This window comes from Mycolicibacterium agri, from assembly GCF_002553505.1.
GTDB classification, from domain to species: domain Bacteria; phylum Actinomycetota; class Actinomycetes; order Mycobacteriales; family Mycobacteriaceae; genus Mycobacterium; species Mycobacterium agri.
Map to the genome: position 1 here is coordinate 1 of NZ_PDCP01000010.1, position 115,343 is coordinate 115,343.

101 protein-coding genes, 3 pseudogenes and 2 riboswitches (1 of these 106 running past the window's edge) are annotated in these 115,343 nt (G+C 65.9%); of the genes and pseudogenes, 52 read left to right on the forward strand and 52 right to left on the reverse strand.

The features are described from left to right. The coding region (locus CQY20_RS07315; RefSeq protein ID WP_109789712.1) for an IS30 family transposase at window positions 1-255 on the forward strand (255 nt) is incomplete at its 5' end. Window positions 256-312: 57 nt separating this feature from the next. On the opposite strand, the gene CQY20_RS07320 is transcribed toward CQY20_RS07315, so the two are convergent. The 3 genes from CQY20_RS07320 to CQY20_RS07330 are packed head-to-tail and all read right to left on the reverse strand — an operon-like array spanning window position 313 to window position 4,126. Further along, on the reverse strand, window positions 313-2,241 hold the full coding sequence (locus CQY20_RS07320; RefSeq protein WP_443093923.1) for a zinc ribbon domain-containing protein: 1,929 nt from the start codon (window positions 2,239-2,241) through the stop codon (window positions 313-315). After that, the gene (locus CQY20_RS07325) at window positions 2,238-3,842 is read right to left on the reverse strand and encodes a S53 family peptidase (protein ID WP_371871018.1); all 1,605 of its coding nucleotides are present in this window, start codon (window positions 3,840-3,842) and stop codon (window positions 2,238-2,240) included. Before CQY20_RS07325 ends, CQY20_RS07320 begins: the two co-directional genes overlap by 4 nt. A gap of 8 nt (window positions 3,843-3,850) precedes the next feature. Then, window positions 3,851-4,126: a hypothetical protein gene (locus CQY20_RS07330; protein ID WP_097939422.1), complete on the reverse strand. Its 276-nt coding sequence runs from the start codon at window positions 4,124-4,126 to the stop codon at window positions 3,851-3,853. A 241-nt stretch (window positions 4,127-4,367) separates the two neighbouring features. Between CQY20_RS07330 and CQY20_RS07335 the strand changes: the two genes are divergently transcribed. Then, the gene (locus CQY20_RS07335; protein WP_371871017.1) at window positions 4,368-5,051 is read left to right on the forward strand and encodes a DnaE2-dependent mutagenesis accessory factor ImuA'; all 684 of its coding nucleotides are present in this window, start codon (window positions 4,368-4,370) and stop codon (window positions 5,049-5,051) included. After that, on the forward strand, window positions 5,048-6,667 hold the full coding sequence (locus tag CQY20_RS07340) for a DNA polymerase Y family protein (protein ID WP_097939423.1): 1,620 nt from the start codon (window positions 5,048-5,050) through the stop codon (window positions 6,665-6,667). The genes CQY20_RS07335 and CQY20_RS07340 overlap by 4 nt, the downstream gene beginning before the upstream one ends. Here CQY20_RS07340 and CQY20_RS07345 read toward each other — a convergent pair whose 3' ends face one another. The 3 genes from CQY20_RS07345 to CQY20_RS07355 all read right to left on the reverse strand — a co-directional run bounded on the left by CQY20_RS07345 (window position 6,668) and on the right by CQY20_RS07355 (window position 11,343). Further along, window positions 6,668-8,077: a DUF1214 domain-containing protein gene (locus CQY20_RS07345; protein WP_097939424.1), complete on the reverse strand. Its 1,410-nt coding sequence runs from the start codon at window positions 8,075-8,077 to the stop codon at window positions 6,668-6,670. A 199-nt stretch (window positions 8,078-8,276) separates the two neighbouring features. Then, window positions 8,277-9,314 (reverse strand): nucleoside hydrolase, encoded by a 1,038-nt coding sequence (locus CQY20_RS07350; RefSeq protein ID WP_163700805.1) that lies wholly within the window; start codon window positions 9,312-9,314, stop codon window positions 8,277-8,279. A gap of 19 nt (window positions 9,315-9,333) precedes the next feature. Then, complete coding sequence (locus CQY20_RS07355) at window positions 9,334-11,343, reverse strand: SDR family oxidoreductase (protein WP_097939512.1); 2,010 nt, start codon at window positions 11,341-11,343, stop codon at window positions 9,334-9,336. 133 nt (window positions 11,344-11,476) lie between these two features. On the opposite strand from CQY20_RS07355, the gene CQY20_RS07360 reads away from it, so the two are divergent. The 3 genes from CQY20_RS07360 to CQY20_RS07370 all read left to right on the forward strand — a co-directional run bounded on the left by CQY20_RS07360 (window position 11,477) and on the right by CQY20_RS07370 (window position 14,225). Beyond that, window positions 11,477-12,346 carry a MaoC/PaaZ C-terminal domain-containing protein gene (locus CQY20_RS07360; protein ID WP_097939426.1) on the forward strand — a complete coding sequence of 290 codons (870 nt, stop codon included), beginning with the start codon at window positions 11,477-11,479 and terminating at the stop codon, window positions 12,344-12,346. 29 nt (window positions 12,347-12,375) lie between these two features. Next, complete coding sequence (locus CQY20_RS07365) at window positions 12,376-13,257, forward strand: universal stress protein (protein WP_097939513.1); 882 nt, start codon at window positions 12,376-12,378, stop codon at window positions 13,255-13,257. Window positions 13,258-13,334: 77 nt separating this feature from the next. Continuing rightward, window positions 13,335-14,225, forward strand: a complete 891-nt coding sequence (locus CQY20_RS07370) for a universal stress protein (protein ID WP_097939427.1) — start codon at window positions 13,335-13,337, stop codon at window positions 14,223-14,225. Between the two features lie 6 nt (window positions 14,226-14,231). Here CQY20_RS07370 and CQY20_RS07375 read toward each other — a convergent pair whose 3' ends face one another. Then, a complete protein-coding gene (locus CQY20_RS07375; protein WP_097939428.1) occupies window positions 14,232-15,164 on the reverse strand; it encodes a hypothetical protein in 933 nt (310 codons plus the stop codon). Window positions 15,165-15,310: 146 nt separating this feature from the next. Here CQY20_RS07375 and CQY20_RS07380 point away from each other — a divergent pair, with 146 nt between their 5' ends. Further along, window positions 15,311-18,604: an error-prone DNA polymerase gene (locus CQY20_RS07380; RefSeq protein ID WP_097939429.1), complete on the forward strand. Its 3,294-nt coding sequence runs from the start codon at window positions 15,311-15,313 to the stop codon at window positions 18,602-18,604. Between the two features lie 310 nt (window positions 18,605-18,914). Here CQY20_RS07380 and CQY20_RS07385 read toward each other — a convergent pair whose 3' ends face one another. Then, window positions 18,915-19,334, reverse strand: a complete 420-nt coding sequence (locus CQY20_RS07385) for a TIGR03667 family PPOX class F420-dependent oxidoreductase (RefSeq protein ID WP_097939430.1) — start codon at window positions 19,332-19,334, stop codon at window positions 18,915-18,917. Between the two features lie 23 nt (window positions 19,335-19,357). Here CQY20_RS07385 and CQY20_RS07390 point away from each other — a divergent pair, with 23 nt between their 5' ends. Next, window positions 19,358-19,999: a nitroreductase family protein gene (locus tag CQY20_RS07390; protein ID WP_097939431.1), complete on the forward strand. Its 642-nt coding sequence runs from the start codon at window positions 19,358-19,360 to the stop codon at window positions 19,997-19,999. Here CQY20_RS07390 and CQY20_RS07395 read toward each other — a convergent pair whose 3' ends face one another. Together CQY20_RS07395 and CQY20_RS07400 are read right to left on the reverse strand one after the other, a co-directional pair. Beyond that, window positions 20,000-20,464 carry a tRNA (cytidine(34)-2'-O)-methyltransferase gene (locus tag CQY20_RS07395; protein ID WP_097939432.1) on the reverse strand — a complete coding sequence of 155 codons (465 nt, stop codon included), beginning with the start codon at window positions 20,462-20,464 and terminating at the stop codon, window positions 20,000-20,002. A gap of 11 nt (window positions 20,465-20,475) precedes the next feature. Beyond that, on the reverse strand, window positions 20,476-20,661 hold the full coding sequence (locus CQY20_RS07400) for a hypothetical protein (RefSeq protein ID WP_097939433.1): 186 nt from the start codon (window positions 20,659-20,661) through the stop codon (window positions 20,476-20,478). A 283-nt stretch (window positions 20,662-20,944) separates the two neighbouring features. Here CQY20_RS07400 and CQY20_RS07405 point away from each other — a divergent pair, with 283 nt between their 5' ends. From CQY20_RS07405 to CQY20_RS07425, 5 genes are read left to right on the forward strand one after another with little or no spacing between them, the layout of a single operon-like run. Beyond that, window positions 20,945-23,839, forward strand: a complete 2,895-nt coding sequence (locus CQY20_RS07405; RefSeq protein ID WP_097939434.1) for a HAMP domain-containing sensor histidine kinase — start codon at window positions 20,945-20,947, stop codon at window positions 23,837-23,839. Next, window positions 23,836-24,252 carry a roadblock/LC7 domain-containing protein gene (locus tag CQY20_RS07410; protein ID WP_097939435.1) on the forward strand — a complete coding sequence of 139 codons (417 nt, stop codon included), beginning with the start codon at window positions 23,836-23,838 and terminating at the stop codon, window positions 24,250-24,252. Before CQY20_RS07405 ends, CQY20_RS07410 begins: the two co-directional genes overlap by 4 nt. A 7-nt stretch (window positions 24,253-24,259) precedes the next feature. Then, a complete protein-coding gene (locus tag CQY20_RS07415) occupies window positions 24,260-24,631 on the forward strand; it encodes a DUF742 domain-containing protein (protein WP_097939436.1) in 372 nt (123 codons plus the stop codon). Continuing rightward, complete coding sequence (locus tag CQY20_RS07420; protein WP_371871016.1) at window positions 24,612-25,211, forward strand: GTP-binding protein; 600 nt, start codon at window positions 24,612-24,614, stop codon at window positions 25,209-25,211. The genes CQY20_RS07415 and CQY20_RS07420 overlap by 20 nt, the downstream gene beginning before the upstream one ends. A gap of 3 nt (window positions 25,212-25,214) precedes the next feature. Then, a complete protein-coding gene (locus CQY20_RS07425) occupies window positions 25,215-25,778 on the forward strand; it encodes a pentapeptide repeat-containing protein (RefSeq protein WP_097939437.1) in 564 nt (187 codons plus the stop codon). A 71-nt stretch (window positions 25,779-25,849) separates the two neighbouring features. Here CQY20_RS07425 and CQY20_RS34155 read toward each other — a convergent pair whose 3' ends face one another. Further along, window positions 25,850-26,080 (reverse strand): DUF732 domain-containing protein, encoded by a 231-nt coding sequence (locus tag CQY20_RS34155; protein ID WP_174814676.1) that lies wholly within the window; start codon window positions 26,078-26,080, stop codon window positions 25,850-25,852. A gap of 151 nt (window positions 26,081-26,231) precedes the next feature. On the opposite strand from CQY20_RS34155, the gene CQY20_RS07430 reads away from it, so the two are divergent. The 5 genes from CQY20_RS07430 (at window position 26,232) to CQY20_RS07450 (ending at window position 33,168) form a co-directional block, all read left to right on the forward strand. Then, window positions 26,232-27,287 (forward strand): tyrosine-type recombinase/integrase, encoded by a 1,056-nt coding sequence (locus CQY20_RS07430; RefSeq protein WP_234816139.1) that lies wholly within the window; start codon window positions 26,232-26,234, stop codon window positions 27,285-27,287. Window positions 27,288-27,321: 34 nt separating this feature from the next. Next, window positions 27,322-29,979, forward strand: coding sequence for a tyrosine-type recombinase/integrase (locus tag CQY20_RS07435; RefSeq protein ID WP_234816140.1), 2,658 nt, complete (start codon window positions 27,322-27,324; stop codon window positions 29,977-29,979). After that, complete coding sequence (locus CQY20_RS07440; protein WP_097939439.1) at window positions 29,976-30,545, forward strand: hypothetical protein; 570 nt, start codon at window positions 29,976-29,978, stop codon at window positions 30,543-30,545. Before CQY20_RS07435 ends, CQY20_RS07440 begins: the two co-directional genes overlap by 4 nt. Before the next feature lie 239 nt (window positions 30,546-30,784). Further along, window positions 30,785-31,180, forward strand: coding sequence for a transcriptional regulator (locus CQY20_RS07445; RefSeq protein ID WP_097939516.1), 396 nt, complete (start codon window positions 30,785-30,787; stop codon window positions 31,178-31,180). 617 nt (window positions 31,181-31,797) lie between these two features. Next, window positions 31,798-33,168 (forward strand): sensor histidine kinase, encoded by a 1,371-nt coding sequence (locus CQY20_RS07450; protein ID WP_097939518.1) that lies wholly within the window; start codon window positions 31,798-31,800, stop codon window positions 33,166-33,168. Here CQY20_RS07450 and CQY20_RS07455 read toward each other — a convergent pair. After that, complete coding sequence (locus CQY20_RS07455) at window positions 33,129-33,818, reverse strand: response regulator transcription factor (RefSeq protein ID WP_097939517.1); 690 nt, start codon at window positions 33,816-33,818, stop codon at window positions 33,129-33,131. The two genes, CQY20_RS07450 and CQY20_RS07455, sit on opposite strands and share 40 nt — an antisense overlap. Before the next feature lie 537 nt (window positions 33,819-34,355). Here CQY20_RS07455 and CQY20_RS07460 point away from each other — a divergent pair. From CQY20_RS07460 to CQY20_RS07470, 3 genes are all read left to right on the forward strand, one after another. Then, complete coding sequence (locus CQY20_RS07460) at window positions 34,356-35,000, forward strand: porin MspA (RefSeq protein WP_097939440.1); 645 nt, start codon at window positions 34,356-34,358, stop codon at window positions 34,998-35,000. 503 nt (window positions 35,001-35,503) lie between these two features. Continuing rightward, window positions 35,504-35,902, forward strand: coding sequence for a hypothetical protein (locus tag CQY20_RS07465; RefSeq protein WP_097939441.1), 399 nt, complete (start codon window positions 35,504-35,506; stop codon window positions 35,900-35,902). A gap of 98 nt (window positions 35,903-36,000) precedes the next feature. Beyond that, entirely contained in the window at window positions 36,001-37,257 is a 1,257-nt protein-coding gene (locus tag CQY20_RS07470; RefSeq protein ID WP_097939442.1) for a COG4705 family protein, read from the forward strand. A gap of 260 nt (window positions 37,258-37,517) precedes the next feature. On the opposite strand, the gene CQY20_RS07475 is transcribed toward CQY20_RS07470, so the two are convergent. Then, on the reverse strand, window positions 37,518-38,294 hold the full coding sequence (locus CQY20_RS07475; RefSeq protein ID WP_097939443.1) for an ABC transporter permease: 777 nt from the start codon (window positions 38,292-38,294) through the stop codon (window positions 37,518-37,520). A 274-nt stretch (window positions 38,295-38,568) separates the two neighbouring features. On the opposite strand from CQY20_RS07475, the gene CQY20_RS07480 reads away from it, so the two are divergent. From CQY20_RS07480 to CQY20_RS07500, 6 genes are all read left to right on the forward strand, one after another. Then, window positions 38,569-39,978: an alpha/beta hydrolase gene (locus CQY20_RS07480; protein ID WP_234816141.1), complete on the forward strand. Its 1,410-nt coding sequence runs from the start codon at window positions 38,569-38,571 to the stop codon at window positions 39,976-39,978. 305 nt (window positions 39,979-40,283) lie between these two features. Then, window positions 40,284-40,424: a hypothetical protein gene (locus tag CQY20_RS34765; protein WP_163700802.1), complete on the forward strand. Its 141-nt coding sequence runs from the start codon at window positions 40,284-40,286 to the stop codon at window positions 40,422-40,424. A gap of 125 nt (window positions 40,425-40,549) precedes the next feature. Beyond that, on the forward strand, window positions 40,550-41,287 hold the full coding sequence (locus CQY20_RS07485) for a polysaccharide deacetylase family protein (RefSeq protein ID WP_097939444.1): 738 nt from the start codon (window positions 40,550-40,552) through the stop codon (window positions 41,285-41,287). Window positions 41,288-41,496: 209 nt separating this feature from the next. Further along, window positions 41,497-42,174 (forward strand): response regulator transcription factor, encoded by a 678-nt coding sequence (locus CQY20_RS07490; protein ID WP_097939520.1) that lies wholly within the window; start codon window positions 41,497-41,499, stop codon window positions 42,172-42,174. Continuing rightward, window positions 42,167-43,504 carry a sensor histidine kinase gene (locus CQY20_RS07495; protein WP_234816142.1) on the forward strand — a complete coding sequence of 446 codons (1,338 nt, stop codon included), beginning with the start codon at window positions 42,167-42,169 and terminating at the stop codon, window positions 43,502-43,504. The genes CQY20_RS07490 and CQY20_RS07495 overlap by 8 nt, the downstream gene beginning before the upstream one ends. Before the next feature lie 39 nt (window positions 43,505-43,543). Beyond that, window positions 43,544-44,917 (forward strand): hypothetical protein, encoded by a 1,374-nt coding sequence (locus tag CQY20_RS07500; RefSeq protein WP_234816143.1) that lies wholly within the window; start codon window positions 43,544-43,546, stop codon window positions 44,915-44,917. A 4-nt stretch (window positions 44,918-44,921) separates the two neighbouring features. On the opposite strand, the gene CQY20_RS07505 is transcribed toward CQY20_RS07500, so the two are convergent. The 5 genes from CQY20_RS07505 to CQY20_RS07525 all read right to left on the reverse strand — a co-directional run bounded on the left by CQY20_RS07505 (window position 44,922) and on the right by CQY20_RS07525 (window position 49,581). Next, window positions 44,922-47,096, reverse strand: coding sequence for an ABC transporter permease (locus tag CQY20_RS07505; protein ID WP_133119037.1), 2,175 nt, complete (start codon window positions 47,094-47,096; stop codon window positions 44,922-44,924). 176 nt (window positions 47,097-47,272) lie between these two features. After that, window positions 47,273-47,590 carry a hypothetical protein gene (locus CQY20_RS07510; RefSeq protein ID WP_097939446.1) on the reverse strand — a complete coding sequence of 106 codons (318 nt, stop codon included), beginning with the start codon at window positions 47,588-47,590 and terminating at the stop codon, window positions 47,273-47,275. After that, window positions 47,587-48,267, reverse strand: a complete 681-nt coding sequence (locus CQY20_RS07515) for an ABC transporter ATP-binding protein (RefSeq protein WP_097939447.1) — start codon at window positions 48,265-48,267, stop codon at window positions 47,587-47,589. Before CQY20_RS07515 ends, CQY20_RS07510 begins: the two co-directional genes overlap by 4 nt. Continuing rightward, window positions 48,257-48,946, reverse strand: coding sequence for an ABC transporter ATP-binding protein (locus tag CQY20_RS07520; protein ID WP_234816144.1), 690 nt, complete (start codon window positions 48,944-48,946; stop codon window positions 48,257-48,259). Before CQY20_RS07520 ends, CQY20_RS07515 begins: the two co-directional genes overlap by 11 nt. Then, a complete protein-coding gene (locus CQY20_RS07525) occupies window positions 48,943-49,581 on the reverse strand; it encodes a hypothetical protein (RefSeq protein ID WP_133119038.1) in 639 nt (212 codons plus the stop codon). Before CQY20_RS07525 ends, CQY20_RS07520 begins: the two co-directional genes overlap by 4 nt. Before the next feature lie 281 nt (window positions 49,582-49,862). On the opposite strand from CQY20_RS07525, the gene CQY20_RS07530 reads away from it, so the two are divergent. Continuing rightward, a complete protein-coding gene (locus tag CQY20_RS07530; protein WP_097939449.1) occupies window positions 49,863-50,195 on the forward strand; it encodes a PepSY domain-containing protein in 333 nt (110 codons plus the stop codon). 1,328 nt (window positions 50,196-51,523) lie between these two features. Here CQY20_RS07530 and CQY20_RS07540 read toward each other — a convergent pair. The 6 genes from CQY20_RS07540 to CQY20_RS07570 all read right to left on the reverse strand — a co-directional run bounded on the left by CQY20_RS07540 (window position 51,524) and on the right by CQY20_RS07570 (window position 58,447). Further along, the gene (locus tag CQY20_RS07540; RefSeq protein WP_097939450.1) at window positions 51,524-54,184 is read right to left on the reverse strand and encodes an FtsX-like permease family protein; all 2,661 of its coding nucleotides are present in this window, start codon (window positions 54,182-54,184) and stop codon (window positions 51,524-51,526) included. Beyond that, window positions 54,181-54,912: an ABC transporter ATP-binding protein gene (locus tag CQY20_RS07545; protein ID WP_097939451.1), complete on the reverse strand. Its 732-nt coding sequence runs from the start codon at window positions 54,910-54,912 to the stop codon at window positions 54,181-54,183. The genes CQY20_RS07540 and CQY20_RS07545 overlap by 4 nt, the downstream gene beginning before the upstream one ends. Beyond that, a complete protein-coding gene (locus tag CQY20_RS07550; protein ID WP_097939452.1) occupies window positions 54,909-55,583 on the reverse strand; it encodes an ABC transporter ATP-binding protein in 675 nt (224 codons plus the stop codon). The genes CQY20_RS07545 and CQY20_RS07550 overlap by 4 nt, the downstream gene beginning before the upstream one ends. Beyond that, the gene (locus CQY20_RS07555; protein WP_097939453.1) at window positions 55,574-56,185 is read right to left on the reverse strand and encodes a hypothetical protein; all 612 of its coding nucleotides are present in this window, start codon (window positions 56,183-56,185) and stop codon (window positions 55,574-55,576) included. The genes CQY20_RS07550 and CQY20_RS07555 overlap by 10 nt, the downstream gene beginning before the upstream one ends. Continuing rightward, the gene (locus CQY20_RS07560) at window positions 56,182-57,123 is read right to left on the reverse strand and encodes a phosphatase PAP2 family protein (protein ID WP_097939454.1); all 942 of its coding nucleotides are present in this window, start codon (window positions 57,121-57,123) and stop codon (window positions 56,182-56,184) included. Before CQY20_RS07560 ends, CQY20_RS07555 begins: the two co-directional genes overlap by 4 nt. Before the next feature lie 676 nt (window positions 57,124-57,799). Beyond that, complete coding sequence (locus CQY20_RS07570; protein ID WP_097939456.1) at window positions 57,800-58,447, reverse strand: hypothetical protein; 648 nt, start codon at window positions 58,445-58,447, stop codon at window positions 57,800-57,802. Between CQY20_RS07570 and CQY20_RS34450 the strand changes: the two genes are divergently transcribed. Next, on the forward strand, window positions 58,437-58,667 hold the full coding sequence (locus CQY20_RS34450; RefSeq protein WP_133119039.1) for a hypothetical protein: 231 nt from the start codon (window positions 58,437-58,439) through the stop codon (window positions 58,665-58,667). The two genes, CQY20_RS07570 and CQY20_RS34450, sit on opposite strands and share 11 nt — an antisense overlap. A gap of 252 nt (window positions 58,668-58,919) precedes the next feature. Here the strand turns inward: CQY20_RS34450 and CQY20_RS07575 are convergent. The 4 genes and pseudogenes from CQY20_RS07575 to CQY20_RS07590 all read right to left on the reverse strand — a co-directional run. Then, window positions 58,920-59,870, reverse strand: a pseudogene (locus tag CQY20_RS07575) (undecaprenyl-diphosphate phosphatase); the annotation flags it as partial. A gap of 821 nt (window positions 59,871-60,691) precedes the next feature. Beyond that, window positions 60,692-60,907 carry a hypothetical protein gene (locus CQY20_RS07580; RefSeq protein ID WP_133119040.1) on the reverse strand — a complete coding sequence of 72 codons (216 nt, stop codon included), beginning with the start codon at window positions 60,905-60,907 and terminating at the stop codon, window positions 60,692-60,694. 158 nt (window positions 60,908-61,065) lie between these two features. Beyond that, window positions 61,066-63,693 carry an FHA domain-containing protein gene (locus CQY20_RS07585; RefSeq protein WP_097939459.1) on the reverse strand — a complete coding sequence of 876 codons (2,628 nt, stop codon included), beginning with the start codon at window positions 63,691-63,693 and terminating at the stop codon, window positions 61,066-61,068. Between the two features lie 58 nt (window positions 63,694-63,751). Then, window positions 63,752-64,981, reverse strand: coding sequence for an NADH:flavin oxidoreductase (locus tag CQY20_RS07590; protein ID WP_097939460.1), 1,230 nt, complete (start codon window positions 64,979-64,981; stop codon window positions 63,752-63,754). 26 nt (window positions 64,982-65,007) lie between these two features. Between CQY20_RS07590 and CQY20_RS07595 the strand changes: the two genes are divergently transcribed. The 4 genes from CQY20_RS07595 to CQY20_RS07610 all read left to right on the forward strand — a co-directional run bounded on the left by CQY20_RS07595 (window position 65,008) and on the right by CQY20_RS07610 (window position 68,421). Further along, the gene (locus CQY20_RS07595; protein ID WP_207767252.1) at window positions 65,008-65,859 is read left to right on the forward strand and encodes a bifunctional methylenetetrahydrofolate dehydrogenase/methenyltetrahydrofolate cyclohydrolase; all 852 of its coding nucleotides are present in this window, start codon (window positions 65,008-65,010) and stop codon (window positions 65,857-65,859) included. Continuing rightward, window positions 65,856-66,149, forward strand: a complete 294-nt coding sequence (locus CQY20_RS07600; RefSeq protein WP_097939461.1) for a DUF3017 domain-containing protein — start codon at window positions 65,856-65,858, stop codon at window positions 66,147-66,149. The genes CQY20_RS07595 and CQY20_RS07600 overlap by 4 nt, the downstream gene beginning before the upstream one ends. A 146-nt stretch (window positions 66,150-66,295) precedes the next feature. Further along, window positions 66,296-66,916 (forward strand): acyl-CoA-like ligand-binding transcription factor, encoded by a 621-nt coding sequence (locus CQY20_RS07605; protein ID WP_097939462.1) that lies wholly within the window; start codon window positions 66,296-66,298, stop codon window positions 66,914-66,916. Further along, window positions 66,916-68,421, forward strand: coding sequence for an FAD-dependent monooxygenase (locus CQY20_RS07610; protein ID WP_097939463.1), 1,506 nt, complete (start codon window positions 66,916-66,918; stop codon window positions 68,419-68,421). Before CQY20_RS07605 ends, CQY20_RS07610 begins: the two co-directional genes overlap by 1 nt. Before the next feature lie 124 nt (window positions 68,422-68,545). On the opposite strand, the gene CQY20_RS07615 is transcribed toward CQY20_RS07610, so the two are convergent. Genes CQY20_RS07615 through CQY20_RS07625 form a run of 3 tightly spaced genes read right to left on the reverse strand, consistent with a single transcriptional unit; the run spans window position 68,546 to window position 71,777 of the window. Beyond that, on the reverse strand, window positions 68,546-69,289 hold the full coding sequence (locus CQY20_RS07615) for a class I SAM-dependent methyltransferase (RefSeq protein WP_097939464.1): 744 nt from the start codon (window positions 69,287-69,289) through the stop codon (window positions 68,546-68,548). Then, on the reverse strand, window positions 69,286-70,407 hold the full coding sequence (gene metX / locus CQY20_RS07620; RefSeq protein ID WP_097939465.1) for a homoserine O-acetyltransferase MetX: 1,122 nt from the start codon (window positions 70,405-70,407) through the stop codon (window positions 69,286-69,288). The genes CQY20_RS07615 and metX overlap by 4 nt, the downstream gene beginning before the upstream one ends. Window positions 70,408-70,430: 23 nt before the next feature. Beyond that, on the reverse strand, window positions 70,431-71,777 hold the full coding sequence (locus tag CQY20_RS07625; protein WP_097939466.1) for a bifunctional o-acetylhomoserine/o-acetylserine sulfhydrylase: 1,347 nt from the start codon (window positions 71,775-71,777) through the stop codon (window positions 70,431-70,433). A gap of 44 nt (window positions 71,778-71,821) precedes the next feature. Continuing rightward, a riboswitch (SAM riboswitch) is annotated at window positions 71,822-71,941 on the reverse strand. 181 nt (window positions 71,942-72,122) lie between these two features. On the opposite strand from CQY20_RS07625, the gene CQY20_RS07630 reads away from it, so the two are divergent. Together CQY20_RS07630 and CQY20_RS07635 are read left to right on the forward strand one after the other, a co-directional pair. Beyond that, window positions 72,123-74,357 carry an NADP-dependent isocitrate dehydrogenase gene (locus CQY20_RS07630; protein WP_097939467.1) on the forward strand — a complete coding sequence of 745 codons (2,235 nt, stop codon included), beginning with the start codon at window positions 72,123-72,125 and terminating at the stop codon, window positions 74,355-74,357. A 22-nt stretch (window positions 74,358-74,379) separates the two neighbouring features. Continuing rightward, window positions 74,380-75,597 (forward strand): NADP-dependent isocitrate dehydrogenase, encoded by a 1,218-nt coding sequence (locus CQY20_RS07635; protein ID WP_097939468.1) that lies wholly within the window; start codon window positions 74,380-74,382, stop codon window positions 75,595-75,597. An 11-nt stretch (window positions 75,598-75,608) separates the two neighbouring features. Here the strand turns inward: CQY20_RS07635 and CQY20_RS07640 are convergent, their stop codons facing one another. After that, window positions 75,609-76,436 carry an epoxide hydrolase EphH gene (locus tag CQY20_RS07640; RefSeq protein WP_097939469.1) on the reverse strand — a complete coding sequence of 276 codons (828 nt, stop codon included), beginning with the start codon at window positions 76,434-76,436 and terminating at the stop codon, window positions 75,609-75,611. Between the two features lie 91 nt (window positions 76,437-76,527). Between CQY20_RS07640 and CQY20_RS07645 the strand changes: the two genes are divergently transcribed. Genes CQY20_RS07645 through yhjD form a run of 3 tightly spaced genes read left to right on the forward strand, consistent with a single transcriptional unit; the run spans window position 76,528 to window position 79,449 of the window. Further along, on the forward strand, window positions 76,528-77,343 hold the full coding sequence (locus tag CQY20_RS07645) for an exodeoxyribonuclease III (protein WP_097939470.1): 816 nt from the start codon (window positions 76,528-76,530) through the stop codon (window positions 77,341-77,343). Window positions 77,344-77,369: 26 nt separating this feature from the next. Continuing rightward, on the forward strand, window positions 77,370-78,386 hold the full coding sequence (gene trpS, locus CQY20_RS07650) for a tryptophan--tRNA ligase (protein ID WP_097939471.1): 1,017 nt from the start codon (window positions 77,370-77,372) through the stop codon (window positions 78,384-78,386). 37 nt (window positions 78,387-78,423) lie between these two features. Beyond that, window positions 78,424-79,449: an inner membrane protein YhjD gene (gene yhjD, locus CQY20_RS07655; RefSeq protein ID WP_097939472.1), complete on the forward strand. Its 1,026-nt coding sequence runs from the start codon at window positions 78,424-78,426 to the stop codon at window positions 79,447-79,449. Here the strand turns inward: yhjD and CQY20_RS07660 are convergent. Next, a complete protein-coding gene (locus tag CQY20_RS07660) occupies window positions 79,443-79,760 on the reverse strand; it encodes a DMT family transporter (protein ID WP_097939473.1) in 318 nt (105 codons plus the stop codon). The genes yhjD and CQY20_RS07660 overlap by 7 nt on opposite strands. Before the next feature lie 15 nt (window positions 79,761-79,775). Beyond that, a riboswitch (guanidine-III (ykkC-III) riboswitch) is annotated at window positions 79,776-79,839 on the reverse strand. Between the two features lie 57 nt (window positions 79,840-79,896). Next, window positions 79,897-80,598 (reverse strand): helix-turn-helix transcriptional regulator, encoded by a 702-nt coding sequence (locus CQY20_RS07665; protein ID WP_097939474.1) that lies wholly within the window; start codon window positions 80,596-80,598, stop codon window positions 79,897-79,899. Window positions 80,599-80,687: 89 nt separating this feature from the next. Here CQY20_RS07665 and CQY20_RS07670 point away from each other — a divergent pair, with 89 nt between their 5' ends. Continuing rightward, complete coding sequence (locus CQY20_RS07670; RefSeq protein WP_097939475.1) at window positions 80,688-81,107, forward strand: hypothetical protein; 420 nt, start codon at window positions 80,688-80,690, stop codon at window positions 81,105-81,107. Here the strand turns inward: CQY20_RS07670 and CQY20_RS07675 are convergent. From CQY20_RS07675 to CQY20_RS07690, 4 genes are all read right to left on the reverse strand, one after another. Continuing rightward, complete coding sequence (locus CQY20_RS07675; RefSeq protein ID WP_097939476.1) at window positions 81,104-82,318, reverse strand: D-alanyl-D-alanine carboxypeptidase family protein; 1,215 nt, start codon at window positions 82,316-82,318, stop codon at window positions 81,104-81,106. The genes CQY20_RS07670 and CQY20_RS07675 overlap by 4 nt on opposite strands. A 218-nt stretch (window positions 82,319-82,536) precedes the next feature. Next, window positions 82,537-83,541 carry an SMP-30/gluconolactonase/LRE family protein gene (locus tag CQY20_RS07680; protein ID WP_097939477.1) on the reverse strand — a complete coding sequence of 335 codons (1,005 nt, stop codon included), beginning with the start codon at window positions 83,539-83,541 and terminating at the stop codon, window positions 82,537-82,539. Between the two features lies 1 nt (window position 83,542). Continuing rightward, window positions 83,543-84,928: an aspartate aminotransferase family protein gene (locus tag CQY20_RS07685; protein WP_097939478.1), complete on the reverse strand. Its 1,386-nt coding sequence runs from the start codon at window positions 84,926-84,928 to the stop codon at window positions 83,543-83,545. Continuing rightward, window positions 84,925-85,440 (reverse strand): Lrp/AsnC family transcriptional regulator, encoded by a 516-nt coding sequence (locus tag CQY20_RS07690; RefSeq protein ID WP_097939479.1) that lies wholly within the window; start codon window positions 85,438-85,440, stop codon window positions 84,925-84,927. Before CQY20_RS07690 ends, CQY20_RS07685 begins: the two co-directional genes overlap by 4 nt. Window positions 85,441-85,562: 122 nt before the next feature. Here CQY20_RS07690 and CQY20_RS07695 point away from each other — a divergent pair, with 122 nt between their 5' ends. The 7 genes and pseudogenes from CQY20_RS07695 (at window position 85,563) to CQY20_RS07725 (ending at window position 93,542) form a co-directional block, all read left to right on the forward strand. After that, window positions 85,563-87,056 carry a gamma-aminobutyraldehyde dehydrogenase gene (locus CQY20_RS07695; RefSeq protein ID WP_097939480.1) on the forward strand — a complete coding sequence of 498 codons (1,494 nt, stop codon included), beginning with the start codon at window positions 85,563-85,565 and terminating at the stop codon, window positions 87,054-87,056. A gap of 157 nt (window positions 87,057-87,213) precedes the next feature. Then, a pseudogene (locus tag CQY20_RS07700) lies at window positions 87,214-88,519 on the forward strand (amino acid permease); the annotation flags it as partial. 121 nt (window positions 88,520-88,640) lie between these two features. Further along, the gene (locus CQY20_RS07705; RefSeq protein WP_097939482.1) at window positions 88,641-89,318 is read left to right on the forward strand and encodes a TetR/AcrR family transcriptional regulator; all 678 of its coding nucleotides are present in this window, start codon (window positions 88,641-88,643) and stop codon (window positions 89,316-89,318) included. 99 nt (window positions 89,319-89,417) lie between these two features. Further along, complete coding sequence (locus CQY20_RS07710; protein ID WP_097939483.1) at window positions 89,418-90,269, forward strand: ABC transporter substrate-binding protein; 852 nt, start codon at window positions 89,418-89,420, stop codon at window positions 90,267-90,269. 18 nt (window positions 90,270-90,287) lie between these two features. Continuing rightward, a complete protein-coding gene (locus CQY20_RS07715; protein ID WP_097939484.1) occupies window positions 90,288-91,073 on the forward strand; it encodes an amino acid ABC transporter permease in 786 nt (261 codons plus the stop codon). A gap of 29 nt (window positions 91,074-91,102) precedes the next feature. Next, window positions 91,103-91,882, forward strand: coding sequence for an amino acid ABC transporter ATP-binding protein (locus CQY20_RS07720; RefSeq protein WP_097939485.1), 780 nt, complete (start codon window positions 91,103-91,105; stop codon window positions 91,880-91,882). A 67-nt stretch (window positions 91,883-91,949) separates the two neighbouring features. Beyond that, a complete protein-coding gene (locus CQY20_RS07725; protein WP_234816146.1) occupies window positions 91,950-93,542 on the forward strand; it encodes a gamma-glutamyltransferase family protein in 1,593 nt (530 codons plus the stop codon). Window positions 93,543-93,553: 11 nt separating this feature from the next. On the opposite strand, the gene CQY20_RS07730 is transcribed toward CQY20_RS07725, so the two are convergent. From CQY20_RS07730 to CQY20_RS07775, 10 genes are all read right to left on the reverse strand, one after another. Continuing rightward, window positions 93,554-94,573, reverse strand: a complete 1,020-nt coding sequence (locus CQY20_RS07730; protein ID WP_097939487.1) for a branched-chain amino acid ABC transporter permease — start codon at window positions 94,571-94,573, stop codon at window positions 93,554-93,556. Beyond that, window positions 94,570-95,457: a branched-chain amino acid ABC transporter permease gene (locus tag CQY20_RS07735; RefSeq protein WP_163700795.1), complete on the reverse strand. Its 888-nt coding sequence runs from the start codon at window positions 95,455-95,457 to the stop codon at window positions 94,570-94,572. The genes CQY20_RS07730 and CQY20_RS07735 overlap by 4 nt, the downstream gene beginning before the upstream one ends. Further along, on the reverse strand, window positions 95,454-96,179 hold the full coding sequence (locus CQY20_RS07740; protein WP_097939489.1) for an ABC transporter ATP-binding protein: 726 nt from the start codon (window positions 96,177-96,179) through the stop codon (window positions 95,454-95,456). Before CQY20_RS07740 ends, CQY20_RS07735 begins: the two co-directional genes overlap by 4 nt. Beyond that, window positions 96,172-96,960, reverse strand: coding sequence for an ABC transporter ATP-binding protein (locus CQY20_RS07745; protein ID WP_163700792.1), 789 nt, complete (start codon window positions 96,958-96,960; stop codon window positions 96,172-96,174). Before CQY20_RS07745 ends, CQY20_RS07740 begins: the two co-directional genes overlap by 8 nt. Window positions 96,961-96,964: 4 nt before the next feature. Then, complete coding sequence (locus CQY20_RS07750; RefSeq protein ID WP_097939491.1) at window positions 96,965-98,290, reverse strand: ABC transporter substrate-binding protein; 1,326 nt, start codon at window positions 98,288-98,290, stop codon at window positions 96,965-96,967. A 96-nt stretch (window positions 98,291-98,386) separates the two neighbouring features. After that, window positions 98,387-100,135 carry an ABC transporter substrate-binding protein gene (locus tag CQY20_RS07755; protein WP_097939492.1) on the reverse strand — a complete coding sequence of 583 codons (1,749 nt, stop codon included), beginning with the start codon at window positions 100,133-100,135 and terminating at the stop codon, window positions 98,387-98,389. Between the two features lie 51 nt (window positions 100,136-100,186). Next, window positions 100,187-101,308 (reverse strand): C45 family autoproteolytic acyltransferase/hydrolase, encoded by a 1,122-nt coding sequence (locus tag CQY20_RS07760; RefSeq protein ID WP_097939493.1) that lies wholly within the window; start codon window positions 101,306-101,308, stop codon window positions 100,187-100,189. Then, window positions 101,305-102,021, reverse strand: a complete 717-nt coding sequence (locus tag CQY20_RS07765) for an SDR family NAD(P)-dependent oxidoreductase (protein ID WP_097939494.1) — start codon at window positions 102,019-102,021, stop codon at window positions 101,305-101,307. The genes CQY20_RS07760 and CQY20_RS07765 overlap by 4 nt, the downstream gene beginning before the upstream one ends. Then, window positions 102,021-102,797 (reverse strand): SDR family NAD(P)-dependent oxidoreductase, encoded by a 777-nt coding sequence (locus CQY20_RS07770; RefSeq protein WP_097939495.1) that lies wholly within the window; start codon window positions 102,795-102,797, stop codon window positions 102,021-102,023. The genes CQY20_RS07765 and CQY20_RS07770 overlap by 1 nt, the downstream gene beginning before the upstream one ends. Then, entirely contained in the window at window positions 102,794-103,591 is a 798-nt protein-coding gene (locus CQY20_RS07775; protein ID WP_097939496.1) for a polysaccharide deacetylase family protein, read from the reverse strand. The genes CQY20_RS07770 and CQY20_RS07775 overlap by 4 nt, the downstream gene beginning before the upstream one ends. A gap of 167 nt (window positions 103,592-103,758) precedes the next feature. Here CQY20_RS07775 and CQY20_RS07780 point away from each other — a divergent pair, with 167 nt between their 5' ends. Both CQY20_RS07780 and CQY20_RS07785 read left to right on the forward strand, forming a co-directional pair. Continuing rightward, window positions 103,759-105,792: a hydantoinase/oxoprolinase family protein gene (locus tag CQY20_RS07780; RefSeq protein ID WP_133119041.1), complete on the forward strand. Its 2,034-nt coding sequence runs from the start codon at window positions 103,759-103,761 to the stop codon at window positions 105,790-105,792. Then, window positions 105,789-107,423: a hydantoinase B/oxoprolinase family protein gene (locus tag CQY20_RS07785; protein WP_097939498.1), complete on the forward strand. Its 1,635-nt coding sequence runs from the start codon at window positions 105,789-105,791 to the stop codon at window positions 107,421-107,423. Before CQY20_RS07780 ends, CQY20_RS07785 begins: the two co-directional genes overlap by 4 nt. 12 nt (window positions 107,424-107,435) lie before the next feature. Here CQY20_RS07785 and CQY20_RS07790 read toward each other — a convergent pair whose 3' ends face one another. Beyond that, a complete protein-coding gene (locus CQY20_RS07790; RefSeq protein ID WP_097939499.1) occupies window positions 107,436-108,944 on the reverse strand; it encodes an APC family permease in 1,509 nt (502 codons plus the stop codon). Between the two features lie 110 nt (window positions 108,945-109,054). On the opposite strand from CQY20_RS07790, the gene CQY20_RS07795 reads away from it, so the two are divergent. Next, a complete protein-coding gene (locus CQY20_RS07795) occupies window positions 109,055-109,969 on the forward strand; it encodes a sigma-70 family RNA polymerase sigma factor (protein ID WP_097939500.1) in 915 nt (304 codons plus the stop codon). On the opposite strand, the gene CQY20_RS07800 is transcribed toward CQY20_RS07795, so the two are convergent. Beyond that, window positions 109,932-110,420 carry a MarR family winged helix-turn-helix transcriptional regulator gene (locus tag CQY20_RS07800; protein ID WP_163700789.1) on the reverse strand — a complete coding sequence of 163 codons (489 nt, stop codon included), beginning with the start codon at window positions 110,418-110,420 and terminating at the stop codon, window positions 109,932-109,934. The two genes, CQY20_RS07795 and CQY20_RS07800, sit on opposite strands and share 38 nt — an antisense overlap. 183 nt (window positions 110,421-110,603) lie before the next feature. Here CQY20_RS07800 and CQY20_RS07805 point away from each other — a divergent pair, with 183 nt between their 5' ends. From CQY20_RS07805 to CQY20_RS07815, 3 genes are read left to right on the forward strand one after another with little or no spacing between them, the layout of a single operon-like run. Next, window positions 110,604-111,098, forward strand: coding sequence for an MmpS family transport accessory protein (locus tag CQY20_RS07805; protein ID WP_097939501.1), 495 nt, complete (start codon window positions 110,604-110,606; stop codon window positions 111,096-111,098). After that, window positions 111,095-113,908, forward strand: a complete 2,814-nt coding sequence (locus CQY20_RS07810) for an MMPL/RND family transporter (protein WP_174814675.1) — start codon at window positions 111,095-111,097, stop codon at window positions 113,906-113,908. The genes CQY20_RS07805 and CQY20_RS07810 overlap by 4 nt, the downstream gene beginning before the upstream one ends. A 1-nt stretch (window position 113,909) precedes the next feature. Then, window positions 113,910-114,437 (forward strand): hypothetical protein, encoded by a 528-nt coding sequence (locus tag CQY20_RS07815; protein WP_234816147.1) that lies wholly within the window; start codon window positions 113,910-113,912, stop codon window positions 114,435-114,437. On the opposite strand, the pseudogene CQY20_RS07820 reads toward CQY20_RS07815, so the two are convergent. Together CQY20_RS07820 and CQY20_RS34455 are read right to left on the reverse strand one after the other, a co-directional pair. Continuing rightward, window positions 114,394-115,047, reverse strand: a pseudogene (locus CQY20_RS07820) (carboxymuconolactone decarboxylase family protein); the annotation flags it as partial. The gene CQY20_RS07815 and the pseudogene CQY20_RS07820 sit on opposite strands and share 44 nt — an antisense overlap. A 110-nt stretch (window positions 115,048-115,157) precedes the next feature. After that, window positions 115,158-115,343: the 3' portion of a hypothetical protein gene (locus tag CQY20_RS34455; RefSeq protein WP_133119042.1), read on the reverse strand. Its footprint extends 243 nt past the window's final position; 186 of the gene's 429 nt are visible here — the last part of the coding sequence; its start codon lies off the right edge, out of view; its stop codon occupies window positions 115,158-115,160.

Here is a 115,343-nt window from a genome sequence, read left to right on the forward strand (position 1 = left end):
GAGCTCGATATCTACTTCTGCGATCCGCACTCGCCATGGCAACGCGGCAGTAACGAGAACACCAACGGGCTGCTGCGCCAATACTTTGCTAAAGGCACCGACCTATCAGTGTTCCCGGCCGACTACCTCGACTACGTTGCCGCCCAACTCAACACCCGACCCCGCAAAACCCTCGGCTGGAAGAAACCCGCTGAAGTCCTCGACGAGCTACTCTCAAACCCGCCAAAACCACCCGCTGTTGCATCCACTGCCTGAAATCGCCTGGGGTTTTGCGGGCACTAGTGTCTGCTCGCGGGTGGTACGGAACGAAGGTTAGCGCGGTGGGTCGCCGCGCCAGCTGAAGCTGTTGACGTACTTGCCCATGTCGAGGGCCAGTTGCAGGTTGGCGCCTGACGGCTTGCCGAGCCCGAAGTCCGGGCCGAACTGCCGGAACGGGCCGACGGCGGCGGCGATGAGCGCCAGGTCGTTCTTCACCGCCACCAGCACCATCACCCGCATTCGCATGTAGTTGCTGTTGGCGCCCTGCGGCCAGCAGTCGGCGACCAAGCCGTATCCGGGCATGTACCCAACCATCGCGTTGGGGATCTCATAGGCGGTCTTGGTGTCCGGGAAGGTTTCTGTGACAAGGCTTTTGGCGATCTCCTCCGGCGACCGCCCGTTGGCGGGGCGGCTCATCAACTGCATCGTGCCGCCGTCGCCGCCGAGGAAGTCGGCGCGCACCCCGGTGGGGCTCGTCGTGATCTTGTAGGCCGAACCCTCGGCGGGATACGACACGGAGAAGGAGCCGTCGGGCGCGGTGAAGCGGGGATTGACAGCAACGGGCTCGCCCGTCGGTGGATGCCCGCAGTCCGGCGGGCACACGTAGCGTGCCGGGGGCTTGTGGATGTACACGGACAACGCCACCAGGGCGACCGCCACCACGACTATGCCGGCGCCCCAGGTACGCAGCAGCCGTGCCAGCGAGGTCCGCCGAACAGGTTGCGCGTCATAGGTTCCGGGGGTCGTCGAATATCCGGGGTGTGTCTCGTCGGTGGTCGGCTCGCCGGGTGTGCGTGCCGCCGGCCGGGCTTCACGCCGCTGCCGCCGTGACGACCGCGACGCGGCCCTGGTGGCCACACCGCACGCGGGACAGAACGCCATGTCGGGGACCACGTGATTGCAGTGCGTGCACAGCAGTGGCTCTTCGGATTGGATTTCGTCGTGCTCCTCATGCAGCAGCGCCAGATGCAGGCCGAGCCGTAGCAACAGCAGGGCCACCATCGCAACCGTGAGATGAATGATGAGTTGCAGCCACTGCGGAATATGGGTCACGTCGATGATTCCGAGGAGGGCGTAGACGCCGACGACGGCCGCGGCGAAGCCCGCCAGCGCGGCCCGCACGTACCCGGGATGCTGGTGTGCTTTGCTCGGCGGACGGGTGAACCACAGCGCCGCGCCGATGAGCCCGCCGACCGCAGCCGCCGTCAGCGGCACCGCTATCCCGCGGATGCCTGCCTCGACGATGAGGGAAGGCACCGGGCGGCTGCGGGCGATCATGCCCGTCGCGAACTGCGGAGCCAGCCGCGTGATGGTGGCGGCGGCTGTGAACGTCAACGCGCCGAGCGCCCCGATCGTGAACCCGTCCAACGATTCTCGCGTCGTCGACGGTGAGGTGAAGCGCACCACTATCGCCGGCAGCAGCATGATGAGCATGCCTGCCACCGGGACACCCAATCCCTCGCGCAGGATGCGGCCTGCCGCGATCCCGGTGCCGAGCGGCACACCGTAGGAGCGTGCCACCATCGCGCCGGTCAACAACACGAACGTCACACCGAGTGCGATGCCCAAGCCGCCGGTGAAAAGCAGTGTGCGTGCTGGTAGGTCGCGTTGCGCGTCGGTTTCACGCATGTACAGCAGGAACAACAGCGGCAGACCCAACGCGGACACCGTGATCAACGCCGCAGGCATACGCAGCGTTGCAAAAATCGCCAACGCGAGCAGGACCAGAATCAGCACCACCCGAAACGATGTGCGGGACCGGTGCGGCAGATGCGGGAACAGCGAGCTGGCCAGCGCAGGCACCAATAGGTGCTCGTTGGGTGCGGCACCGTATGCGCGCAACCGCAACCAGGACGGCCCGTTGCCGCGGCGTTCGGTCAGGAAGTCACCGCACAGCCCACAGAATTCGCCTGCGGGAACGTCGGTTTGGCAGACTCGGCACTCCATCGTGGTGGGGATGCCCTGGTCGGCTCCGGTCGTCACGTGGTCACCTTCTGCAGCACCAGAATATTCTGGACGAGGTTGTCGACGTCAGGGGTTCCCAAACCGGTCACCAGGTCGTAGCCGGGCGCGGCGTCAGCGACCGCGTTTCCGCCGAGGGTCACATCGCGAAAGCCCGGCAGCCGCGACCCTTCGGCGACCTTGTACAGCAGCGGATTCAGATCCCCCAGCGGCCGTCCGCCGTTGGCGATCAGGTACTGGTTCATCACCGCCGCCAGCCCCGCCCACAGCGGCGCCGACTGCGACGTTCCGCCGCCCACCAATTGCTTGCCGTTGAAGACGATCCTGATCCCGGTGAACTGGTCGGCGACCGCGGCCACGTCCGGGGTGAGCCTGCGGTCCTGGTTCTGATCCGGCATCACCGAGCGCTGCCAGTCCGGGCGATCGAACAGGTTCGACACCCCGCCACCGCTGCCCAGCGACAGCGGCACGTCGAACCAGGCCTGCTCGGACTGCCACACGCCTCGGGCGTCGGTCGACAATGTGGTGCCGCCGACGTCGGTGATCTCCGGCAGCGAGGCCACGGAGTCCAGCCCGATGTCGGCGTCACTCGGCGGAGACGACCAGTCGTCACCGCCCTTGCATTCCAGGCCGGCGAGATCCCCGCTGGCGTTGAAAGCCGTTGTGCCGTTGGCGTGCGCGGCCGCGATCGCGGACCGCACGGGTGCCAGATCCGCAGCGGTGATCAGCTTGTCGCAGCCCCAACCGATCGAGAAACTCCACACCGCACCGGGGAACTGCTGATCCGCCGACTCCAGCATCTGCGCGATCTTCTCGTAGGCGCCGTCACCTTCCACTGTGGGGCGGGCGTTGATGACGACTTTGCGGGCGTCGGGCGCGACGGCATGGGCCACCTCGAGGTCCATCGTCGTCTCGCCGCGGGGCGCCGACGGCTGTCCGCCGATCAACGTCGGCGTGAACTTGGGCAGCTGGAACGCGGTCGCGAAGGCGTCGAGGTCGGCCTGGTCGTAGCCGTCGAACGCGAAGATGACGATGGTTTGGCCTTTCCCGGTAAACCCCTGCGCCGCAAGGTTACTGACGTTATAGGTGTTCAACAGCGCGCTGGGTTGCAAGCCCTGGTCGGGCACATCTAGGGGCAGCATCCACGTCTTGGACATGTGATGGGGTGTGTAACTGAGGATTCGGCCTAGCTCGAGCACCTCGTCGCGGAGTTCCTCAGGCACCCGCGGCTGCTGCGGGGAGGCGTAGAACAACTGACCGCGCTGGCCGCGATAGTCGTGCACCTCGACATCGAATGCGGAGCCCACCTTTTCGGCTTCGCCTTCGAGGACGGCCCAGTTGTCTCCTGGCCGCCATCGCACTGACAGGCCTCGGCCGCGGGCCCACCCTAGCAACCGGTCCGGTGGCGACGTGTCGCGCAGCGCGACGGTCAGCTGGGTGTCATCGCGACGTGACGGGCCGAGATCCGTTGAGGCGCGCAGCAATAACGCGAACGGTCCGCCGATGAACGTCGGCTTGTCGACCGGCGCGATCCGCAGATCCGAGGCAAGGACCAGCAGCACCCCCGCTGCCGCAATCAACGCCAGCAGTCGGTGCCCGGTCCAGGTTCGCCAACCGGGCACCGCGGTGGCTAGTTGTCGCCGGGCTCAGCCGTCGGAGCCGGCGGAGCCTTGACGTCCGGCGAGAACGGGTTCGGCCCGCCGGGATCGATGCGAGGCGCCTTCTCGGTCGGCTCGGCCGGCGGTGGCGTCGTCGTGGTCGTCGTGGTGGTCGTGGTGGTCGTCGTCGTCGTGGTCTCGGGAGCTTCTTCCTCTTCCCGGGCACAGGCGGAAAGCCCGACGATGGCGATGAGGGCCGCGGCTCCGGCGATGGCCGGGATTCGTCGAGCCGAACGACGTGTCGTCATGTTGTTCCTATCTTCCCCCGACGGGCAATGAACCGCGAGCATGCGGCTCGTCCATTGAAACCTTATCCGAAATGCGAAGACCGCCCCAGCGAATAAGCGACGGGCGAACAGGTCAGGGTTCGCGCAGGGGGTTCGCTCCAGCGCTGCCGACGCTTGACGGTGTCGGTGGGCGGGTGTTTACTCGTCGTATCGAACAAAGTTTCGAATGAACGATGATTCGGGTGAGGTAGAAGGTGCTGTTGTGACGACTGCGATGAGCCTGGACGGGCGTCGGCATAACCGCGCTGAACAGGTAGAACACCTGCGCCGCAAGATGGCGGCCATATCGGGCAAGGTCGGGCCCGGTCGCCGGGGCGACTTGCCGCCCACCGAGGTCCTGCCCGAGTCGGAGAGTTTGCTGCCGCCGTCGAAATTCCTGCCGACCGGGTTGCCGCGCGGGACGGTGGCTGTGCTGTCGGGGGCCAGGTCACTGCCCTTGAGCATGGTGGCCGCGGTGACGGCGGAGGGCGGGCATGCCGCCATTGTCGGCCAGCCCGACGTCGGCCTGCTTGCCGCCGCAGAGATGGGCGCCGACCTGAGCCGGCTGGCTGTCATACCGGAACCGGGGGCCGATCCCGTCGAGGTGGCCGCCGTACTGATGGACGGCATGGACCTGGTGGTGCTCGGCCTTGGCGGGCGGACGGTGCCCGCGACCCGCGCCAGGGCGGTGGTGGCCCGCGCCCGCCAGAAGGGCTGCACGCTGCTGGTCACTGGTGGCGACTGGCAGGGCGCATCGGCTCGGCTGGAGGCCAGGGTCAGCGGCTACGAGGTGACGGGCGGAAGCGGGGGCAGGCCCATTTCGGGGTGTGGCCGGATCAGCCGGGTTCGGCTGGCCACGCGGGCTAGGGGGCGAACCTTTGGATCGGTGCATGCGGTAGGCGAATGAGCGCGTCGGATTCTGATGCCGCAAACCGCTCATCGCGGGTGCTGGCCATCTGGTGCATGGACTGGCCCGCGGTAGCCGCAGCGGCCGCAGCCGATCTGGCCCCGACGGCTCCGGTGGCCGTCACGCTGGCCAACCGGGTCATCGCGTGTTCGGCGTCCGCGCGCGCAGCCGGGGTGCGGCGAGGGCTGCGGCGCCGCGAGGCTCAGGCCAGGTGCCCGCAGCTGCACGTCGTCACGGCCGATCCCGCGCGCGATGCCCGGCACTTCGAAAATGTGACGGCCGCCGTCGACGATCTGGTGCCGCGCGCCGAGGTGTTGCGGCCCGGCTTGCTGGTGTTGCCGGTCCGCGGCGCCGCCCGCTACTTCGGGTCCGAGCAGGCCGCCGCCGAGCGGCTGGTCGACGCCGTGGCGGCGGCAGGAGCCGAATGTCAGGTGGGCATCGCCGATCAGCTGGCCACGGCGGTGTTCGCGGCGCGAGCGGGGCGGATCATCGAACCCGGCAAGGATGCGGTGTTCTTGTCCGCGCTGTCCATCCGGCAGCTGGCCACCGAACCCAGCCTGGCCGCTCCCGGCCGTGAAGACTTGGCTGATTTGTTGTGGCGCATGGGAATCCGCAATATCGGGCAATTCGCAGCCCTGTCCCGCACCGATGTGGCCTCCCGGTTCGGAGCCGACGCGGTCGCAGCGCATCGCTTTGCCCGCGCGGAGCCGAGCCGTGGACCCTCAGGCCGGGAACCGCCGCCGGAGCTGGACGCGGCGATGGACTGCGACCCGCCGATCGACCGGGTGGACGCCGCGGCATTCGCAGGCCGCTCACTGGCCAGTGAACTGCATCGCAGTCTGGAGGCGTCGGGGGTGGGCTGCACTCGGCTGGCCATCCACGCGGTCACCGCGAATGGTGAAGAGCTGAGCCGGGTTTGGCGGTGCGCCGAGCCGCTGACCGAGGACGCCACCGCCGACCGGGTGCGCTGGCAGCTGGACGGCTGGCTGAATCGCCGCAATCCGAACGACCGGCCGACCGCGCCGATCACCGTTCTGCGCCTGCATCCGGTGGAAGTGGTGTCGGCCGAGGCGTTGCAACTGCCGCTCTGGGGCGGCATCGGAGAGGAGGACCGGCTGCGTGCCCGTCGCGCGCTGGTACGGGTGCAGGGCCTGCTCGGGCCGGAGGCCGTCCGGGTGCCGGTGCTCAGCGGTGGGCGCGGGCCTGCCGAACGCATCACGTTGACCCCGTTGGGGGATGAACCGGTGCCGCAGGCCGACCCGAAGCAGCCGTGGCCGGGGCAACTGCCCGAGCCGTCGCCGACCGTGCTGTGCGACGATCCGGTCGAAGTGCTTGACGCCGAAGGCAATCCGGTGCGGGTGACCAGTCGGGGACTGTTCTCCGCCGAACCGGCTCGGCTGGTCGCGCCGGGGCGTACCGGCACGTTGTCGTGGTGGACGGGGCCGTGGCCGGTCGACGAGCGGTGGTGGGATCCTGCCCGTAAGGCCGGGCGCACCGCGCGGGCGCAGGTGCTTCTCGATGTCGATGAGCGGGGCCGGCGCGACGGCGGCGCGGGGCAGGCGCTGCTGCTGTGTTACCGCCAGCGGCGGTGGTATCTGGAGGGCATTTACGAGTAGTCAGTCGGCATCGGCGGCATGCGCGTCGATTCTTTCGATCTCGGGCAGTTTCCAGGTCTTGTCGAAGAGCGCCTGTTCCGGGCCGAAGAATCGGAAGATCACTTCAAAAGAGGTGCACGCCTTGGTCGGAATCCAATTCGATTCTGCGCCGGCCGGAGCCACCGGGCCGAAACAGATGTCGACCGAGCCGTTCGGGTTGGTTGCAAGGCCAGGTGTCGTCGACGACCGGCTTGCCCACGGTGTCTCGCGGATCAGCGCGTGCGTCTCGCCGTCGTAGGCGGTGGCCGACCAGTACTGCCTGACCGGAACGGATGCGGGTACCCGCAGACGATATGTGCTGCCCCCGTCGAGCCTGTTGCCCTTGCCGTCCTTGAGTGTCATCAAGTAGAACTGCCCTGAGCCGAACTTCTTAGGGCTGAAGAACACCATCGAAAAGGCGACCGCCCGGTCATCGACCGGATAGCCGTCCGGGTCGGCGAAATCGGTCGCCAAGCCCTTGAGCACGTCGGGAGAGGCCGGCACATGCCAATGCCCGCCGACGAAATAGGGCGGCGGAAAGTACGACGTCTCAAGGCGATTGCTCAGCCAGGCGCGCACCTCGTGGGCAGCCAGCGTGAGGATCCGGCGGGTCTTGTCGGTCGTGACGAACGGCCTGCCCTTTTCGATGCCAATGGTTTTCAGCCGGTCGATCATCGCCTTGTCGCGCGCCAGCCATGGCTCGGTCTGCACGATCTTGTTCAGTGGGTCGAAAAACCGGGCGTCATACGGGATCGTCGCATCGAAGAGAATGTCCTTCGCGTCGATGAACACCGTTTCCGGTGGCCGGTCCGCAGTCGAAAGCGGGTAAACCCGAACGCGTTTGCCGTATGCGACGGCATCGGCGATGTCGTCCGCGGTGGCGTTTCGGTAGTTCGAGCGCAGCACGGCAAAGGACTGATAGGTCGACAACGGCAACGGGATGTAGCCGGCGGGGACGGCGTCGGTGTGGTCGGGCGGCAGGATCACGTACCTGCCGCCGGCTCCATTGTCGACGCCGGCCACCCCGACGTCAGCGATCGCCGTCTGCCAGCAGTCGTCGACCGACCCGACGATGGCGCCGGTGTCGGCAGGCGGAATCTCCAGCACCACCGGACCGACATCGGCGGTGTCGAAGAACGGCATGAAGTAGATCGTGTCGGGGTTCGGCGTCAGCGTCTGGTTCTTCCAGGTGGCCGGTTGTGACCAGAAGACCACCTGGTTGGGCGCCCCACCCAGCTTGACCATCTGGCGCCGCATCAACTCGAAGTTGACCGCGGGCATACCCCAGATCACCGCCTCGATGGCGCGGCGGTGCAGCGCCCGATCAGCGATTTCGGCCGGATCGGACGGCGGACCCGCTGACGGGCCAGGTCGTTGCCACAGCGTGCGCATGGCGCGTCTCCCACCATCACATCCCGTATCGCGATGCGACCATTCAACCGCCTACGCCCGGCATTGACCCGCGAAACGGCATACCAGCAGGCCGCTTCTCGCATTTCCGCTGCGTAGATGCCGTTTCGCGCACGAAGCGCGGACGAATGCGGACGAAGCGCGCACGAAGCGCGTCACGCCTGCGCGTCATGCCTGCGCGTCATGCCAGCGTGCGCGCGAAACCGCCCACACGTTCGATGAACCGGTCGAAGAAGGCCTCCGGATCGACGTCTATGCCGATGAGTGCGTTGGGTTCTCGTCCCCAACGCCCCGGCCAGTCGGCGATCGTCATGCCGCGGGTCAGCGTGCCGGTCAATTCGACGTCGACGGTCGCCGGCCTGGTCGCGACGATGCCCGGGTCGAGGGCCACAGCGGCGGCCAGGGGATCGTGCAGGTGTGCGAGATAGCCCTCGTTCTGGTCGAAATGGAATTCGAAGTAGAACCGCATGGCGTCTTCGAGAACCCGGATCAACGGGTTGGTCGCGCTCGATCTGGTGCCGCGCTCGTCGCGTTCGCTCATTGGCAGCGTCGGCGAGTCTGCTTCCGCGGCAAGGCGTCCCAGCAGCGCGGGGGTCATCGCGATGTGCTCGGTCAGGTTGAGGCCCAGCACGATCGGCAGGTACCGCGGCCGGTCGGAACCCCACGCCGCGGGCCATGAGCTGAAGACCTCCTGGGCGGCCTCGGGGTCAACGCTGATGTTCCATTCGGCGACGGGCGTGGTGTTGCCGCGGTACTCGAAGGCGCCGCCCATGATCACCAGCCGCCGCATCAGCGTTGGCAGCGCCGGTTCCTCGCGCATGGCCAGCGCCAGGTTCGTCAACGGGCCCGTGGCCACCGCGATCAGCTCGCCGGGATGCGCGTGTGCCGCTTTGATCCAGGCCTGCGCTGCGTCGTAGGGGGTCAGCTCGCGGTTGGTGCGCGGTAACGTGGCATAGCCCAGACCCTGCGGCCCATGGGTGTCCTCGGCGGTGCGCAGCGGTGAGCTGACCGGCTGCTCGGCACCCTTCGACACCGGCACCTCCTCGATGCGGCACAGCTCGAGCAGGCCGAGGTTGTTCTGGCAAACCTGTTGCACGGGAACATTTCCCGCGGTGCTGGCGATCCCCACCAACTCGAGGTCCGGGCTGCCGAACAGGTACACCAACGCCATCGCGTCGTCCACACCCGTATCGACGTCGACGAACACCGGCTGCGGCACGGAGATAACCATACTGGGGCTACCAGTGCACCCCCGGGACCAACCGCACCGCGCGCTTGACCGGCCGGGGCATTCGCACCCGCGGCACCGTCCGAGCCGGGCGTCGGGGTCGCCGTGACGGCGGACGTGAAGGCGGCTCCGACTCGACGCCTCTGGCCGCCGGCGAGTCGGGATAGCCCAGGTAGAACTGGTGCAAAACCCGCCGCGAGAGCTTCGGCGTGAAGTAGTGGCCGGCGTCGGCCAGCGTGCCCAGCGGGGTGTCGATCCGCACCGGCTTCTCGATCAGGCCGCGCACCACCATCGCCGCGGCGTGCTCGGCGCTGATCGCGGGCACCGGGTTGAGCCGCCGCGACGGCACGATCATCGGCGTGCGCACCAGCGGCATGTGGATGGTCGTGAACGTGATGTGGTCGGAAAGCGTCTCGGACGCCACCACGTCGGCGAACGCGTCCAGCGCCGCCTTCGACGGCAGATATGAGCTGTACTTCGGATTGCGCGCCTGCACTCCGGCGCTCGACACGTTGACGACGTGCCCGAACCGCCGTTCGCGCCAATGCGGCAGCAACGCCAGCACCATCCGCACAGCGCCGAAGTAGTTGACCGCCATCACCCGTTCGTAGTCGTGCAGCCGATCGGTCGACGCGGTCACCGAGCGGCGGATCGAGCGTCCGGCGTTGTTGACGAGATAGTCGACGTGGTCGAACCGGCCGAGAATGTCCTTGACGGTGTGTTCGACCGAGGTGCTGTCGGTGACATCGCACGCGAACGCGTAGGCCCGACCACCGGCGGCGCGGATCTCGGCCACCAACTCGTCGAGCGCTTCGCCGTTGCGCGCCAACGCAAATACCGTCGCGCCGCGTTCGGCCACCGCGATCGCCGAGGCGCGGCCGATCCCGCTCGACGCTCCGGTGATGATCACGTGCTTGCCCACCAGCGGCCCGGCGGGGTCGTCGCGGCGGGCGCGATCGGGGTCGAGATGTTCTGCCCAATACCGCCACAGCTTGGGCGCGTACGACGCAAACTCCGGTACGTCAATCCCGGCGCCGCGCAGGGCTTCGCGGGTGTTGTCGGCGGTGAATGTCGGCATCAAATCGACGACGTCGAGGATCTCGGCCGGGATGCCCAACTGCGTCACCGCCATGTTGCGCAAGACCCTCGCTCGCCCGGTCACCCGGAGAAACGGTGTGGCGGTGCCGCGCGGCAGCGAGCCGCGTAGCGGTGGCAGGCCCGCCGCTTTCGCGATCCCCCGGTAGATGCCGCGCAGCCCGATGTTCTCGGGTGCGGTGAGGTGGAAGGTCTGTCCGTCGCGGCCGTCGGCGTGCATCAACTCGGTCAGCGCGTCGACGACGTAGTCGACCGGAACGATGTTGGTGCGGCCGGTGTCGGGCAGCAGCACCGGCGTAAATCGTGGCAGCACAGCAAGTTTGGCCAGGATGCCGAAGAAGTAGTACGGGCCGTCGACCTTGTCCATCTCGCCGGTGCGCGAATCGCCGACCACCACGGCAGGACGGTAGACCCGGTAGCGCAGACCGGGCTCGGAGCGCACCAGCAGCTCGGCCTCGAACTTGGTCTGGTGATAGGGCGACGGCAAGTCCTGCCCGACGTCGAAGTCGTCTTCGGTGTACTCGCCGCGATAGGTGCCCGCGACCGCGATCGACGACACATGGTGCAGCGTCGCGTCGAGCCGGCGCGCCAGCGCGATCACTGCCCGCGTGCCCTCCACGTTGGCGGCCCGCTGCAGGCGCTCGGCGGCGGTGATGTCGTAGATCGCCGCGCAGTGCACCACATGCCCGACGGGTCTCAACTCCGCGATCGCCGCGTCGGGAAGGCCGAGGTTGTCGGCGGTGAGATCGCCGACGAGGGCTTTAACGCGATCACCCCAGTCGTGGTCGTCTGCCAGGCGCTCGAATCTACTCAGCGACGCGCGGCGCACCAGCACCCACACCTCGGCGTCGGGGGATCGTGCCACGAGTTGGGAGACCACTCGGCGACCAATAAACCCGGTACCGCCGGTAACGACATAGTGCATGCGGTCATGTTCGTCCGTGACCCGACCCACGTCAACGGGGTGTGACGTGATCGGTCGGCCGAGATCGAGATGTGGTCCTCAATCGCGCAGACGCTGCGACCGATATCGTCCGAGCAGACCGAAGGGAGTGCCAATGCCGATCGACCCGAATGCGATAGGCGCGAAAACCGATCCGTACATCTACGAGTGGACCGACCGAGACACGCTGCTCTACGCGCTGGGCGTCGGTGCGGGCACCGAGGATCTCGCCTTCACCACCGAGAACAGCCACGGCATTGCGCAACAGGTGCTTCCCACTTTCGCCGTCATCGCGTGCACGGGCTTCGCCGCCGCGGGCAAGATCGGCACCTTCAACTTCGCGATGCTGCTGCACGGCTCGCAGCAGATCCGGCTGTTCGAACCGCTGCCTCCTGCGGGCAAGCTCAGCGTGGTCGGTGAGGTCGCCGACATTCAGGACAAGGGTGAGGGCAAGAACGCCGTCGTCATGCTCAAGGCGACCGGCACGAATCCCGACACCGGCGCGGTGGTCGCCGAAACGATGGCCACGGCGGTGATTCGCGGTGAAGGCGGCTTCGGCGGCCAGCCCGGCCAGCGTCCCCCGGCACCCGAGATTCCCGACCGCGAGCCCGACGCGCGCATCGCGTTACCCACTCGCGAGGACCAGGCGTTGATCTACCGGCTGTCGGGTGATCGCAACCCGCTGCACAGCGATCCGTGGTTCGCAAAGGAGATGGCCGGTTTCCCGAAACCGATCCTGCACGGACTGTGCACCTACGGGGTGGCCGGGCGCGCGCTGGTCAAAGAACTCGGCGGCGGTGACGCGACGAAGGTGACCGCGATCGGCGCGCGCTTCACTTCGCCGGTGTTCCCGGGCGAGACGCTGACCACCTCGATCTGGCGCACCGAACCGGGCCGCGGCGTCTACCGGACCGAGGCGTCCAACCCGGACGGATCGAACGCGCGGCTGGTACTTGACGACGGGGTCGTCGAATACGCCGACTGAGCCGCCCGCGGTAGTAGAGGATGTCCACCATGAGGCTGGTCGTCGGTTACCTGGCCACCCCCGGTGGCGCAGACGCGGTGGCTCTCGGGGTTCGGCTGGCCCGGACCCTGGGCGCCGAGTTGGATCTTTGTATGGTCCTGCCGCCCGACCGCGCCGTGCCGGCACGGTTGACGGTCGGCGACTACGAGGACCTGCTGGCACAGCAGGCCAAGCAGTGGCTGAGCGAGGCGTCGGTGCCCGACGACATCGTCTCGACCAGCCACGTCACCTTCTGTGAGTCGTTCTCCGAGGGGCTGATCCAAGAGGTCGCGCGCCTGGAGGCCGACGGCATCGTCGTCGGCGGCTCCGGTGGCGGGTTGGCGGCATCGTTCACGCTCGGGTCGGTGGTCAACGAGCTGCTGCACTCATCGCCGGTGCCCGTTACAGTGGCGCCGCGCGGCAGCCGTCACTCCGACGTCGAGCGGATCCGCGAAGTGACGTGTGCGATCGGCGAGCGGGCAGGGGCGGATCTGTTGCTGCGCACCGCGGTACGGTTCAGCAAAGCGGCGGGCACGCCGTTGCGGCTGGTGTCGCTGGTGGCGCTCGACCCGGTCTTCGGGCAGCTCCGCGGCGACGCCGAGGCCGTCCGGCAACGCGCCCTCGATCATGCGCAGCGCACCCTCGAAGCCGCGAAAGCCGAGCTGCCCGAGAAGATTCCGGTCACCTCGACCGTCGTCGAAGGAAACTCGGTCGAAGATGCGGTCGCCAAGCTCGATTGGCGCGACGGCGATCTCATCATGGTGGGCTCCAGCCGGCTCAGCGCGCCGAGGCGGCTGTTCCTCGGTTCCACCGCCGCGAAGATGCTGCGGGTGCTCGACGTGCCGATGATGGTCGTGCCGCGCGACCAACTCGACGTGACCCAATTGACGTGAGCCGGAGGCGTCTGGTCCACCCGAACAGGTGACCAAAGGCCTCAGCCGGGCGGCTCCGTCGGTCATATGTTGGTGTTATGTCTGAGTCAGTAGTTCATCGGGGCATTCTGGTCGGGGTCGACGGCTCTGCCGCCTCACAGGCCGCCATCAAGTGGGCGACCCACACTGCGGCCTTGCACAACCAGCCACTGACGTTGGTGCACGTCGTTGTTCCCATCGTTCCGGCCGCCGGGTCAATGGAATTCGCCGCGGCCGGCGACTTCTTCAGGTGGCAGCAAGACGAAGCCGTGCGCGTGCTCGACGAGGCCCGCGGCATCGTCGCAGAAGCCTCCTCCGAGGCGGGCCCTCCGATGGTGCACAGCTCGGTGGTGCACGGCGGAGCCGTCGCCTCGCTGGTGGACCTGTCGAAGGACGCCGATCTGATCGTCGTCGGCTCACGGGGTCTGGGAGCCTTCAGCCGGCTGCTGATGGGCTCGGTCAGCACCGGTCTTGTGCATCATGCGCATTGCGCGGTCGCGGTCATCCACGACGATGCGTCCGAGGTCGCGCCGGATGCGCCTGTCCTCGTTGGCATCGACGGCTCACCGGTGTCGCTGTCGGCCACCGAGATCGCGTTCGACGAGGCGTCGCGTCGCGGCGTCGACCTGGTCGCCCTGCATGCCTGGCGCGACATCACGAGCATGTACGAGTTGCCCGGCCTGGACATCGAGCGGCTGGAAGAGGAAGCCCATCGCGCGCTTGCCGAATCCCTCGCCGGTTTCAAGGAGCGCTATCCCGACGTCAAAGTGCACCGTCTCGTCGTCAGCGACGCGCCGGCTCGACAGCTCATCGAGAATGCGAAGGACGCGCAGTTGGTCGTCGTCGGCAGCCATGGCCGGGGCGGGTTCGCCGGTATGCTGCTCGGCTCGGTCAGCACCGCGGTCGTGCACGCGGTCAAGACGCCGACGATCGTGGCGCGACCCCGCTAGCGGACGTCAGGCGCCCAGGGAGTTGCCGATGCCGGGCGGGCGGTCGCCCTCGATGCCCGACAGCCCTTTCTCCGGATCGTGCAGGAGCCCGAGTGGGTCGAGGAAGTTCCACGCGGTGCTGAAGGCGCCCTCTTTGAGCTTTCTTGCCGGATCCTCCTGATTGGTCAGGTCGGCGACGATGTCGTAGCCGTAGTACAGGAATGAGCCCGGCGGCGTCGTCTTGATCAGTTCGTTGACGATGATCTGCCGTGCGTCCAGGTCGCCTCCGAGGGCATCGCCCAGCTTGGGAACGATCTTGCTGATCGGAACGATCGCGTTGACCCAGGGCACCATCTGCGTGCCCCGATAGGCCTGCTCGACGCCTTCGCGGACGAAGGGCTTCAGGTCCTTCGGCGCAGCGTCGGAAAGCTGATCCCTGATCTGCACCACCGGGGTGGGTATGCCGACGGGCTCATGATCGGTGGCCCCGAAGGGGTTGGGAAGACCGGTGTTCGGCTCGGCCTGCACGACAACGTCGTTGTCGTTGTTCGTCGTGGCGGCGGTCGGCGCGGCGGATTCGCGTGGTTGGAACAGGCGCTTGAGCCGCTCGACCTGCTGGGCCTCGAACTCCTGGGGCGTCAGCTTGGGCTTGCGGACGGTGATCTGGGTGGCCGAGACGTTGGCGTCGTTTGACTTGGCTGTTTGCTTGTCGGTCGACGAATTCCGGTGCGACGAAGCGGCTTTGGTTACCTGATCGGCGGCGTGGCCGAGGTGGCGGGTCAGCTTCTCCAGCGGCTTCGGCCGGTCGGTTTTGGTCTCGTGCTTGGCGGGTTCGGACTTGACGCCGTCCTCGGTGGTGTCGGCGCTGGCCGTTGCCGCACCCGCGACCGCAATGGCCGCTCCGACGCCCGCGGCGACTGCGGCGCCCCCGAGATAGCCGATGTACTTCGTTGACGCCATTGCATTCCTTTCCGGGCCTGCCGGGCTGCTCCGGGGTGATCTCGGTTGATCTTGGCCAAAGGCATCGTAGAGGCAGGGGGCACGGTTGGCAGCGGGGATACTCGTCCAGCTGTTCGACTCGAACAACTGTTCGATAGACTGTCGCCATGGGCTGGCACACCGGGCCGCCGAGCTGGACAGAGATGGAGCGGGTGCTCCACGGTAAGCCGCGCCGCGCGGGCTGGCCCATCGACGAGCAGATCGGCGATGGCGGCGACAGTCCGGCCTGGTCCCGCAAGCGGGGGAGCTACCAGCCGCTGGATGTGCAGCGGCCTGCGTCGTTGGTGCCGTATGCCGAGTTGCACGCGCACTCGGCGTACAGCTTTCTCGACGGAGCCAGCACGCCGGAGGAACTCGTCGAGGAGGCCGCGCGACTGGGGCTGCGCGCGATCGCGCTGACCGACCACGACGGGTTCTATGGCGTGGTGCGCTTCGCCGAAGCAGCCAAGGAACTCGGCGTGCAGACGGTGTTCGGTGCCGAGTTGTCCCTCGGCGGCGGCGACCGCACCGAGGTGCCCGACCCTTCCGGACCGCATCTGCTGGTGCTCGCCCGTGGGCCCGAGGGATATCGACGGTTGTCGCGTCAGCTGGCGTTGGCGCATCTCGCCGGCGGCGAAAAAGGCGTCCTGCGCTACGACTACGACGCGTTGACCGAGGCGGCGGGTGGACACTGGCACATCCTGACCGGATGCCGCAAAGGGCATGTCCGCCAAGCGCTTACCGACGGCGGGCCGAAAGCCGCGGAGAAGGCGCTGGCCGATCTGGTGGATCGGTTCGGCAAGGATCGGGTCAGCATCGAGCTCACCCACCACGGGCATCCGCTCGACGATGAGCGCAACGCCGCGCTGGCGCAACTGGCGCCGCGGTTCGGCGTCGGCGTCGTCGCCACCACCGCAGCCCATTTCGCCGAGCCCTCCCGCGGTCGGCTCGCGATGGCCATGGGCGCGATCCGGGCCCGCAACTCGATCGACGAAGCGGCGGGTTACCTTGCCCCGCTGTGCGGTTCGCATCTCCGGTCGGGGGAGGAGATGGCGCAGGTGTTCGCCCACTGCCCCGAGGTGGTGACGGCCGCGGCCGAACTCGGCGAACAGTGCGCCTTCGAGTTGGCGCTGATCGCGCCGCAGTTGCCGCCGTTCGACGTGCCGGAGGGGCACACCGAGAACAGCTGGCTGCGGCATCTGGTCATGATGGGCGCTCGTGACCGCTACGGCCCGCCCGAGCGGGCACGGCGGGCGTACGACCAGATCGAGCATGAGCTGAAAATCATTGCCGAACTGAACTTTCCGGGCTACTTCCTGGTGGTGCACGACATCACCCGGTTCTGCAAGGAGAACGGCATTCTGGCCCAGGGCAGGGGATCGGCGGCCAACTCGGCGGTCTGCTATGCGCTCGGTGTCACCAACGTCGACCCGGTGGCCAACGAATTGCTGTTCGAGCGGTTTCTCTCCCCGGCAAGGGACGGCCCACCCGATATCGACATCGACATCGAATCGGACCTGCGGGAGAAGGCCATTCAGTATGTCTACGACCGCTATGGCCGTGACTACGCCGCCCAGGTCGCCAACGTCATCACTTACCGCGGGCGCAGCGCGGTGCGTGACATGGCCCGTGCGCTGGGGTTCTCCCAGGGGCAGCAGGACGCGTGGAGCAAGCAGATCGGCCAGTGGGGCAACCTGACCGAGGCCACACACGTCGAGGACGTGCCGGAGCAGGTGATCGAGTTGGCCACGCAGATCTCCAACCTGCCGCGGCACATGGGCATCCACTCCGGGGGCATGGTGATCTGCGATCGGCCGATCGCCGACGTGTGCCCGGTGGAGTGGGCGCGGATGGAAAACCGCAGTGTGCTGCAGTGGGACAAAGATGACTGTGCGGCAATCGGTTTGGTGAAGTTCGACATGCTCGGCCTCGGTATGCTGTCGGCATTGCACTATTGCATCGACCTGGTGCGCGAGCACAAGGGCATCGAGGTCGACTTGGCCAAGCTCGACCTGTCCGAGTCCGCCGTCTACGAAATGCTGCAGAAGGCGGACTCCGTCGGAGTGTTTCAGGTGGAGTCCCGTGCGCAGATGGCCACGCTGCCGCGGCTGAAGCCGCGGGTGTTCTACGACCTGGTCGTCGAGGTGGCGCTGATCCGGCCGGGGCCGATCCAAGGCGGATCGGTGCACCCCTACATCAAACGGCGCAACGGCGAGGAGCCCGTCACCTACGAGCACCCGTCGATGGAGCCTGCGCTGCGAAAGACATTGGGTGTGCCGCTGTTTCAGGAGCAGCTCATGCAGATCGCCGTCGACTGCGCCGGCTTCACCGCCGCCGAGGCCGACCAGTTGCGCCGGGCAATGGGGTCCAAGCGGTCGACCGAGCGGATGCGACGGCTGCGCGACCGGTTCTACGACGGTATGCGCGAACGGCACGGCATCACCGGCGACGTGGCCGACCGGATCTACGAGAAGCTGGAGGCATTCGCCAACTTCGGTTTCCCCGAAAGCCATTCGCTGTCGTTCGCCTCGCTGGTGTTCTACTCGTCGTGGTTCAAATTGCACCACCCCGCCGCGTTCTGCGCCGCGCTGCTGCGTGCCCAGCCGATGGGTTTCTATTCGCCGCAGACGTTGGTGGCCGATGCCCGTCGACACGGGGTCACCGTGCACGGCCCCGACGTCAACGCCAGCCTGGCGCACGCCACCCTGGAGAATGCGGGCACCGAGGTGCGGCTGGGGCTCGGCAGCGTCCGCCACATCGGCGACGAGCTGGCCGAGCGGATCGTCGAGGAGCGAAAAGCGAACGGTCCCTTCACGTCTCTGCTCGACCTGACCGGGCGGGTGCAGCTTTCGGTGCCGCAGACCGAGGCGTTGGCGACGGCGGGCGCGCTGGGCTGCTTCGGGATCACTCGCCGCGAAGGGCTGTGGGCCGCGGGCGCGGCCGCGACGCAGCGGCCGGACCGACTGCCGGGAGTGGGGGCGTCGTCCCACGTTCCCGTCCTGCCCGGCATGACCGACTTGGAGTTGGCGGCCTCCGACGTCTGGGCGACCGGCATTTCGACGGACAGCTATCCCACCCAGTTCCTGCGGGCCGACCTCGACGCGATGGGGGTCATCACCGCTGATCGGCTGCTGTCGGTGCCGGACGGATCGCGGGTGCTGGTCGCCGGGGCGGTGACCCATCGCCAGCGTCCCGCGACGGCGCAGGGCGTGACGTTCATCAACATCGAGGATGAGACCGGCATGGTCAACATCTTGTGCTCACCAGGGGTGTGGAACCGGCAGCGCAAGCTGGCGCAGACGGCGTCGGCGCTGGTGATCCGGGGGCAGGTGCAGAACGCCACCGGTGCGGTCACCGTCGTCGCCGAGCGGCTCAGCAAGCTCGATATGCGAATCGCCTCGCGCAGCAGGGATTTCCGCTAGCTCCGGCGAGCGTGCGTGTCTGCAGCCGACACGCCGTGTAGAAAGCCGAGTTTCCGCACGCTCGCGGTAAACTAGCACCAACGGGCGCGGGGAACTGGCGCTCGCTCGCCTCGCACTGCCTCACGCTCGCAACCAAATGCCGATCCCTTACACCCGAACGCCCGCATAGACATCAATCGCACGGCCTCTCGACGAGCGTGCGCAAAGTAGGGAATTTCACCGGCGTGTCGCCTGCAGACACGCCCGCTCGCCGAAGAAGTGGAGGGGTCTCGCCGGAGATGTAGAGGGATCTCGCCGACGAAACAGAGTGTCAGGCTTCGGGTTCGGGCGGGGTGGTCCAGACCTTTTCGATGCCGATCCGCAAGCGGGTGTTGTAGTTGGCGATTGCCTCGGTCAGCCCGAACTGTTCGGCGTCGGATTGATACTTCTGCCAGAACGCCGCATCCTCGCGCGGGTCGACACCAACCTCGTCGACGACGGCGCTGCCGCCGATGGCGACGACGCCGCCACCGTTGCCGTCGGAGTCAAGGTTGAGGCTGACATGTGGGTGGTTGTCGATGTGGCGGATCTTGGCGGCATTCGGCATCGAGTACACGATGACGTCGGTGCCGTCGAGGTAGAACCACACCAGTCGCGGAACCGGTTGGCCCGATTTGGCCACGGTGGTCAGCCACGCGTAGTGGTCGGCTTGGAGTCTGCTGGAAACCTCTTGCGTGAGATCGGCTGTCATTTGTCCGAATGTAGTCTCGCGTCGTGACCCTTAACCTCTCCGTCGATGAACTTCTGACCACCACCCGCTCGGTGCGCAAGCGCCTTGACCTGGAAAAGCCGGTGCCGCGGGAGGTGCTTCTCGAGTGTCTGGAGTTGGCGTTGCAGGCGCCGACGGGGTCCAACGCCCAGGGCTGGCAGTGGGTCTTCGTCGATGACCCCGAAAAGAAGAAGGCCATCGCCGACATCTACCGGCACAACGCCACGCCGTATCTCGACGCACCCAAGCCCGAGTTCGGTGACATGCGCGACGAACGGCGGCCGCTGGTCACCGAGTCCGCGAAGCACCTCAACGAGCATCTGCATGAGGTGCCGGTCATGCTGATCCCGTGCCTGGAGGGCCGCCCGGACGGTGTGCCCGCCGGTGAGAGCGCCGGGTTCTGGGGCTCGCTGCTGCCCGCCGCGTGGAGCTTCATGTTGGCGCTGCGCTCGCGTGGCCTCGGCTCGGCGTGGACGACGCTGCATCTCGTCGGCAAGGGCGAGAAGCTGGCCGCCGACGTCCTCGGCATCCCGTTCGAGAAGTACAGCCAGGGCGGCCTGTTCCCGATCGCCTACACCAAGGGCACCGACTTCCGGCCCGCCAAGCGTCTGCCCGCCGAGCAGGTGACGCACTGGAACACGTGGTGATCACACCGCTCCGGTGAAGCCGTGCTGGCGCCACGCCTCGTACGCTGCGACCGCGGCGGCATTCGACAGATTCAGTGAGCGCCTGCCGGCCAACATCGGGATGCGCACCTGCGCGGTGATGTGCGGGTCGGCCAGCGTGTCGGTGGCCAGGCCGGTCGGCTCGGGGCCGAACATCAACACATCGCCCGGCTGATACGCGATGTCGGTGAACGAGGTCGTCGCCTGCGCGGTGAACGCGTAGACCCGCGTCGGCCCGATGGCCTCCCACGCCGCGGGCAGGTTCGGATGCACGGTCACCGACGCGAGGTCGTGATAGTCCAGCCCTGCGCGGCGCAACTTCGGTTCGGACAACTCGAACCCGAGCGGCTCGACCAGATGCAGTTCGCAGCCCGTCGCCGCGACCATGCGAATCGCGTTGCCGGTGTTGGGCGCGATCCGGGGCGAGAAGAACAACACGTTGAACAAGGCCGTCTCCGCTAGTCGACGATCGCGATGGTGAGTTCGCACCCGCCGCTGCGGCCCACGTGGCAGTGCCAGTCGGGGTCCTTCTCGTCGTCGAAGTAGTAGGACAACGACCCGTAGAGGTACTGGGCCTCCTCGGTCGTCAGAAATGCCCACGCCTCGATGAGGCGATCGCCCTCGCTTCTCGTTTCGAATCGCACGCCGGAAACTTACCGCCGCGCGCCCCCGTCACGCCGCCCATCGGCGGTCTCCGAACCACCGATCGGCGTTTGCTCGGTCCGCGACTAAGAGGTCTCTGGCAGAGCTCTTGGACTCTGTCTGTTCAGTAAGAATTGTGGAAACGACTGCGTGCTACTGGCATACTCGACAAATTGCCAGGCGGACAACGCCAGCCCGCAGTCGGGCAAAGTCAGCAGGAAGCGTTATGAACCTCGCTCTATTTGGAAGAAACGTGCCAACTGCCAGTTACGCGGTCGGACTGATATGACCACGTTCTCGCAGCAAGATTCGCTGGACGGGACGGTGACCGACGACAACGTCGAGGCGCCCGCCCCCGCGAAACGCCCCTCCAGGTGGTCGCTGAAGAATTGGCCGGTTCGCTGGAAGGTGTTCGCGATCGTCTTGGTGCCGCTGATTTTGGCCGGCGCCTTCGGCGGACTGCGCATCTACTCCAATGCCGTGGAGGCCCGCGAGCTACAGCGCGCGGCCGACCGCGTCGAACTGGTGCCGGCAATCGTTAGCTATATGAACGCGCTCAACGGCGCGATGTTGGCGCTGCCCGCCGGCGGCGACGCCCAATCGGCGATCAGCGCGTTCGACTCCAGCCGCGCCGAGTTGCAGCGTCGAATCAACGACACCGCCGACGTGCCGCCCGATGTGCAGGCGGGCGTGACGAGCATGCTGCAAAACGGCCAGGCGCTGATGGACAAGGTCACGTCCAACTCCATCGCCCTGGTCGACCGCGTGACCCTCTACGCGCCGATCCTGTTGACCTCCGAGGACGCCATCACCGGTTCGGTCCGCGTGAGCAACGAGCGCATCCGCGCCGAGACGCAGGGCCTGACCCGCGCGGTCGGCGCCCGCGGCCAGATGATGATGGAGCAGCTGCTGGTCAACCAGGGCGGCGAGCTGCCCGAGCCCGAACAGCGCACCCGGATGATCACGCTGGCCGGTACCGAACCGTCGACGCTGTTCGGCATGAGCCAGGTGCTGGGCATCGGCTCGCCGGAGGCCAAGCAGCTGCAGGACGAATACGTCCGTCGTACCGCGATCATCTCCAACCCGACGGTCCCGATCGTCAACAATCCGCAGCTGACGGCGTCGCTGCAGGCCAGCGATCAGATCGCGGCCAAGATGATCGAGCGCACCGTGCCGGCGGTGACGGGGGCGGTCCAGGACGAGGCGGCGACCGCGCGCACCGAAGCGATCCGCGACTCGGCGATCGTGCTGGGCGCCATCGCCGTGGTGCTGCTGCTCGTCGCGTTGGTGGCCCGGTCGCTGGTGCAGCCGTTGCGCAAGCTGCGCGACACCGCGCTGCGGGTGGCGCACGAGGATCTGGCCCGCGAAATCGAGCGCGTGCGCGCGGGCAAGGAGCCCGGCCCGGTGAAGCCGATCCCGGTGTATACCAGCGAGGAAGTCGGCCAGGTCGCCCACGCCGTCGACGAACTGCACGAGCAGGCAGTCCTGCTGGCCGGCGAGCAGAGCCGACTGCAGCTGCAGCAGGCCGACATGTTCGAGACGTTGTCGCGGCGCAGCCGATCGCTGGTCGATCAACAGCTGTCCCTCATCGACCGGTTGGAGCGCAACGAGGAGGACCCCGACCGGCTGGAGAGCTTGTTCAAGTTGGACCACCTCGCCGCCCGGATGCGCCGTAACGGGGCCAACCTGATGGTGCTCGCCGGCGCGAAGGTGCCCCGCGAACAAGCCGAACCCGTGGCGGTTTCGACGATCATCAACGCCGCGGCCTCCGAGGTCGAGGACTACACCCGTGTGGTGACCGCGACGGTGCCCGACAGCGAGATCGTCGGATCGGTCGCCGGCGACCTCGTGCATCTGCTCGCCGAACTGTTGGACAACGCGCTGCGCTACTCGCCGCCGATCTCGCAGGTGCGGGTGTCGGGCGTGCACACAGGCAATGGCGGTCTGGTCATCGAGGTCAGCGACATCGGCCTGGGCATGACCGAATCCGATCTGCGGGTGGCGAATACGCGGCTGCAGTCCGGCGGCGAGGTGACCCCCTACACCGCGCGGCACATGGGCCTGTTCGTGGTCGGTCGGCTGGCCCAGCAGCACGGGCTGGTGGTGCGGCTGCGCAGCACCATTGCCGGAGAACCGAATTCGGGCACGACGGCCGGGGTGTACGTGCCGGCCGAACTGATCGTGCGTGGCAAGCACGAGCAGCTGGAGACCGGCGAGCAGGGCGTTGTCGCCGACGCGGAGGCGGGCATCGCGACCACCCGCGCCCTCGACGAGGCGGGCGACTACGGCCGCGAATCCGAATATGGCGACGAAGTCGGGGTGGACCAGCTCAACGGACACTCCGAAGTCCCGGTGACATTGCTGCCGCAACGCAACCCGGGCGCCAGCGGCATCGCGGGATCGTCGTTGTCCGTCGACGACGACCGACCCGAGCCCGAGGCCGTGTCCGAGGCCGTGTCCGAGGCCGAACAGGCTGAAGCCGGGCGCGAACAAGAACTGGAGCCGGAGTTCGACGCCGCACCTGACGCTCGGCCCGAGGGCGACGCGGAGCCGGAGGCCGAACCCGAGCCGCTGCCGCAGCGGCAAGCTCCGGCGAACACCTCGGCGTTCTTCGCATCCCGCGCGCAGGCCGTCAGCAACGGGGTGCACAAGCCCGAACCCGAGCCGCAATCCGAGCCGGAGCCCGAGCCCGAACCGCTGCTGCCCGGCGCCAAGGCCCCGTCGCCGACGGCGGGCGCCGACGACGCGATCTACCAGAAGATGCTGTCGGAGTGGCTGATCGATCCCACCCAAATCGCCAACAGCAGCGCCCTGGACTGGAAGTTCGTCTGGGACCACGGCTGGGAGGCGGCCGAGGCCGCCGAAGCGGCGCCCGTGGTGTCGCACACCGAGCACGGCCTGCCCGTCCGCGACCCTGGCGCCCGACTGGTGCCGGGGGCGGCGGTGCCCACCGGGCAGCGCGGCGCCGCCCGTGGCTACGCCAACGGAGGCGCGCACCGCAGCTTCGACTTCGACGAGAAGGTAGAGTCGGCCGAGTTCGCTGCTGGCGCCGAGGCGATTCCGGCACGAGACCCCGAAGCCGTGCGGGCGAGCATGAGCAGCCACTTCAGTGCAGTTCACGCCGCGCGGTCACACGCTCGAGACGACACTCGAGAGACCAGAGGAACCGATAACGTATGACCCATCCGCCACGTTCGACGCAGCGCGATTCGCTCGACTGGCTGGTCTCAAAGTTCGCCCGCGAAGTATCCGGTGTCACGCACGCCGTTCTGGTGTCCGCGGACGGTCTTCTGATGGCCGCCAGTGAGCACATGCCCATCGAACGCGCCGACCAACTCGCCGCCGTGGCGTCGGGGCTGGCCAGCCTGTCGACCGGTGCGTCGCAGCTGTTCAACGGCGGCCACGTGCTGCAGTCCGTCGTCGAGATGCAAAACGGCTACCTATTGCTGATGCGCGTCGGAGACGGCTCCAACCTCGCCACGTTGGCGACCACCGGATGCGATATCGGCCAGATCGGCTACGAGATGGCCATGCTCGTCGAACGGGTCGGCAGCGTCATCCAATCGGCACGACGGACGCCGCAAGTCTCCTGAATGACCCATGGACGAACTCGAGTCTCCCTCCGCAGATCAGCCGAGCCTGGTACGGCCGTACACGCTGACGGCCGGGCGGACGGACTCGCGGGTCAACCTGCCGTTGGAGGCACCGATCGAAGCCATCGTCTCGGACAAACCGCAGCGGTGGCCGGGAACTGATGTGCGAGCACAGATTTGCGCGTTGTGTGAGAGCAGCCCTTCGGTCGCAGAGATCGCGGCTCGACTATCGTTACCGGTCGGTGTGGCCCGCGTGCTGATCGGCGATCTGGTGACGTCGGGACATCTGCGGGTGCGCACCACGTTGAGCGATGACTCCAGCGTCGACGAGCGACGTGAACTGATAGGAAGGACCCTCCGTGGCTTACGCGCACTCTGAGGGTCCACAGGTGAATACCCATAACCGCAAGGCGTCGACGAAAATCGTCATCTCCGGCGGCTTCGGCGTCGGCAAGACGACGTTCGTCGGCGCGGTCTCGGAGATCATGCCGCTGCGCACCGAGGCGCTGGTGACCAACGCCTCGGAAGGCCTCGACGGGCTGGAGGCCACACCGGACAAGCGCACCACCACCGTCGCGATGGACTTCGGCCGCATCACGCTGGAAGAGGATCTGGTGCTGTATCTGTTCGGCACCCCGGGTCAGCGCCGGTTCTGGTTCATGTGGGACGACCTGGTCCGCGGCGCCATCGGGGCCATCATCCTCGTCGACACCCGCCGCCTGCAGGACAGCTTCGCCGCCGTCGACTTCTTCGAGGCCCGCAGCATGCCGTTCCTGATCGCGATCAACGAATTCGACGACGCACCAAGGTATCCCACGCAGGAGGTGCGCAAGGCACTGGCGCTTTCCGAGGGCATCCCGATCATCACCGTCGACGCCCGCGACCGCCACTCGTCGACCGCCGCGCTGATCGCGGTCACCGAATACGCGTTGAACATGCTTCCGTCGGTGCCCACCTGATCCGTGGCCGACGCCGAAACCGTCTGGACTGAGCAGGAATTCGTAGGACACGACTTCCGCGACGAGGATTTGACGCGGCTGCGCACCGAACGCGTGGTGTTCGACGAGTGCGACTTCAGCGGCGTGGACTTCGTCGAGTCCGAGCACGTCGGATCCGCTTTCCGCAATTGCGTCTTTCGACGGAGCATGCTGTGGCACAGCGTGTTTCGCCACTGCAGTATGCTCGGCTCGGTCTTCGTCGAATGCCGGCTGCGTCCGGTGACGTTCACCGAGGTCGACTTCACGCTGGCGGTGCTCGGCGAATGCGACCTGCGCGGCGTCGACCTGACCGACTGCAGGCTCAGCGAGACTAGCCTGGTGAAGGCCGATCTGCGCAAGGCGGTGCTGCGCGGCGCAGATCTGCGCGGGGCCCGCACACAGGACTGCCGACTCGAGGAGGCCGACCTGCGCGGCGCCCGCGTCGACCCGTCACTGTGGACCACCGCGTCGGTGCGCGGCGCCCGGATCGACATCGAGCAGGCGCTTGCCTTCGCCGCCGCGCACGGACTCGACGTACACGGCCAGTGAGGAGGAGCCATATCCGCCAACCCGTTATGCCAACCCGTGGCACCATCGAGCGGTGGGTGAGCTCTTCGCGCTTAGCCCGGTGCCTGGGTGCAGAAGTTGGCGCGGGCGGCGTTGACCACCGCGGCCGCCTGGTCCGGGCTGGCGCCGTATTGCGCCGCCGTCGCATCGATCGCGCCCTGGGTGCCTGAGCCGGTGTAGAGCAGCCGGCAGGCGCCGCGGCCGGCCATTTTAGTTCCCCGAATGATTCCGTCCTTGACGTTCGCGGCGAGCCTTCTACGGTGCGTCGCGAACGCGTGATCCACTGGCGTTCGCAACTGATCGCGTCAGCCCGGGGAGGGTGCGCAGAAGGTGAGCTCGAAGCCGTTCAGGGTTCGGAGGGTCCTCCATCGAGGAGGGCGGGTCTCGTACTGGGTGTTCTCCGCGACTGGGGAGCTGCACCGACGGTCGGTCGAGGTGTTGAAGCAGTACAAGGAGTCAAGTCAGCAGACTTACGCCTACGGCTTGGTTGATCACCTCAATTGGTTGGATGCGAACCGGTTGACGGTCGCCTCAGTGCGAGCCGATCACCTGCGGCTCTATATGAACGCGCTGACAGGCCAGGGCGCCGGCGTTTATGGAGTGGCCTGGCGAGAAAGACCACCGCTGAGCAATTCGGCCGCCGCCAACGTCGCGACTGTCGTGAAGGCGTTCTACCTAACCTCGAATCAGGCGGATCCGTCTGTGGTGGCATGGTTTTCGCGGGACAGCTCGATACCCCAGCACCGGCGGCGCGCCGTAACGCAAAACCCCTTGTCTCCACGACGAGGGTCTGCTCGGCCACGATTCTTACCGGACGAGATCGTCACCGCGCTGTTCGAGCCGGGGGTGTTGACTTCGGCTCGCGATGTGATGGTCGTGACGTGGCTGGTTGACTCCGGAATCCGCGTGGGCGGCCTCTGCGGCCTGCGATTCCCGGATCTGCATCTTGTCCGAGATCATCCATGTGGGCAGCGCAAAGACCCTCACGTTCACATCGTGGGACGTGATGACAACCCGAATCGTGCGCGGGCGAAGGCGTATCACTCATGGCGGACCAGCCCGGACGGTTACGTCAACGATGGCGTTATCCGCGCGGTCAGCGAAGCGATGATCGGCAGCTTCTATGCCTATCTCCTCGACGAATACCACCCGAACCAACATCTCGTCGACCATGAGCAGGTCCTGATTCACACCAAAGGACACAGCGCCGGGGCGGCGTTGACTACCGGCGGTGTTCGCAAGATGCTCCGGAGAGCAAGCCAACGAGCCGACTTAAACAGCTACATCACCCCGCATGCCTTTCGGCATCGAGCCGCGGCAAACCTCTATGCGGCAAGCGATTTCAACGCCGATCTCGTCGCGCAGGAGTTCGGGTGGTCTCGGGCTGAGCAGGTGACTGAGCTTTACGGCCGAAGCGCCAACAGGCACACGATGAAGTATCTGACCGAGGCTTGGGACTCCATCCCCGGCAGGCCGACCGGAAGGGACTGAGCATGGTTTTTGCATTGAGTTCGCGGCGGCGCTGGTGAGCAAAGCGGCGACCGTGCGGGACGACAACTCCGCGGTTGCAGCTGTCTCGTCGGCCTCGGACTACTTGGCACTGCCGTTCGAGCAACGCTATGAAGCAGCCAGCCAAGCCTTCCCCGATTGGCTCTTGTCGGATCCCATCAGTTTCCCTCGCGATCACCCAACCTACGGGTGGGGTTGTCGCGTCACCGACTGCAATGCAGAACTCGCGAACTCCAACATCAAGTTCCTGTGCAACGCACACGATCACGAATACCGCTTGGTGTCATCGACACTCAGCATCGAACAGTTCGCTAAGCAAGCCAAGCCGTGCCCGTGCAAGTACAACGACTGGGGACGTTCCCGACGGGAGGACTGTCGCGTATGTGGACCGAACCGCGAAGCGCTGATTCGTGGGTTGTGTGCGGCGCATGACGCGCTTCTCCGCAAAGCGAGAAAGAGCGGAGACGACGAAAAAGCTTGGCTGAGCGCACAAGCACCCTTCGCCGCACATCCACGATGCTCGGTGTTGCACTGCGTTCACGACGGAGTCCTGTTCAACTTCCGCGGCGAAGGCGAAGCCAAGATTTGCCGTTCACACTACGAGGTATGGAAGCTCTATAAGCGGGAGCATGACTGTGCGGGAGACCCCAAGGCTTGGACTGAGTGGGTTACGCGCGAGGCCAAGACCAGACGGATGCAACCCCTGGATGTTCGCGGCCTGGTGACACTGAATCATCTTCCGTATCGGCTTCAGTGTGAGATCCGCTACGCCATCCATCGGCACGCCAATACGATCCGGCGAACTCACTGGCGACCACGACATATCCAGCTGATTGTCGACGTCCTCGCTAACGCCGGCGTCCAAACACTCAACGATCCCATGGTCGCGGAACAAGCGCCGAACTACAAAACGCTCGAGATCAGGCGGATATGGACCGACCTGCCCATTGCGGCACGCAGCCTGACCTTGACGAAACAGGACGCGAAGGAGGGCGGCTGGTTTGATCCACTGATCGTCGGCGCCGCGCCTTTCCAGGGAGCACAGGTAACCCGGCGCAAGGTTTGGGATCTGACCGATATCTCGCAGCGCTGGCTTCGCGACCTGCTCTGGGATCACCTCGAATCCCTCGCAACGGAGACGAAGCGGCTGTCGGTCGGCAACGTCCTTAGAAGGATTCGTGGTATCGGACTCCTTTCCAAAGCGCTGCGGCAGTTGCGTGAAGACGAGGGCAACAATCCTGAACTTCTGAACGCATCGGATGCTCGTGCGTTCAAAGAACTTTGGGATCTATGGCACAGGGAACAAATTCCGGTAGTCGAGAATAAGGTGTCCAATCCGCCGACTCTGGGCACGTTGAGCGATTTGCTTTACAGGACCCACCCTAGTGCTATGCGCATTGTCCTACTGTTCGGGTGTCAGACCGGGCTGCGCGGACCATCCGACTCATTTGTGCTGGCATTCCCGCAATACTCGGCCCCACAAGAAGCGCCTAAGCCTCGCCCCATCAACGACGCCGACTTTCGGCTCCTCATCAGCGAGGCGTCGCTGGAGCAGCTAGAGGCTAAAGACGTCAATAATATTGGCCTGTCCGATATCTGGTTTACCCACGCATACCAAGGTGGCCGGATCGGCGAAACGCTTGCGCTTCGCCTCGGGTGTATCGCGATGATTGGCGACGCACAGCCATACCTCTGGCGCGACATCAGCAAGGTCAATGTCCTCGACTACGGGATGCCGTGTCACTATCCCGTGTATCAACGGCTCCTGCGACGACAGGAGATCACCCGGGCCAAACTGCGCGCCCGGTACGCAAAAGAACTCGCCAGTCTCAATAAGCGCCAACGAGCAGCGCTGGAAGCGGTGTGGGATAGGACAATGCCGCTGTTTCCGAGCACGACCAAGAATCCAGACCTTCGGCTTCCATTATCCCAGTGCTACTTCCGAGAAAAGTTCGATACCTGGATAGGCGAGTTAGGTTTGACCGGAATCACCACACATCGCACCCGTGCCACGCTGGCGACGGCACTGCTGAACAACGGCGCGCCAGCGGCCCTGGTCCGGCAGATGTTGGGACACTTCTCCGAAGAGTCCCTGGCGCACTACGCCCGCTACAGCGACGACAACGTCGTGCGTCACTTGCACCAGGTATGGACGGCCGGACCCGGTATGGACAAACCAGGGAAGGTGCTGATGACACCCGCCACCGCTAGTGGACTTGGGAGCGCGGCGGCTGTCGCTGACCGCATCGACCTGACCGTGATCCCAGTCGAGCACGGTCTCTGCCGGTACGGCCCAGTGGTGGGCGGAAGCGCTTGCCCTGTAGGGAAAAACTGCAGCGGTGGCCCCAAGGGGCCGTGCCCGCATTTCGTGCTAACGGGCGCGGACTTGGCCTATTGGGAACGAAAACGCGACGCCGCCTACCACTTCGCCGAAGGCGCTCCCTCCGAGGAGGCGCGGGACTACATCCTCAACGAATGGAAACCCTGGGAGAAAGTGCTGGCCGGATTGCGCGACGCACTCGACGAACTCGGCCTCCTCGAAGCCGCTGAGCGGCTCGATCTGCGAAGCCCGATGCAGGACTTCTTCCACCCCCTGTTTTCCAGCGGATGGCCACTGAACACCCTCCCAGGCACATCGTCGACAACGGACCATCCAGAGGATGTGGCCAAGTGACTCAGGCACGACGCCGCAGACCCGTCGAGGCCATCGAAAGCCGCAACCGCCGCACCGCCGAATGCGAAGACCGCGTCCGCAGAACAGTCGCCAAGCTCGCCAAGACTGGGCTGCCGTTCACCGTTGAAGAGGTCTGCCGCCGAGCCGACGTCGGAAAAACGTTCATCTACGACAAGAAGCGCCCGGAACTGACCAAATTGGTCCTCGTCGCCAGAGATACCTCACAGCTTGCCACTCGCACACGCATCGACGAACAAGACCTAGCCGAGACTACCTCCTGGCGCGAACGCGCACTCAACGCTGAAGCACGGGTCAAAGAATTGCGCGGGACGCTGCGCCAGCAGGACGCCCACATCAGCGACCTCACCGGGCAACTCTTCGATCCCGACGGCAATCACCTCGCCGACGAGAACGCCCGGTTACGCGGCCAAGTCGACATGCTCAACCAACAAGTCACCAATATCCGAAGCGACCTATCAGCGGCGCAACGCTCCCTGCAGGCCTCACGCGCCAACGTCAGGCGCGAACAAGAGCGCAATCTCACAGTGGTACCACCGCCGAGCTAGAACATCGCCACTTGCACCTGACACGGCGGCAAGCTCCCGGGGCTACCCCCAGCGAGTTGGGTAGCGGATCGACTCAAAGACTGTTCCGCGCAGCTTTTCGCATTGTCGAACCTCAGACCAGGAATCGCGAAAATGGATCGCTGACGCGTCCAAGGCAAACAGGTCAGCGAAAACTGTCCCCACGCCCACGCAAATGTTTCGGCGTAGCATAGGTGGTCTGTAGGAGGAGGCTTGAGGTGATGAGCACAACGTTTGCTGCGCGGCTAAATCGCCTATTTGATACCGTCTATCCCCCCGGGCGCGGACCTCATTCATCGTCTGAAGTGGTCGCTGCGCTGCGTGCTCAAGGGATAAGCTTCTCGGCGCCATATCTGTCGCAACTGCGGTCCGGAGCTCGTGATCACCCCTCGGAAGCAACGATCACCGCACTTGCTGGATTTTTCCGCGTCGATCCTGCGTACTTCACAGACGACGAGTACTTCAGCAAGCTTGAGGAGGAATTGGAGCTGCTCGCCGCCCTCCGAGACGCGAACGTACAACGCATTGCATCACGAATGGTGGGGCTATCACCCTCGGCCCAGCAAGACGTTGCAACAACAGTCGAGCAGCTACGCCGGAAAGAACACCTCGTATAGCGGATTCGCCTGCGCGAGCGAAATGCGACCAGCCCGCGGACTGCATGCAATGTCGATCTTTGCGCCACTGGGCGAAAGTCGTTTGTCCGAGAAGCCGAGTAACCAATCGAGCATCCGAGTAGCAACGACTACGGTCACCCCCTTATCGAGCAGCGAATGACATCCATCTGCGTCAACCATGGGCTACCGATCCGTGGTGGAGTTCATCGTGCCGTCCGATCACTCTCCGATACGGTTAAGTCGCCTCCAACGATCGTGAGGCGTTGTCCAGTGCCGTCGAAACCCTTGGCGCGGGAAGCTGCGATATAAGCAGCAGTAATGTCGGCGAACGGCCGACGTCGATCGATTGCAACGCGCTGGCTCGAGCGGTGGCAGCCCACTGGGGATTTTCGGTCCGGCTGGAACCTTGAGCGCCGATGCCGTCTAGGCTCAGCGTCGTCCGCGATAGCGCGACATGATTGGCGGTCGCAGTGAAGGGACTTTCGACTCAGACCGGTAGCCACAGCGACGACGCAGCACAAGCGACGCGCCGAGCGCCCGTGGCTTCGAACACGGCACAGCTCGGGCACTTCGGTGCGCGCCCGGGTGCGGCGCGACGCCGAGGTCTGTCGTGGGCGATGTCGCGGCGGTGGAGTATTGCGGCGCGTTCGGCATTCATTGCCGGGGCGGTCGTATTCATCGCACTAACTGTGGCGGGCGCCGCGTTGACCGTCGTGTTGTATCAGGTGCTCCTGGCGGGGGTGGATGATGCTGCCGCGCGACGCGTCGGCGACGTGGTGGCTGGACTGGCGTTTGACTCGGCGGCGGATTTGGATGCCCCGCTGCTGGACACTGACCAACGGATTGTCGCAGTGCAGGTACTCGACAACCACGGAAATGTCGTGGCGCGTTCCGACGGCGCGCCGGCTTCTCCGTTGGTGGCCCCGAGCGAGGTCGGACCGACGATGCATGTCGGACTTACCGATGATGTTCCGCCCGACAATGATCAGCGCGTCAGCGGGCGGACGGTAGATACGAAGTTCGGCCGGTACACGGTGTTGGTGGCTGGGGACATCGAGGCCGCGGAGTCAACGGTGCATACCGCCCTTTTGTTACTGGCGGGGGCGTGTCCTGTTGTCGTCGCGGTCGCGGCGATCTCCACCTATCGGTTGATGCGGCGCTCTTTGCGATCGGTTGACGCCATCCGGGCCCGGGTGGCCGAGATCAGCACCTCTGATTTGACCGAGCGAGTGCCGGTGCCGCCGGGACGCGACGAGATCTCCGCGCTTGCTACGACGATGAACGATATGTTGGCCCGGATCGAAAGCGGCCACGCGGCCCAGCGCCAATTCGTCGGGGATGCATCCCATGAGCTGCGCAGCCCGCTGACAGCGATCATCTCAGCTCTCGATGTCGCCGTCGCCCACCCGGAAGTATTTGATCTCAAGCTGGCAACGAGCACCCTTGTCCCTGAAGCAGAGCGGATGCGGGTCCTCGTGGAGGATCTGCTGCTGCTGGCCCGCGCTGACGAGGGCAGGCTGGCGAGGCACCGTGAGCCGGTTCGGCTTGACGACATCGCGACCGGCGAAGTTGTGCGCCAGCGCCGCATCGGACACCGCGACATCGGTATCAGCGCCGAGCCGACCGAGCTGCGCGGGGACAGCGCCGCATTGTCGCGACTGGTGCGCAATCTGCTGGAAAACGCTGCGCGGCATGCCCGTTCCCACGTCGAGCTGACGGTAGGCATTCGTGGTGAGTACGCGGTTGTGACAGTCGCCGACGACGGTCCGGGTATCCCCGAGCGGGACCGGATGCGGGTTTTTGACCGGTTCGTCCGTCTGGACAGCGACCGGGCGCGCAGCAGCGGCGGCACGGGTTTAGGGCTGGCCATCGTGGCCGAGATCGCGACGGCGCACGGCGGCGAGGTTACTATCAGTGAACGCGGCGGCGGCGGGACATTGGTGACGGTTCAGCTGCCGCTGACCAAATTGCCTGACTCCAAGCGGTAGCCCACCCCGCGCACGGTCTCGATTGTGTTGGTGCCGAACGGTACATCGATCTTGCGGCGCAGGTAACCGATGTAGACCTCGACGACGTTATCGGGGCCGGAAAAGTTCTCATCCCAAACGCTTTGCAGTATTTGGGTTTTGGTGCACACTGCGTCGGTGTTGCGCATCAGGTATTCGAGTAGGCCGAATTCGCGCGGACTCAGATCGATCGGCACACCTGCACGGGTCACCAGGTGCCGACCCGGATCAAGAACCAAGTCGCCGGCGGTCAACACCACGGGCCGTTGCGGTGCTCCGCGGCGCAACAGGGCGCGCAACCGGGCGACGAGCACCACGAAGGAAAACGGCTTGATCAGATAGTCGTCGGCGCCGAGATCGAATGCGTCGGCCTGGTCGTATTCACCGTCTTTGGCGGTCAGCATCAGCACCGGTGTCCAGATCTGGCGCTCCCGGATTCGCCGCAGAATCTCATAGCCGCTGGGACCGGGCAGCATGATGTCCAAGATGATCACGTCGAAGTGGTGCTCGGTGGCCTGCCATAGCCCCTCGGTGCCGGTCTCGGAGTGCACGACGACGAATCCTTCAGCGCGCAGGCCGACTTTGAGGCTGGCCGCGACGTGTGCGTCGTCCTCGACCAAAAGCACCTTCACCGGACCCAACACCCCCGCTTCCGTAATCGCATCGCTACGCCTGCATGGGCCGGCGGCCGGCGCACCTGCCCGTGTGGGAGAACTCCACGGCACTCCGGTGTCAACGCTGAGCTGTGAGGGTCTCGTGTGAGCATGTCGGTGCGCCGGCCGGGTCTGTCACTTGCGGCGACTGCGTCACCATGGCAGAGCGGCACTGAGAAAACACTGAGGGACACATGGGCTGCGGCATTTCGCGCTCCTCCTGTTGCCAGAGATCCTAGTCGCATAGCACATCGAAGGCCGTTGCGCATCCAAACGCTCTTGGGGTTTTCTCAGCGCTGATTTGTCAGACTCCCAGCCTTGTTGAAACAACGACGCAGCAGATGGTGCGCCGCTGACTCTGTCTGCGGCCGCATCGTTGGACCAGCAAGTGGCCGTGGGATGTCTTGCGTGACATTCGCAGTCATTGATGAAACAAACGCAACGGCAGTTCCGATGACGACACAACCAGCAAGTAGCTGGTGTGGGCTCAGCCAGGCAGAAGGGTTCGGCAACAACATGAAGGCAATCAGTAGGGTGCTGATCGCGATGATTGCAGCTGTCGCAGCTGTGTTCGTGAGCGCTGGCACTTCTCACGCAGGTCTGGACAACGAGCTGAGTCTGGTTGATGGTCAGGACCGGACGCTGACGATCCAGCAGTGGGACACCTTCCTTAATGGTGTGTTCCCCTTGGACCGCAACCGGCTGACTCGTGAGTGGTTCCATTCCGGTTCCGCGGTGTACAACGTGGCCGGCCCGGGTGCCGATAAGTTCGAGGGCACCCTGGAGCTGGGTTACCAGATTGGCTTTCCGTGGTCGTTGGGTGTGGGTATCAACTTCAGCTACACCACGCCGAACATCCTGCTCGACGACGTCAACATCAACCCGCTCAGCGCCGGCTTCAACCCATTAGGCCAAGTCATCACCCCTAACTTGTTCCCGGGTGTGTCGATCAGCGCTGACCTGGGCAACGGCCCGGGTATTCAGGAAGTGGCGACGTTCTCGGTCGACGTGTCCGGCCCTCACGGCAAGGTGGCGGTTTCCAACGCGCACGGCACGGTGACCGGTGCGGCTGGTGGTGTGCTGCTGCGTCCGTTCGCTCGCTTGATCTCCAAGGCCGGTGACAGCGTCACCACCTACGGCGAACCCTGGAACATGAACTAAAACCGGGGGAGCGCGGGAAGGCGGCCCCTGCATCTATCAGGCATGGACGCGGGGGCCGTCTCATGTACATGCCGCGGTGGTCATTCAATCCCGCAGACATCGGTAGCGTTCCATCAGCGACGGAGCATAAGTCCCAGATTCGGCTCAGCGTCCTATCAACGCCTTGGCGCAACACTGTTTTCATGCTCGCCCATCACCCAAAAACCGACTTGCGTGCATGCGCGCGAGTCAAGCCTCTGGGCGCGGTTCTCGGGGGCGCGGCACTGAGCACCCTTGGCCTCCTGAGTTTCTCCGCGACCCCGCCGAATACCCCGACATTCGACATTTCGCTGGCTGGGTCGGGCAGTGCCCCGGCGAACACCACGTTCACTCAGCCGGTGGTCGGCAGAATGAAACTCGGAAACACGATCACGGTGACGACGCCGCCGTCGGCTCCTGAAGTGTCGATGGCAGCACCGGTCATCAAAGCCGGTCACTGAACCCGGCGAAGCGAGGAGCAGTGCATGACCACACATCCTTCGCTGGCTGCGGCCGTGGCTGGTGCGGTCGCGGTGGCCAGCCTCGCCGGCGCCGGGATCGCTGACGCAAAGTCCTCACCGAACGTGGTGGGCCAAAAATACGGTGACGCCAGCTCCACGTTAAGCTCCGCGGGATACAAACCCGTTGTGTCGACCACCGTCGGTGACCAGTTGACCTGGTCGAATTGCATTGTCTACAACCAGAAGGACCGATCAGTGCCGCCACCACCGAACAGCCGCGGCTCGCCGACCAACCAGACGTTGTTATCGCTCAACTGTGACGCGCCGGTGGCCTCGGCCACCTCCCCTGGCAACTCGCTAGGCAGCACGGAAGGCCGAGCCGCGGCCGCCGCCGCCTCGGCGGGCGCTTCCCCAACAGGTTAGTCAGTCCTGGCCGCTGCGCGGCAATTGGCTAGCCCCCGTAACAACCGTTAACCGGTTCTCAACGTTCTATCAGCAGTGCGGCTATACCGTCGGGTCCCGTGACTGAGACGACACCGACCGATGCCGTCGCGACCCCGCGCGCCTTGCTCAGCAAAGTGCCCGAGGTCACTGTGTGGTTCTGGGTCATCAAGATCCTGTGCACGACCGTTGGTGAGAGTTTCGCCGACTGGATCAACATGAGTTTGGGTGTCGGACTGACGGCGACCGCCCTGATCTTCACCGCAGTTCTCGTCGTAGTTCTCGCATGCCAGCTACGGCTGAGTCGCTATGTGCCGCTGGTGTATTGGCTTGCCGTCGTCGTGCTCAGCGTGACCGGCACGCTCTACACCGACATCCTCACCGACGATCTGGGCGTTCCCCTCGCGCTGAGTACAAGCGTCTTCGCCATCGCCTTGTCAGTGGTCTTCGGGGTCTGGTACGCCCGGGAACGAACGCTGTCGATCCACAGCATCGTGACGCTGCCCAGAGAGTCGTTCTATTGGCTGGCTGTACTCGTCACGTTTGCCCTTGGCACCGCGGCCGGTGATTGGACGCTGCAGCTGACCGGCTGGGCGCCGGGCACGTCGGTGCTGCTGCCAGCGGGATTGATTGCCGCCGTCGTGATCGGCTGGCGGCTGGGCGCCAACCCGGTGCTGGCCTTCTGGCTGGCCTACATCCTCACCCGCCCACTGGGTGCCAACCTCGGCGATTGGCTCGCGTCCCCGACAACTGATCACGGCGTCGGCTTAGGCACAGCGGTCACGAGCGGGGTCTTCCTCACCGCGATCCTCGCCACGGTCATCTATCTCACAATCAGCCGCGTCGACGTCATGGAAGAACGCCAGAGCGAACGCATTTCGGCCGTAACGACCAATCCGACCCGCGAACGCATCATGCATGGCTATTACGTTGTGGTCGCGGTGGCCGCTGGGGCTCTACTCGTTATGGCCGCGGGCCACCCCCACGCCATCACTGATAACGAGGAAGAGGCTGCGGCCGCGCCGGTGACCTCCACGCTGGCAGCGGGGCAAGCGCAGTCGCATTTCCCGCCGGCCGAACTAACGAAGTTCCGCACCATCGCTCAAGACACGCTGTCGAAAGTGCAAGCCGGTGATCAGCCCGCGGCGACAACCCGGATCAAGGATCTCGAAACCGCCTGGGACGACGACGAAGCCACCCTGCGGCCGATGGACGAAACCGCGTGGCACGCACTCGACGCTCAAATCGACAGCGTTCTTCACGCGTTGCGCGCCAGTCAACCCGACCCCTCGACGGAGATACAGACACTCACCGCGCTACTGAACACCCTCCGCTAATACGACCGTGGACAACGACGCGAGTTCATCTACAAAGTGACCTGTCGTACGCGAAACGTGTTGGTTTCAAGGGCTTTCGACGACATCGCACCACCAACCTTGCTTGAGGCAGGATGTCGTGACCGAGACGGTTTCGTTCTCGCGCCGGTGTTGCGAACACCTGCACATTCAGAACCCATCCGCCTGTGGCGCCCCCGATGGCGGACACCTGCGCTTACACGTGCAGATCACAGAACCAGCTGTGTGACCACCTACGGCCTCTAGGGCCTCACGACGTCGTGGCGTCGACTGATACGGCCCCGCGCAACCAACTCCCCGGTTAGCGCAACACCGCATCCTTGGGCTAACAGAAGTCCGATGAGAACCAGAACCTGCACGGCGCCAGCCTGGGCAGCCGACCCGGTGGCCAACAACACACCCACGAAGGCGCCCGGCAGTGTGACCAGCCCGGCGGTTCGGGCCTGATCCACATTGGGCAACAGGGCGTCAGCCGTGGCTCGGCCAATCACTAATCGGCGAGAATCACGCTCGGATAAACCCAGACTGAGGGCCGCTTCAACCTCGCCGAGCCGCATCGTCAACGTGTCGAGGCCGCGCCGCGCGGCGACCGCGACCGCAGTCATGGTGCCGCCGAGGATGATGCCGACGGTCGGTATCAGCGCCGCGCCATTGACTGGAACCAAGCCTGTCAGCAGAAGCAACGGGATCACCGCCGTCAAGCCGGCCGCCAGCGGCACCGCCAACCAAAATGATCCGCCGTCGGCTTGGCTGCGTCGCGCCGCCGTCACGGCGGCGACAACGAACATGACCGCCAACACCAACGCCGATGACCACAGCCGCATCATCGCTGCCGCCAATACCGCCGATACCCCCGCCAACTGAGCAGCCGCACGCGCGGCAGCGACAGGCACCGTCCACACTTTCCCTAGCCCCGCCAGCCGATAGATCACCGCCGCGGCAGCCGCCATCACCAGGCACACCACGATCAGCGTCGGCCCGAACACCGCGGCGGTCACCGAACCAGTGTCGCCCGCCATGGCGGCTGGTTTCCCTATAACCCCTGCCCAATCCGGACATTGCGGGACCTGGAGGTAGAGGCGTGGGAGCCCAGTCTGGGTGTTTTCCGCATAGACGCTGGTGTCGGTCTCGTGTGGCTCTCCTCAGCCGCGCATGAACGGTGAGGACTCAGCAGTAGCAGATGGCGCCGTTGATGTTCTTCAGCGATTCATCAGCGCGGGCCTGACAGCATGGAGCTAGCTGCTAAGTGATAGCCCGGAGCCCGACAGTCTCAGTGCGGAAGGGGCGATCGACATGATGTCGTGGTGGGTGGATGCGGTCGAGCATCTGCGTCATCAGATCGCGGACATGTCGTTGATGCATGGGTGGTTGCCACCGACGGTGCAGATCGCTGCGGCGATTCTGGTGGTGTGCGGTGTCGGGGTACGAACGCCTGGTTGGCGGCTGCGCCGACTGCCGTGGGCGGTGGCTTTCGGCGTGGTGGCGGCGGCGTGGGTGCATTGGTTCATCGGTTCGTCCGGCGTGATCGGCGAACCGGCGCCGGCGGCGCTGTGGGCGTGGCTCGCGTTGACGGCGGCGGCTGGTGGGGTGGTTGTGGTGGGCTGGCGCGGCGCACGGTGGCGGTGGCGTGCGACGGCCGTGCTGGCGGCATCGTCGTGTCTGCTCAGCGCTGCGTTGGTGCTCAATGCGTGGGTCGGTTATGTCCCCACGGTGTATTCGGCGTGGAATCAGCTGACTGCAGGGTCGCTGCCCGATCAGACCAACCGGACCGCCGTCACGGCGATGCAGCTCGCAGGTGTGATCCCTGCCCATGGTGTCGTCGTTCCGGTCAATATCAGTGCTGAAACGTCGAAGTTCCGTCATCGCGGTGAACTGGTGTATCTGCCGCCGGCGTGGTTTGCCAGTACGCCGCCTCCTCGGCTTCCGGTGGTGCTGATGGTCGGCGCGGAGATCAACACCCCCGCCGATTGGTTGCGGATCGGGGGTGCAGCGAGTACGGCTGATGCGTTCGCGGCCGCCCACGGCGGTAACGCGCCAGTGCTGATGTTCGTCGATTCCGGTGGCGGGTTCGGCATTGACACCGAATGTGTCAACGGCCCTCGCGGCAACGCCGCCGATCATCTGACCAAGGACGTGCCGCCGTTCATGACGTCGAGTTTCGGCGTGAGCCAGGACGCCGCAAACTGGGGGGTCGCCGGCTTCTCCACCGGCGGAACCTGCGCGGTCGACCTGGCGGTGATGCATCCCGAGTTGTTCAGCGCGTTCGTCGACATCGCCGGGGACGCGGGCCCGAACGCGGGTACCAAGCAACAAACGATCGCCCGGTTGTTCGGCGGTAACGCTGCGGCGTGGGCGGCGTTCGATCCGGCCACAGTGATCACCCGCCACGGCCCCTACCATGGGGTGGCGGGCTGGTTCGCGGTCGCGCCGTCCGTTGACCGCGACGCCAACGCCGGCGGCCAAAATGCCGCCGCCGAATCACTGTGTGATTTGGGGGCTAGGCACGGCATCGACTGCGCGGTGGTGACCCAGCCCGGACGACACGACTGGGGCTTCGCGGCGTCGGCGTTCGCGGCGGCGCTGCCATGGTTGTCAGGGCAACTGGGCACTCCAGGGGTGCCGCGGATTCCGTTGCCGCACCCTGACCGAACACCAGCCCACGAGCACGCCTCGGGTTCGACGGTTCACGCCGCCCAGAAGTAGCCACCGATCGCCAGGTTGTGGGCGCAATACTTCAGCGAGCGGTGGGCCGTTACGGCTCGGTGGCTTGGCCCCACCATGACGTATTGCATTGCGTCCTCGGTGTTCTCAGGGTGCGGTCGAGAGACATTGTTCAGTGCGGCGCGATCCGGCCGCATATCGCTGCGCAGGAGAAAGACGGTCCGCGAGGAGGCGTGACCTTGTTGGCGGCCGAGACGGCGCAATCGTATTGCCTTCCAATGGAACTGGGACAGTGCTCGATACCGCGATAAACGTGCTGTACCCGCAAGGCGATATCGGGTGCAAGCGTGACGCGCCCGGCGGCTGCACACCGTCACCCCGCCGCGCTTGCCAAAACCGACCCGTCGCTGCTCGTGGTCAACTCTGATGACATGGCGATGTCGTCGGCCTTGGCGCAGCGGTGGCGACTGGCCGATGGTCGTACCTGACCACGCGTCGGCGGCGGCGAGCGAATCGCTGCGACCGCTCTCCTTCAATCGGCGTTATTCCAAAGTTGAGGGAGTAAAAGCAGATAACACGTCAACCATCACCGCCGCTGAGCGACAATATCCACATGGAGCAAATCGACCGCCGCACGATGTTGTGCGCCATCGCAGCCTGCGTATTGGCCGCGATGAGCCGGGCGCCTGCGGCCCGGTGTTCCCCGGTCCGGTGGACGATTCCGGTGGGGCGGCTACCGGCACCGGCTGGTGCGCTGATCCAGTTGCCGGGCGATGGCAACCAGCTGGCGCTCACCGTCGATGACGGCGCCAGCGTGCCGGTAGTAGACGCATTCGCGCATTTCTGCCAAGACACCGGCACCCGGCTCACGTTTTTCGTCAACGGGGCCAACCCATCATGGTCGGTCAACGCACCAGCACTGCGACCGATGGTCGCCTCGGGTCAGGTGCAGATGGCCAACCACACGTGGTCCCATCCCTACCTCAACCGGATGAGCCTGGACGCGGTGGCCGACCAGATTCGGCGCAATGCTGACTTCTTGAGAGACATCTACGGGTCGGACGGCACTCCCTATTTCCGTCCGCCCTACGGCCTGCACAACGCCGACATCGACAGAGTCGCCGCCGACCAGGGCTACACCACCGTCACGATGTGGAGCGGCGATGTAGGGGATTCCCGGCCCGAAAACGAAGCGAGTCTGATCGCCAACGCGGCCAAGTCATTTCAGCCCCAGCAGATCGTGCTCATCCACGCCAACCTGCCGACCGTTACCCATTGCTACGCCCAACTGCTCGACCTCATCCACAGCCGCGGCCTGCAGACCGTCACCCTCAACGACGTGTTCAGCTAGAGCCGTCGCCGGGCCGGGCTATGTCAGGCGGTGTCTTGAGGGCAAGGCTGCCGGACCAGCGTTCGCTAACCGTCGGACCGTCACGGTCGCCTAGTTGAGACCCGTGACGGCGTGAACACGTCTGATTGAGAATCGGTCCGAAAGCTCATCGCCGAGGCCTGCAAATTTCAGCCGCATGACAGTCTTCGGCTGGGATCATGGCACGCACGATGCGTCTATTGGTGGTTGAGGATGAGCAGCGGCTCGCGGCGGGGCTCCGCAAGGGGCTCGAGGCGGAGGGTTTCGCCGTGGATGTGGTGTACAACGGCATTGATGGCATCTGGATGGCGCGTGAAAATCCGTTCGACGCAATCATTCTCGACGTTATGCTGCCTGGCGCGAACGGCTACCAGGTGTGTCGGACGCTGCGCAGCGAAGGCATTTGGACCCCGATCCTGATGCTGACTGCCAAGGACGGCGTCTGGGACGAGGTGGAGGGCCTGGACACCGGCGCCGACGACTACCTGGCCAAGCCGTTCTCGTATGCGGTTCTGCTCGCGCGGCTGCGGGCGCTGCGTCGCCGAGGGGCGCGTCCGCGGCCGACAATGCTTGAGGCCGGCGACATCCGCTTGGATCCGGCCACACGGCGGGTGTGGCTTGGCGGCAAACAGGTCGACCTGACCCGGCGCGAGTTCGCGATCCTGGAGTACCTGATGCACCATGCCGACGAAGTGCTGTCGAAGCGCGACATTCTGGACCATGTCTGGGATTTCGACTTTGATGGCGACCCCAACATCGTCGAGGTGTACGTGCGCAGGTTGCGCACGAAACTGCCGCAGCTGGGCGACGGCGCGCTGATCGAAACCGTGCGGGGTGCCGGGTACCGGCTGGTCGCCGCGCGTGCTTAGGCACCTCGCCACGCTGCGGGTGGTCACGACGGGGGTGGCCACGATCATCGTCGCTATCGCCCTCACGGTTGGAGCGACAGGGCTGATCGCCGCGGCGCGGTCGACGATGGTCAAGGAGGTGACGGAGTCGGCTCAAAAACAGGCCGCCGAGGTTGTGGGTCAACTCGAGTCCCGGCGGCCACCCATCCTCGAGGTCGCCGGCAGCGACGAGCAGCTGGTTCAGGTGCTCACCCCAGCGGGGGCGGTGGTGGCATCCAGCCCGAATATCGCAGGCGAGCCGGCCGTGGGGCGGTTGGCGCCAGGCCAATCCGCTTGGGTGATCACCCCGCTGGACAACGACCCGTTCGTCGCGGTCGCCGAGAGTGCGCAGACCGCTGACGGTCAGCGGATCGTCGTGGTGGCGCGGGCGCTTGTCGACGTGCTCGACACCGCCACGGTGCTCACCCGGTTGTTGATCATCGGGGTGCCGGTGATGGTGGCGCTGGTCGGGCTCACCACCTGGTTTGCGGTCGGACGTGCGCTGGCGCCTGTGGAGGCGATCCGGCGTGAGGTGGACGAAATCTCGGCCGCGCAGCTGCACCGGCGGGTACCGCAACCGAAGGCTGACGACGAGATCGGCCGACTGGCCGCAACGATGAACCGCATGCTGGAGAGGTTGGAAAATGCGCGAAACAGCCAGCGCCGCTTTGTATCCGACGCATCGCATGAGCTGCGCTCGCCGATCACCACCATCCGGCAGCACGCCGAGGTCGCGCTCGCGCATCCGGACCGGATGACCGCCGCCGAGCTCGGCGATGTGGTGCTGGCCGAGCAACAGCGGATGCAGCGCCTTGTCGAGGACCTGCTGCTGCTGGCCCGCGCCGACGAGCATGTTCCCCTGTCACGTGAAGCGGTCGACCTCGACGACCTGGCCTTCGAGGAGGCGCGTCGGCTGCGCTCCACCACGTCGAAGCGGGTGGACACGTCAGGGGTGGGCGCGGCGCGGGTTCAGGGCGATGCCGGCGCGTTGCGGCGCGTGTTCCGCAACCTCGGCGAGAACGCCGCCAGGCACGCGGCAAGTCGCATCGACATCACGCTGGCCAAGCGCGGCGGCGACGTGGTGCTGACGGTCGACGACGACGGGCCGGGCATCCCCGAATCCGCACGCGACCGGGTGCTGCAACGCTTCGTCCGCCTCGACGAGGCACGTTCGCGCGACGACGGCGGCAGCGGTCTCGGGCTGTCGATCGTCGACGAAGTGATCAGGGCGCACGGCGGCTCGCTCTCGATCGGCGCGTCGCCGCTCGGCGGTGCCCGCATTCAGGTGGTGATGCCGGCCGGCGAGGGCTGAGGAGCGTTCAGGTTGCTGTCAGGTGCTATTAGGCAGCCTGTGAACAGTATGTATGCCGATGCCGGTCGCCGGCTCGCCACGCTCTCGGTCTGTGTGCCGCTCGTCGCCACACTCGGTGTCGCGTGCGGCGGCAGCTCGGAGCCGACGATGGCGGAGTGCATCAAGATCGTCACCGAATCCGGCGAAAAATCCGATCAATGCCTGCCGGTGGCGCCGGATAGTGAACGCATCGACCTCGTCACGCCGAAGTTCAGCCACTCGACCCCAATCACGAACCCGCTACATCCGACCAGCCGTGTCGAGCAGATCATCTATGGCGGGCACGTGGACAACAAGCCGTTCCGCACCGAGGTGACCCTACTGCCGGAGACCAAGCCGACGCCGTATCGCGGCGCGACGGTCGACACGGCGATCATCCAGTACGTCGCGTACCTCAACGGCCGGATCCAAGAGGTGGCCATCGACCGCTACGCACAGGCCGACGACGGCTCGGTGTGGTACTTCAGTGAGGACTACTCCGCTTACGAAGACGGGAAGGTCACCGACACTGAAGGGACCTGGGTCGTCGACGACAAGGTCCCCGCGGCGATGATCATGCCGGCCCATCCACAGGTGGGTGACGTGTACCGACCGGAGAATGTGCCGGAGGTCGTATTCGAAGAGGTGCGCGTCGACAAGGTCGATATGAGCGTGCCTGGGCCGAGCGGAAACATCAGCGGAGCAATGGAAGTCGATGAGCTGCACATGGACGGTACGCGGGAGGGCAAGATCTTCGCTCCCGGATATGGCGAGTTCTCCACCGGGGGCCCGGGAGGTGATCTCGAGGCGGTGTCGCTGGCGTCGCCGACAGACAAGAGGGCCGATCCGGCCCCCGCCGAGTTCGGCGCCCTGACCGCCGCGGCCCGCGCAGTCGTGCAGGCGGTCGCCGGTTCCGATGCCGAACGCGCGAAGCAAGCCGCAACGACGCTGGATCAGGCGTGGACGGCGGCCCTCGCCAAAGGCATTCCGCCGCAGATGGTCTCGGCGATGAAGAGGGACATGGGCGAGTTCACGTCCGCGATCGACGTCCGGGACTGGAAAGCGGCGCAGTCGGCCGCCCTGCGTGTCGCCCAGAACGAGCTCGATCTGCGGCTGCTGTATCAGCGGGTGGTCGATGTCGATCTGGCCCGCATGACGATGTGGGCAAACCAGCTTCCAATCGATGTGGCGGCCGACGACTCGGGAGCGGTGGTGGCGGATGTGGCGGCGTTGGAACGTATTTGGGAGCGCTCTCGACACGGCGTCCAATCGCCCGGGCCGGTGGACACTGCGCTGCAGGAGCTCAGGCGGGCCGCCGAGGGCGAAGACCTGCGGGCGGTCGACCGCGCTGCGGGCACGCTGTCCCAAGCCGTCACGGGTCTGCATGCCCGCTGACGCCTTAGGGTTCCCGCAACACCGCGGCGGGACGCACCCGCGTGACGGCGGCCAGCGCTGCCGCCATGGCGACAGCCGACGTCATCACCATGAACAGGATGAACACGGCGAGGGGCCCCGCCGGCAGCGTGAGGATTGGCGGGGGTAGGGCGAAGAAGAGGGCGAGCACCCGAACCTCGATCAGTGCGAGTCCCAGACCGACGGGAACGCCGATCAGCAAGCTGCCCATTACGACGACGATGCCTTCCTGAGCGGGTCCGGTGAGAACCTGCGATGTTTGTGCGCCGACCGCCCGAAGGATCGCGAACTCGCGCCGGCGCTCGAGAACGAGGAACGCTCCGAGCACGGCCACTCCGACGGCGGCGATCAGCGCGGCTCCGAGCGCTTCGATGCGGCCGAGGCCTGCGAGGTTCAGCGCGGTGAGGCCTCGCTGGATCGGGTTTGCGACCGTTGTCACGCCGAATCGATCGTCCAAGCTTCTGCCGAGTTCGGCGGCCGCCGCGCTGACCTGGTGGCCGGGAGCGACGCGGGCAAGGTAGAAGTCGGGTGGCACGGGCACCGTCTTGGGGATCGCGGCTGCTGACACGACGAGTTCGGCCGGCTGGTCGGGCGGCGGGGTCGTCGGTGGGAACGAGCCGTAGACGCCGAGGACATGCAGCTTGAGGTTTGTGCTCTTTTCGAAGTCGTCGGGATAGATCGTGATCGGTAGCGTGTCACCGGGTCCGACGTCGAAGTCGACGGCGAGCTCTTTGAGCAAAAGGACGCCCAGGGGATCGTTGGCGAGCGCTTGGGGACCCTGGCCCTGCAGGATCCGCGGTGCCATGGTCGATACGGCGGGATAGCTGGACGGGTCGATCGCCATGATCGTCTTGCGATCGCTGCCCGCCTGGGCGGGCACTAGGCGGAACGGGCTGACCGCGGCGATTTGAGAACCGACGGCGGGCAACTTGTTGGTGGGATCGTTTGGTGTGATGCGCATGTCGGAGCCCAAAGCCGCCTGGGCGTCCGTCACTTTCGCGGTGTGATACGTCGCGGCGAACGTCAGCACTTGGGTGCCGAATGCCACCGCCAACGCCCCGAGCATCAGCGCCACGGCCATGCGTGCCGGACGGCGGCCGCTCCATCGGGTGGCGGCTGCGCGCCACGACGGCAACGGCTCCGAGTGGCCTCGCTGCGCCCGTCGACCCAAGATCGCCAGCACCACGCGAACGGCCAGGAAGGTGACGCCGAGCCAAAGGAAGATCGGTGCCAACAGCACATAGAACGACAGCGCCAGCGACGTGCCCTCGATCGGGGTCTGCGACAGCCCACCGGCCAGGCGATTGATGCCCAGGACGGACAGTCCGAGCGCGATGAAAATCAGATCGAGATACGCCCGCTTCCACAGCGGCGACCACCCCCGCTCCAGCAGATGGCGCTCGGCGGCGACTTCCGATCCGTGCTCCGCTCTTCTGAGCCGCAGCAGCCGGATGACCGTGGTGACGCCGCCAACCGCAAGGGCCAGAATCGCCGTGGTGGCGAGCTCTCCCGCGGCCACACCCCTCCACACCGGTCCGCCGGTGACCAGGCTGACGGTGACGGCCGCAGCGAGGAGTCCGACGATCGATCCGCACAGACCCACGACAGCCGCGTCGGCCGCAGCGACGCGACGGATCTGTCCACTCGTCGCACCCCGCATCCGCAGCAACGCCTCCTCACGCCGGTTCGCCTCGGCCAGGGCCGATCCCGCGGCGAGACCGAGCGCGCCTGCGGCGAGGACGCCTGGGATGCCGAGCAGAAGGAAGAGAATCTTCGCGTTCGTGGCGTCGGTTACGGCGAGCACCAATGTCTCGGCGGCGTTGTCGGCAACCAGGATCGAGCCCGGCGCCGTGCGCTCGAGGCGTGTCCGGAGCTGGCCGGACCATGCCGCCGCGCGATTCGGATTGGGCGGATATGCCGAGTGATCCACGCTGAGGTGGGATTCGAGGGTCACAGGGGGCAGATCGGTGGAACCGGGATCGAACACCGGCGAGATTCCCCCATGGGTGGCCCACTCCTGCAGCACCGGCAGGACGTCGCGCTGAAACGTCGCGAAATCGATGACGAGCGAGCGGGGAACCGCGACCACATCGCCCTGCACATCTCCGTACGGGATGGCGAACCATGTTGTGGCGTCCCGTAGATCGACTGTTCCGGTCACCGCAAGTGTGAGCGAGAGCTTCGGGGCGTCGCCGGGCAGCGCGATCGAGACGGCGCGGGTCTGCGCAAATCCGGGAGTATTACGCAGCGTTTCATCGAGGAGCGCGCCGCCGCCGGGCTGGCCGCTGACGACTTTCAGCCACGGTCGGCTGGCGAAGTAGGACGGGTCGACGGCGATCAGTCGGGCCGTCCACTTCCGGTGTCGGGGGCCTGGACCACGACGTTGGTCGCTGCGAAAGGCTCGGCGCGGGCCACCGCAGGCACCGCGCCTAGATCGTGGCTGACGGAGATCATGTCCATGTCGAGCGATCTGCCCAGCGCGCGCATCTCCATCTGCACCGGCTGCAACGCGACCCGTGTCATGGCGCGGTCGGCGTCATCGACGAAAAGCAGTGTCGCGGCGAGCATCGCGACGGGAAACGCGACTCCCAGTGCGCCGAGCACGAGGCGTCTTGGGGCACGCCGGATCGTGTGGGCCGTGAGCCACCCGATCATTGGAGTCGCCCTGATCGAAGGGTAACCACGCGATCGGCGTGAGCGGCAACCGTGGGATCGTGCGTGACCATCACAACGGCCGCATTGCGCTCGCGCGCCGCGGCCACCAGCAGCGTGACGATGTCCTGAGCGGTCACCGAGTCGAGGCTTCCCGTTGGTTCGTCGGCCACCACGACCGCGGGTTCGGAAACCAGCGCCCGCGCGATCGCGACCCGTTGCTGCTGGCCACCGGAGAGCTGGTCGGTCAGCTTCAGGGTGTGCTGTTCGAGTCCCACCCGCTCGAGCGCCGCTGCCACACGGCAGCGCCGTTCCGCCGGCTCCACGGCGTCGAGAAGCAAAGGCACCTCGACGTTTTCGGCGGCCGTCGCCTGAGGAAGCAGTGCCATGCCTTGAACAATGAAACCGCAGTTGCACCGGCGAAACCGGGCGCGTAGCCGACCCCGCAGCGTCGCCCAGTCGACACCGGTCACCCGTACCGCCCCGTCGTCCGGGATGTCAAGCCCTGCGAGCATATACAGAAGGGTGCTCTTCCCTGAGCCGCTCGGGCCGGTAACCGCGACGACCTCGCCGCGGGCGGCGGAAAGCGATACGTGGTCGACGCCTCGGACTTCGTGTCCACCACCTCTATAGGTCCGGGACACCGCGAGTGCCTCGATGGCCGGAACGTCAGGCAGCATCGAAGATCTCGCCGTCGCGCATGATGAATCGTCGGTCGGCCCGCTCGGTGACCTGTGGGTTATGCGTCACCGTGAGGATGCTCGCGCCCTCTGCGGCCTTCAGCGCTGCGAGGAGATCGAGAACGCCTGCGGCCGTCGACTCATCCAGCTCGCCCGTCGGTTCGTCGGCCAGCAGCACGCGCGGTTGTGGCGCCAGGGCAATGGCGATGGCTGCGCGTTGAGATTCCCCGCCGGAGAGCTGTCCTCCACGGTGCCCGCGCCGATCGGTAAGACCAACCTCGTCGAGGAGTTGATCGACGCGGGCGCGGATCTGCTTGCGCCCTCGCCCCTCAAGCCGCAGCGGCAACTCGATGTTCTCGGCGACGTCGAGGAGCGGGTGAAGGTTGTCCCGTTGGAGGACCAGGCCAACCCGCTGTCGACGCCAGCGCGCCCGAGCGGGCGGAGGCAGGCGTGTGAGGTCTTCACCGTCGACGATGACGGCTCCGCCGGTGGGCTCGATGAGCCCGGCCAACACATAGACCAGCGTGCTCTTGCCGCTTCCCGACGGTCCCATGACGCTTGTCCAGGTACCGGGTTCCAGAGTCAATGCCGCGCCTCGAAGCGCGATCGTCTCGACATCGGCCTCGCGGTAGATGTGGTAGAGCCCACGGGCTTCCATCGCCGGGCCAGTCTGCGTCACTTCGGGGCCAGGATGTTGACCAGCCAGATGTCTTCTCGGTGGCCGTTCACCAGGCCGCCCAGCTTGACGAGCCCGACACCCGGCGCGAAGTACTTGTCCTCATCCTTGTTGAGGTCGAGGAGGTCTCGATCGTTGGTCACCAGCACATCGGAGTAGGGGCCTGCCGGGACCTCGGCGGAGGCGCCGGTCTGCTTGATCAGGGCCACGTCCTCCGCGACAGTCGGCCGGTACTCCTGTCGGTACGCGTCGCCCTGTACCGGCTTGGCCTGCATGATGATTCCCGGCAGCGCACCGTCGACGCCGGCCTCCCATGAACCGGCGGTGCTCGACACGACGCCGTTCGTGTACTCCTTTGTGTCCTCGCCGAAGTACCAGACATTGCCCGCGCTGTCCTGTGCGTACCAGTCCGACGTGCGCTCCTCGAGTGCTCCGGTGACGATGTCGCGCACGACGACCGTCCGCACCCCCGTGATGTCCTTGGTGTCGTTGGTCACCGTGAGCTCGATGCGCAGAGGCAACCCGTCCCGCTTTCCCTCGTAGACCATCACGGCGCCTGCAACGAGCGGGAAGAACCGGTTGGTGATCTTGTCGGTGAACTGAGTCGGATCGACGTTGGGCTGGTAAGGACTGTTCATCAACGGAACCGTCCAAGCGGGCGGCGCTTGTTTCGGTGCCGGGCTACCTGTATTGATCGGTGCACTCGCCCCGGTTGGGGCCGGCGCCGCGTCGTTCGCGCCGCAGCCGGCCAGCGCGACCGCGGTCACGAAAACGACGAAGGGCTTGCCCATGCCGGTCACCTCCATCGGATGGATCCGTGTCCAGCATGGGCGGCCCTTCCTGAACTGACACTGAACATCAGTTCCGGATTCGTGTGTGTTCAGGTTGCTGTCAGGTAGTAACAGGCAACATCTGGGCCATGAATTTCAAACGAATTGGAATCGTGGCCGCGGTCGGTGCGGCGACGGTCGCCATCGGGACCGGTATCGCGGCGGCCCAACCCGACGACGGTGAGGGCACTCCGATCACCGGCGATGCGCTGACCAAGGCGACCAAAGTAGCGCTGGACTTCACGGGAGGCGGAACCGTGACGGCCACCGAGGTCGGCGACGAGGAAAGCCATTACCAGGTGGAAGTCACCAAAGCCGACGGCAGCGTGACCGACGTCAACCTCAACCAGGACTTCCTGATTGTCGGCAGTAAGACCGAGCCTCCGGGCTCCGACAACGAGCCCGACGCGCCCGGCAACTAGCCCGACTCCGGCCGCCGGCGTAGCGTCACGATACTTGCGGCTATCTGTGGGTGACCCTCTGTCGTCCTGCCTCCCACCAGTGCGCGGGCGCAAGAGGGGCCGTTCAGATGGTGCAGCGGCGGACCCGCTTGCACAGGCCCGCCGCCGCGGGTGAAACGGTCGTGGCAGCTGCCGCTAACGTCCCGGCGGCGCAGGAGCCGCCGTGGTGTCGGGCACCTCGGGACCGTTCTGGTCTCCGTCCTGCACGTTGTCGGTGTCGGCGCTCCCGGAACATCGGCGGTGTCGCGGGGTTCGGGGGTGTCGATGACCGACGTTGGTGTAGGCGGCGGGGTGGGTGTGGCGTTGGCCTGGGCGACTCCGCCGCCGATCGCGCAGGCGGCCAACGCCCGCGCTCACCGCAGCCACGATCCTGTTTCTGCGGTTCATCCCAGGTTCGAGTGCCTTCGTTCGATTCTCCGCCGATCTGGCGTCGGGTTCGCCATGCTCGTCCGAGCTTGTGCTGGTGCTGAAATGAGGCTGAGACCGCTCACAGTCACGCAAAGAATGCGATGTCTCGGATCGGAGTCGTTGGCGAGCTGGAAGGCTGCCTTGCGCGCACAGACGCCGAAACCCACTGTGCGGCTATCGATGCTGCAGCTGGCGTGAGTACGGCGTGAACGCCAGGCCCAGTGCTTACTGCCCGAACGCGCCGCGGTCACCGGCGCTGCTGAGACGGTCTTCAGGGGGCACAGCATCGTTTCAGATCTGCCGGTGAATACTGAAGCGCAGCGGGCCAAAGTGGTTGAGCGACAAGGACACAATTGCGATGAGCAGCGGTGAGAACGGGCCGGCGTTTGATCACGACGAATCCCAGAATGATAGGCGCCACAACGGGATTCAACTTGAACGGCAGGCGGGCGACCGCATCCGCGCACGATCGTTTGAAACGCGGCACCGGCCGGCGCGCGCCGTATCGCGTTTGGGCCACGGCTGCCAGCATCGGCCCAGACAGCGTCGTTACCATCGAGTTCCCACACCGCACAAGGCGATACAAGAAATGCGCCCGGCTACGCTGGGGCACGCGGCAAACAGATCACCTTTCTGACGAGACTGACTCCTCCGGCCGAGCGGAGTCAAATGGGGGATCTCGTTCGCCCCGGGTTTCCACACCGAACGTATTCGTTCGATCACGTTTGGCGTATCCCGCCCATCGGGTAGCGGCAGCGAAGTTGATAGCCGTTCAGCGTTCAGCGCAGCGTTGTAGCCGAAGTTCGGTGAGAGCTGGAAAGGCGTCCTCGCCGGGTGGGGCCGCCGGCTGCAACCCGACGCGTCACTCGTTGTGCCTAGGGTTACAGCTCGCCGATCAGGGTTAGTGGTGCGCGGCGTGCGAGGCGCACGGTGGCCGCGGATACCACGCCGATCGCGGCGACGCTGGCCAGTGCGGTGGCAACCAGGTAGATCCCCGGGATGGTCAGTGTGGTTGGTGGCGGGTCGAACACGCCGGTGAGCACGCTGACCAGCATGCGGGAGAGCGCTGCGCCGAGGACGGCGCCTGCCGCCAGGCCGCATGCGATGAGGATGACGGCCTCGGCGACCACGAATGACCGCAGGTGGCGTCGGGTGGCGCCGAGTGCGTGGGCGATGACGAAGCTGCGGCGGCGCTCGGCGAGTCCGAGCGTGAGCACCAATCCTCCTGCGGCGGTGGCCAGGACGAGTCCGAACGTCAATTCGATGCGGGTCAGGCCAGCGAGGTTGACGGCGGTCAGGCTTGATCCGATGCTGCCGCGGGTGGCTGTGATGTCGGTGACGGTCGCCGTGGTGCCGACGACGTCGCGGAGTCGGTTGGCGACCGCGGTGGTGTTATGTCCGCCAGTGTCGACGAGGAAGGACCCGACGGCGTCGCTGCCGGTGTGTTGGGCCACGTAGCCGGCGTTGGCGACAAAGAAGCTGTCCTTGGGGGCGGTGGGGAACTCGGCGACGATCCCGACATAGTGAAAACCGATGGTGGTTAGTTGGTGGGTGCGGGCGTCTTGCAGACGCAGGTTGATGGTGTCGCCGGGGTCGAGTTGGAAGTCTTTGACCGTTTCGGCGCTGACCAGAATCGAATCAGGTTGGGCGGCAAGCTTGTTCAGTAGGTCGTGGGCGGTGCCGCCGCGAAAGTAGTTGTCTTGCAACGCGGTGACGTGGGTGATGGTGACCGGGTTGACACCGTAGAGGTCCTGCAAGTCGGCGCCGATATAGGCGAAGCGATGCTGGATAGGTTCGACGGCGCGCACACCGGGTATGGCCGCCAACCGCTCGCCGGCCGCTGGACCCACTACGGCGCCCGGCGGTTCGGTGACGGTGACATCGGCGCCGTTCGTGAGTTGCGCGTCGACTTCGGCCTGGGCTTGGTAGGTGGCGTTAAACGTCGCCGTGGAAGCCGCGAACGCAACCGCCAGCGTGATCAAAACGATGCCGCGCGCCACCGGGGCGCGCTGGCGTGACAGCGAGCGGGCGATGATCCGTGAGAGGGAACCGCTCACGGGCCGCAGCGCCCCGGCCAGGACTGGCCAGCCGCGGCCGAGCAGCAGGTCGGCGAGCCGCCACACCAGCAGGGCGGCGCCGATCCACAGCAGCGCGGGGGCAGCGAAGGTCCAGTACGACACCGAGATCGCCGGGACACCTTCGGGCGCTAGCACGATCTGGTAGCCACTTCGTCGGGCCAGCCAGTACAACACGCCCGATGCCGCCAGCGCGGCGAAGTCCAGACCGAGTCGGGTCCAGCGTGGGGGGCGGGTTCGGCGCACATCGGCGCGAGACGCGCTGATCGTGGCGCCACGCAGGTCCCGCCAGACCGGGGTCAGTACCGCCGCAACCGCGATGACCAGCCCGGCGAGCGCGGAGGCGCTGGCCCAGCCGATCGTGGTGGACAGGTCGGCGCCCAGCCGCGCTGATCCGAACGCGGCCATGTCCGCCAGTGCTGCGATGGCCAGGCCGGCCGCGCTGCCGAGCACACCGGTCACGGCCGTCTCCGCTGCTGCCAGGGTGATTAGCTGACGCGGGGAGGCGCCGCGGGCGCGTAGCAGCGCCTGGTCATGGCGGCGTCGCTCAGAGCCCGCGGCGACCACCGTCGCGGTCAATAGGGCGGCCAACACGGCGGCGGGAACACCAAGAAACACGAACAGCACCCGGGCGTAGGCGGCGTCACCACGGGCGGCATCGAGTGCGGCGCCGAGATTGTCCCCGACCAGGGCCCCGCCGGCGCTGCGGGCCTCGAGGTTGCGGGCCGTCGCGCTGACCTGGGTGTAGGCGAAACCGGGATCGGTGGGGAGGGTGTGGTCCAGGGCAGTGTGAATCTGGATGCGCACCAGATCAGGCCGCGCCGCCGAAAGCGGGTCGAAGATGCGGTGCCAGGCGGCCTGGTCGAGGATCGCCACATTGTCCGGCGGTGCGACGGGTTGCGCCCCGAGCGGCGAGCCGACATTTTGGAACAGGGAGTCGGCCTGGGGCAGGTCGACAACTCCATCGACTGTGAGGGCCACCGGTGCCATGCCGGCCCGCCCGATCTGCACCGTGTCGCCCGGCGCGGCATGCAGGTTGGCGGCGGTTTGCTGGGCAAGCAGCACCCCGCCCTCGGCGCCGACGAGGGTGCGGATCGCACCGGGAAACTGGGCCCGGTAGTTCGGTGGAATACCCAAAACTATTGCGGGGCCGGTGGTTTGGGTGCTCGCACCAGTCTGCGCGACAAATCCGGTGGACTTGGCAAAATTGACCAGCAGCGCCGCTGTAACCGTGGGTGTAGACCGCACGGCGGTCAGGACGGCCGATGCTGCGGTGTCGGGTTGCACTTCGATTTGCCAGTCGACGGCCACGCTGCGCACGGCGCGCGCGGTCATTGAGTGTTGCGCGGTACTGAGGAAACTGCCCAGGCAGGCCAGCAGCGCGACGGCCGCAGCGATGCCGGCGGCGGTCACCGAGAGTCGTCCCGCGCGACGGCGCAGCAGTCCAAGTAGCCAGGCGGTGATCATGTCGTCTGGGCATCGGTGTTGGGTTGCGTGTCGAGCTGTCCGTCACGCATGACCCATTGGTCGGGCAGCCGAGCGGCGATGGCCGGGTCGTGGGTCGCGATGATCACCGCGGCGCCGATCGACACCGCGGAGTCCAACAGCACCGTGATTACCCGATCCGCGGTGGGGTGATCCAGCTGCCCGGTGGGTTCGTCGGCGAGGATCACCGCGGGGCGGGTAGCCAGCGCCCGGGCGATGGCCACGCGTTGGGCTTGGCCTCCGGAGAGCTCGTCGGGCAGTTTGGCCGCCAGGTCGCCGATGTCGAGCACGTCGAGCGCGGCGCGGGCGTGGCGCATGGCCGCCTGGTGAGGCTGCCCGGCGAATAGCAGTGGCAGCGCGACGTTCTCGGTGACGTCGAGGCTGGGTAGCAGGCTCGGGCCTTGAAACACCATGCCGATTCCGGTCGGGCGGCCGGGGCGGGGCCCCTCGACGAGGGCGGGCCATCGCACCGATCCCGCGGTCGGGGTATCGAGTCCGGCGATCAGATGTAGCAGGGTGGATTTTCCGGATCCCGACGGTCCGGTCAGGGCGATGCGCGCCCACCGCGGGACACAGCAGCTCACCGCCCGTACCGCGTGTACCGCGGTGGGACCGACGCCGAACGTGCGGCTGAGGTCGGTGCAGTGCACCACGACTGAAGCGGCGGCGCCGTGCGGCGCGCCTGTTCGGGCGCCTGTCCTGGTCGTCATGAGCAGATCCGGCCGTCGATGAGCCGAACGACGCGGGCCGCCGCGGTGGCGACGGCGGGGCTGTGGCTGGCAACCAGCACGGCGGCGCCGCGTGCGGCGGTCTCAGACAGCAGTTCGAGGACCTGGGTTTCGGTGGCAGTGTCGAGTTCGCCGGTGGGCTCGTCGGCCAGTACCACCGCCGGGGTGTTGGCCAGTGCGATCGCCAGCCCGGCGCGGACCAGCTCGCCGCCGGAAAGCTGACCGGGGTAGGCGTCGGCCCGGTCGGTTAGACCGAGTAGGCCGAGGATGTCGGGGCGATCTGCCCGCCGTCGGCGACCTGCCAGGGATCGCACCAGCGTCAGGTTGTCGCGCACGCTCAGGTGGCCGAACAGGTTGTCGTATTGGAACAACGTCCCGATGTGCCGGGCCCGGATGCGGGCGCGTTCGGGTTCGGGTCGATGGCTGATCGGCTGCCCGGCCACGTGCACGTTGCCCCCGTCGGGGTCGTCCATGCCGGCCAGGCACGCCAGCAAGGTCGATTTGCCCGAGCCGGAAGGGCCGCTGACGGCGACGAACTCGCCTGGATGCAGCGTCAGTGAAACCCCTTGCAGTGCAACGGTTTCCTCGTCGTCGGCGCGGTAGAACCGGTAAAGGGATCGGGCTTGCAACGCCGGTGGGGTTGTCACGTCCATTGCAGTGAATCGGTGATGGTGCGCCACGGGTCGACGTTGTCGGCGCCGACCGGGCCGGACAGGGTCAAGATCGCTTCGTGACCGTTTCGCCAGTAGTCGTAGCGTTCGAAGGCGTCGATGCCGGTTTTGCCGGTCACCGGGTTGGGGGCTGAGGTGCCTTGATAGGTGATCACGATGACCGACCCGGCCTTGCGCTGTACAGCGCTGACCGTCCCGGGACGGTACCCCGGGGTTGATGACGCGATCGCCGGCAATTCGTCGACCTGGACCGATTCGGTGCTGGGGGCCTCGGCGGAGGCGGCCGTCTCGATGCGCACGGTGTTGGCTTTGTCGGTGAAACTCGTCGCCGTGCCCTCGGTGGTGCGCGCCCAGCCTTCGGGCACTAACACCGTGAACAGGCCAGCGGGTGGGGTGAACGGCACAAAAACCTGAGTGTCGGGGATGTCACCCGCAGGGTTGCTCTCCGGTGCCGCAGTAGTCGCGGTGCCGCTATGGGCGGCTGAGCCCGACGGGCCGCTGTCGCTGGCCGCGCACCCACCAAGCAGCAACACCGTCGTCAAGCCCGCCATGACAACCGAAAGCGCTGGCGTGGCGAGTCTCATGTGTTCCTCCCGAGATGTGTGGACAGACGTCGTCCGGTGTCGCGGGCGAAGTCAATATCGGCCGACCGAGACGACAGCGACGTTGACCCCCGCGGGATGGGATTGATGATCCGCGTGCCGAAATGAGGGTCATCGGCGCGCCGACACTGGCGGCGCCGTGGCTGGGATTGATGCGTCGTGCCGACCGCGTCGACGGCTACGACATCAAACACGGCCGCGCCGAGCGTCACGAAGACTGCGGCCAGGATCGCCCCGGCAGTGACGTCGGACAGCCAATGCACGCCGAGGTAAAGACGGGTGGCGGCGATGAGCATCACTGCGGTAACGACCGCGACCGCCAGCCATGCGCGCGTCGTGCGCCCCCGGTCCATGCCGACAACCACCGCGATGATGCCCCACAGGGCCGCGGTACCGGTGACATGACCGGACGGAAACGACGGATCGGTCTCAAGAACAACCTGCCATTGCAGGGGCGGCCTGGGCCTACCGATAACCGCTTTGAGCGCCGTACTGGCCACAGCCGCGGCGCCGACCGTGCCGATGACGACGATGCCCGGCACCACCGAACAAGACAACCAGGACAGCAGGGCCACGCAAATCACACACGCGACCGCGGTCGCGACCGGGCTGCCGAAATCGGTGATCACCGTGGCTGCCACGTCCAGACCCAGCGACCGGTGCGCGGCCAACCACGATGTGGTTGCCAAGTCGAGTCTGCTGACCCAACCGTGGCTGCTGATACCGAGCGCCAGTGCCGTCAACGCAGTGAGCAACCCCGCCACGCGCAATCCCAGGGCGACATGGCGATGGGTTGCCAGCACACGGGCGCCGAGTAAAAAGCTCGCAACGACCAACGCGACGAAATACGTCGCCGCACCGGCCTTCCCGGTGACGGCGTCCACGATCGCGTCGAGCACGGTGCCTCGGACATCGGACATGGCATCAGCGTGGCGACCGGTGGCTGTGGAGACGCTGAGAAGCGATGTACGGCCACATGCGATGCTGCTCGACTGGCCCGCTCAAAAACGCCGAGCTCGGCCTGATCGGCCCGCTCGACGGTGAACGGCCGTTCGCGCACTTTCAGTAGTGGGCGATGTCAGCCAAACCTAGAGATGGCGCTCGGCGATGCCGCCAGTTTAGTGGTTTGTCCCGGGCGGGCCCAGAAAATCAGTGGTCTCTTGGGGGAAGGGCTGATGCGTCGTCGGGCGCGCGCTTTTCGGCGGCGCGGACGCGCTCGGAACGGGGGCGTCGCTGGTCTCCCGCGGCTTCGGCGGGGCTTGCGTCGTGCTGGGTCCGACCGGTGTCGGGACGATCACCGGTGCGGTGCTCGGCGCGTCGGGTGAAGGAGCGCGCGTAGCGGCTGGTGACGTTGTGGGCGGCGTGGATGGGGCTAGTGGTGGCGCTGTGGTGGTGACCGGGCGTGTGGGCACGACAGCGCCGGTAGGTCCGACAGGCTCGCGGGACACCACAAGAACCGCCGACACCGCGATGCCAACTGCGACCACGGCGATGGCGCCGAGCGCGATCACGGCCGTGACCGTCTCGTACCAGGGCTCGCGTGGGCTCGTATCAATGGCTTCGCAAACGTCGCGATCGCCGTCGAGCACGGTCATGTCAGAACTTCTCGACGGCGATGGCTTGGTCGCGCTCGGCCGGGCCCGTTGTTTGCACGGTGAGAATGAGCCCGACGCCGCGGGCGTAGTACTTGTTCTCGCCCGGGCCGGTGGGATCGAGAAGGTCGGTGTCCTTGGTGACCAGCAGATCCTTGGCGGGCCCGGTGAGCGGTGTGGTTTCGCTTCCGGTGAGGCTGAGCACCTCGCCGGTGTCTTCGGCCACGCCCTTGGCGTACTCCTGGCGGTACTGATCGCCGATCTGGGGGTGCCCGGGCAGGATGATGCCGGGTAGGGCGCCGTTGACGCCGCCCTCGAAGGATCCCGAGGTGTCTACGGTGCCGTCTTTGAACTCCTTGGTGGCTTCGCCGAAGTACCAGACATTGCCGTCGCGGTCCTGGGCATACCAGTCCAAGGTGTCTTCGAAGGGTTCGTTGTTGACGGTAAGTGTGTCGTGGACGACGACAGTGTCCACGCCCATGATCTTCTTGGTGTCGCGGGTGACCTCAGTGGTGGTGCGTTGCAGACCATCCGGGGTGTCTGCCTCGTAGATCGTGCGAGTGCCTGGGGTGAGTGGGAAATAGGGATTGTTGACGGTGCTCGAGAAGGCCGTTGGATCGATCGCCAGCGAGTAAGGGTCGGTGATCTTCATCGGCTGGGGACTCGCTGGCGCCGAGGCTGAGGTCGAGGCGTTGGACGGCGAAATTGATGTCGTGCCGGCAGCAGGTGGAGAGGATGGACCGCCCGCGCAGGCCGCGCTCACAGCGGTCAATGACAGCGCGGCGGTGATCATCAATAAACGGGCCTTCACCCGGCAAATCGTAATGCCGCCAATGGTTAGCTGTCTTCCACAAGCTTTCAGGTTGCAATAGAGGTCGACGGCGCCATGTCCTTCCGCCCGATCTGCACCGTGTCGCCGGGTGCGGTGTGCAGGTTGGCGGCGTTTTGCTGGGCGAGCAAGCCGTCAGATCCTTCGACTGAGGGCAAGCCCTGCCTGCGCGAATAAAAACCTTCGCTAACCCGACCCTACGAGTAGCCACGAGTCACCCGCAACGCTTCGTGTCACTGTCATCGGTGAAAGGGCGTGAATTCGGTTGGCCGCTAACGGTTTCCCTCCGAGCAGCTCAGTGTGTTGTCAGCCAGATCATGCTGCCCGCACCAGCAAGCATGCAGTACACAGCGAACGGGGTGAGGGTTCGTGTCTGGAAGTAGCGGGTGAGAAAACCCACTGCGAACAGTGCGGCCAGGAACGAAGCCGCGCTGCCCGCCAGAACCTGCCCATGGATTCCCTCGCCGAGCGGCCCGAATAGGTCGGGGATCTTCAGCACTCCGGCAGCCAAAATGACGGGCGTCGCCAGCAGGAAGGAGAACCGGGCTGCCTGAGCGTGTGACAATCCGCGCAACAGGCCCGCGACCATCGTCACGCCGGAGCGACTAATGCCTGGCAGCAAGGCCAGAATCTGGGCAGATCCGATGATCACACCCTGCGGCATGGTTTGTCGGGCGATCTGCTGGTCATCAGCGGAGAGCCTGCCAACACCTGACTCAAGCGATGGCTGGGTTGCCGCAGCACGCGAAATCCCTTCGGGCAGAGAGGCAACCGCCAGAGACATCTCGCGGCGTTGGCGCAACCGCTCGCCGACAAGCAGGATCACCCCGTTGACGATCAAGAATGCAGCAGCGGGCACTGGTTTACCCAATGTTGTGCGAAACAGATGCTCCAGGGCCAGACCCGCGATACCGACCGGAATCGTCGCGATTACGAGCAGCCACGCCAACCGCTCCGCCGGAGTCTGCACCCTCCGGTGACGAACCGAGCTGATGAAGCCCGCGATCACTTCGATCCAGTCCCGCCAGAAAAACACCAATAAAGCTGCCGCTGTCGCAACATGCAGACCGACGATGAACGCCAGATACGGCGATTCCGGCGCCGAGACATTCAAGTCACGGGCCCACTGTCCACCGATCAGCGCCGGTATGAGCACCGAGTGGCCAAGACTGGATACCGGAAACAACTCGGTAATTCCCTGGAAGGCGCCAACGATCAGCGCCTCGGCATAGCTCAGGTGATGGACCACAATCCTGTCCTCTCGTAGGCGAATCCCGATATGCAACGGCGGTCTGCGCCCGCTGAACGTCATTGGCGCACAAGCCAAGCGCAACCACGTGGACGAAACACGTCGACGCCCAGCGTTTCACGCGATCACATCTCCGTTGATGTCTAGCTCACAGCGCAGCGAGCCGCGTCGGTCTCGAAGAGGATAGAGCCCGAGCGGCGCCGACGATTGCTGATGCTGGTCTTCCAACGCGTTGCGAAGCGCTTCAAAGCCACACAGCGCCAACAGAATAGCCACCACATCTATTGGTGCTGTGTACCCGTGCGATCTATTTGTGTGGCGCTTTCACTGTTGGTGATGCGGATGCGATTTCCGGCGAAGGCAAGGGAGTCGTCATTGTCGAGGTGGCGCCCAGGGTCATCGAGCCAGACAAGGGCACGATTCGTGGCGATATGGCCGGCGCATCGACGGCCGCCGATGACACGCCGAGGACCAATAGGGCGGCCAGCCCGCAGATTGCTGCGATGACGCGGGTACGGCGCCGTCGAAATGAGTGCATACACGTCTCCTGCAATTGCCCCGGTGTGGCGATCTCTACGGCGCCGATAGTCCCAAGTCACCGTTGAGAAAACGCTGAGAAACCTCCGACGGCGTGGGCAGCGCAAGCTCAGCGAGATCGCCGACGGGCAAGATTGAGGAGGTAAATGACCCACTAGAAGGACCGCACCAAGGCGTAGACGCCATCCGACAGTCGCTACGCCATCATGCCGCCAGCCGATGACGGACACGGGAACCCCGTGACCGTGTGTCACGAACGCGTTCTCGACACTACAAACTGGTTAGATACCTGGGAGTTGCGACTTTTGGCTACTAATGGCCAGCAGCAGGGTGTCGTCGTCGCGGGGGAACGCGCCGCGCACCGCGTTGAGGTAGTTGTGGTCCTCGGCCGTCAGCGCGATGGGCCAGGCCGCGGCCGGCGCCGCTGTGGCGCCCAGCAACGCCCCGGCGGCCAGCGCGGCGCCTATCAAGCGAACACTACGGTTGCGAGTGGACATAGCTGTCCAATCCTTTCTATGGCGCACCGACAGCCGTCGGCACGGGTGACGTAGCTTCGTTCACCCAGCCTAGCGTGGGTCTGACAGTGCCTTGTACGCCAATTTCAGGCAGCGCGTTGACCAGCGGAGATATTAGCCAACAATACCCGCCAGCACACTCATCCGCCCTTGAGCCGGATCTTCCACCGCACAAAGCTCACATAGCCGATGCAGATCAACCCGAGCATGGCCATGTTGAACCACCAGGTGCCCGGTTCGTGTCGCCAATGCGAATCCTGCGGCGTCAGCGGTCCCGGCACCAACCTGAGCAGGTCGATCGTCGACGCGGTGAGGGCATAGCCCCACCGCGCGGGCGTGAACCAGGACAACTGGTCGAGCACGAGGCGGTCGGTCACGGGGATCATGCCGCCCTGGAACACCAGCTGGGACATGATCGCCACCACCAGCAGCGGCATGATCTGCTCATTCGAGCGGGCCAGCGCGGACAGGGCCAGGCCCACCATCGCGGCGGCCACGCAGCAGGCGGCGACGTCGACGAACAGCTCGAGGGTGCGGTTGGGGATGACGGCCCCGCTGGTGACGGCGCCGGGACCCCACTTCTTGCCCCAGACGTTGATGGCGACGACGATGCCCGACTGCACGATCGCGAACGCCGCGAACACGATCACCTTCGCCAGCAGGTACGCCGTCGTCGACAACCCGACCGCCTGCTCGCGCAGGAAGATCGCGCGCTCGCCGATCAGGGCTCGAATCGTCAACGCGGTGCCCATGAAGATGGCGCCGACGTTGAGCAGCACCAGGATCTGCCCCGGCTCGTTGGGTGCTTCGCCGCCCTGGATCGCCGGCACCGGCACACCGAAGCCGACGTCGCCGGGCACCGACAGCGACAGGATGCCCATGATGAACGGCAGCACCGCGAGGAAGACGAAATATCCGCGGTCGGCGACGATCAGCCGCATCTGGCGGCGCGCGACCGTCGAAAACTGCCGCCGCAAGCTGGTGCGGGTCGGCTTGCCAAGGTCGACGGGTTCCTGGGAGGGCGGCCGTGCAGGCGGGGGACCGTGCTGGGCCAGAAACCGCTGGTGCGCGCCGTCCGGGTCACGCGCGACGGTGCTGAAGATGTCGGCCCAGTTCGTGGTGCCCATCGACGGACCGATCTGGCTGGGCGGCCCGCAGAACGCCGTCTTGCCGCCCGGCGCCAGCAGCAGCACCTGATCGCATACGTCGAGGTAGGACAGCGAGTGCGTGACCACCAGCACCACGCGGCCCGCGTCGGCGAGCTGGCGCAGCATCGTCATGACCTGACGGTCGAGCGCCGGGTCGAGGCCCGAGGTCGGCTCGTCGAGCAGCAGCAGCGACGGACCGGTCAGCAGCTCCATCGCCACCGACGCGCGCTTGCGCTGACCACCGGACAGCTTGTCGACGCGGGTGTCGGCGTGCCGCGTCATCTCGAGTTCCTCGAGCACGTTGGCGACCACGCGGGCGCGGTCTTCCTTCGTGGTGTCCGGCGGCAGCCGCAGCTCGGCGGCATACATCAGCGCCTGGTTGACGGTCAGCTGCCCGTGCACCACGTCGTCCTGCGGCACCATCCCGATTCGGGAGCGCAGCGAGGCGTACTCGGCGTGAATGTCGTGACCCTCGAAGGAGACCGTGCCGGAGGTCGGATGTGTGTAGCCGGCCACCAGCCGGGCGAAGGTCGACTTGCCCGCGCCCGACGGCCCGATGACGGCCGTCAGCGTGCCGGGCCGTGCCGACATCGAGATGTTGTCCAGCAGCGTCTTGTTGTTCTCGATCGTCCACGTGACGCCGTGCACTTCCAGACCGCCGGTGCTGGTCGCCGCCGCGGTCTCGGTGCGACGAACCAGGGTGCCGTCGTGGAAGACCAGGTCGACGTTGCCGATGGTGACGGTGTCGCCTTCGTGCAGAGTCGCCGACTCGACCCGGGCGCCGTTGACGAACGTGCCGTTGATGCTGCGGTTGTCGCGGATCTCGGTGCCGCTGGGCGTCGGCACCAGCGTCGCGTGATGCCGAGACGCCAGCACGTCGTTGATGACGATGTCGTTGTCGGTGCTGCGGCCGATCTTGATCGAGCCCGGCGGCGCCTCGGGGGGACGGCCGGGCCGCAGGATCTTGAGCATGCTCGTCGCGAGGTTGCCCTCGGTGGAGCGGGGAGCGGCCGTCGGACCCATCGCGGTGACCGATTCCAGCGCCGGCTGCGACAGTCCGGGTTGTGCCTGCTGCGGCGGTGCAGCCTGCTGCGCCATGCTCGGCGGACGGCCTTGTGCGCCAGTGTAACTCGGCGGCGGAGCGCTCGGGTACCGCTGCTGTGTCGACGGGTATCGGTGCTGCGGACCCGACGGATACGCCGGCGGACGAGCGGTCGGCGGCGGCGCGGTGGGCGGTTGTGCGGGCCAGGATCCGCTGGCCCGGCCAGCAATCGGGATCGCCGACGTCGGCGGTCTGCCCGCGGCCTGTTGCCTGCCCACTTCGAACGTCAGCGCCGGGCCGTCGGGATTGCCGATGTTGACCTGCTGGCCGTCGTGGATGTCGACCATCGGCACCCGCCTGCCGTTGACGAACATGCCGTTGAGACTGCCGTTGTCGATCGCGATCCAGCGGCCCTGGTCGAACCGGAGCACCAGGTGTGCCCGGGAGATCAGTGGATGCGCGACGCGGACATCGGCGCGCAGATCGCGACCGATGACGACGTCGTTTCCAGCGGCGAAGGTGCGTGCTGATCCGTCGTATCGCACGGTCAGCGCTGGCGGGGCGGCTGGTCGGCTCATCGCGAGTAACTCTATAGGTATTCGCGCGGACTCCGACGAACGACAGGACGGCGGCGGGTCAGCCCGGCGAACCGGTCACAACGCAGTGAGTGTGGCTGTAGATGGTGGCCATACACCGGTTGCAGTGCGTGCATGCCGACCGTACGGTGTGCGCGTCGCCGTCGGCCTTGATCCGGTTGATCAGGTCGGGCTCGGCGAGCAGCGCCCTGGCCATCGCGACGAACTCGAAGCCCTCGGCCATCGCGAGATCCATGGTCTCCCGATTGGTGATGCCGCCGAGCAGGATCAGCGGCATCTTCAGCTCCGCGCGGAACTTCTTGGCGTCGCGCAGCAGGAACGCGTCGCGGTACGGGTATTCGCGGAAGAATTTGTTGCCGGTCATCCGGATGCCCCACCGCAGCGGCGGCTTGAACGCGGCGGCGAACTCCTTGACCGGGGCGTCGCCGCGGAACAGATACATCGGGTTGACCAGTGAGCTGCCTGCGGTCAGTTCGAGGGCGTCCAGGCCGCCGTCCTCCTCAAGCCACTTGGCGGTCTGTAGCGCCTCGTCGATCGTGATGCCGCCGCGCACACCGTCAGCCATCGAGAGCTTGGCGGTCACCGCGATCGGCGTGCCCTCCCGATCCACCGCCTGGCGCACGGCGCGCACCAGTCCGCGGGCCACCTTGGCGCGGTTCTGAAGTGAGCCGCCGAACTCGTCGTCGCGGCGGTTGATCAGCGGGCTCAGGAACGAGCTCGCGAAATAGTTGTGGCCCAAATGGATTTCGACGGCGTCGAAGCCGGCCTCGATCGCGAAGCGGGCCGCCTTCGCATGGGCTTCGATGATGTCTTTGATGTCGTCTTTGGTGGCCCGCTTGGCGAAACGCATCGACAGGGGGTTGAAGAACCGCACGGGCGCATAGGCGGTCGCCTTGTTCGAGCGGGCGTCGGCGACGGGCCCGGCATGGCCGATCTGCGCGCTGATAGCCGCGCCCTCGGCGTGGATGGCCTCGGTCAGGTCGCGCAGCCCGGGGATGGCCTCCGGCCGCCACCAGATCTGCCTACCCTCGGTGCGGCCGCCAGGGGTCACCGCCAGGTAGGCGACCGTCGTCATGCCGACACCGCCGGCCGCGGGCAGCCGGTGGTACTTGATGAGGTCGTCGGTGACGAGCGCGTCCGGCGTCGACGCCTCGAACGTGGCCGCCTTGATGATGCGGTTGCGCAGCGTCACCGGGCCCAGCTTGGCGGGGGAGAACACATCGGGATGTGCCCGATGCGTGTCGCCGGGCAGGCTGGTCGCCGTGTTCATACGCCGAGCATGCCAGACTGGCTTTCGTGGGTGCGATCACACTGGACGGTAAGGCCACGCGGGACGAAATCTTCACCGATCTCACCAAACGGGTAGCGGCGCTGACGGCTGCGCTCCGCACACCGGGCCTCGGCACGGTCCTGGTCGGCGACGACCCCGGCTCGCAGGCCTACGTGCGCGGCAAGCACGCCGACTGCGCGAAGGTCGGCATCAACTCCATCCGGCGCGACCTGCCCGCCGACATCAGCCAGGCCAAGCTCGACGAGACCATCGACGAGCTGAACGCCAACCCCGAGTGCACGGGCTACATCGTGCAGCTGCCATTGCCCAAGCACCTCAACGAGAACGCGGCGCTGGAACGCGTGGATCCGGACAAGGATGCCGACGGCCTGCACCCGACGAACCTGGGCAGGCTGGTGCTCAACGAGCCGGCGCCGCTGCCGTGTACGCCGCGCGGCATCGTGCACCTGTTGCGGCGCTACGACGTCGAGATCGCCGGCGCGCACGTGGTCGTGATCGGCAGGGGCGTCACCGTCGGAAGGCCGCTCGGCCTGTTGCTGACACGGCGCTCCGAGAACGCGACAGTGACGCTGTGCCACACGGGAACTCGCGATTTGCCGCAGTTGACCCGCCAGGCCGACATCGTCATCGCCGCGGCAGGTGTGCCGCACATGGTGACAGCCGACATGGTGCGGCCCGGTGCGGCCGTCGTCGATGTCGGGGTCAGCCGCGACGAGAACGGCAAGCTCGTCGGCGACGTCGCACCCGACGTGTGGGAGGTGGCCGGCCATGTCTCCCCGAACCCCGGCGGGGTGGGCCCGTTGACCCGGGCGTTCCTGTTGACCAACGTCGTCGAATTGGCCGAACGCGCGTCGTGACCATCGCCGAGTTCGCGCGCAAGGTGTTCCACGGGCAGTGGCCGATCCTGCTGGTGGGCGCGTTCTTCATCGCGGCCTTCGGCCTGGTCATCGCAGGGTACTGGCGGCGCGGGGCATTGGTGATCGGTATCGGTGTGGTCGCTGCCGCGGCGCTTCGTCTGACGCTGCCCGAGGAGAAGGCGGGCCTGCTTGTGGTGCGCAGCAAGGGAATTGACTTCGTCACCACGGCACTGGTCAGCGCGGCGGTGCTGTATATCGCCTGGACGATCGACCCGCTCGGCACCAGCTAGGTCTCCGGGCCCCCGGTTCACGCCCAAACCGACACTTGGGCGGAAAAGTGCGAGTAGATCGCGCCATTTTGTCGGTTTCGGCGGGCCTTGATTGTTGCTCGCCGTGCAATCTTGCCCACTGTGCAAGTTTTGCGTAGGGTGGCGCCATGGCCGGATTACGGGAGCGCAAGAAGCTCAACACCCGGCGCGCGCTCAGCGACGCGGCGCTGAAGCTCGCGCTGGCCGGCGACTTCGATTCCGTGACGCGCGAGGCGATTGCGGAGTTGGCCGGTGTGTCGCTGCGGACGTTCAACAACTACTTCAACGGCAAATACGAGGCGCTGGCCTACCGACAGGTCGAACGACTGCGCCGCAGCATCGACGTGCTGCGCGCGCGTCCCGCCGATGAGCCGCTGTGGACGTCGATCACCGAATCGGTGCTGGCGCCATTGGAAGAAGACCTCGCCGAGGCCGGCGGTGAAGAGCAGAAGATATTGGACCGCGAGGAGTTCAGCGAGATCCGGAACCTGTTGATGCGCTCGGAGTTTCGCGATGCGGTGTCGAAGCAGCTGTTCGACGAGTGGCTCGAGGTGCTCGCCGAGCGGACGGGTACCGACCCGCAGCGGGATCTGTATCCCCGCCTCGTTGCGGCCGTGGTTCGCGCCGTCGGCGACGCCGCGACGGAAATCTATGTGACCGCAGACCCACCGGTGCCGATCACCGAACTGCTGCGCCAGGGGTTCGCAGAGGTGGCTGCGGGCCTGCCCGTGCCGGAGAGGGGTAAGTGATGAGCAGCCAAATTGTCATTTCGGGGGCAGGGCCCAACGGCCTGTTGCTCGCCTGCGAACTCGCGCTGGCCGGCCTGAGCCCCGTCGTCCTCGACAAGCTGCCCGGGCCCAGCGAGGAGCCGAAGGCCAACGGCCTTGTGGGACAGGTGGTTCGGCAACTCGATATGCGCGGCCTCTACCATGCGTTCGGCGGCGAGGATGGCCCGCCGCAGCCCACCCACGGCTGGATGTTCGCCGGTATGCCCCTGAGTTTCCTTGGCATCGAGAACAATCCGATGCATGTCCTGCTGCTTCCCCAGCCGCGGCTGGTGCGCCTGCTGGAGAAGCGGGCCCGAGACCTCGGCGTCGACATCCGGTGGGGCCACGAGTTGACGGCATTGCGCCAGGACGACGACGCCGTAACGTTGACGGTCACGACCACGCGCGGCGACTACCGCATGGATGCGCCGTATCTGGTCGGTGCCGACGGCGGTCGCAGCATGGTGCGCAAGGCCGTGGGCATCGACTTCCCCGGCCACACATCGCCGGTCGTCAGCCGCATCGCGCACGTGCATCTGCCCGACGAACTGCTGGTGCCCGGCCACGGATACGAGATCCCGGGCCTGGGTCTGCTGCCGTACGGGGTGAGTCGTTGGGCCGACGGCAGCATCATGCTGGTGCCGCTCGACCCCGAGCGGCCGTTGCTCGGCACCATCGAGTACGGCTGGACACCCGGCAGCGCCGACGGCCCGATGACGCTGGATGAGCTGCGCGCCAGTGTGTTTCGTCTGCTGGGCGTCGAGTTGCCGCTGGAGGCACCACGCAAGCCTGGCGCGCATGCGTTGCGTCGGCTCGACGGCACCAACTCGCGGCAGGCCGACCGGTACCGCGCCGGTCGGGTGCTGCTGCTCGGCGACGCCGCGCACGTGCACTCGCCGATGGGCGGGCCCGGACTGAACCTCGGCATGCAGGACGCCGTGAACCTGGGCTGGAAGCTGGCCGCCGAAATGAACGGATGGGCGCCCGCGGGCCTGCTCGACACCTACGAATCCGAACGCTATCCGGTCGGGGAGCGGGTGATGATGCACTCGAAGGCCCAGCTGGCGTTGACGGCGCCCGGCCCCGAAGTGTCCGCGCTGCGTGAGCTTTTCGGCGAGCTGGCCGCCAAGACCGAGGTCGCGTCGCACCTGGCCGGACTGTTGGCTGGCTCCGACGTCCGCTACGACGTCGGCGACGATCACCGGCTGTCGGGGTTCATGGTGCCCGACCTGGAGTTCGACGACGGCCGTCGCGTCGCCGATCTGCTGCAAGACGCGCGCGGCGTTCTTGTCGACGCCACCGGCGGTGCGGCCACGCGGGTCGCCGCCGATTGGCGCGATCGGGTTGACGCCGTGGGCGGTGACTTCGACGGGGCCGCCGCGATGCTGATCCGGCCCGACGGTTATGTCGCATGGGCGGCCGACACCTTCGGCGCCGACGACGCCGCAGCGTTGCGGGCCGCGTTGACGCGCTGGTTCGCCACCTAAGCCAACCTAAGCCAACCTAAGCCCGCGCCGAGATCGACGAAATGGCGCGATCTACTCGCACTTTCCCGCCCAAATGTCGGTTTCGGCGCAAAGAAGCGCGCAAAGAAGCGCGCAAAGAGGAAATTCAGGTGAGCGTGGCGCGAATGGCGACCGTGATGTACGGCAGCGCCAGGCCGGTCGAGTTGGCCAGCCCCGGGTGGGTGGCCAACAAATGGCGCACCCGCTCAAGCGTCTGGGTGCGCACGTCGGCAGGCGAGGTGATGCAGTAGCTGCGCGACGCCACCAGGTCGATGAGCGCCTGCGGCGTCAAATAATTCGTCCACTCCACGTGATGGCGCTCGATGTTGCCGAACGGCTCCGACAGTGTGACCTCGTGGCTGAACGGGTCCTGCTCGTGGCCGATGATGTCGCCCAGATCCTTGACCCAGCCCATCCGCTCGTCGCGGGTGTTCCACACCAGGCCGAGCCGCCCACCGGGCCGCAGTACGCGCGCCACCTCCTTGATGGCGCGTTCGGGGTCGAACCAGTGCCAGGCCTGCGCGACGAGTACCGCGTCCACGCTGTCGTCGGGCAGCGGGATGTCCTCGGCCGTGCCCAGCAGCGCGGGCGTATCGGGCAGCGAGTTGCTCAGCAGCTCGAGCATCTCCGGGATCGGGTCGACCGCGACGACGCCCAGGCCGCGCTCGACCAGCCGCGTGGTCAACTTGCCGGTGCCCGCGCCCAGGTCGAGCACGTCGCGGGCGTTCGGCGGGAGCAGCCAGTCGATGGCTTCGGGCGGATACGACGGCCTGCCGCGTTCGTAAGCAGCGGCCTCGGAACCAAATGCGCCAAATGAGCGGGAACGTTGCTGCTGCTTGGATCGCGTCACCGTAATGCCAGCTCCAAAGTCTCGCGGATCAGGTCGCCGACCGCCTCCGTCTCGACTAGGAACCCGTCGTGGCCGTAGATCGAGTCGACAACCTTCAACCCCGCACAACCAGGCAACAGCTCGGCTAATTCCTCCTGCAGCCGAATTGGGTAAAGCCGGTCGGAGGTGATGCCACCGACGACCGCGGGCACCGGGCAGCTGCGCAGCGCCGCCTCGATGCCGCCGCGGCCACGCCCGACGTCGTGGCTGGACAGCGACTCGGTGAGCGCCACGTAGGTGCCCGCGTCGAAGCGGCTCAGCAGCTTCTCGCCCTGATGCTCGAGGTAGCTCTGCACCGCGTAACTGCCGCCGGCCAGCGGCTGCTCGTCGCCCTGACCCTGATTGCCGAAGCGGGTGTCGAGCTCCACCTCGCCGCGGTAGGTCAGATGCGCGAACCGGCGGGCGATCTGCATCCCGACGTCCGGCGAGCGGCCGGTGCCGTAGTAGTCGCCGTTCTGCCAGTTCGGGTCCGCCTTGATCGCGGCGATCTGGCTGCACTGGGTGCCGATCTGATCGGCGGTGGCACGAGCGCCCACCGCGAGCACCAGCGCCGACCGGACCCGGTCGGGATAGCCGATCATCCACTCCAGCGCACGCGCGCCGCCCATCGAACCGCCGACGACGGCGGCGACCTCGTGGATGCCCAACGCTTCGAGCGCGGCCACGTCGGCCTCCACCTGATCGCGGATGGTCACGAGCGGAAACCTTGAGCCCCAAGGCTTTCCGTCGCGGGCAAGCGAGCTCGGGCCGGTCGACCCGCGGCAGCCGCCCAATACGTTGGTCGCGACCGCGCACCAGCGGTCGGTGTCGATCGGCGCGCCGGGGCCCGCGATGCCGTCCCACCAGCCCGGTGTCGGATGACCAGGGCCCGCGGGACCGGTGATGTGGGAGTCGCCGGTCAGCGCGTGCAGCACCACCACCACGTTGTCGCGGTTGGGCGACAGTTCGCCCCAGCGCTGCACGGCGATGGACACGTCGTCGATCACCGCGCCGCTCTCCAGCGTCAGCGAACCGATGTCGACGATCGCCACCTCGCCTTCAGCGGGCAGCGTGTCAGTTGGCACGTCAAAGATAGTCACGTCAAAGTCCTTACGGCCGTCACTTAAAACGCGGAGGCCGTCGCGGGGTCGGCGGTATCGGCTGCATGGAAGGGCTTTGCAGCGGCGAAGCCCTGCTCGAGATCGGCGATGATGTCGTCGATCCCCTCGATGCCGACCGCCAGCCGCACCAGGCCCGGGGTGACACCGGTGGCCAGCTGTTCCTCGGGGGTCAGCTGCGAATGGGTGGTCGACGCCGGGTGGATCACCAGCGAGCGGACGTCGCCGATGTTGGCGACATGGCTGTGCAGGGTGAGCGCGTTGACGAACGCCTTGCCCGCGTCGATGCCGCCGGCCAGCTCGAAGGCCAGCACCGCACCGGTGCCCTTCGGCGCGAGCTTGCGGCCCAGCTCATACCAGGGCGAGCTGGGCAGCCCCGCGTAGTTGACCGAGATCACGTCGGGATGGGCCTCGAGGTACTCGGCGACCCGCTGCGCGTTGGCGACATGGCGCTCCACCCGCAGGCTCAACGTCTCGAGTCCCTGCGCGACGAGGAAGGCGTTGAACGGCGACGCCGCCGAACCCATGTCGCGCAGCAACTGCACGCGCGCCTTCAACGCGAACGCCGGCGGTCCCAGCTCGGCGAACACCACCCCGTGGTAGCTCGGATCGGGCGTGGTGAAGCCGGGGAATTTGCCGTTGGTCCAGTCGAAGGTGCCGCCGTCGACGATCACGCCGGCGATCGCGGCGCCGTGGCCGCCGAGGTACTTCGTGGCCGAGTGCACGACGATGTCGGCGCCGTGGCTGATCGGCTGAACGAGGTACGGGGTGGCGACGGTGTTGTCCACGATCAGTGGCACGCCTGCGTCGTGGGCGACAGCGGCCACGTTCGGGATGTCGAGGATGTCGTTCTGCGGGTTGGAGATGGTCTCGCCGAAGAACGCCTTGGTGTTCGGCCGCACCGCTGCCCGCCACGACTCCAGGTCGTCGGGCTGCTCGACGAAGCTGACCTCGATGCCCAGCTTGGGCAGCGTGTAGTGGAACAGGTTGTACGTGCCGCCGTACAGCCGCGGGCTGGACACGATGTGGTCGCCGGTGTTCGCCAGGTTGAGAATGGCGAAGGTCTCCGCGGCCTGACCGGAGGCGACGAACAGCGCCGCCACCCCGCCCTCGAGCGCGGCGATGCGCTGCTCGACGACGTCCTGCGTCGGGTTCATGATCCGGGTGTAGATGTTGCCCGGCTCGGCGAGGCCGAACAGCGCCGCCGCGTGCTCGGTGCTGTTGAACGTGTACGACGTCGTCTGATAGATCGGCAGGGCCCGCGCGTTGGTGGCGCTGTCGGGTGTTTGCCCAGCGTGGACCTGCTTGGTCTCAAACGACCATTTCGCGGTCGGATCTTCTGGCGTGCTCATGCGAGACGGACCTCCATCTGCTCTCTGGGGGTCCGTTTCCGGCGGACCCGCGCTTGCCTTGTAGCCGGTTTCGGCTACTCAACCTGGTCATCACCCGGGGCACCCCACCGCGGTTGGAGGGTTGCCGGCCAGCAAGCCGGGGCTTGACGCTGGCGCTCATGACCGACATGAAGCGTATCGCAAGCGATGTTACCGATGCCAGCGGGCTGATCATGATGGGATTTTGCGCGTCGGCGGGCCGCGGGGCATGGGGCAAATGACCCCATATCCAGCGATATCCAGGGCACGCGTAGGTTCGTAATCGACGCGATACTGGAAGCCGACACTGACGCCGGGGAGACATCAATGAGCGACGAGAAGCCAACGATCACCTACACGCTGACGGATGAGGCGCCGCTGTTGGCGACCTACGCTTTCCTGCCCATCATCCGGACGTTCACCGAGCCCGCCGGGATCAATGTCGAGACAAATGACATCTCGGTGGCCGCGCGCATCCTGGCCGAGTTCTCCGACCGCCTGACCGAAGAGCAGCGCGTGCCGGACAACCTCGCGCAGCTCGGCGAGCTCACCCAGTCCCCCGACGCCAACATCATCAAGCTGCCCAACATCAGCGCCTCGGTGCCGCAGCTGCTGGCCGCCATCAAGGAACTGAAGGCCAAGGGATACGACCTCCCGGACTATCCCGGCGATCCCAAGACCGACGAAGAAAAAGAGATCAAGGAGCGCTACGCCAAGGTGCTCGGCAGCGCCGTGAACCCGGTTCTGCGTCAAGGCAATTCGGATCGTCGCGCACCCAAGGCCGTCAAGGAGTACGCCCGCAAGCATCCGCACAGCATGGGTGAGTGGTCACAGGCATCGCGCACCCACGTCGCGACCATGAAGACCGGTGACTTCTACCACGGCGAGAAGTCGATGACGCTGGACAAGGCGCGCAGGGTCAAGATGGTGCTCGAGACCAAGAGCGGCGACACCATGGTGCTCAAGCCCGAAGTCCAGCTCGACGAGGGCGACGTCATCGACAGCATGTACATGAGCAAGAAAGCGCTCATCCAGTTCTACGAAGAGCAGATCGAGGACGCCTACAAGACCGGCGTGATGTTCTCGCTGCACGTCAAGGCCACGATGATGAAGGTGAGCCACCCGATCGTGTTCGGCCACGCGATCAAGGTGTTCTACAAGGAGGCCTTCGCCAAGCACCAGAAGGTGCTCGACGAGTTGGGCGTCAACGTCAACAACGGCATGTCCGATCTGTACGACAAGATCCAGGCGCTGCCCGCCTCGCAGCGCGAAGAGATCGTCCAGGACATCCACGCCGTGCACGAACACCGTCCGGAGCTGGCGATGGTCGACTCGGCTCGCGGCATCACCAACTTCCATTCACCCAGCGACGTGATCGTCGACGCCTCGATGCCGGCGATGATCCGGTTGGGCGGCAAGATGTACGGCGCCGACGGTCGCACCAAGGACGTCAAGGCGGTCAACCCGGAGTCGACGTTCTCCCGCATCTATCAGGAGATGATCAACTTCTGTAAGACGCACGGGCAGTTCGATCCGACCACCATGGGCACCGTGCCGAACGTGGGCCTGATGGCGCAGAAGGCCGAGGAGTACGGCAGCCACGACAAGACGTTCGAGATCCCCGAGGACGGTGTGGCCAACATCGTCGACATCGACACCGGCGAGGTGTTGATGACCCAGAACGTCGAAGAAGGCGACATCTGGCGCATGCCGATCGTCAAGGACGCGGCCATCCGCGACTGGGTCAAGCTGGCCGTCACGCGGGCTCGGGCCTCAGGCATGACGGCGCTGTTCTGGCTCGACACCGAGCGCCCGCACGAGGTGGAGCTGCGCAAGAAGGTCAAGACCTACCTCAAGGACCACGACACCGAGGGCCTTCACATCCAGATCATGCCGCAGGTATGGGCCATGCGGTACACGCTGGAGCGGCTCATCCGCGGCCAGGACACCATCGCGGTGACCGGCAACATCCTGCGCGACTACCTCACCGACCTGTTCCCGATCCTGGAGCTGGGCACCAGCGCCAAGATGCTGTCGATCGTGCCGTTGATGGCAGGCGGCGGCATGTACGAGACCGGCGCGGGCGGTTCGGCGCCCAAGCACGTCCACCAGCTGGTGGAGGAGAACCACCTGCGCTGGGATTCGCTGGGTGAGTTCCTCGCCCTCGGCGCCTGCTTCGAGGACATCGGCACCAAGACCGGCAACAAGCGCGCCGCGCTGTTAGGCACCACGCTGGACGCGGCGATCGGAAAGCTGTTGGACAACAACAAGAGTCCGTCCCGCAAGACCGGTGAGCTGGACAACCGGGGCAGCCAGTTCTACCTCGCGATGTACTGGGCGCAGGAGCTCGCCGATCAGACCGAGGACAAGGAGCTGGCCGACCACTTCGCCAATTTGGCCAAGACGCTGGCCGAGAACGAGGACACGATCGTCACCGAACTCGCTGAGGTGCAGGGCGATTCGGTGGACATCGGCGGCTACTACCCGGATCCGGAGAAGACCGCGGCGGTGATGCGGCCCAGCAAGACGCTCAACACCATCTTGGAGGGCGCACAGAGCTAAGCCGCGCTTGTAGGCTGGCGGTATGTCCAAGATCAAGGTCCAGGGCACGGTCGTCGAACTCGACGGCGACGAGATGACGCGGATCATCTGGAAGATGATCAAGGAACAGCTCATCCTGCCGTACCTCGACATCAACCTCGATTACTACGACCTGGGTATCGAGCACCGCGATGCCACCGACGACCAGGTGACGATCGAGGCGGCCGAGGCCATCAAGCGGCACGGCGTCGGCGTCAAGTGCGCGACCATCACCCCCGACGAGGCCCGGGTCAAGGAGTTCAACCTCAAGCAGATGTGGCTGTCGCCGAACGGCACCATCCGAAACATCCTCGGTGGCACCATCTTCCGCGCGCCGATCGTGATCTCGAACGTGCCGCGGCTGGTGCCGGGATGGACCAAGCCGATCATCATCGGCCGCCACGCGTTCGGCGACCAGTACCGCGCGTTCAACGCCAAGGTCGACAAGCCGGGCACCTTCACGGTGACGTTCACACCGGCCGACGGCAGCGAACCGATGGTGCACGACGTCGTCGAAATCCCCGAAGACGGCGGCGTCATCATGGGGATGTACAACTTCAAGAAGTCCATCGGAGACTTCGCGCGGTCGACGTTCAACTTTGCACTGCAACAGAATTACCCCGTCTACCTGTCGACGAAGAACACCATCCTCAAGGGCTACGACGGGATGTTCAAGGACGAGTTCCAGCGCATCTTCGACGAGGAGTACGCCGAGGAGTTCGCCAAGCGCGGGTTGACCTACGAGCACCGGCTGATCGATGACATGGTGGCCTCCTGCCTGAAGTGGGAGGGCGGCTACGTCTGGGCCTGCAAGAACTACGACGGTGACGTGCAATCCGACGCCATCGCACAGGGTTACGGATCGTTGGGGCTGATGACGTCGGTGCTGATGACGCCCGACGGCAAGACCGTCGAGGCCGAAGCCGCGCACGGCACCGTCACCCGGCACTACCGCCAGTATCAGCAGGGCAAGCCGACGTCGACCAATCCGATCGCGTCGATCTTCGCGTGGACCCGTGGCCTGCAGCACCGCGGCAAGCTCGACGACACCTCCGAGGTGGTGCAGTTCGTGAGCACCTTGGAGGACGTCGTGATCAGCACCGTCGAGGGCGGCCACATGACCAAGGACCTGGCGATCCTGATCGGCCCCGAGCAGCCGTGGCAGACCACCGAGGAGTTCCTCGGCACCCTGGCCGACAATCTGAAGGCCGCGCTGGCCTGAGCGGTCGACCGTTATCCGGTCGCGCGCTTGTGCTCGACGTGCTCGTCGACGAAGTCGAGGATCACCTTGGTGACCAGCTCCGGCGCCTCGAACATCGGGATGTGGCCGACCCCGTCGAGGTGGGTGATTCTGGTGCCCTCGGGCAGGTGGGAGGTGAAGTGGCGGGTGAAGCGCGGGTGCGGCAGGACCCGGTCCTTCTCGCAGATCACCAGATGGGTCGGTGCTTGCGCGTCGGCGAGTTCGGAAAGACCGGGCAGCAGAAGCGATTTCACCAGCAGCTGGTAGTAGGCCGGGCAGTGTGCGAAGTCGTCGACGATGCCGGGCAGGTCAGCATCGTTGAGGGCGTCGGGGTGTGCGCTGATCGCGGGGTAGGCCAGCAGTTTGGCGAACGGCAGCTTCACCGCGCGCTGACCGAGGGCCTTGGTGACCAACCACACCGGAAACCCGCAGATGAACTTGAAGACGATCTCGAACTTGGCCGGGGTCCACGCGTGCCAGCCGCCGGCAGGGGCGATGCCGGTGAGCGTGCGGGCCCGGCCGCGGCGCTCGAGCTCGAAGGCCACCCAGCCGCCGAGCGAGTTGCCGACGATGTGCGCGGTGGTCCAGCCCAGCTCGTCCATGCGCCGCTCCATGTCGTCGGCAAGCTCGGCGGTGTCTAGGAACAACTGGCCTTTGATGCCGCCGTTGTGGCCGGGCATGGTCGGCGCCAGCACCTCGTAGCGGCCGGTGTCAGCTATCTGCGGCGCGACGTATTTCCACACGTTCTGGGACAACATGAACGGGTGCAGCAACAGCATCGGTTCGCCGGAGCCGAGGTGGATCGGGTCGCGAAGGGCCATGGAGCCGACAGTACAGCAGAGGGTGATACCGCCGGTACCGCGCAGGTCACCATGGCTGAGTGCGGTGACGGCTGGGCTAAGGTCAGCCGTCGTGATCGTCAGCACCATCAACGTCAACGGCATCCGCGCGGCGATCAAGCAGCGGTCGCAAACCAATCTCGGCCTGCTGCCGTGGCTGGCGACCACCGCCGCCGATGTTGTCTGCCTGCAGGAGACCCGCGCCGACAACGACCAGCTGACCGCGGCGCTGCAACCTGCGCTTGACGACGGCTGGCACGTCGCCTCGGCGCACGCGCATCTGAAGGGACGCAACGGAGTTGCCGTGCTCAGCCGCAAACCGTTCGACGCCGTCAGGGTCGGCGCGGGCGCGGTGGAGTTCGACGCGCACGGCCGCTACATCGAGGTCGACGTCGGCGACGCGACCGTCGCCAGCGTCTACATCCCGACCGGCGAGGCCGACACGGACCGCCAGCTGGAGAAGGAACGGTTCATGGCCGCCCTCGCCGGGCGGATGGCGACGCTGCTGCACTCCGGCCGCGACGCGGTGGTGTGCGGCGACTGGAACATCGCCCACACCGAGAACGACATCAAGAACTGGAAGGGCAACCTGAAGAAGTCCGGATTCCTGCCCAGCGAGCGGCAGTGGCTGACCGACCTGCTGGCCAGCGGATGGGTGGATGCCGTGCGCAGCCTGCACCCCGGCGTGGCGGGCCCGTACTCGTGGTGGTCCTGGCGCGGCCGCGCCTTCGACAACGACGCGGGCTGGCGCATCGACTACCAGCTGGCCACGCCGGGTCTCGCCGCCCGGGCCAGCGCCGCGCGGGTCGAGCGGGCAGCCGCCTATGAGCTGCGCTGGTCGGATCACGCACCGGTGACCGTCGAATATATGGCCATTCCGGCCCCATGAGATGGCCGTGAAAAGATTGACCCATCATGAGCAAGCCACCCGATCGCGTCGTCTTTTCCGGCGTGCAACCCACGTCTGACTCCCTGCACCTCGGCAACGCGCTGGGCGCGGTGGCGCAGTGGGCGAGCCTGCAGGACGAGTTCGACAGCTACTTCTGCGTCGTCGACCTGCACTCCATCACGGTGCCGCAGGATCCGGCCACGTTGCGTCGGCGCACGCTCGCGACGGCCGCCCAGTATCTGGCGATGGGCGTCGACCCGTTCCGCGCCACCGTCTTCGTGCAGAGCCACGTGCCCGCGCACGCCGAACTGGCTTGGGTGCTGGGCTGTTTCACCGGTTTCGGGCAGGCCTCACGGATGACGCAGTTCAAGGACAAGTCGCAGAAGGAGGGGACCGAGGCCACCACCGTCGGCCTGTTCACCTATCCGGTGCTGATGGCCGCCGACGTGCTGCTCTACGACACCGACGTGGTGCCCGTCGGCGAGGATCAGCGCCAGCACCTCGAACTCGCCCGCGACGTGGCGCAGCGGTTCAACGCCCGCTTCCCGGACACGTTCGTCATCCCCGAGCCGATGATCCCCAAGGCCACCGCCAAGATCTACGACCTGCAGGACCCGACGTCGAAGATGAGCAAGTCGGCGTCCACCGAAGCCGGTTTGATCTTCCTGCTCGACGACCCCGCAGTGACGGCCAAGAAGATCCGCTCGGCCGTCACCGACAGCGAGCGCGAGATCCGCTACGACCCCGACGCCAAACCGGGCGTGTCCAACCTGCTGACGATCCAGTCCGCGGTCACCGGCACCGACATCGAAAAGCTCGTCGACAACTACGCCGGCCGCGGCTACGGCGACCTGAAGAAGGACACCGCAGAAGCGGTGGTGGAGTTCGTCACCCCGATCAAGAACAGGGTCGACGAGTTGCTCGCCGACACCACAGAACTCGAGGGGATCCTCGCGGCGGGTGCCACCCGCGCCAGGGAAGTGTCTGCCAAGACCCTGAAACGGGTATACGAGCGGCTGGGCTTCCTCGCACCACCGGAATGACAACCGAACAACCGACATAGCGCCAACGGAGGTCGGCATGACCGAACCGGCCAAACCAGGAGTCCTGGACCGCTTCCGCACGCGGTACAAGTGGTTCGACCACGTCATGCTCGCCCAAGAGCGCTACAACGACAGCAAGGGCGACTTCTACGCCGCGGGCATCACCTACTTCACGATCTTCGCGTTGTTCCCGCTGCTGATGCTCGCCTTCGCGACCGCGGGCTTCATCCTCGCCAGCCAGCCCGATCTGCTGGCCGAAGTCACCGACCGCATCAAGTCGACGGTGTCTGGTGACATGGGAGACCAGTTGGTGCAGCTGATGGAGTCGGCGATCGCGTCGCGGACATCGGTCGGCGTGATCGGACTGGCGACCGCGGCATGGGCCGGGTTGGGGTGGATGGCCAACCTGCGCGAGGCGCTGAGCCAGATGTGGGGTCTGATGCGTCAGGACACGCCGGGCTTCCTGCGCACCAAGCTGTCGGATCTGGTCGCCATCGTCGGCCTGTTCGCCGCGATCATCGTCACCGTCGCGCTGACCGCGGTGGGCAGTTCGGGCGTGATGAAGCGCATCGTCGGATACCTTGGGCTGCAGGACCTTCCGGGCATCAGCATCGGCCTGCGCATGTTCTCGATCGCCGTGTCGCTGCTGATCTCGTGGCTGTTGTTCACCTGGATCATCGCGCGGCTGCCGCGGGAATCGGTCAGTTTCCGCAGCGCCGCCCGCGCCGGGTTGTTGGCGTCGGTGGCGTTTGAGATCTTCAAGCTGGTGGCGTCGTATTACCTGAAGTCGGTGGTGACCGGTCCCGCCGGTGCGACATTCGGCCCAGTGCTGGGCCTGATGGTGTTCGCCTACATCACCGCCCGGTTGATCCTGTTCGCGACCGCATGGGCGGCCACCTCGAAAGAGAACCTGGAAGCCGCGCCGGTGTACCCGCCGACGCTGGCCCAGATCACCCCGCGCGTGCAGGTTCGTGAAGGGCTTGGCCCGGCAGGCGTGCTCACCGCGGCAGCCGTGGGAGCTCTTGGCGCGTTGGGCTTTTCGCGGTTGAGCCGCCGTCAGTGACCAACCAGCTTCAGCCCGACGACACAGCCAACGATGCCGAGCATCAGCAAGATCTTGAACACTGACGTCGATTCGGCCCCGGTCACCATCGCGTATGCCACCGTCAGCGCAGCACCGATGCCGACCCACACCGCGTAGCTGGTGCCCACCGGAAGGCTGCGCATCGCGATGGCCAGGCCGATCATCGAAATCGCCAGTGAGACAAGAAACACCAGCGAGGGGACGAGCCGGGTGAGGCCCGCAGATCTACTCAGCGCGGTGGCCCAGACGGCTTCCATGACACCGGAAAGCACCAGAATCAGCCACGCCATAAGACAACACCTCCGAGTGCGCCGTCTTGTCGCTGGCCGGGTACGGTGCTGCTCGTCCGGTGTCACATCGTGACAGCCCCACCATAGCAACAGCCGCAGGTGATCTTCCAAAGGCGCTGTGTAAGAGGGGTGTTCGTCAGTTGGCGCGGCCGGATTCGAGCACCACGCAGCACCGGTCGGGCGCCGGGTCGAACACCACGCTCGGCCGGTGCCGCCCCAGCGCACCGGCGACGCCGTCGACCAGCGCCTCATTCATCTGGCAGACCAACTGCTTGTGCTCCTTCGCCAGCGCGTGAAACGGGCAGTTGGCCAGCACGACTCGCTGATCATCCGGGCGCGGCTCGTAACCGTTCGCCCAGAGGGTCGAGACCGCGAGGTCCAAGGCCGCTGTGGCGGTGCTCGGCGGTTCGTCGCCGGCCGCCGTGTCGCCGAGTTCGCGTCCGTACGTGTGCGCGACGCGGTACAGCACCTCCATGACAGGGGCGCCCGACGTGGTCGACTCGGTGATCGCGGCCGCCATCAGCCTGCCCGCGAGTTCGTACTCGCGGTCGGGAAGCGACACTGCGACGTCACGGTCGGCGCGCCGGTACAGCTTCGCGGGCCTGCCTGCGCCGGGGCCGGTGCGTCCGCTGACGCGGGCGTAGAGGAAGTCGAGCAGGCCGTCGCGTTCGAGCTTGTCGAGGTGAAACTTCGCCTGGTGTGGCGCGATGTCCAGCGCGTCGGCGGCGACTTCGCGGCTGACCGGATCGGGTTGGGCGCACACGAACAGGTAGAGGCGCCGCCGCAGGGGATCAGACAGCGCGCCGATGCCTGTGACGTCGCGTTCGTCAAAGGGCAAGATCGGACCTTCTAACGGAGAACAGTCTTGACGTTACAATGTTGTCGTTCTAACGTGAATATTATCATCCGTTAGAAAGGAACAAGGCTATGGCTACTGTTTCTCTCGTGGACCGGTCCCGGCTACGGGACCCCGCCTACCAGGGATTTCTGCTACTCCGCACCGTGTTCGCCGTGGCGCCGATCCTGTTCGGCCTAGACAAGTTCGCCAACCTTCTGGTGGATTGGCCGACCTATCTGGCGCCATGGATCGACGGCATAGTGCCCGGCTCAGCCCAGACGGCGATGTACATCGTCGGTGTCATCGAGATCGCGGCGGGCATCCTCGTCGCGGTCGCGCCCCGCATCGGCGGCTACGTCGTCGCGGTGTGGCTCGCGGGCATCATCATCAACCTGCTCACGGTGCCCGGCTTCTACGACATCGCCCTGCGCGACTTCGGTCTGCTGGTCGGTGCGTTAGCGCTGGCGCGCCTGGCAGAAGCGGAACACCAGAAGCATCCCGCGCACTAATGCTGGGGTCGCCGGTTCAATGACCTGGCGCCCATGATCAAACAGAACACGATGATGGCGCCGATGAACGCGACACCGACCCGCACGGGCATCGCGTCGGCGGCCGGCAGCGGGGGAGCTGCGTCAACCCTCACATCGCCGGCCGCCTCCTGCGGCGTCGCCACCAATGAGGGGTCGGGTTCGACCAGCGTGCCGACCTTCGTGCCGGGCGCGGTGGCGAACCCGTAGTCCAGCAGGTGCGCGGCCTGCTGCCACGGCGGGATCGGTTGACGGGTGCCGCGCAACAGCACAGCGACCAGGCGGCGCCCGTCGCGCTCAGCGGCGCCGACGAATGTCTGACCGGCGTCGTCGGTGTAGCCGGTCTTGCCGCCCAGCGCGCCCGGATAGTTGTAGAGCAGCTGATTGTCGTTCTCGACCGGATAGCCCACGTCGCCACGCCCGGGGAAGTCGAAGGTCTTGGTCGCGACGATCTCGGCGAATGTCGGGTTCTGCCAGGCATATCGGTAGAACAGGCCGATGTCGTAGGCCGACGTGCTCATGCCGGGGCCGTCCAGACCCGATGGCGTGGCCACCCGGGTGTCGCGGCCGCCGAGCTTGCGCGCGAGGTCGTTGAGCTTGCCCAGCGTGGCGTCCATGCCGCCCATCTGGCGGGCGAGCGCGTTGGCGGCGTCGTTGCCGGAGTGCATGAGCAACCCGTGCAGGATGTCGCGGATCGAGTAGTGGCCGCCCTCGCCGATGCCCACCTTCGTGCCTTCGACGGCGGCGTCCTCGGCGGTGCCGGGGATGACCTTGTGAACGGGAAGCTCGCGAAGCGCCTGCATGGCGACCAGCACCTTGATGACGCTGGCCGGGCGGTGGCGGCCGTGCGGATCCTTCGCGGCGATGACGTCGCCGCTGTCGAGGTCGGCCACCAGCCAGGCCTCGGCGGAGATGTCGTCGGGTAACGGCGGCGTGCCCGGCGCGACGATCACGCCGCAGCCGCCCAGCGCATCGCCGCCGACGGGATCCGACGGCACCGCCAACGGCTCGGGCGGGTCGCCCGACTCGGGTACCTCCGACGAGTCGACGGCGGGTGGGGTGCTGACCCGATACGGGCAGGACCCGTCGGGTGCGGCGTTGGGTTCGGCGTTCGCCAGCACCGGGCTTGCCAGCAGGAAAAGGACCGCTACCAGTGCGGTCGCGCGCAGGCATACGCGTGGGAAGGTCGCCATCGTGTGCGCAGAATAGGCGATCCAGCCCGCAGATCACGGGAGAAACGCTGTGACTCCTGTGATTACAGTGCCTCCTGTGACTCCCACGTCCCGCCCAAACCGACATATGGGCGGGAAAGTGCGAGAGGGACCCGCCAAAATGTCGATCTCGGCGCGGCACGCGGCTGGGTTCAGGCGCGGTTAGCGGGCTGGGTTCAGGCGCGGCAAGCGGGCTGAGCTCAGGGCAGCGCGGTCGCGGCCAGGTCGACCCACGCGACGGCGGGCCCGCCGATCGAGCTCATCCAGAGCTTTCCGCCCGCCTCGACCATGCCGGTGACTTGGCTGAACCGAGGATGCGCGGTCCGCAGTCCGGCCACCGCCCGCCCGGTGTCGGGGTCGAACGCGACCGCCCACACGACAGCCTCCGGCTTGGGCTGCAACCGCGACGGCATCCGCCAGAGCGCCTTGCGGATCATGGGCGAACCCTTCATCAGGCGGTCCGCCGACGGGTTCGCCGGCGCGACGAAGGCGCACCAGATGCGGCCGTCGGCCCCGGTCGACAGGTTGTCGGGCAGGCCGGGCAGGTTCTCCACCAGCGGGGTGACCGTCGCCGCGTTCGGGCCCGTCAGCCAGTACTTCATCAGGCGGCGGGCCAGCAGTTCGACGTACACCAGCGCCGACCCGTCGGCGGTCAGCGTCAACCCGTTGGCGAAATACAGCCCGGGCACCAGCGTCAGCACGGTGCCGTCCGGGGCGCGGCGGAACAGGCTGCCGCGTCCGCGCGCCTCGAGGAGCGCGCCCATGTAGTCGGCGTAGGTGAACGCGCTCGTCGACTCGGTGAAATAGATTGTGCCGTCGGCGGTTTCGGTGACGTTCGAACAGAACCGCAGCTTGCGGTTGTCCACTTCGTCGACGAGGGTCTCGATGGTTCCCGTGACGGGGTCCATCGCGAGCAGGCCGCGCGGGCTGTCGCAGATCAGCAGGTGACCGGCGCGGGCCACGTGCAGGCCGAGCGGACGGCCGCCGGTGTCGGCGACGACGGTCGTCTCACCGGTGTCCGGGTTGATCCGCACGATGCGGCCGTCGTCGACACCGGTCCAGAGCTGACCGTCGGCGTCGACCACGACGTCCTCGGGTGCGTTGCCCGGTACAGGGACGACCGTGATCGGCGCCGACGGAAAGTCCGGCAGTGTCCCGACCGGTGGCGGCTGCCACCGGACGGGATCAATGGGCGGCTTGCTCAACTCAGAGCAGGCGAGAAGCCTCGCTGAGCACGCCGTGAAGGATCTCGTAAATCGCGTCGAACTCCTTCTGCCCGCTGATCAGCGGCGGCGCCAGCTGCACCACTGGGTCGCCGCGGTCGTCGGCGCGGCAGTACAGCCCGGCCTCGAACAGCGCCGGGGTCAGGAAGCCGCGCAGCAGGCGCTCGGATTCCTCGTCGTTGAACGTCTCCTTGGTGGCCTTGTCCTTGACGAGTTCGATGCCGTAGAAGAAGCCTTCGCCGCGCACGTCGCCGACGATGGGCAGGTCGTAGAGCTTCTCCAGGGTCGCGCGGAACGCGGGCGCGTTCTGCTTGACGTGGTCGTTGATGCCCTCGCGCTCGAAGATGTCGAGGTTGGCCAACGCGACGGCCGACGACACCGGATGCCCGCCGAACGTGTAGCCGTGCCCGAACGTCGTCTTGCCGTCGTTGAACGGCTCAAAGAGCTTGTCGCTGGCGATCATTGCGCCGATCGGCGAGTAGCCCGACGTCAGACCCTTGGCGCAGGTGATCATGTCCGGCACGTAGTTGAAGTCGTCGCAGGCGAACATCGAACCGATGCGGCCGTAGGCGCAGATCACCTCGTCGGACACCAGCAGCACGTCGTACTCGTCGCAGATCTCGCGGACCCGCTCGAAGTATCCCGGCGGCGGCGGGAAGCACCCGCCCGCGTTCTGCACCGGCTCGAGGAACACCGCGGCGACGGTGTCGGGACCCTCGAACTCGATGGCCTCGGCGATACGGTCCGCGCAGTACTCACCGAACGCCTTGATGTCGGTGTGGTACGGCTCGGGCGCGCGGTAGAAGTTGGTGTTCGGTACCCGGAAACCACCCGGCGTCAGCGGCTCGAACGGTTGCTTGAAGACGGGCAGACCGGTGATCGCCAACGCGCCCTGCGGCGTGCCGTGGTAGGCGATCGCACGCGACACCACCTTGTACTTACTCGGCTTGCCGATCACCTTGAAGTAGTTCTTCGCCAGCTTCCACGCGGTCTCGACAGCCTCGCCGCCGCCGGTGGTGAAGAAGACGCGGTTCAGATCGCCGGGCGCGTAATGCGCAAGGCGCTCGGCCAATTCGATCGCCGGCGGTGTGGCGTAGGACCACAGCGGGAAGAACGGCAGTGTCTCGGCCTGCTTGGCGGCCGCCTCGGCGAGTTCCTTGCGGCCGTGGCCGACCTGCACGACGAACAGGCCCGACAGGCCGTCAATGTAGCTCTTGCCCTTGTCATCCCAGATCGTGACACCCTCACCGCGGGTGATGATCGGCGGAGTGATCCCCTTGCCGTGCCGTGCGAAGTGACCCCACAGGTGCCGATTGGCCTTGGCTGCCAAGTCGGAGTGGACTTCGGGTGCGATATCGGTTGTAGTCATCTTGTACCCCAATTGTATTGCTGCTTAACCAATTTCAGATATACGAGTGTCTCGGTGGATATCACTCCTGGCAGTGCGCGGATCTGGGTGTTGAGCAGATCGAGCAGGTCGTCGTCGTCTTCGCAGACAACTTCGACGATGACGTCGAAGGAGCCTGCGGTCAGCACCACGTATTCGACCGCGTCGATCGCGGCCAATTTCTCGGCAACCCGTGTGGTGTCCCCGGTGCAGCGGATGCCGATCATCGCCTGCCGGGCGAAACCCAACTGCATCGGGTCGGTGACGGCGACAATCTGCATGACGCCTGCGTCGACCATGCGTTGGACCCGTTGCCGCACCGCGGCCTCGGACAAGCCCACCGCCTTGCCGATGCCTGCGTAGGAACGACGGCCGTCCTGTTGCAACTTCTCGATGATCGCCTTAGACAGGTCATCGAGCTGAACGGCCGCCCCTGGGCGTGTTTGCACGCGCATGGGGACGGGCTGGATGCCCTCAGCACCCGGGTTGGCCATGCCTGAGATTGTGCACGGAATCCGTCGTTAGAGGCAACCAAACCCATGAAATCACGCGCCGATGGACTCCGCGGCTGCGGGAAGCGTAGCCCTCAACCGGCCGGGTCGGCTAGCGTTGGGCCATGACTTCGACTGTATCGGCCAGCGTGGCTGGCAGCTGGATCAACGGGGCGGCGGTGACCACCGGGGGCGCCGCTCATCAGGTCATCAACCCGGCGGATGGTTCTGTTGTCGCCGAGCTCAAGTTGGCCACTCCTGCCGACGTCGATACCGCGGTGGCCGCCGCGAGGGCCGCGCAGCCGGATTGGGGTCGCGCGGCCCCGGTCGAGCGATCAACGGTGCTGGCCAAGCTGGCCGCGCTGATGAACGAGCATGCCGACGAACTGGTGGCCGAGGAGGTCAGCCAGACCGGTAAGCCCGCCCGCCTGGCCCGCGAGTTCGACGTGCCCGGCAGCATCGACAACGTCGACTTCTTCGCCGGCGCGGCCCGCCACCTGGAAGGCAAGGCCACCGCCGAGTACTCCGGCGACCACACCTCCAGCATCCGGCGCGAGCCCGTCGGCGTTGTCGCCACGATCACGCCGTGGAACTACCCGCTGCAGATGGCGGTGTGGAAGGTGCTGCCCGCCCTGGCCGCGGGATGCAGCGTCGTCATCAAGCCCGCCGAGCTCACCCCGCTGACCACCCTGACGCTGGCGCGGCTGGCCACCGAGGCGGGCCTGCCCGACGGCGTCTTCAACGTCGTCACCGGAGCAGGCGGCGATGTCGGCACCGCGCTCGCCGGCCACCCCGACGTGGACGTCGTCACCTTCACCGGGTCGACGCCCGTGGGACGCAAGGTGATGGCCGCCGCCGCCGCGCACGGACACCGCACCCAGCTCGAACTCGGCGGCAAGGCGCCGTTCGTGGTGTTCGATGACGCCGACCTCGACGCCGCGATCCAGGGCGCTGTGGCCGGTGCCCTGATCAACACTGGCCAGGACTGCACCGCCGCGACCCGCGCGATCGTCGCCCGCGACCTCTACGACGACTTCGTCTCCGGGGTCGCCGAGGTGATGAGCAAGGTCGTGGTGGGCGACCCCGACGACGAGGACACCGACCTCGGGCCGCTGATCTCGATGGCCCATCGCGCCAAGGTGTCCGGCATGGTGGAACGCGCCCCCGGGCAGGGCGGGCGCATCGTGACGGGCGGCAGCGCGCCGGATCGGCCCGGCTCCTTCTACCTGCCCACCGTCATCGCCGATGTCGCCGAGGACTCCGAGGTCTACCGCGACGAGATCTTCGGTCCGGTGTTGACCGTGCGGTCGTTCACCGACGACGACGACGCGTTGCGGCAGGCCAACGACACCGCCTACGGATTGGCGGCCTCGGCGTGGACGCGCGACGTGTACCGGGCGCAGCGCGCCTCACGCGAAATCAACGCCGGCTGTGTGTGGATCAACGACCACATCCCGATCATCAGCGAGATGCCCCACGGCGGCGTCGGCGCGTCCGGGTTCGGCAAGGACATGAGCGACTACTCGTTCGAGGAGTACTTGACCATCAAGCACGTGATGAGCGACATCACGGGTGTCGCCGAAAAGGATTGGCACCGAATCATCTTCACGAAGCGCTAGCGGAGCTGACGGCAGAAAACGCTGATTGCGCTCTTCGGCGCCGACGCCGGCGTGGTCGGGGTGCGTCTGCCGAAATTTCGTGCTCGGCAGGACGTTAGGCCGACGCCGAAAACGGGTACTTCGCCCTCACTTGGTCGAGGGATCGCAAGGAGTGCTCATGAGCGCGCCGCCGGGACTGAAGAAGGCGTTGAGCCAACGTCAACTGCGGATGATCGCGATCGGCGGCGTCATCGGCGCCGGGCTGTTCGTCGGCTCCGGCGTGGTGATGGCCGACACCGGGCCGGGCGTATTCATCACCTATGCGCTGTCCGGCGTGCTGATCATCATGGTCATGCGGATGCTGGCGGAGATGGCGGTGGCCAACCCGTCGACGGGGTCGTTCGCCGACTATTCCCGTGACGCGCTGGGGCATTGGGCGGGATTCTCCGTCGGCTGGTTGTACTGGTACTTCTGGGTGATCGTGGTCGGCTTCGAGGCGATCGCGGGCGCAAAGATCGTGCAGTACTGGATCGACATCCCATTGTGGTTGTGCGCGTTGATCTTCATGGTGTTGATGACGGCGACCAATTTGTTCTCCGTCAAGTCCTACGGGGAGTTCGAATTCTGGTTCGCCGGGATCAAGGTCGCCGCAATCCTTGCGTTCCTGGCGATCGGCGCGTGCTTCGTGCTGGGCCTGTGGCCGAACAAGTCCGCCGACTTCTCCAACCTGTGGAGCAACGGCGGCTTCATGCCGTTGGGTGCAGGTGTCATCACTGTCGGCATCGTGACGGTCATCTTCTCGATGGTGGGTCCCGAGATCGCAACGATTGCCGCGGCGGAGTCGTCGGATCCGGAGAAGGCGGTGTCGAAGGCGGCGAATTCGGTAATCTTGAGAATCCTTGTGTTCTACGTCTGTTCGGTGTTCCTGCTCGTGACGATTGTGCCGTGGAACGACGAGCGGTTGGCCGGCTCTCCGTTCGTCGCGGCGTTCACCGAGATGGGCATTCCCTACGCCGACCACATCATGAACGCGGTGGTGTTGACGGCGGTGCTCAGCTGCCTGAACTCCGGCATGTACACGGCGTCGCGGATGCTGTTCGTCCTCGCCGCACGCGACGAAGCGCCGCAGCGGCTGCTGCGGCTGACGAGGCGCGGTGTGCCCGCGAACGCGATTCTGTTCTCGTCGATCGTCGGCTTCGCTTGCGTGGTCGCGGCGGCGTTCGCCGAAACCACCATCTTCGCCTTCCTGCTCAACTCCAGTGGGGCGATCATCCTGTTCGTCTACATCCTGATCGCCATCTCACAGATCGTCCTGCGCCGCCGCAACAAAGGCGCCGAGTTGCGTATGAAGATGTGGCTGTTCCCGATCCTTTCACTGCTGACTCTCGGTGCGATGGTCGCGATCCTGGTGCAGATGGGTTTCGACGACGAGTTGCGTTCGCAGCTAGTTCTCAGCCTGCTGTCATGGGTCGTCGTTGTGTGCGCGTTCTTCCTCAACACGCGGTACAACAAGCGCCACCAGATCGACGCGGAGGCCGCCGAGGCCAAAGCACGCGCGCTGCTCGGCTGAGCGAATCCATGAGCCTCAGCTGACACAATCGAGGCGTGAAGTACGGGGAGGGTTGGCGGCCACCGTCAATCGATTGGGCGTCGACTCGTGGCCGGATTCTGCTCGCGGCGTCGACGTTGTTCGCCCAGCGTGGTTATTTCGGCACCTCGACCCGCGATATCGCCGACGCGGTGTCGATCAGGCAGCCGTCGCTGTTTCACCACTTCGAAGCCAAGAGCGCGATATTCAGAACGCTAGTCGAATTGGATCTCGGCCCTTCGATCGACCGCATCCGCCGCCGCATCGAAGAGGACTCGAGCTGGGCGGAGAAACTGCATTTTGCCGTCGCCTGCGACGTGCGTGAAGCACTGATCCAGCCGTTCGACGCCCGCGGTCTCTACCATGACGCCGTCCTCGGCTTGGCCGAGTTCGACGACGAACGCAAGGGCATAGCGCTGTTTCATCAGTTGGTCGAGCACGTCATCTCAGCCGGCCAGCGGGCTGACGAGTTCGTCGACTTCGAGCCGAGCTTTGTGCAGCGCGCGGTGAACGGGGTCTTGTTCGAAACGCTGCGGGAGCAGGGCGGTCCAAGAGGCCGGGTCCGTGAAAACCGCCCCTTGCAGGCTGCGGACTTTGTCCTCAGCGCACTGCTCATCGACAGGGATTCTCTCCCGCAGATTCGAGAGATCACATCGCGGCGCTTGCGCGGTCTGAAAGCGGCAGCAGTTCGCTGACGAGCTGGGATACCCAGCATTGGAGAAAAACGCGCAAAAGCTTCCCTATCAACCGATAGGAGCCTATCGTTTGATAGCCAGCTCGATCATGGAGGAACCATGAAGAAGTTTGTCTTTTTCGGTGCCGCCCTGGCCGCCATCGCCCTTGCCTCCTCCGGTTGTTCGTCCTCGTCGGACGACGCGAGCCCGACAAGCACCGGTCCGGCGAAAGTCGCGCCACCCGCGATCCTCGAGGCGGGGACATTGAAGATCTGCGCACCCAACGACGGCACCCCGCCGAACGTCTATCACGACGAAACTGGCGCACTCGTCGGCAGCGAGGTCGACCTCGGCAAGGCGATAGCCGCCAAGCTCGGCCTCAAACCCGACTTCGTCCAGTCGGCATTCGCGGCTGTCATCCCGACACTGCAGGCCAAACAGTGTGACGTGATCATGGCTCAGCTCTACATCAAGCCGGAGCGTGAGAAAGTCGTCGACTTCGTCCCGTACGTCTACTCCGGCACGGGAATCGCGGTCTCCAAAGACCATCCCGCCGACATCACCGGAATGAATGACACCCTGTGCGGGAAGAAGGTCATGGTCGCAGTCGGCACTACAGCAGAAGCGCTGACGCAGGAGCAGTCCGACAAGTGCACGGCTGCAGGTAGACCCGGTGTGGACATCAATCGCAACAACCATGCGGATGTGTCATTGCAACAGGTACAGAACGGCCAGGTCGACGCGTATCTCGACACCGCGGAGACCATCGGCTACTACTCCACAAAGACCGGTGCGCAGATTCAAATGGCCGGCGACCCGTTCGGAACCATCAAGATCGGAGCAGCCACGCTGAAGGGAAACACCGCGCTGCACGACGCATTTGCGCAGGCGCTCGACGAACTGAAAGCCGACGGGACCTACAACGAGATTCTCTCCCAGTGGGGTCAGACAGACCTCGACATCCAACGGTAACCGGGAGATCGGCCTGAAATGCATTTCGACTGGCAGTTCTTCTGGGCCGCCCTGTTCACCCCGAGCGACCCATTCATCGACGGGCTGATCCTGACCATTGTCATCTCGGTGGTCGCAATGTCTTTGGCGACCTTGCTGGGTTTGGTCATTGCGCTGATGCGCCGCTCACGCTTCCCCGCACTGCGTTGGTGCTCGAGTTTTTATATCTGGGCGATTCGGGGCACACCGCTGTTGGTTCAGCTCGTGCTGATCTATACCGGGTTGGCGGCGGTCGGGCTTTATCAGTTCCACGATGTCTCGCTGCTCGGGTTGTCGGTGAGAGCGGCGGTACAGGCCGCGATCATCGGGCTGATGGTCAACGAGAGCGCGTACATCGCCGAGATTGTCCGAGCCGGAATCGATTCCGTGCCAAAAGGGCAATTCGAGGCGGCGGCTTCATTGGGCATGAAGCCGTGGAAGGTGATGCGGTGGATCATCGTGCCTCAGGCGCTTCGCGTCATGGTTCCTCCGCTCGGCAACTCGTTCAACGGGATGATGAAGACCACCTCGGTGCTATCGGTGATCGGGGTGAGCGAGATGTTTCTGGTTGCCCAGTCGATCAGCTCGTACACGTTCCACACATTCGAGATCTTCATCGTCGCCGCCATCTATTACCTTGCGCTGACCACGATCTGGACGTTTATACAGGCGGGAATCGAGAATCGGCTGGCGCGCCAGCTGGGTATCGAACAGCGTGTTCCCATAATTCAGCGGCTCACCGGCGCACGCCGGTCAGTCGCAACGGCGCTACCGACGCACGGGTGAGGCTGCATATGAACGTAAAGGAGTCGACGATGAGTGGCGCTGCGGACACCGCCGTGCCCATTGTCTCCGTGCGCGCGGCGTCGTGCACGCTCGGCGGCCGAAAGGTGCTAGACGATGTCTCGCTCGACGTGATGCGCGGCGAGGTCGTCGTTCTCATCGGGCCGTCTGGTGCCGGAAAGACAACGCTGCTGAGATCGCTCAACTATCTCGAAGAGGTGGATTCCGGTGAGGTGCTGATCGGAGGAGTGTCGATCGGCCACCGCGACACCGCCAACAAAAAGAAGGTCAGCACAACCGAACTGGCTCGACGTCGTCGTGAGATCGGTTTCGTCTTCCAGCATTTCAACTTGTTCCCACACATGACCGCGCTCGAGAACGTCTGGAACGGTCCCGTGCGGGTGCTCGGAACCCCGAAAGACAAAGCGCGTCGCGACGCGATGGCCCTCCTCGAGCGAGTCGGCCTCGCCGACAAGGGCGAATCCAAACCGAGTCAACTGTCCGGCGGTCAGCAACAGCGCGTCGCGATCGCCCGAGCGCTGGCAATGCGCCCCAAAGTGATGCTCTTCGACGAGCCGACCAGCGCACTGGATGTCGAAATGGTCGGTGAAGTCCTTACGGTGATGCGAGAGCTCGCCCGCGACAACATGACCATGATCGTGGTCACCCATGAGATGCGGTTCGCCCGTGAAGTCGCCGACCGCATCATCGTCATGGATGCGGGCCGCATCATCGAAGATGCGCCGCCCAGTCAATTGTTCAGCAGTCCGCAGCACGAACGAACGAAGGCTTTTCTGTCCACCATCGTCTGACGCCCGTGCGGCGAACAGGGTCGAAATTGTCTTCGGCCGGAAGTTACAGCGAGGAGTAGCGCTCATCTTGTCCAATCAAGCCGTATCCACCTCCATGACCGGGGCGCTGGCAACGCCACACGCGCTGGCCTCGGAAGCCGGCATGCAGGCCTACCGCGACGGCGGTAACGCGATCGATGCGGCGATCGTTGCCGCCGCGGTCCTGACCGTTGTGTATCCACACAACGTGGCGCTGGGTGGCGATCTCATCGCGCTGGTGCGTACTCCGGACGGTGAGGTGCGATGCGTCAACGCCTCCGGATGGACCGGCGCGGCGACGGACGTCGGAAAGTTGCGCGCCGGCAACGGCAAGTGGCTGCCCATCCGTGGCGCGGAGTCGGTGACCGTTCCTGGCGGTGTCCGCGGCTGGGAGGCATTGCGCGGTTTCGGTGCTCGTCTCAGTTGGGCACGAACGCTGGCACCTGCGGAATCGGCAGCGAGCAATGGGGTCCCCGTCGCGCCCTCCCTGGCATCGCACATCACCGATCCGGAGAATGCCGACCTGTTCGGCAGCGAGGACTTCGACCGGGTGTTTGCGCCCAGCGGCAGGAGTCTCCGGGTCGGTGACCTGTTCACGCAGCCCGCTCTCGCCGACAGCTTCGCGGCGTTACGTGACGGGGGACCGGACACCTTCTATCAGGGCGGCATCGCCGAGCGCTGCATTTCGTATCTGCGTTCGCGTGGATCCTGGCTGACGGTCGAGGACTTCGCGGACTTCGAGGCTGAAGTCGTCGAACCCATCTCGACACCGTTTCGCGGCCTGACGGTACTTACCAGTCCGCCGAATACCCACGGATTGCTGTTGTTGAGGGCGCTGCGGGCCGTCGACGAACTGCCGATCACCGACCCCCTTGGCGCTGGGCTCGGAACCCTGATGCGGGTCTTTCACCGGAGCAACGCCCTTCGTGCGTCACACGTGGGCGATCCGCGCTTCGTCGAGGTTGACGTTTCGGCTCTGATGAAGGACGGGCTGGATGTGCTGGAAGAGCTCGGCGCCGCTGCGAATGGTCCCACCGCGGTACCCCATGGCGACACTGTCGGGGTGTCCGCGGCCGACAGCGACGGCTATGTGGTGTCGCTGATCCAAAGTGTGTATCACGCGTTCGGTTCCGGATTGATCGATCCTGAGACCGGCATTCTCTTCCACAACCGAGGAACCAGCTTCGCGCTCGACAGTGACTCACCAAATGTGATCGCGCCGCGCAAGCGGCCTCTGCACACATTGATGCCCGTAATGACGCTGGAGGAACGGGAACCGCGGCACGTGCTATCCACCATGGGTGGACAGGGTCAACCACAGATTCTCGCGCAGATATTGCTTGGCGCCCTCGACGGCGCCGGTGCGGAGAGCGCGGTCGCCGCTCCGCGCGCGGTGGTTGGCTTGCAAACTGACGGCGCAACAGTCGATTCAGTGACGATCGAGTCGAATCTCAGCACAATGGCCAGGGATTCGATTCAGCGCAGCGGTCTCACACCGATTGACGTCGCCCCGCACACCGAAGCGCTCGGGCACGCCAACGTCATCGTCATCGACGCCGACGGGACGCTGGCGGCGGCGTCGGACCCGCGCTCGGACGGCGCGGCCGTCGTCGCGCACTACCCACGGCGGGTCGAGCCGTAGGCCGGATCCTGTCATTCGTCGTCTTCGGCGATCCAATCGTCGAGCTTCTTCCGCAATCGCGCACCCAACGGCACCAGACCGTGCGGCACCGCCACGATCATCACGAGAAGGACGAGCCCGAGGATGATCAGCCGGACGTCCGGCCAACTCTGTAGGCGCGCCTGCACGAAGGTCATGATGACCGTGCCGACGATCGGGCCCATCACCGTGCCTAATCCGCCGACCACAAGCATGGTGACAAGTAACGTCATCGGCGCCAAACCCATCAGTGACGGAGAAACCACCCCGAACACAAATGCGTACAGGGCCCCTGCGACACCGGCGAAGAATCCGGACACCGCGAAAACCAGCATCTGGTAGACCCGTGGGCTGACACCCCTCGCCGCAGCCAGGGTGGGATTATCCCGCAGCGCGATGAGCCCGCTGCCCAGCGGTGAGCGCACAATGAGGAACAGCACGATGCCGGTGACGATGGCGACGGCAATGGCGATCCAGTAGTAGACCCGGTCACGGGTCAGGCCGTCGAGCGCGCCGAGGTCGAAGCCGGGGTATTCAGACAGGCCGAATGTGCCACCGGTGAACCGTGTCTGGTCCGACACGATCAGGAGTCGCACCACCTCGCCGAAGCCGAAGGTCATCAGCGCCACGTATATTCCGCGGAGACGAAGTGCCGGCAGGGAGAGCAGCGCCGAAACAATCAGTGCCGCAACGCCACCGAGTAAAATTGCGAGCGCGGGTGGCAGAGTGCTGTGCAAGCTCAGCAGCGCGGCGACGTAGGCGCCGATCGCGTAGATGGCCAGCTGCCCGAAATGCCACACCCGCGAAAACCCGAGTACCAGGTTCCAGCTCTGGTTCAGCGTCAGCCAGATCGCGCCCAGCGTCGCCACCGCCAACCAGCTGCGGTCCGGTACCAGGAAGGGCAGTGCGACAGCGATCAGGCCGGCTGCCACAAGCGCGATCACCTGCGGCCTCGGCCATCCCATGTCGGATGCCGACCAGGTTGGGGTCGCCGCCGTCTTGGATGTCGTCACAGCCGGGCCTCCTGCGGTTTACCGTCGATCCCCCATGGCCGGACCAGCAACACAACCAGAATCACCGCGTACAGCACCGGCAATGCGTACGTCGAACTCCAGTAAATCGACACCGCAGCCTGTACGAAACCGATGACGTAGGCGGCGATGATCGTGCCCCGCACACTGCCGAGGCCCGCGAAGATCGCAACGATCATCGCCTGCAGCAGCGGCAGGTCGCCGGCGTTGGGATACACGAAATAGATTGGCGCGAGGAGAACTCCGGCAATACCGGCCAACGCCGCCGCCAAGCCGATGGTGATTACGTAGACGCGGGTGGCGGGGATGCCAAGCAGCCTGGCCGCGTCGATATCCTGGGCGACCGCGGTGATCGCCAGCCCATAACGCGACCGCGTCAGGAACGCTCCTAACGCGAGCAACGCCACGATGGCCAACGCCGCCATCAACAGCGAATGGTAGGTAATCGATACTCCGGACACGAGATCGACTCTGCCGGTGATTAATTCGGGAAAAGAGCGCTGCCGCGGTCCGAACCCCGCCAACACGACGCTCTGGATGATCGTGGCGATCGCGAAGGTTGAGATGAACGCCGTCATCTCGAAGTCGACGCCCAGCCTTCCGAGAAGGGGGCGCACCGCCGTGTAGTAGGTCAGCACGCCAAGCGCGAACGCGACGGCGGCCGCAAACAACAGCGACGCCCAAACTGGAAGGCCCCATTGCGCCACGAACACCCATGCGGCCATGCCACCCACCATCACCATGACGCCCTGGGCCATGTTGAGCACGCGCAGCGTGCCGTAGACCAGGCTCATACCGATGGTGATCAGCGCCAGGATGGAACCCTGCACCAGGGTGCTGACCAACGTCTGCAGAACGAGAGTCACGATTCGATCCCCAGATATGTAGCTGCAACGGCAGGGTCGGCCAATACCTCCTGCACCGTTCCGCTCGCCCGGACTTCACCGTTCTCAATCAGCGTCAACCGGTCGGCCAGGTCCCGCACGCGCGAGAAATTCTCCTCGACCAGAAGGATTGTCATGCCCGATTCGGCGATCCGGGCGATTTGCCGGTACACCTCGTCGACAAGTACCGGCGCCAGACCGAGGCTCGGTTCGTCGATCATCAGCATTCTGGCGTCCGCCATCAGGCCCCGTCCCAGCGCGAGCATGCGTCGCTCGCCACCTGAGAGGGTGCGCGCCCGTTGCGATGAGCGTTCGGCCAGTCGCGGGAAGATGTCGTAAACGACCGCCAGCTGTTGACTGCGCTCCGCGCGTCCGCCGCGGCGCAGGAACGCGCCGAGAGTGAGGTTCTCCAACACAGTCATATCGGGGAACAGTGCGTCTCCCTGTGGAATGTGGACCAGACCACGCGCGCTGATCGCCTCGGGCCGCATGCGGGTGATGTCCTGTCCTGCAAAGGTTATCCGTCCTGCGCTGGACGTGACGAGACCACTGATGGCACGCAGCAGCGTCGTCTTCCCGTGCCCGTTCGGCCCGATTACCACGGAGAGTTGGCCTTCTTCCACCCGCAGGTCGATGTCGCGCAGCACCGTGGTGGATTCGTAGCCTGCTCGCAGGCCGGCAATGTCGAGGAGTGCATCAACCATCGGTGTTCTCCGCGGTGGGGTCGGGTTCGGTAGTCGACATCGCCTCGCCGAGATACACCCGCACGACCTCTTCGTGTGCGACGACCTCTGTGGGTGTGCCTTCGAACAGGGTCTTGCCCTGGTTCATGATCAGAACGCGGTCCGACAGCGTCATCAGTGCGCGCATCACATGCTCGATGAGCACGATCGTGATGTCTCGCTGCTTGATCTGGATGAGCAGCGCCATCAGCTCGTCGATTTCGGACAGGCTGAGGCCGCCGAAGGGCTCGTCGAGGAAAAGGATCACGGGTTGGGTCGCCAGCGCCGAGGCGATCATCAGCTTCTTCTTGTCGAACACTGGCAGCGGGCCGGCCGGCCGATCCGCCCGGCCCGCCAGCCCGACGAACTCCAGTTCGGCCACGGCGCGTTCGATCGTTTCCCGAGACTTGCGCATCGCCTTCCACCACGAGCGGCCGGCGCCGAAGTGGGCGCCGACCACCACGTTCGCCAGCACCGTCTGGCTGTCAAACACCGCCGGATGCTGAAAGGTGCGTGCAATTCCCTTGTGGCAGATGTCTGTGACGCTGGCACGCGTCACGTTCTCGCCCCGAAACCTCACCTCCCCCGATGTCGCTTTCGTCATTCCCGTCACGACGTCGAAGAACGTGGTCTTACCCGCGCCGTTCGGGCCTGCGATGCCGAAGATCTGGCCGTCCTGCACCGAGATCGAGACCTCGTTTACCGCCGTCAGGCCCCCGAAACGCTTTGTGATCGAGATGGTTTCGAGCAGCGCGTCCGACATCGGATCAGAGAATCCAGGGCGGCAGCGAGAACTTGCCCTTGGCGTACGGAGCCGGTGACAGCAGCACCTGCTTGCCATCCTGGATCTGATAGGTCAGGTGCGGCATCGCCAGACTCGGGTCGTCGACCTTGTCCGGGTAGGGCACCGCCGTGAGCTCCTTTTGATCAAAGGCATACGTGCCAACGACGCCGCGGAACAGGGTTGCCTTGAGGAACTGGTTCACCTTCTCGAAGTCGTCGGCATCACCGGCCTGGGCTGCGGCGCGGGCCCAGAGCCGAACGACGTCGTACTGCGCGCCGGACTGGCTTAATCCCGCGGGCGCGTTGTACTTCTTCTGGTAGCGCTCCCGGAAGTCGGTGCCGATGGCGTCGGGCAGCGTGCCGATGGTGGTCGACCACAGCACACCGTTCGCTGCGCCCTTGGCGAGGTCGAGGTACTCAGGCACGCTCGGACCGTACTGCTGGTAGAGCAGCGACGGGGTTGGGGCGCTTGCGAATTGGGTAGCGAACCCGGCAAGGTCGCCGGCGAGGTAGTCAGTGATGAAGATCAGGCCGGGCGGATTGGCGCGGATTCTGGCCAGCTGTGGGCCCCAGTCCGCATTCGGCGCGGTGACCTCGTCGTAGAGCACGACTTCCCAACCGAGTTTTTTGATCCCGTCCTGGAAGACGTTTGCGATCGAGATGCTGTAGGAGTCGTTGCTGGAGATGACAGCGGCGGTGTTCTTGCTCGGCGTCCACGTCTTCGACGCGATCCATTCCTGCATGAGCTGAATGAACCCGTTTGCATACCAGATTTCGGTCGGGCAGCACTGGTAGATGTTCGTGATGCCGTTGTCCACCACGAAGTTCGTGTTGTCCTGCAGTGTGTTCGTGTGCATCATCGGCACGCCCGCGTCGCCGTAGATCTTGTACTCGGCCGACGTGGTCGAGGTGTACCCGGAGAACACCGCTGAGACTTTCTCCTGCGACACCAGCCTCTGAGCGGCTTGGATGAAGTTCTCCGGCGCCTGGTCGGAGATGTCCGCGGTCACCAGTTGCACCGAGCGACCCGCCACCCCGCCCGCGCCGTTGATGTCCTCAACAGCCATCTCCGCACCGCGCACCATCTCCTGCCCGTCACCGGAATACGGTCCGGTGATCGGCGCGACGCTGCCGATTTTGATCGGTTCTCCGGATGCAGATGCGCCGGCGCCGCCCGACCTCTGCGGCTTGATCGCCCACGCCGCGCCGCCACCGACGGCCAGACCGCCGACGCCGGCGATCGCCAGGCCGTTGACGAAGTCGCGTCTGGAGACGCCGCGGGGTCGCTCGGTGGGTGTCGTATCCGCCATGGGATTGTCTCCTCGTCACAGGCCACATGGGTTCAGGCTGTGAGCAGTACAGCCAATGGCGTTGCTGGCCGCATCCGTCATCTGACGGACTGCAGACTAGGCCGACATGCACCAGGACGGTAGACGGAAGCGCGAGCACGAGCCGAACGGTTCGGGTCCGAGTGCGTGATGCGCGCCCGATTGGATCTGATAGATCATGTGCGCCTGTGCCATCGACGCATCGGGCGTGAGGTCGGGATACGACAGGGTGGAGTGGTTGGTGTCGCCGAAGTAGTACACCCCGTTGACGCCGCGATGCGGCCACCTGCGCAGGTGACGCACGACGTCGGCGGTGTTGGGAGTGGCAGTGGCTGACCACGCCGCGGCCAGCAGATTGACCTGGTCGTAGGCTGCACCCGCCTGTGACCACCCCGGTTCACGGCCGAACCGGGCGGCGTATTGGTTGCGGAACCGGCGACCCAGGACGTCGTCGTAGGTGCCGGTGGTGGTCGACCAGATGATCCCGTCGGCGGCACCGCCCACCGCATCGTGAAATCGGGGGATCGACGGCCCGTATACGCAGTAGACCAGCGAGGACAGACCCGTCGCAACGAACTCACGTTGGAACTCCGCGACCTCCTGATCGAGGAAGTGGGTGACCATGATGACCTCGGGGTCGAGCTCTGTGAGCCGCTGTGCCACCCGAGACCAGTCTGTCGTCGGCACTGGTACGCGAATCAATTCCGCGAGAGACCATTTCGCCTTTTCAGCGGTCGCGAGGAAATGTTCGTTGGTTACCCGTGTGCTCGACGTCGCGGCCTCGATGCTCACCATCCGCCTCGACCGCGGTGCCCAGATCCCGGCATGCTCCAGCTCGGTGAGAAGCCGGATCAGTCCGACGCCGTAGAACGTTTCGGAAGCACAGGTCTGAAAGATCGCACCGTAGCGGGCCGGGTCCGACTCGGTCTGGCGCACCTGTTCGGCGAATGTCGCGGTGTGCAGGAACGGCTTGCCGTAGTCGGCCACCATGTCGATTACCGAGGAGCATTCGGCGCTCGCATAACTTGTTGTGATGGCGTCGACTTCGCGGTCGAACAGCCGGGTGACACCGCGCTCGACGCTTCGAGAGTCGAAAAGGTCGATATCGGCAGTGACCAGTTCCACTCGGCGGCCCGCGATGCCGCCGGTCGCGTTGATCTCCTCGACCGCAAGCATTGCGCCGTGGTGTACCTCGATGCCATCGGCCGCCGCGGCCCCGGTGGGAACAAGTGCACCCACGGTCAACGGGCGCTTACGCGGATACGCCGGGCGCAGCGGCAGTGTCGGAGTGCGCGGTACATCGTTGACGATGCCCTCCAGTTCCACGATGCCGATGCCCGGTGTGCCGTCAACGCCGCCAGGGATCGGTAGGCGCAGCAGCCCTGAGTCCACTGCGAGCGCGGCAAGGCCGCCGCGCGTGCGCTGGTCGAGTTTGATCAGCAGCCGCTCGATCTGGGTCGATACCGTGCGTGCGCTGGTGCCGAGTCGCTCTGCGATCCCCGCGTTCGTCAGGCCGAGTGCCAGCAGCGTCAGCACATCCACTTCGCGGACGGTGATGCCGCGCGGCATCTCGACCTCGGAGACGCGTAGCGACACGCGCTCACCAGCTGGGCGGGGATAGCCGGGAATGCAGTCGGGATCGTGTGGTTGGCGGATGAGGTGAACCGCGAGCCACTGGTCACCGCTGCGCCACAGGAACCGAAGCGAGTCTCGGGTGGTTTCGAAAAACGCCCGCGCGTAACCGACAATCTCGGGTGGAACCGCAGGGTGGCTCGCCTGGTCGCGCGCCTGCGCATCGATGATGAGCTCCGCGATGACCCTCGACATCCGTCCCCTTGTCGCCCGGTGACATGGCCGGTCAGGCCGTGTCCAGGAACTTTACGCCCACACCTCGGCGTAGTCGCGGACGATCCAGCGATCCTGGCAGGGATTGCCCACCGAGATATGTGCCCGCCGACGGACTGGTTCGAAGATCACCCCGGCGGCAGTGATCCACTGGTCGTACGGTTCTGCGGTCGGATCCGGATGACAGCAGATTCCGAAGGGATGGTCCGCGTGATCGGCCAGGATCTGCTTCCAACACCCGACGCCGCCCGCCGGTTTCTCGCGCGCCAACCGGCGCACCCGCTGCAACCGGAACAACGAGTCCGCCATCAACTTCAAGCCGAGGTCGGTGCCGCCCCGGCCGCCCGAACCACCGACCGAGAAGTGGTTGGCATGCAGCAACAAGCCGTCATCGTCGGGGACATCCCAAGCGATCGCTTCGAATCCGCCCGGTCGCGCCTCGGCGTCCACAGCGAGGCCGTCGGCACTTGCGATTAGGTAATTCGCCGAGGACGAGCGGTGCACTGACTGCAACACCGTGGCGGCCTCGGTTGCGTTGCGGCAGTCCAGCAGTGCCCGGAGCATCACGTGATAGGGCACGCCCGGTTCGCCGGCATCGGATGACGACACCAGCGCGTTGGTCGCTACCGTCAGCCCGCACGAGTTCATCCCGAGCTTCGCCAGAAGACCGGCCTCGACGACTGTCATCCACGCGGGCCCGTCGTCAGGTCTCGACTCGAGCAGCACGATCGTCTCGTTGGAAAAGGTGAGCCAGTCCCAGGTCTGGCCCGACAGTTGGGCGCCGTCGCCATCGCGCGCGGCGAACGACGTGCACTCGAGGGGTGGCAGCACCGCACCGGCATTGCGGACCTTGGCGGCAAACAGGATCTCGGTGCGCAGGTTCATCGCCAGCACGTCGATGAAGTCCAGCGCCGCGCCGTCGGCGATGCCGGTCATTTCCTCGATCGACGCCGGATGAAATGCTCGGATCGGATCGACGAAATGCTCCGCCTCCGCGCGGACCCGGTCCCAATCCCAGCCGGCGAAATGCGCGTATACGCCCGCATAGGCTTCGCGGGTGCGGTGGACGCGGGACGCGGCCTGCGCGCCGTACTGCTCACCGCGCAGGCGGGCGTCGCCTGCGACGGTGACGATCGGCAGATCATGTTGAGTCATGACGCGAGATACCCTCCGTCGACGACGATTTCGGTTCCGGTGATGTAAGACGAGCGGGGGCCCGCCAGGAACATGCATGCGGCGGCCACCTCATCGGCGCGGCCGAGCCGTCGCATCGGCAGCCGCGTCAGCAGGGCCGCGGTGGCATCCGCATCCTCGACGATAGTGGTCATGGGCGTGTCGATAACGCCCGGCACCACGGCGTTGACGCGTATTCCCGCGGGGCCCCACTCCACGGCGAGCTGACGGGTGAGGGAGCCGACCGCCCCCTTGCTCGCCGCATAGGCAGCGCTGGGTTCGCCGGCGTCACCGCGCGATGACGCGACGGATCCGAGCAAGACAACGGCGCCCTCTGTGCCCGCGGCCAGCATGCCGGCGGCGACCGCGCGCGCGACGAAGAAACTGCCCCTGGCGTTGATCCCAACCACTTCATCCCATGCGGCCGTGTCCACCTCCGTCGACGCCGCTACCCGGTACACACCGGCGCAGTGCACCAGCGCATCGGGCGGCGCGCCCCACGCCGACGTGACCGCGGCAACGACCTGGCCGACCTCGCGCTGGTCGGCGACGTCGGCGGTGTATCGGCCTTCGGTCGGTGCGCTACTCGGGAAGGACCTGTCGATCTGCGCGACATCCCATCCCTCTGCCGTCGCGAGCGCGACGACCGCCGCCCCGATACCCGAGGCGGCTCCCGTGACGACGAGTCGAGCCATCAGCTCACCTTGATTCCGCCGTTGACACCGATAGTCTGCCCGGTGACATAGGACGCGTCCTGCGACAGCAACCACCCGACGGCCCCGGCGACGTCCACCCCGTTGCCGTGTCTGCCGAGCGGAACCTCGTCACGAAGCTGTTGCAGACGCAGCTGCGGGTCGATTCCCGCGGCGCGTGCCTGCAGCTCGACTTCCTCTTCGTGCATCCGCGTCAGCATGTAGCCCGGTGACACGGTGTTGACGGTGATGCCATACGGCCCGAGTTCCAATGCCAGACAGTGAGAGAGCGCACGCAGCGCCGCTTTCGACATGATGTAAGCACTGCCCCCCGTGACGGGCTGCTCGGCGTAGACGGATCCGATGTTGACAATGCGGCCGGAACGCTGGGCTTTGAGGTGCGGTGTCGCCGCGCGGCACAACCGTACGGCGCCCAGCAGATTCACATCCAGGGTGCGTACGACGTCGTCCATAGCCACCGAGTCCAAATCACCGCCGGGGCCCCCGATGCCCGCATTGTTGACGACCGCGTCGATGCGGCCGAACGACGCCAAGGCAGTGCGGACGAGTGCGTCGGCGGTTTCCGGCGCGGCGACGTCGGCGACCACCGTCCGGACCCGGCCGTCGAACATTCCCGGCTCGAAACGCGCGTCGACGTCGGCGGTGACGTCGCAGGCGATCACGCACCACCCGTCGTCGAGCAGTCGCTTCGCGATGTCGACGCCCAATCCGTCCGCCGTTCCGGTGACGATCGCACACCGCGAGGGGGTGACCGTCATGGCGCAAGCCGGGCCACGTCGCGGGCCGGTGCTATCCACGCCCCCGAAGCCCTCATGTCGTCGAGCAGCCGGTCGAGAAGCTTCAGCCGCGATGGCCGCCCGATGAACTGCGGGTGCATGGTCAGCATGTAATGGGCGCCCAGTTCGGCGACGCCGTCGAGCTCGTCACGCCACAGTGTGTACACCTCATCGACGGTGCGGATGGTTTTGTCCCAGGTGTCACCGGCAAACCAGAAGTGCGGGGCATCGTCGAGCAGCCAAGACACCGGCAACTCCGCGATGCCGCCGGGATGGCGGTAGGGGCGAATGTCGTCCATCAGGTTCGAGGAGTACTCGAAGCCGTGAGCTGCCAACAGTGTCAACGTGTTCGGGCTGAAATCCCACGACGGCGAGCGGTATCCGGCGACCTCGGCGCCCAGGCCGCGTAACGACTGCAGACCCCTGACGAGTTCAGCTTCCTCTTCTTCACGGGTCAGGTTGGTCGGGGAGCGGTGGGTATAACCGTGATGGCCGATCTCGTGACCCGCCGCGAGGATCTCGCGGACCCGGTCGGGGTGGCGGTCGGCGTCACCGCCGCAGATGAAGAACGTCGCGGTAACGTTGTGGCGATCGAGCAGGTCGAGCAGCAGCGGAATCGCGACCTTGGGACCGTAGGTGCCCTGCGACAACACGCCTGGGCGGCCCGCGTTCGCCGGGTCTTCGCCGAGCCACACCTCCTCGGCGTCGAAATCGAAACTGATGGTTGCGCCGTAGCGTGCGCCCTCCGGCCAGTTGAAAAGCTTTCCTCCTGCCATTCGGCGATTGTCACCAGGCGCGCCGCAATGCAACATCCGCAATTCGACGTAGTGGCCTCCGCACCCGTCCGTCGAATGACGCATGACGAGCGGATGCGACCACCGCTGTACTGGGCTCCTCGGTGACACCCGTCGAGAGGTGGCAAGTGGTGCAACGCGGTTGGACGGTGAGCATCGACGCCGGCGGTACGTTCACTGACGCCGTAGCGAGGAGCGCCGATGGCCGCGTCCTCGTCGCCAAAGTCGCGTCCACGCCGAATGACCCTGCGAGCGCATTGTCCACCGCCGTCGCATCGCTTGTCACCCAGGGCATGCCCGTCGAGGACGTCTCGGTGGTATGCCATGGCACGACCGTTGCCACCAACGCGGTACTGACCGGCAATCTCGCATCGGTCGCGCTGCTGACCACCCGCGGGTTCCGCGACGTAATGGGCTACCGGCAGTCGAGCAGGCCCGACGTCTACAGCCTGACCCCGCGGCGGCCGAGCGAGCTGGTCGAGCGGTTCGCACGCGTCGAGGTCGACGAACAGATCACCAGCACCGGCGAGGTGCTCGTTGCGCTCAGTGATGCCGAGATCGAGCGGGCGGTGGCCAAGGTGTCCTCCCTGGAAGTCGACGCTATCGCGGTGTGTCTGCTTTTCAGTTACGTCGATGACAGCCATGAACGCCGGCTCGGGGAGGCTCTGCGGGCGGCGCTGCCCGACGTGCCGGTCACCCTGTCCAGCGAGGTGGCCAGGGAGTTTCGGGAGTATCCGCGCATGGCGACGACGGTGATCAACGCCGCGCTGCGACCCGTGATCGGTGGCTACATGCAACGAGCGGCCGCCGCCCTGTCGAAAGCCGGTCTGGCCGCGCCCTTTCTGGTCATGCAGTCCAACGGGGGCAGTGTGCCGGCGGCACGAGCCGACGACGGCGCGCACCGGTTGGTGTTGTCGGGCCCTGCCGGCGGCGTTGCGGGATTGGTGGCCTCGGCGGCCAGGCACGGCATCGACGATGTCATCAGCCTTGACATGGGCGGCACGTCCACCGATGTCTGCCTGGTGCGGGCACGACGGATCCCGTACGCCACCACTCAGACCGTCAACGACCACGTGCTGCTCGCCCCCGCAGTCGATATCCACACCATCGGCGCGGGCGGCGGCAGCATCGCCTGGACCGACCAAACGGGGCGGCTGCGGGTCGGCCCGCAGTCCGCGAAAGCCGATCCCGGTCCCGCGAGCTATCTCCGCGGTGGCGTCGAACCGACTATCACCGACGCCCACGTTGTTCTCGGCACGCTAGGTACCGACGGGCTCGCCGACGACCTCATGCTGGACCGAGACGCGGCGGCGGCGGCGGTCGACCGGGTGGGCGGAGTGATCGGTATGGGCACCGAGGATGCCGCCGAGGCCATCCTGGCGATCGGGCTCGCGCACATGGTGCGTGCCGTCCGCAAGGTCAGCGTCGAGAGGGGGTTGGATCCGCGCAAGTTCACCCTGGTTCCGTTCGGTGGGGCAGGACCGCTGCATGCCGGTTTGCTATTGCGGCACATGGGGCTTCGCAGCGTTCTGGTGCCCAGTTGGCCGGGATTGTTCTCAGCCGACGGCCTGTTGGTGGCGGGTCTGCGCCTCGATGACGCGCAGACGGTGCTCACCACGTTCGACGAGGAGTCGGTGCCGCGCATTGCTCAGTGGTTCGCCGAAGCCGCGGACTCGGCCGCACGGCAACTGGTCGCCGATGGTGCGCAGGAGAGCGAGGTGACGCTGAGCGCGTCGGTGGATTGTCGCTACGTCGGCCAAGGCTATGAACTCAATGTTCCGTTATCAGGCTGGGCTGGTTGCGATCTCGCTGCGATTCCCGAACTCTTCCACGCTGCGCACGCCGAACGCTACGGCCACGCCAACCGAGACGAACCCGTCGAGGTCGTGACGTTGCGGATCATGGCGGTCGGCGCGTACGGCCGGACGGAGTTCGCTCCTCCCACCACCGCACAGCCCGGTGGTGTCGAGCGCGCAACCGTCGCACGCAGGCAGGTACGGATCCCTGGCTTCCCGGCGGTGCAGATGCCGGTCTATGAGCGATCGCTGCTGCAGCGCGGCGACCTTATCGACGGACCGGCCATCATCCGCCAAATGGACTCGACCACAGTACTTCTCGCCGACCAGCGCGCCGCTGTTGATGCGGGCGGTGACATGCTGATCACGGATGGAGGTCAGTCATGACGGACGTCGACACGGTCACGTTCGAGGTCGTCGCCGCGGCGCTGCAGTCGGCTGCCGAGGAGATGGGAAACGTCCTCAAGCGGTCGAGTTACAGCCCGATCATCCGCGATATGGACGACTTTTCCTGCGCGCTGTTCACCGCTGACGGTGAACTGGTGGCGCAGGCGGATTACATTCCCGCGCAGCTGGGTGCGATGTCACTCGTCGTCAAGGCCATCATCGAACGGTGGGCGAACCGGATCACTCCTGGCGATGCCTTCATTTCCAACCATCCGTTCATGGGCGCCATGCATCTGCCCGATGTCAACGTCATCTGCCCGATCTTCCTGGGCGAGAGGCTGATTGCCTGGGCAGGAACGGCGGCCCATCACATCGACGTCGGCGGCGTCAACCCCGGTAGCGAGGGCCCCGAGCTTGAGGATATCTTCGGTGAGGGTCTCGTGCTGCCGCCGGTGCGGCTGGCTGTTGCTGGTGTCGAGAACGACGACCTTATCGCGGTCGTCACGGAGAACATTCGCGATCCGCGGAGCACGGTCAGCGACCTGCGGGCTCAGCGTGCTGCCTGCGCGCTCGGGGAGGAACGGGTCGCCGAGCTCGCGTCGAGCTACGGCACGGAAGCGGTGCTCGCGGTGATGTCCGGCATGCTTGACTCGGTCGAGGACGGTGTGAAGACGGCGCTGCGGGGCCTACCGGATGCGGAAGCCGAAGCCAAAGGATTCCTCGATGATGACGGCCGGGGTGGCCCGCCGACGCGCATTCACGTGAAGGTGACAAAGCGTGGTGATCGTTTGGCGATCGACCTGTCCGGCTGTGATCGACAGGTTTCAGGCGCGATGAACGTGCCATGGGCGAGTTCGCGGGCAGGAATCGTCTACGCGGTGCGTGCGGTGGTGGCGCCCGACCTTGGCGCTAATGACGGTTTGTTGCGGGCGGTCGACATCGAGGCGCCGCTGGGCATAGTCCTCAACCCGGAGCCGCCCGCTGCTGTGTCGGTGCGGCACAACACATGTCAACGCTTCGCCGACACGCTGATCCGCGCCATGGGCGTGATGTGGCCGGAGAAGAGTGTCGCGAGCAGCACCGTCAGCTTCTTTTGTTTCAACGTCGGCTCGGTGAGTCCGTTGACAGGTCATCCGTCGGTGATGGCAGACGTCGTCGGCGGCGGAACCGGCGCCACGGCTTACGGTGACGGCATCGATGGTGTGGACACCTACATGTCCAATGTCGGTGTCATGCCGACCGAGGTGGTCGAGACCAACTACAGCGTGCGGGTGCTTAAGACCGAATTCATCCCGGGTTCACAGGGACGGGGAAGGTTCAACGGGGGGCTCGGTTTGCGCCGGGAGTATCAGATCATCAACACCCCGCAGCGGGTCACGTTCTATTGCGAACAAACCCATCCCGATTTCGTACCTCGAGGCGCCGACGGCGGCGGCGACGCTCGGCCGACGACTGTGACGGTCATCGGACCCGACGGGCGCGAGATCGCCGGCCTTGCGGACAAGGCGTCGTTGACGCTGCAGCCGGGCACCATCGTGCGTGTCGAAACCGCGGGCGGCGGCGGCTACGGCGACCCCAGGGAGCGGCCGCTCGAGGCGCGCTTATTCGATGAGCGCAATGAACGGCTGTAACCCTCGCTGGCCTCAGTACACGTCTAGCACCTTGACTTCGGTGTCGGCGTTGAGCGTCTCGCCGCGGAAGAACCGCTTGGTGCCGTAGGCGAAGCATGCGAGCATCAGCGGCACGCCGAGCACCAGCATGCCGACGCCGAGAACGAAGACACCGCCGACCGGACCGAAGGCGGTGTAGCCGTAGTCGGGCTGGATCATGTCCTTGGCGCTGATGACGAACGCCCACGTCATCGCCAGCGCGCCCAGGAGCGGAAAGAGGCCGCGGAAGAAGAAGTTTCGCGCCGACGTGAACAACGACTTGCGGAAGTACCACACACAGGCGAAGGCCGTGATCCCGTAGTAGAACGCGACGGCCAGGCCCAGCGATGCTATCGAGTCGGCGAGCGCGTTCTCCGACAGGATCGTCAGCAGCAGGTAGAAGAACAGCGCCGAGCAGCCCATCACGATGGTGCCGAAAGCCGGTGTCATGTAACGCGGATGGACTCTGGCGAATCGCTTGGGGATCGCCTCGTAGACCGCCATCGACAGGGTGCCGCGGGCCGTCGGCAGGATGGTCGTCTGCGTGGACGACAGCGCCGATACCGAAACAGTAAGCAGCAGAAGCGATGCGGCGATGGTCCCTGCGACCGGCTTGCCGAGCACGGTGAGCACGTCGTCGGTGTTCATCGCATTGTTCAACCCGATGCCGACGTCGCCGAAACCAGCGAAGGACTGCACGGCGTAGGCGACCAGCACGTAGGTGCACACCAGGATGAGCGTGGTGACGATCGCGGCGATGCCCGGCGTGCGTTCGGGGTTCTTGGTCTCTTCACCGACGGCCAGGCAGGCGTCCCAGCCCCAGTAGATGAAGATGCACAGGATCACCGCGGCGGCGATCGCGGAGGCGTCCAGCCCCGCGGGCCACAGCCACGACAGCTGCGGCATGATCGCCTGTGCGCCAGCGGTCCCGGCGAACACGCGGGCCAGCGCGATGATGCTGACGACGATGAGCACGCCGAACTGTATGGCGATCAACACGTTCTGCACCCGTTCGGACACCACGATGCCGCGCGCCGACAGCAGCGTCATCCCGATGATGAACAAGCAGCCGAGCGTGACCTTTGAGTAGGTGTTCTCGGCCAGGTTCTCCAGGCCCAAAAAGTTGAACAGGTAGATGGCGGCGATCTCGGCGACGTTGGCCAACACGATGATCGCCGAGACGGCCAGACCCCAGCCGCCGATCCAACCGATCCACGGGCCGAACGCTTTCGTGCCCCACGTGAAGGTCGTGCCGCAGTCGGGGGTGTCCTGGGACAACTCCTTGTAGGCGAACGCCACCAACAGCATCGGAATGAACGCCACGACGAACATCGACGGCGCCTTCTCGCCGACGGCCAGCACCACGTAGCCGAGCGTGGCCGCCAAGCTGTAGGCGGGTGCGACCGCCGCAAGACCGATTACCACGTTGCCGACGAGTCCGAGGGCTCCGGCCTGCAAACCCTTCTCGCCGACGACCGGAGCTTCGGGTTCCCTGAGTGCCATGACGGGAATATACGGTTCGCGTAGTTGCTGCGGAGGTTCATCACCCAAATCACTTCGGGTGTGCAGGTTTGCAGCGGAATCGGTCGGCGGGGCGGCTCTACGATTGGCTTATGACCGCTTCCACGCGCGTCGACGAATTCGAGGAGTTGCGGCCGCATCTGATGGCGGTGGCGTATCGCCTCACCGGCACCATGGCCGACGCCGAGGACATCGTCCAGGACGCGTGGCTGCGGTGGCAGGCAGCGGCCGCCGAAGCGATCACCGACCTGCGGGCGTGGCTGACGACGGTGGTGAGCCGGCTGAGCCTCGACCGCTTGCGCTCCGCGGCGCACAGGCGCGAGACCTACATCGGCGAATGGCTGCCCGAGCCCGTGGTGACCGGCGTAGACGGCGATGATCCGCTGGCCGCGGTGGTGGCCGGCGAGGACGCGCGGTTCGCGGCAATGGTCGTCCTCGAGCGGTTGACGCCGGATCAGCGGGTGGCGTTCGTCTTGCACGACGGTTTCGGCGTGCCGTTCGGCGAGATCGCGAAGGTGCTCGGCGTCAGCGACGCGACCGCGCGTCAGTTGGCGTCGCGGGCACGGCGCGCGGTGGCGTCGGCGCCGCCCCCAGTGGACGACGAGACCCACAACCGGGTGGCGGGCGAGCTCATGGCCGCCCTTGCGGCCGGTGACATGGACGGCGTCGTGCGCCTTCTTCATCCGGCCGTCACCTTCACCGGCGACTCGAACCGCAAGGCGCCGACGGCATTCCGCGTCATCCACGGCCCGGACAAGGTCGCGCGTTTTCTGTTCGGGCTGGCCGAGCGCTATGGGCCGAACTTCTTGGCGACCGCCCAGCTGGCGCTCGTCAACGGCCAGCTGGGCAGCTACAGCCCGGGCGCGCCCGCCGGCGACGGCTATCCCGAGATGACGCCGCGGGTGACCGCGATGACCGTGCGCGACGGAAAGGTCTGCGCCATCTGGGATGTCGCCAACCCGGACAAGTTCACCGGTTCACCGTTGCGCCGCTCGGCTCGGCAATAGCGGCGTCGGCGACTTCGCGCATCTGTCTGAGCACCCGTGCTCCGACCTGAGCCGCGAGCGCCAGCGCCAGCTGGTCATCGTCAGGCAGCGCGGCGAGTAGTTCGGCGATGCGCTGTCGGCGGATCTCCGCGCGGGTGTCCCAATGTTTGCGTCCCGCCTCACTGATCGAGACCAACCGGACCCGACCGTCTTGCGGATCGATGCAGCGCTCCAGCAGTCCCTGCTGCTCCAACCGCTGAACCAGCTGCGTCATACCCGACTGGCTCGCCCCCTCGGCTTCGGCCAGCGCGGTCAGTTTCATCGGCCCCTGACGTTCGAGCCGATTGAGCACAAGCGTCGCGCTGGCACTCAACGCGGCACGATCGACGAGATGCCGCCACAGCAGGTCCGCGCTCGTCACGATCATCTCGGAGATGGCTTCCAAACCGCGGGTATCGACCACTGCGCTCACGTGTCATTCATATCATCTACAGGATGTATCTCTGCAACGCGCGACCCGCACCGTCGCGGTAAGTTGATAGACGATATTCTCAAAATTGCTGTGATTATGGGAATAATCCGCGATCGCGCGATAGTTGAGCCACTGCGAATTGATCGATCTGTGTAAGCATCCAATCACATAGGTGATATACATATGTCTCTCGTGGCCGTGAAACCACCCGCGCACAAGACGGGTGACCGCACGACGACGCGCCGCACTGTGGTGCCCAGAGCTCTGCAGAAAGGCTGGTTGCCAGCCGTCACCGTCATCGCCTTGGCCATCGGTTCTGTGGCGGTGTGGAAGGTGCACGAGATGTCGGCCCCCGGACCGGTGCCGTCGGTGCTCGCCGCCCAGGCGCCGGAACAGTTCACGCCGAAAACCCTGACGTACGAGTTGTACGGATCCCCCGGCGACGGCGGGATGCTGACCTACGTCGACCTCGACGGCAACCCGCATCGTGTCGACATCGGTGAACTGCCCTGGTCGCACACCGAGACCACGACGCTGACCGTGGTGTCCGGCAGCATCTCCGCCCAGATCCAGGGCGGTGAGGTCGGCTGCCGGATCCTCGTTAACGACGTTGTCCGCGACGAGCGTTCGTCGACGCACGCCAACGCCGATGTCACGTGCCGAGTCAAGTCCGCATGAGCTCCCACCGCGCGGGCAGGCCGTTCATCGCGCGTACCGTGCGCGTGCTGGCCGTGCCGATCATCGTGCTCTGGGCGCTGCTCGCCGTCACCACAAACACCTTCATCCCACAGGTCGAGCGCGTCGCCGACGAACTCGCCGGCCCGATGATCCCGAGTTACGCGCCATCCCAGATCGCCCTCCTGCACATCGGGGAGAAGTTTCAGGAGTCCGACTCGACCAACCTGACCATGCTGGTCTTGGAGGCCGAGCGTCCCCTCGACGAGGGCGACCACAGGTACTACGACGATCTGGTCCGTCGATTGCGGGCCGACACCGACCATGTGCAGTACGTGATGGACTTGTGGGGTAAGTCCATCACGGCCGCAGGCGCCCAAAGCGTCGACGGCAAAGCCTCATTCGTACTCCTGCGTCTCGCGGGCAACATCGGTCAGCAAGAGGCCAACCAGTCCGTCGACGCGGTCCGCGACATCGTCGCCGCCGACACGCCGCCCCCTGGCCTCAGGGTCTACGTCAGTGGGGCCGCGCCGCTGACCTCGGACACCCTTGCGATCGCGAACTCCAGCCTCAACAACATCACGATCTTCACGATCATCCTCATCGTCGTGATGCTGCTGTTGGTTTACCGGTCGGTGTCGTGCCTGCTCGTTCCGCTGCCTGCGGTGCTCATCGAGATGCTCGTCGCCAAGGGCGTCATCGCGACCCTGGGGCACTTCGGCTTCATCCCGCTGTCGTCGTTCGCGGTGAACGTGGTGGTCGCGCTGACGTTGGGCGCGGGAACGGATTACGGCATCTTCCTGCTCGGCCGTTACCACGAGGCGCGTCAGGCCGGCGAATCCCGCGAGGACGCCTACTTCACCGCCTACCGCAGCGTCGCCCCGATCATCATCGGATCAGGCCTGACCATCGCCGGTGCCTGCCTGTGTCTGAGCCTCGCGCGCCTTGACTACTTCCACACCATGGGCCCGGCCGTGGCCATCAGCATGCTGTTCACCATCACCGCGGCGCTGACGCTCGCTCCGGCCCTGCTCACACTGGGCAGCCTGCTGGCGCTGTTCGACCCGGCCCGCCCGAACAGCGGCCGGCTCTATCGGCGCATTGCCACGAGCGTGGTGCGCTGGCCCAAACCTGTTCTCGTCGCGAGCATGGCGATCGTCATGGTGGGGGCGGTCTTCGTCCCGACGTACCGAGTCAACTACGACGACCGCGCGTACCAACCCGCCGACGCTCCGGCCAATCTCGGCTTCCGAGCCGCTGACCGGCACTTCAACCAGAGCAAGCTGTTTTCAGAGATGCTGATGATCGAAACCGACCACGACATGCGCAACTCGGCGGACTTCATCTCTTTGGACCGCGTGGCCAAGGCCCTGATCGAGCTGCCCGGTGTCGCCATGGTGCAGAGCATCACGAGACCGCTGGGCCGACCCCTGGAGCATGCGACGATTCCCTACCTGTTCACCACGCAGGGCAGCGTGAGTGGCCAGCAGCTGCCGTTCAGCGAGCAGCAGAACGAAAACACCGAGAAGCAGGCTGAGATCCAGGCGCACTCATTGCAGGTCATTCAGCAGGTCATCGCCATCACCCAGCAGCTGGCCGACGAACTGCACTCCACCACCTTGACTTTCGAGAATCTCGAGCAGGTGACCGATGACATGAACCAGGGGATCTCCAACCTTGATGATTTCCTTCGCCCGCTGAAGAATTATTTCTACTGGGAGCCACACTGTTTCGACATTCCGGTGTGCTGGGCGATGCGGTCGTTGTTCGATTCCCTCGACGGTGTCGACCTTCTGGACCAACAGATCTCCGATGCCGTCACGTCCTTCGAGGCCATGGATCGGCTGATGCCGCAGATGATCGCGCAACTGGAGCAGATGAAAGCGGACAGTCAGGCCACGCTGGACATCATCACCAACAACTACGGGCCCGCGCATCTGCAGTCCACCGAAACCGACCAGACCTTCTACGACCTGATCAACGTCGGCAACGACTTCGACCAGGCACGCAGCGACGACTTCTTCTACATTCCGCACGAGGCCTTCGACAACGACGACGTCAAGACCGGGATGCAGCTGTTGATGTCACCGGACGGCAAGGCCGCCCGCTTCATCATCACCCATGAGGGCAACGCGATGGGCCCGGAAGGCATCGAGCACGTCGAGCAGTTCCCCGACGCCATCAAGAAGGCCCTCAAGGAGACCTCGCTGGCGGGTGCCAGGATCTACATCGGCGGCGCGGCATCGAACAACTTGGACATCAAGACCTATGCCGCATCGGATCTGCTCATCGTGGCGATCGCGGCGTTCGTGTTGATCTTCCTGATCATGTTGTACCTGACTCGAAGCCTGGTGGCAGCCATCGTTATTCCCGGCACCGTCGCGTTCTCCTTCGCCGGCGCGTTCGGGTTGTCGGTGCTGGTGTGGCAGCACCTGATCGGGCTACCGCTGCATTGGCTGATCCTGCCGCTGAGCTTCATCATCCTCGTCGCCGTCGGCTCCGACTACAACCTGCTGTTGATCTCCCGCGTGAAGGAGGAGACCGGGGCCGGGCTCAACACCGGTCTGATCCGGGCGTTGGGAGGCACGGGCACCGTGGTGACCTCGGCCGGCCTGGTGTTCGCCATCACGATGCTGTCGATGCTCGTCAGCGATCTGCGCACGATCGGCCAACTGGGAACGACGGTCTGTATCGGCCTGCTCCTCGACACCATGATCGTCCGTTCACTGGTAGTGCCCTGCCTGATGCGCCTGCTCGGCTCCTGGTTCTGGTGGCCCACGTTCATCCCGCAACGTCCGCGCAGGAGGGCATGACATGACGACGTCGACGCTGTACGGCATCCTCGCGATCATCTCGTTCTGTCTGATCTGGGTGGCCGCCGTCTTCGCGTTCATCTTCACCAGGCGTGTCAGGCAGCGCATGCACGTCACCGCGGCGCTCGGGATCGGTGCCGTCACCGCCGCGGTGCGCAAGGTGGGCAGGCGCACGCCGATGACTGCCGACGAGCTCCGTCTCGCCCGTCAGGTTCTCAACGACCGCGGCAGCCTTCTGGCACTTGCCATTCCGGCCACACTGTTCTCCCTCGGCTGCTTCTATGTGTTCGCCAGCCTTGAGCAGTTGCACGGTCGCACACCGTCCGAACGCACGTTCCTCGGCGTGTTCCCGATGATCACCGCGACGAACATGAGCCTGCAGGTCCTGCGCAGCGTGCGGCTCAAGAGGCGGGCCCGTGTGCTTGAACCGGTAGTCCCACCGGATGCCCCGCCGGACTCATCACCCGACGTTGGCGCAAACGACATCACCTCGGCTCAGCGGTCGGCTCCGCAGCAGGTTCGGCCGTAGCCCAGGGCACGCGGCAGGCGTCGCCGGAGTTGAAGCCCTGCTCGGTGATGCCCAGCGCGGAATACATCCGGGCCCGCATGTTCTCCACGCCGATCTGATAGGTCAGCTCGATGACCCCGTCGTCGCCGAACCGGCGGCGCAGGTCCTCGACCTGTTCGTCGGTGATCGTGTGCGGGTCCTTGGTCATGGCGTCGGCGTAGGCGATCGCGGCGCGCTCGTCGTCGGAGTAGGCCGGCGACGTCGCGTAGTTGTCGATGTCCTTCAACCGCTCCATGTCCAAATGCTCGAGCCGCATGAGCATGGCGCCGAAGTCCACGCACCACGAGCATCCGATGGTGCGCGCCGTCCAATACACGGCCAGTTCGCGCACGCAGGTCGGCAGCTTCTTCGAACCCGACTGCAGCAAGCCCTCATGCACGACGTTGGCCAGCATCAGCCGCGGGTGATGCGCGGCGACGGTGAACGGTTCGGGCACCTCGCCGAAGCGGCGCTTGGCGACGCGGTACAGCAGCTTGGTCATCAGCGGTGCCCGCTGCGGAGGCAGCGGTGGGATACGCGTTTTCTGTGTCATACCCGTTAGACGAGGCAGCCCGCCCGGATGTGACACGCATGCACGCGTGACTGGCGTCACACTCGCGGCGCCATCACACACCCGCGAAACGGAATCCTCGCAGCGAAAGTGCGAGTGTTGTGCTGCGAGGATTCCGCCTCGGCGAAGGGTCAGGGGGTGCCGACGCAGACGCCGCCGGCACAGGCGCCCGCACCGTCGGGTCCGGCTCCAGCCCCGGCGCCCGGCACGCCCGCGGTCGCGCCGCCGGGGCCTGCTCCCGCGCCTGCGCCACCTGCACCAGCATCAGCGCCGCCGGGCCCTGCTTCAGCCCCGGCGCCTGGCACGCCTGCGGTTGC

Coding starts and splice junctions, on each gene's coding strand:
- CQY20_RS07755 (WP_097939492.1), bottom strand. CDS start 100,135: ATGTCGAGGGTCATCGCGGAGCTCATCATCGATGCGCAGGCGCGCGAC.
- CQY20_RS07715 (WP_097939484.1), top strand. CDS start 90,288: ATGCATTTCGACTGGCAGTTCTTCTGGGCCGCCCTGTTCACCCCGAGC.
- CQY20_RS07745 (WP_163700792.1), bottom strand. CDS start 96,960: ATGTCGGACGCGCTGCTCGAAACCATCTCGATCACAAAGCGTTTCGGG.
- CQY20_RS07445 (WP_097939516.1), top strand. CDS start 30,785: ATGAGCACAACGTTTGCTGCGCGGCTAAATCGCCTATTTGATACCGTC.
- CQY20_RS07415 (WP_097939436.1), top strand. CDS start 24,260: ATGGACGAACTCGAGTCTCCCTCCGCAGATCAGCCGAGCCTGGTACGG.
- CQY20_RS07760 (WP_097939493.1), bottom strand. CDS start 101,308: ATGACTCAACATGATCTGCCGATCGTCACCGTCGCAGGCGACGCCCGC.
- CQY20_RS07790 (WP_097939499.1), bottom strand. CDS start 108,944: ATGGCACTCAGGGAACCCGAAGCTCCGGTCGTCGGCGAGAAGGGTTTG.
- CQY20_RS07385 (WP_097939430.1), bottom strand. CDS start 19,334: ATGACAGCCGATCTCACGCAAGAGGTTTCCAGCAGACTCCAAGCCGAC.
- CQY20_RS07560 (WP_097939454.1), bottom strand. CDS start 57,123: ATGTCCGATGTCCGAGGCACCGTGCTCGACGCGATCGTGGACGCCGTC.
- CQY20_RS07370 (WP_097939427.1), top strand. CDS start 13,335: ATGTCTGAGTCAGTAGTTCATCGGGGCATTCTGGTCGGGGTCGACGGC.
- CQY20_RS07510 (WP_097939446.1), bottom strand. CDS start 47,590: ATGATCGGGTGGCTCACGGCCCACACGATCCGGCGTGCCCCAAGACGC.
- CQY20_RS07605 (WP_097939462.1), top strand. CDS start 66,296: ATGGCCGGATTACGGGAGCGCAAGAAGCTCAACACCCGGCGCGCGCTC.
- CQY20_RS07770 (WP_097939495.1), bottom strand. CDS start 102,797: ATGACGGTCACCCCCTCGCGGTGTGCGATCGTCACCGGAACGGCGGAC.
- CQY20_RS07695 (WP_097939480.1), top strand. CDS start 85,563: ATGACTTCGACTGTATCGGCCAGCGTGGCTGGCAGCTGGATCAACGGG.
- CQY20_RS07585 (WP_097939459.1), bottom strand. CDS start 63,693: ATGAGCCGACCAGCCGCCCCGCCAGCGCTGACCGTGCGATACGACGGA.
- CQY20_RS07545 (WP_097939451.1), bottom strand. CDS start 54,912: ATGACGACCAGGACAGGCGCCCGAACAGGCGCGCCGCACGGCGCCGCC.
- CQY20_RS07570 (WP_097939456.1), bottom strand. CDS start 58,447: ATGAAGATCACCGACCCTTACTCGCTGGCGATCGATCCAACGGCCTTC.
- CQY20_RS07675 (WP_097939476.1), bottom strand. CDS start 82,318: ATGGCGACCTTCCCACGCGTATGCCTGCGCGCGACCGCACTGGTAGCG.
- CQY20_RS07720 (WP_097939485.1), top strand. CDS start 91,103: ATGAGTGGCGCTGCGGACACCGCCGTGCCCATTGTCTCCGTGCGCGCG.
- CQY20_RS07555 (WP_097939453.1), bottom strand. CDS start 56,185: ATGAGACTCGCCACGCCAGCGCTTTCGGTTGTCATGGCGGGCTTGACG.
- CQY20_RS07410 (WP_097939435.1), top strand. CDS start 23,836: ATGACCCATCCGCCACGTTCGACGCAGCGCGATTCGCTCGACTGGCTG.
- CQY20_RS07480 (WP_234816141.1), top strand. CDS start 38,569: ATGATGTCGTGGTGGGTGGATGCGGTCGAGCATCTGCGTCATCAGATC.
- CQY20_RS07490 (WP_097939520.1), top strand. CDS start 41,497: ATGCGTCTATTGGTGGTTGAGGATGAGCAGCGGCTCGCGGCGGGGCTC.
- CQY20_RS07405 (WP_097939434.1), top strand. CDS start 20,945: ATGACCACGTTCTCGCAGCAAGATTCGCTGGACGGGACGGTGACCGAC.
- CQY20_RS07360 (WP_097939426.1), top strand. CDS start 11,477: ATGCCGATCGACCCGAATGCGATAGGCGCGAAAACCGATCCGTACATC.
- CQY20_RS07580 (WP_133119040.1), bottom strand. CDS start 60,907: ATGTCCACTCGCAACCGTAGTGTTCGCTTGATAGGCGCCGCGCTGGCC.
- CQY20_RS07690 (WP_097939479.1), bottom strand. CDS start 85,440: ATGGCCAACCCGGGTGCTGAGGGCATCCAGCCCGTCCCCATGCGCGTG.
- CQY20_RS07515 (WP_097939447.1), bottom strand. CDS start 48,267: ATGCTGCCTGACGTTCCGGCCATCGAGGCACTCGCGGTGTCCCGGACC.
- CQY20_RS07795 (WP_097939500.1), top strand. CDS start 109,055: ATGACCGCTTCCACGCGCGTCGACGAATTCGAGGAGTTGCGGCCGCAT.
- CQY20_RS07670 (WP_097939475.1), top strand. CDS start 80,688: ATGGCTACTGTTTCTCTCGTGGACCGGTCCCGGCTACGGGACCCCGCC.
- CQY20_RS07750 (WP_097939491.1), bottom strand. CDS start 98,290: ATGGCGGATACGACACCCACCGAGCGACCCCGCGGCGTCTCCAGACGC.
- CQY20_RS07635 (WP_097939468.1), top strand. CDS start 74,380: ATGTCCAAGATCAAGGTCCAGGGCACGGTCGTCGAACTCGACGGCGAC.
- CQY20_RS07475 (WP_097939443.1), bottom strand. CDS start 38,294: ATGGCGGGCGACACTGGTTCGGTGACCGCCGCGGTGTTCGGGCCGACG.
- CQY20_RS07550 (WP_097939452.1), bottom strand. CDS start 55,583: ATGGACGTGACAACCCCACCGGCGTTGCAAGCCCGATCCCTTTACCGG.
- CQY20_RS07815 (WP_234816147.1), top strand. CDS start 113,910: ATGACGACGTCGACGCTGTACGGCATCCTCGCGATCATCTCGTTCTGT.
- CQY20_RS07355 (WP_097939512.1), bottom strand. CDS start 11,343: ATGCACTATGTCGTTACCGGCGGTACCGGGTTTATTGGTCGCCGAGTG.
- yhjD (WP_097939472.1), top strand. CDS start 78,424: ATGACCGAACCGGCCAAACCAGGAGTCCTGGACCGCTTCCGCACGCGG.
- CQY20_RS07530 (WP_097939449.1), top strand. CDS start 49,863: ATGAATTTCAAACGAATTGGAATCGTGGCCGCGGTCGGTGCGGCGACG.
- CQY20_RS07525 (WP_133119038.1), bottom strand. CDS start 49,581: ATGAACAGTCCTTACCAGCCCAACGTCGATCCGACTCAGTTCACCGAC.
- CQY20_RS07685 (WP_097939478.1), bottom strand. CDS start 84,928: ATGACTACAACCGATATCGCACCCGAAGTCCACTCCGACTTGGCAGCC.
- CQY20_RS07640 (WP_097939469.1), bottom strand. CDS start 76,436: ATGGCCCTTCGCGACCCGATCCACCTCGGCTCCGGCGAACCGATGCTG.
- CQY20_RS07785 (WP_097939498.1), top strand. CDS start 105,789: ATGACGGACGTCGACACGGTCACGTTCGAGGTCGTCGCCGCGGCGCTG.
- CQY20_RS07610 (WP_097939463.1), top strand. CDS start 66,916: ATGAGCAGCCAAATTGTCATTTCGGGGGCAGGGCCCAACGGCCTGTTG.
- CQY20_RS07485 (WP_097939444.1), top strand. CDS start 40,550: ATGGAGCAAATCGACCGCCGCACGATGTTGTGCGCCATCGCAGCCTGC.
- trpS (WP_097939471.1), top strand. CDS start 77,370: ATGAGCAAGCCACCCGATCGCGTCGTCTTTTCCGGCGTGCAACCCACG.
- CQY20_RS07365 (WP_097939513.1), top strand. CDS start 12,376: ATGAGGCTGGTCGTCGGTTACCTGGCCACCCCCGGTGGCGCAGACGCG.
- CQY20_RS07765 (WP_097939494.1), bottom strand. CDS start 102,021: ATGGCTCGACTCGTCGTCACGGGAGCCGCCTCGGGTATCGGGGCGGCG.
- CQY20_RS07710 (WP_097939483.1), top strand. CDS start 89,418: ATGAAGAAGTTTGTCTTTTTCGGTGCCGCCCTGGCCGCCATCGCCCTT.
- CQY20_RS07810 (WP_174814675.1), top strand. CDS start 111,095: ATGAGCTCCCACCGCGCGGGCAGGCCGTTCATCGCGCGTACCGTGCGC.
- CQY20_RS07460 (WP_097939440.1), top strand. CDS start 34,356: ATGAAGGCAATCAGTAGGGTGCTGATCGCGATGATTGCAGCTGTCGCA.
- CQY20_RS07660 (WP_097939473.1), bottom strand. CDS start 79,760: ATGGCGTGGCTGATTCTGGTGCTTTCCGGTGTCATGGAAGCCGTCTGG.
- CQY20_RS07740 (WP_097939489.1), bottom strand. CDS start 96,179: ATGGTTGATGCACTCCTCGACATTGCCGGCCTGCGAGCAGGCTACGAA.
- CQY20_RS07340 (WP_097939423.1), top strand. CDS start 5,048: ATGAGCGCGTCGGATTCTGATGCCGCAAACCGCTCATCGCGGGTGCTG.
- CQY20_RS07450 (WP_097939518.1), top strand. CDS start 31,798: ATGTCGCGGCGGTGGAGTATTGCGGCGCGTTCGGCATTCATTGCCGGG.
- CQY20_RS07540 (WP_097939450.1), bottom strand. CDS start 54,184: ATGATCACCGCCTGGCTACTTGGACTGCTGCGCCGTCGCGCGGGACGA.
- CQY20_RS07805 (WP_097939501.1), top strand. CDS start 110,604: ATGTCTCTCGTGGCCGTGAAACCACCCGCGCACAAGACGGGTGACCGC.
- CQY20_RS07375 (WP_097939428.1), bottom strand. CDS start 15,164: ATGGCGTCAACGAAGTACATCGGCTATCTCGGGGGCGCCGCAGTCGCC.
- CQY20_RS07775 (WP_097939496.1), bottom strand. CDS start 103,591: ATGGCAGGAGGAAAGCTTTTCAACTGGCCGGAGGGCGCACGCTACGGC.
- CQY20_RS07345 (WP_097939424.1), bottom strand. CDS start 8,077: ATGCGCACGCTGTGGCAACGACCTGGCCCGTCAGCGGGTCCGCCGTCC.
- CQY20_RS07590 (WP_097939460.1), bottom strand. CDS start 64,981: ATGAACACGGCGACCAGCCTGCCCGGCGACACGCATCGGGCACATCCC.
- CQY20_RS07625 (WP_097939466.1), bottom strand. CDS start 71,777: ATGAGCACGCCAGAAGATCCGACCGCGAAATGGTCGTTTGAGACCAAG.
- CQY20_RS07465 (WP_097939441.1), top strand. CDS start 35,504: ATGACCACACATCCTTCGCTGGCTGCGGCCGTGGCTGGTGCGGTCGCG.
- CQY20_RS07380 (WP_097939429.1), top strand. CDS start 15,311: ATGGGCTGGCACACCGGGCCGCCGAGCTGGACAGAGATGGAGCGGGTG.
- CQY20_RS07630 (WP_097939467.1), top strand. CDS start 72,123: ATGAGCGACGAGAAGCCAACGATCACCTACACGCTGACGGATGAGGCG.
- CQY20_RS07330 (WP_097939422.1), bottom strand. CDS start 4,126: ATGACGACACGTCGTTCGGCTCGACGAATCCCGGCCATCGCCGGAGCC.